This is a genomic window from Pseudomonas sp. NPDC087336, assembly GCF_044744285.1.
Lineage (GTDB): Bacteria > Pseudomonadota > Gammaproteobacteria > Pseudomonadales > Pseudomonadaceae > Aquipseudomonas.
The window spans coordinates 1-113452 of the sequence record NZ_JBIUYA010000011.1; the positions used below are offsets into that span (position 1 = coordinate 1).

The 113452-nt window shown below is 59.8% G+C and carries 105 protein-coding genes, 2 tRNA genes and 1 pseudogene (1 of these 108 cut by a window edge); 61 read left to right on the forward strand and 47 right to left on the reverse strand.

All coding sequences use genetic code 11. The features are described from left to right. On the reverse strand, positions 1-147 hold a 147-nt coding region (locus ACIO0C_RS13020; RefSeq protein WP_401312813.1), incomplete at its 3' end, for a GTP-binding protein. A gap of 88 nt (positions 148-235) precedes the next feature. Then, the gene (gene thiI / locus ACIO0C_RS13025) at positions 236-1690 is read right to left on the reverse strand and encodes a tRNA uracil 4-sulfurtransferase ThiI (protein WP_008058553.1); all 1455 of its coding nucleotides are present in this window, start codon (positions 1688-1690) and stop codon (positions 236-238) included. Between the two features lie 328 nt (positions 1691-2018). On the opposite strand from thiI, the gene glnA reads away from it, so the two are divergent. The 4 genes from glnA (at position 2019) to ntrC (ending at position 6845) form a co-directional block, all read left to right on the forward strand. Further along, the gene (gene glnA / locus ACIO0C_RS13030) at positions 2019-3425 is read left to right on the forward strand and encodes a type I glutamate--ammonia ligase (protein ID WP_008058552.1); all 1407 of its coding nucleotides are present in this window, start codon (positions 2019-2021) and stop codon (positions 3423-3425) included. 149 nt (positions 3426-3574) lie between these two features. Then, a complete protein-coding gene (locus ACIO0C_RS13035) occupies positions 3575-4084 on the forward strand; it encodes a DUF4124 domain-containing protein (protein WP_401312427.1) in 510 nt (169 codons plus the stop codon). A gap of 242 nt (positions 4085-4326) precedes the next feature. Beyond that, a complete protein-coding gene (gene glnL / locus ACIO0C_RS13040; RefSeq protein ID WP_180203873.1) occupies positions 4327-5412 on the forward strand; it encodes a nitrogen regulation protein NR(II) in 1086 nt (361 codons plus the stop codon). Continuing rightward, on the forward strand, positions 5409-6845 hold the full coding sequence (ntrC, locus tag ACIO0C_RS13045; protein ID WP_401312430.1) for a nitrogen regulation protein NR(I): 1437 nt from the start codon (positions 5409-5411) through the stop codon (positions 6843-6845). The genes glnL and ntrC overlap by 4 nt, the downstream gene beginning before the upstream one ends. A gap of 551 nt (positions 6846-7396) precedes the next feature. Here ntrC and ACIO0C_RS13050 read toward each other — a convergent pair. Then, positions 7397-7837, reverse strand: a complete 441-nt coding sequence (locus tag ACIO0C_RS13050; RefSeq protein ID WP_401312433.1) for a hypothetical protein — start codon at positions 7835-7837, stop codon at positions 7397-7399. Here ACIO0C_RS13050 and trmL point away from each other — a divergent pair. Further along, positions 7836-8291: a tRNA (uridine(34)/cytosine(34)/5-carboxymethylaminomethyluridine(34)-2'-O)-methyltransferase TrmL gene (gene trmL / locus ACIO0C_RS13055; protein ID WP_110965901.1), complete on the forward strand. Its 456-nt coding sequence runs from the start codon at positions 7836-7838 to the stop codon at positions 8289-8291. The two genes, ACIO0C_RS13050 and trmL, sit on opposite strands and share 2 nt — an antisense overlap. Before the next feature lie 107 nt (positions 8292-8398). On the opposite strand, the gene secB is transcribed toward trmL, so the two are convergent. The 3 genes from secB to ACIO0C_RS13070 are packed head-to-tail and all read right to left on the reverse strand — an operon-like array spanning position 8399 to position 9596. Further along, on the reverse strand, positions 8399-8884 hold the full coding sequence (secB, locus tag ACIO0C_RS13060; protein WP_008058540.1) for a protein-export chaperone SecB: 486 nt from the start codon (positions 8882-8884) through the stop codon (positions 8399-8401). A gap of 42 nt (positions 8885-8926) precedes the next feature. Beyond that, positions 8927-9181: a glutaredoxin 3 gene (gene grxC, locus ACIO0C_RS13065; RefSeq protein WP_008058538.1), complete on the reverse strand. Its 255-nt coding sequence runs from the start codon at positions 9179-9181 to the stop codon at positions 8927-8929. Position 9182: 1 nt separating this feature from the next. Beyond that, complete coding sequence (locus tag ACIO0C_RS13070) at positions 9183-9596, reverse strand: rhodanese-like domain-containing protein (protein WP_401312438.1); 414 nt, start codon at positions 9594-9596, stop codon at positions 9183-9185. Between the two features lie 153 nt (positions 9597-9749). Here ACIO0C_RS13070 and gpmI point away from each other — a divergent pair, with 153 nt between their 5' ends. The 5 genes from gpmI to ACIO0C_RS13095 all read left to right on the forward strand — a co-directional run bounded on the left by gpmI (position 9750) and on the right by ACIO0C_RS13095 (position 16290). Further along, positions 9750-11279, forward strand: coding sequence for a 2,3-bisphosphoglycerate-independent phosphoglycerate mutase (gene gpmI / locus ACIO0C_RS13075; RefSeq protein WP_401312441.1), 1530 nt, complete (start codon positions 9750-9752; stop codon positions 11277-11279). 159 nt (positions 11280-11438) lie between these two features. Beyond that, positions 11439-12734 (forward strand): murein hydrolase activator EnvC family protein, encoded by a 1296-nt coding sequence (locus tag ACIO0C_RS13080; RefSeq protein WP_401312444.1) that lies wholly within the window; start codon positions 11439-11441, stop codon positions 12732-12734. A gap of 34 nt (positions 12735-12768) precedes the next feature. Continuing rightward, complete coding sequence (locus tag ACIO0C_RS13085) at positions 12769-14088, forward strand: S41 family peptidase (protein ID WP_401312447.1); 1320 nt, start codon at positions 12769-12771, stop codon at positions 14086-14088. Between the two features lies 1 nt (position 14089). Beyond that, entirely contained in the window at positions 14090-14857 is a 768-nt protein-coding gene (locus tag ACIO0C_RS13090) for a divergent polysaccharide deacetylase family protein (protein ID WP_401312449.1), read from the forward strand. A gap of 116 nt (positions 14858-14973) precedes the next feature. Continuing rightward, the gene (locus ACIO0C_RS13095) at positions 14974-16290 is read left to right on the forward strand and encodes a Vps62-related protein (RefSeq protein ID WP_401312452.1); all 1317 of its coding nucleotides are present in this window, start codon (positions 14974-14976) and stop codon (positions 16288-16290) included. On the opposite strand, the gene ACIO0C_RS13100 is transcribed toward ACIO0C_RS13095, so the two are convergent. From ACIO0C_RS13100 to ACIO0C_RS13130, 7 genes are all read right to left on the reverse strand, one after another. Next, positions 16271-17026, reverse strand: coding sequence for a substrate-binding periplasmic protein (locus tag ACIO0C_RS13100; protein WP_401312455.1), 756 nt, complete (start codon positions 17024-17026; stop codon positions 16271-16273). The two genes, ACIO0C_RS13095 and ACIO0C_RS13100, sit on opposite strands and share 20 nt — an antisense overlap. A 78-nt stretch (positions 17027-17104) precedes the next feature. Further along, a complete protein-coding gene (gene hisF, locus ACIO0C_RS13105; RefSeq protein ID WP_007897430.1) occupies positions 17105-17875 on the reverse strand; it encodes an imidazole glycerol phosphate synthase subunit HisF in 771 nt (256 codons plus the stop codon). A gap of 9 nt (positions 17876-17884) precedes the next feature. After that, a complete protein-coding gene (gene hisA / locus ACIO0C_RS13110) occupies positions 17885-18622 on the reverse strand; it encodes a 1-(5-phosphoribosyl)-5-[(5-phosphoribosylamino)methylideneamino]imidazole-4-carboxamide isomerase (RefSeq protein WP_401312458.1) in 738 nt (245 codons plus the stop codon). 42 nt (positions 18623-18664) lie between these two features. Further along, complete coding sequence (locus ACIO0C_RS13115) at positions 18665-18922, reverse strand: DUF2164 domain-containing protein (RefSeq protein ID WP_401312460.1); 258 nt, start codon at positions 18920-18922, stop codon at positions 18665-18667. Then, on the reverse strand, positions 18922-19560 hold the full coding sequence (hisH, locus tag ACIO0C_RS13120) for an imidazole glycerol phosphate synthase subunit HisH (protein WP_008058511.1): 639 nt from the start codon (positions 19558-19560) through the stop codon (positions 18922-18924). The genes ACIO0C_RS13115 and hisH overlap by 1 nt, the downstream gene beginning before the upstream one ends. Beyond that, entirely contained in the window at positions 19560-20153 is a 594-nt protein-coding gene (gene hisB, locus ACIO0C_RS13125) for an imidazoleglycerol-phosphate dehydratase HisB (protein ID WP_007939452.1), read from the reverse strand. The genes hisH and hisB overlap by 1 nt, the downstream gene beginning before the upstream one ends. A 267-nt stretch (positions 20154-20420) precedes the next feature. Then, positions 20421-22085, reverse strand: a complete 1665-nt coding sequence (locus ACIO0C_RS13130) for an OFA family MFS transporter (protein WP_272604281.1) — start codon at positions 22083-22085, stop codon at positions 20421-20423. 406 nt (positions 22086-22491) lie between these two features. Between ACIO0C_RS13130 and ACIO0C_RS13135 the strand changes: the two genes are divergently transcribed. The 4 genes from ACIO0C_RS13135 to ACIO0C_RS13150 all read left to right on the forward strand — a co-directional run bounded on the left by ACIO0C_RS13135 (position 22492) and on the right by ACIO0C_RS13150 (position 26228). Beyond that, positions 22492-24717: an AsmA family protein gene (locus ACIO0C_RS13135; protein WP_401312464.1), complete on the forward strand. Its 2226-nt coding sequence runs from the start codon at positions 22492-22494 to the stop codon at positions 24715-24717. Next, a complete protein-coding gene (gene mutY, locus ACIO0C_RS13140; protein WP_401312467.1) occupies positions 24714-25781 on the forward strand; it encodes an A/G-specific adenine glycosylase in 1068 nt (355 codons plus the stop codon). Before ACIO0C_RS13135 ends, mutY begins: the two co-directional genes overlap by 4 nt. After that, on the forward strand, positions 25778-26050 hold the full coding sequence (locus tag ACIO0C_RS13145; protein ID WP_003220737.1) for an oxidative damage protection protein: 273 nt from the start codon (positions 25778-25780) through the stop codon (positions 26048-26050). Before mutY ends, ACIO0C_RS13145 begins: the two co-directional genes overlap by 4 nt. A 102-nt stretch (positions 26051-26152) precedes the next feature. Continuing rightward, positions 26153-26228: transfer RNA gene (locus ACIO0C_RS13150), tRNA-Phe, on the forward strand. 234 nt (positions 26229-26462) lie between these two features. Here ACIO0C_RS13150 and ACIO0C_RS13155 read toward each other — a convergent pair. From ACIO0C_RS13155 to ACIO0C_RS13170, 4 genes are all read right to left on the reverse strand, one after another. Further along, complete coding sequence (locus ACIO0C_RS13155; RefSeq protein WP_401312470.1) at positions 26463-27836, reverse strand: APC family permease; 1374 nt, start codon at positions 27834-27836, stop codon at positions 26463-26465. A 183-nt stretch (positions 27837-28019) separates the two neighbouring features. Continuing rightward, the gene (locus tag ACIO0C_RS13160) at positions 28020-29402 is read right to left on the reverse strand and encodes an aspartate aminotransferase family protein (protein ID WP_401312473.1); all 1383 of its coding nucleotides are present in this window, start codon (positions 29400-29402) and stop codon (positions 28020-28022) included. Positions 29403-29450: 48 nt separating this feature from the next. Beyond that, positions 29451-30248, reverse strand: coding sequence for a helix-turn-helix transcriptional regulator (locus tag ACIO0C_RS13165; RefSeq protein ID WP_401312476.1), 798 nt, complete (start codon positions 30246-30248; stop codon positions 29451-29453). Between the two features lie 279 nt (positions 30249-30527). Beyond that, positions 30528-32018 carry an aldehyde dehydrogenase gene (locus ACIO0C_RS13170; protein WP_401312479.1) on the reverse strand — a complete coding sequence of 497 codons (1491 nt, stop codon included), beginning with the start codon at positions 32016-32018 and terminating at the stop codon, positions 30528-30530. A gap of 358 nt (positions 32019-32376) precedes the next feature. Here ACIO0C_RS13170 and ACIO0C_RS13175 point away from each other — a divergent pair, with 358 nt between their 5' ends. Continuing rightward, the gene (locus ACIO0C_RS13175) at positions 32377-32814 is read left to right on the forward strand and encodes a hypothetical protein (RefSeq protein ID WP_401312482.1); all 438 of its coding nucleotides are present in this window, start codon (positions 32377-32379) and stop codon (positions 32812-32814) included. Positions 32815-32962: 148 nt separating this feature from the next. Here the strand turns inward: ACIO0C_RS13175 and ACIO0C_RS13180 are convergent, their stop codons facing one another. Further along, a complete protein-coding gene (locus ACIO0C_RS13180) occupies positions 32963-33409 on the reverse strand; it encodes a carboxypeptidase regulatory-like domain-containing protein (RefSeq protein ID WP_401312816.1) in 447 nt (148 codons plus the stop codon). Between the two features lie 364 nt (positions 33410-33773). Here ACIO0C_RS13180 and ACIO0C_RS13185 point away from each other — a divergent pair, with 364 nt between their 5' ends. Genes ACIO0C_RS13185 through ACIO0C_RS13195 form a run of 3 tightly spaced genes read left to right on the forward strand, consistent with a single transcriptional unit; the run spans position 33774 to position 35649 of the window. Then, positions 33774-34736 carry an alpha/beta fold hydrolase gene (locus tag ACIO0C_RS13185; RefSeq protein WP_401312485.1) on the forward strand — a complete coding sequence of 321 codons (963 nt, stop codon included), beginning with the start codon at positions 33774-33776 and terminating at the stop codon, positions 34734-34736. 37 nt (positions 34737-34773) lie between these two features. Continuing rightward, the gene (locus tag ACIO0C_RS13190) at positions 34774-35190 is read left to right on the forward strand and encodes a hypothetical protein (protein WP_401312488.1); all 417 of its coding nucleotides are present in this window, start codon (positions 34774-34776) and stop codon (positions 35188-35190) included. A gap of 6 nt (positions 35191-35196) precedes the next feature. Then, positions 35197-35649 (forward strand): hypothetical protein, encoded by a 453-nt coding sequence (locus ACIO0C_RS13195; protein WP_401312490.1) that lies wholly within the window; start codon positions 35197-35199, stop codon positions 35647-35649. A 71-nt stretch (positions 35650-35720) separates the two neighbouring features. Here the strand turns inward: ACIO0C_RS13195 and gabP are convergent, their stop codons facing one another. Beyond that, positions 35721-37112, reverse strand: a complete 1392-nt coding sequence (gabP, locus tag ACIO0C_RS13200; RefSeq protein WP_401312493.1) for a GABA permease — start codon at positions 37110-37112, stop codon at positions 35721-35723. A gap of 563 nt (positions 37113-37675) precedes the next feature. On the opposite strand from gabP, the gene ACIO0C_RS13205 reads away from it, so the two are divergent. The 6 genes from ACIO0C_RS13205 to ACIO0C_RS13230 all read left to right on the forward strand — a co-directional run bounded on the left by ACIO0C_RS13205 (position 37676) and on the right by ACIO0C_RS13230 (position 42344). Next, the gene (locus ACIO0C_RS13205; protein WP_007972784.1) at positions 37676-38449 is read left to right on the forward strand and encodes an ABC transporter ATP-binding protein; all 774 of its coding nucleotides are present in this window, start codon (positions 37676-37678) and stop codon (positions 38447-38449) included. 13 nt (positions 38450-38462) lie between these two features. Then, positions 38463-39209: an ABC transporter substrate-binding protein gene (locus tag ACIO0C_RS13210; RefSeq protein ID WP_401312496.1), complete on the forward strand. Its 747-nt coding sequence runs from the start codon at positions 38463-38465 to the stop codon at positions 39207-39209. A 72-nt stretch (positions 39210-39281) separates the two neighbouring features. Next, complete coding sequence (locus ACIO0C_RS13215; protein ID WP_008058481.1) at positions 39282-39977, forward strand: ABC transporter permease; 696 nt, start codon at positions 39282-39284, stop codon at positions 39975-39977. Beyond that, entirely contained in the window at positions 39974-40663 is a 690-nt protein-coding gene (locus ACIO0C_RS13220) for an ABC transporter permease (protein WP_401312499.1), read from the forward strand. Before ACIO0C_RS13215 ends, ACIO0C_RS13220 begins: the two co-directional genes overlap by 4 nt. Then, on the forward strand, positions 40644-41873 hold the full coding sequence (locus ACIO0C_RS13225; RefSeq protein ID WP_401312502.1) for a methyltransferase: 1230 nt from the start codon (positions 40644-40646) through the stop codon (positions 41871-41873). The genes ACIO0C_RS13220 and ACIO0C_RS13225 overlap by 20 nt, the downstream gene beginning before the upstream one ends. A 395-nt stretch (positions 41874-42268) precedes the next feature. Beyond that, positions 42269-42344 (forward strand) — tRNA-Thr (locus ACIO0C_RS13230). Positions 42345-42409: 65 nt separating this feature from the next. On the opposite strand, the gene ACIO0C_RS13235 is transcribed toward ACIO0C_RS13230, so the two are convergent. The 4 genes from ACIO0C_RS13235 to ACIO0C_RS13250 all read right to left on the reverse strand — a co-directional run bounded on the left by ACIO0C_RS13235 (position 42410) and on the right by ACIO0C_RS13250 (position 46022). Continuing rightward, positions 42410-43120 carry an SDR family NAD(P)-dependent oxidoreductase gene (locus ACIO0C_RS13235; RefSeq protein ID WP_401312505.1) on the reverse strand — a complete coding sequence of 237 codons (711 nt, stop codon included), beginning with the start codon at positions 43118-43120 and terminating at the stop codon, positions 42410-42412. Between the two features lie 43 nt (positions 43121-43163). Beyond that, positions 43164-43820, reverse strand: a complete 657-nt coding sequence (locus ACIO0C_RS13240; protein WP_401312508.1) for a DsbA family oxidoreductase — start codon at positions 43818-43820, stop codon at positions 43164-43166. Next, entirely contained in the window at positions 43817-44035 is a 219-nt protein-coding gene (locus tag ACIO0C_RS13245; RefSeq protein ID WP_056852134.1) for a 4-oxalocrotonate tautomerase family protein, read from the reverse strand. The genes ACIO0C_RS13240 and ACIO0C_RS13245 overlap by 4 nt, the downstream gene beginning before the upstream one ends. 700 nt (positions 44036-44735) lie before the next feature. Continuing rightward, positions 44736-46022: an OprD family porin gene (locus ACIO0C_RS13250; protein WP_401312511.1), complete on the reverse strand. Its 1287-nt coding sequence runs from the start codon at positions 46020-46022 to the stop codon at positions 44736-44738. Between the two features lie 245 nt (positions 46023-46267). Between ACIO0C_RS13250 and ACIO0C_RS13255 the strand changes: the two are divergent. Continuing rightward, positions 46268-46477 (forward strand): annotated as a pseudogene (locus ACIO0C_RS13255) (TonB-dependent receptor plug domain-containing protein); the annotation flags it as partial. 172 nt (positions 46478-46649) lie between these two features. Here ACIO0C_RS13255 and ACIO0C_RS13260 read toward each other — a convergent pair. The 4 genes from ACIO0C_RS13260 to ACIO0C_RS13275 all read right to left on the reverse strand — a co-directional run bounded on the left by ACIO0C_RS13260 (position 46650) and on the right by ACIO0C_RS13275 (position 52246). Further along, on the reverse strand, positions 46650-46835 hold the full coding sequence (locus ACIO0C_RS13260; RefSeq protein WP_401312514.1) for a hypothetical protein: 186 nt from the start codon (positions 46833-46835) through the stop codon (positions 46650-46652). A 242-nt stretch (positions 46836-47077) separates the two neighbouring features. Beyond that, the gene (aguA, locus tag ACIO0C_RS13265; protein ID WP_401312517.1) at positions 47078-48184 is read right to left on the reverse strand and encodes an agmatine deiminase; all 1107 of its coding nucleotides are present in this window, start codon (positions 48182-48184) and stop codon (positions 47078-47080) included. A gap of 5 nt (positions 48185-48189) precedes the next feature. Beyond that, entirely contained in the window at positions 48190-49068 is an 879-nt protein-coding gene (aguB, locus tag ACIO0C_RS13270; protein WP_008058457.1) for an N-carbamoylputrescine amidase, read from the reverse strand. A 265-nt stretch (positions 49069-49333) separates the two neighbouring features. Then, positions 49334-52246 carry an aminotransferase gene (locus ACIO0C_RS13275; RefSeq protein WP_401312521.1) on the reverse strand — a complete coding sequence of 971 codons (2913 nt, stop codon included), beginning with the start codon at positions 52244-52246 and terminating at the stop codon, positions 49334-49336. A 200-nt stretch (positions 52247-52446) separates the two neighbouring features. Between ACIO0C_RS13275 and rfbC the strand changes: the two genes are divergently transcribed. The 4 genes from rfbC (at position 52447) to ACIO0C_RS13295 (ending at position 56775) form a co-directional block, all read left to right on the forward strand. Beyond that, positions 52447-52992 (forward strand): dTDP-4-dehydrorhamnose 3,5-epimerase, encoded by a 546-nt coding sequence (gene rfbC, locus ACIO0C_RS13280; protein WP_008058454.1) that lies wholly within the window; start codon positions 52447-52449, stop codon positions 52990-52992. A gap of 87 nt (positions 52993-53079) precedes the next feature. Next, positions 53080-54888, forward strand: coding sequence for an ATP-binding protein (locus ACIO0C_RS13285; protein WP_401312525.1), 1809 nt, complete (start codon positions 53080-53082; stop codon positions 54886-54888). After that, the gene (locus ACIO0C_RS13290; protein WP_401312528.1) at positions 54885-56279 is read left to right on the forward strand and encodes a sigma-54-dependent transcriptional regulator; all 1395 of its coding nucleotides are present in this window, start codon (positions 54885-54887) and stop codon (positions 56277-56279) included. Before ACIO0C_RS13285 ends, ACIO0C_RS13290 begins: the two co-directional genes overlap by 4 nt. 40 nt (positions 56280-56319) lie before the next feature. Beyond that, on the forward strand, positions 56320-56775 hold the full coding sequence (locus tag ACIO0C_RS13295; RefSeq protein ID WP_401312530.1) for a YiiD C-terminal domain-containing protein: 456 nt from the start codon (positions 56320-56322) through the stop codon (positions 56773-56775). A gap of 42 nt (positions 56776-56817) precedes the next feature. Here the strand turns inward: ACIO0C_RS13295 and cysQ are convergent, their stop codons facing one another. After that, positions 56818-57645, reverse strand: coding sequence for a 3'(2'),5'-bisphosphate nucleotidase CysQ (gene cysQ, locus ACIO0C_RS13300; RefSeq protein WP_401312533.1), 828 nt, complete (start codon positions 57643-57645; stop codon positions 56818-56820). Further along, positions 57642-58208, reverse strand: coding sequence for an ADP compounds hydrolase NudE (gene nudE / locus ACIO0C_RS13305; RefSeq protein WP_401312536.1), 567 nt, complete (start codon positions 58206-58208; stop codon positions 57642-57644). The genes cysQ and nudE overlap by 4 nt, the downstream gene beginning before the upstream one ends. Positions 58209-58299: 91 nt before the next feature. On the opposite strand from nudE, the gene yrfG reads away from it, so the two are divergent. Next, positions 58300-58962 (forward strand): GMP/IMP nucleotidase, encoded by a 663-nt coding sequence (gene yrfG, locus ACIO0C_RS13310; RefSeq protein WP_401312537.1) that lies wholly within the window; start codon positions 58300-58302, stop codon positions 58960-58962. 126 nt (positions 58963-59088) lie between these two features. Here the strand turns inward: yrfG and lysM are convergent, their stop codons facing one another. Then, complete coding sequence (gene lysM, locus ACIO0C_RS13315) at positions 59089-59538, reverse strand: peptidoglycan-binding protein LysM (RefSeq protein ID WP_401312539.1); 450 nt, start codon at positions 59536-59538, stop codon at positions 59089-59091. 129 nt (positions 59539-59667) lie between these two features. Between lysM and ACIO0C_RS13320 the strand changes: the two genes are divergently transcribed. From ACIO0C_RS13320 to ACIO0C_RS13335, 4 genes are all read left to right on the forward strand, one after another. Further along, positions 59668-60555, forward strand: coding sequence for a LysR family transcriptional regulator (locus ACIO0C_RS13320; protein WP_401312542.1), 888 nt, complete (start codon positions 59668-59670; stop codon positions 60553-60555). A gap of 92 nt (positions 60556-60647) precedes the next feature. Then, positions 60648-61487: a formate dehydrogenase accessory sulfurtransferase FdhD gene (gene fdhD / locus ACIO0C_RS13325; protein WP_401312545.1), complete on the forward strand. Its 840-nt coding sequence runs from the start codon at positions 60648-60650 to the stop codon at positions 61485-61487. Continuing rightward, positions 61484-63832, forward strand: coding sequence for an FdhF/YdeP family oxidoreductase (locus tag ACIO0C_RS13330; protein WP_401312548.1), 2349 nt, complete (start codon positions 61484-61486; stop codon positions 63830-63832). The genes fdhD and ACIO0C_RS13330 overlap by 4 nt, the downstream gene beginning before the upstream one ends. 235 nt (positions 63833-64067) lie before the next feature. Beyond that, positions 64068-64556 carry a glycine zipper domain-containing protein gene (locus ACIO0C_RS13335; protein ID WP_401312551.1) on the forward strand — a complete coding sequence of 163 codons (489 nt, stop codon included), beginning with the start codon at positions 64068-64070 and terminating at the stop codon, positions 64554-64556. Positions 64557-64620: 64 nt separating this feature from the next. Here the strand turns inward: ACIO0C_RS13335 and ACIO0C_RS13340 are convergent, their stop codons facing one another. The 3 genes from ACIO0C_RS13340 to ACIO0C_RS13350 all read right to left on the reverse strand — a co-directional run bounded on the left by ACIO0C_RS13340 (position 64621) and on the right by ACIO0C_RS13350 (position 68461). Next, a complete protein-coding gene (locus ACIO0C_RS13340; protein WP_401312553.1) occupies positions 64621-65040 on the reverse strand; it encodes an acyl-CoA thioesterase in 420 nt (139 codons plus the stop codon). A gap of 144 nt (positions 65041-65184) precedes the next feature. Continuing rightward, positions 65185-66411, reverse strand: coding sequence for a 3-hydroxyacyl-CoA dehydrogenase NAD-binding domain-containing protein (locus ACIO0C_RS13345; RefSeq protein ID WP_401312556.1), 1227 nt, complete (start codon positions 66409-66411; stop codon positions 65185-65187). Between the two features lie 121 nt (positions 66412-66532). Beyond that, positions 66533-68461 carry an ATP-dependent DNA helicase RecQ gene (locus tag ACIO0C_RS13350; protein ID WP_401312558.1) on the reverse strand — a complete coding sequence of 643 codons (1929 nt, stop codon included), beginning with the start codon at positions 68459-68461 and terminating at the stop codon, positions 66533-66535. Between the two features lie 385 nt (positions 68462-68846). Between ACIO0C_RS13350 and ACIO0C_RS13355 the strand changes: the two genes are divergently transcribed. From ACIO0C_RS13355 to ACIO0C_RS13370, 4 genes are all read left to right on the forward strand, one after another. After that, a complete protein-coding gene (locus ACIO0C_RS13355) occupies positions 68847-69137 on the forward strand; it encodes a hypothetical protein (RefSeq protein WP_401312560.1) in 291 nt (96 codons plus the stop codon). A 406-nt stretch (positions 69138-69543) separates the two neighbouring features. After that, the gene (locus ACIO0C_RS13360; RefSeq protein WP_401312563.1) at positions 69544-69843 is read left to right on the forward strand and encodes a hypothetical protein; all 300 of its coding nucleotides are present in this window, start codon (positions 69544-69546) and stop codon (positions 69841-69843) included. Positions 69844-70078: 235 nt separating this feature from the next. Further along, on the forward strand, positions 70079-70432 hold the full coding sequence (locus tag ACIO0C_RS13365; protein WP_401312566.1) for a DUF1493 family protein: 354 nt from the start codon (positions 70079-70081) through the stop codon (positions 70430-70432). A gap of 45 nt (positions 70433-70477) precedes the next feature. Beyond that, positions 70478-71332 carry an EamA family transporter gene (locus ACIO0C_RS13370; RefSeq protein WP_401312818.1) on the forward strand — a complete coding sequence of 285 codons (855 nt, stop codon included), beginning with the start codon at positions 70478-70480 and terminating at the stop codon, positions 71330-71332. Positions 71333-71392: 60 nt separating this feature from the next. On the opposite strand, the gene ACIO0C_RS13375 is transcribed toward ACIO0C_RS13370, so the two are convergent. The 3 genes from ACIO0C_RS13375 to ACIO0C_RS13385 form a co-directional block, all read right to left on the reverse strand. Then, the gene (locus tag ACIO0C_RS13375; RefSeq protein WP_401312568.1) at positions 71393-72934 is read right to left on the reverse strand and encodes a phosphoenolpyruvate carboxykinase; all 1542 of its coding nucleotides are present in this window, start codon (positions 72932-72934) and stop codon (positions 71393-71395) included. A gap of 179 nt (positions 72935-73113) precedes the next feature. Continuing rightward, positions 73114-74016, reverse strand: coding sequence for an Hsp33 family molecular chaperone HslO (hslO, locus tag ACIO0C_RS13380; RefSeq protein WP_401312571.1), 903 nt, complete (start codon positions 74014-74016; stop codon positions 73114-73116). Positions 74017-74230: 214 nt separating this feature from the next. After that, a complete protein-coding gene (locus ACIO0C_RS13385) occupies positions 74231-74635 on the reverse strand; it encodes an RNA-binding S4 domain-containing protein (protein WP_401312574.1) in 405 nt (134 codons plus the stop codon). A 222-nt stretch (positions 74636-74857) separates the two neighbouring features. Between ACIO0C_RS13385 and ACIO0C_RS13390 the strand changes: the two genes are divergently transcribed. Beyond that, positions 74858-75319, forward strand: a complete 462-nt coding sequence (locus tag ACIO0C_RS13390; RefSeq protein ID WP_173667190.1) for an ATP-dependent zinc protease — start codon at positions 74858-74860, stop codon at positions 75317-75319. Beyond that, positions 75316-76221, forward strand: coding sequence for a 30S ribosomal protein S6--L-glutamate ligase (gene rimK / locus ACIO0C_RS13395; protein WP_020795792.1), 906 nt, complete (start codon positions 75316-75318; stop codon positions 76219-76221). The genes ACIO0C_RS13390 and rimK overlap by 4 nt, the downstream gene beginning before the upstream one ends. Positions 76222-76375: 154 nt before the next feature. Here rimK and ACIO0C_RS13400 read toward each other — a convergent pair whose 3' ends face one another. Then, positions 76376-77689, reverse strand: coding sequence for an ATP-binding protein (locus tag ACIO0C_RS13400; RefSeq protein WP_008057589.1), 1314 nt, complete (start codon positions 77687-77689; stop codon positions 76376-76378). 116 nt (positions 77690-77805) lie between these two features. Beyond that, the gene (gene ompR, locus ACIO0C_RS13405; RefSeq protein WP_008057590.1) at positions 77806-78546 is read right to left on the reverse strand and encodes a two-component system response regulator OmpR; all 741 of its coding nucleotides are present in this window, start codon (positions 78544-78546) and stop codon (positions 77806-77808) included. A 361-nt stretch (positions 78547-78907) separates the two neighbouring features. Here ompR and ACIO0C_RS13410 point away from each other — a divergent pair, with 361 nt between their 5' ends. The 7 genes from ACIO0C_RS13410 (at position 78908) to tauD (ending at position 87130) form a co-directional block, all read left to right on the forward strand. Next, a complete protein-coding gene (locus ACIO0C_RS13410) occupies positions 78908-81232 on the forward strand; it encodes a Tex family protein (RefSeq protein ID WP_401312579.1) in 2325 nt (774 codons plus the stop codon). Then, positions 81232-81615, forward strand: a complete 384-nt coding sequence (locus ACIO0C_RS13415) for a PaaI family thioesterase (protein ID WP_020795796.1) — start codon at positions 81232-81234, stop codon at positions 81613-81615. Before ACIO0C_RS13410 ends, ACIO0C_RS13415 begins: the two co-directional genes overlap by 1 nt. Positions 81616-81781: 166 nt before the next feature. Continuing rightward, positions 81782-83365 carry a glutamate--cysteine ligase gene (gene gshA, locus ACIO0C_RS13420; protein WP_401312583.1) on the forward strand — a complete coding sequence of 528 codons (1584 nt, stop codon included), beginning with the start codon at positions 81782-81784 and terminating at the stop codon, positions 83363-83365. Positions 83366-83611: 246 nt separating this feature from the next. Beyond that, positions 83612-84589 carry a taurine ABC transporter substrate-binding protein gene (gene tauA / locus ACIO0C_RS13425; RefSeq protein WP_401312585.1) on the forward strand — a complete coding sequence of 326 codons (978 nt, stop codon included), beginning with the start codon at positions 83612-83614 and terminating at the stop codon, positions 84587-84589. A gap of 16 nt (positions 84590-84605) precedes the next feature. Then, positions 84606-85400 (forward strand): taurine ABC transporter ATP-binding subunit, encoded by a 795-nt coding sequence (gene tauB, locus ACIO0C_RS13430; RefSeq protein ID WP_401312588.1) that lies wholly within the window; start codon positions 84606-84608, stop codon positions 85398-85400. Then, positions 85397-86230 (forward strand): taurine ABC transporter permease TauC, encoded by an 834-nt coding sequence (tauC, locus tag ACIO0C_RS13435; protein ID WP_401312590.1) that lies wholly within the window; start codon positions 85397-85399, stop codon positions 86228-86230. The genes tauB and tauC overlap by 4 nt, the downstream gene beginning before the upstream one ends. Before the next feature lie 57 nt (positions 86231-86287). Next, complete coding sequence (gene tauD / locus ACIO0C_RS13440) at positions 86288-87130, forward strand: taurine dioxygenase (RefSeq protein ID WP_401312593.1); 843 nt, start codon at positions 86288-86290, stop codon at positions 87128-87130. 126 nt (positions 87131-87256) lie between these two features. On the opposite strand, the gene mgrA is transcribed toward tauD, so the two are convergent. Then, positions 87257-88294 (reverse strand): L-glyceraldehyde 3-phosphate reductase, encoded by a 1038-nt coding sequence (mgrA, locus tag ACIO0C_RS13445; protein ID WP_401312595.1) that lies wholly within the window; start codon positions 88292-88294, stop codon positions 87257-87259. Positions 88295-88514: 220 nt separating this feature from the next. Between mgrA and ACIO0C_RS13450 the strand changes: the two genes are divergently transcribed. Continuing rightward, positions 88515-88775, forward strand: coding sequence for a hypothetical protein (locus ACIO0C_RS13450; RefSeq protein WP_401312598.1), 261 nt, complete (start codon positions 88515-88517; stop codon positions 88773-88775). 8 nt (positions 88776-88783) lie between these two features. Here the strand turns inward: ACIO0C_RS13450 and betT are convergent, their stop codons facing one another. After that, complete coding sequence (gene betT, locus ACIO0C_RS13455) at positions 88784-90739, reverse strand: choline transporter BetT (protein ID WP_401312823.1); 1956 nt, start codon at positions 90737-90739, stop codon at positions 88784-88786. Between the two features lie 390 nt (positions 90740-91129). Further along, positions 91130-92056: a serine O-acetyltransferase EpsC gene (epsC, locus tag ACIO0C_RS13460; protein ID WP_401312601.1), complete on the reverse strand. Its 927-nt coding sequence runs from the start codon at positions 92054-92056 to the stop codon at positions 91130-91132. A gap of 190 nt (positions 92057-92246) precedes the next feature. Between epsC and ACIO0C_RS13465 the strand changes: the two genes are divergently transcribed. The 12 genes from ACIO0C_RS13465 to ACIO0C_RS13520 all read left to right on the forward strand — a co-directional run bounded on the left by ACIO0C_RS13465 (position 92247) and on the right by ACIO0C_RS13520 (position 104330). Continuing rightward, positions 92247-93239 carry a D-cysteine desulfhydrase gene (locus tag ACIO0C_RS13465; RefSeq protein ID WP_401312604.1) on the forward strand — a complete coding sequence of 331 codons (993 nt, stop codon included), beginning with the start codon at positions 92247-92249 and terminating at the stop codon, positions 93237-93239. Positions 93240-93530: 291 nt separating this feature from the next. Further along, the gene (gene tcyJ, locus ACIO0C_RS13470) at positions 93531-94331 is read left to right on the forward strand and encodes a cystine ABC transporter substrate-binding protein (RefSeq protein ID WP_401312607.1); all 801 of its coding nucleotides are present in this window, start codon (positions 93531-93533) and stop codon (positions 94329-94331) included. Next, complete coding sequence (tcyL, locus tag ACIO0C_RS13475; protein WP_401312609.1) at positions 94331-94996, forward strand: cystine ABC transporter permease; 666 nt, start codon at positions 94331-94333, stop codon at positions 94994-94996. Before tcyJ ends, tcyL begins: the two co-directional genes overlap by 1 nt. Before the next feature lie 4 nt (positions 94997-95000). Continuing rightward, positions 95001-95756: an L-cystine ABC transporter ATP-binding protein TcyN gene (tcyN, locus tag ACIO0C_RS13480; protein WP_401312612.1), complete on the forward strand. Its 756-nt coding sequence runs from the start codon at positions 95001-95003 to the stop codon at positions 95754-95756. Positions 95757-96213: 457 nt separating this feature from the next. Next, positions 96214-96948, forward strand: coding sequence for a hypothetical protein (locus ACIO0C_RS13485; RefSeq protein ID WP_401312614.1), 735 nt, complete (start codon positions 96214-96216; stop codon positions 96946-96948). A 173-nt stretch (positions 96949-97121) separates the two neighbouring features. Continuing rightward, on the forward strand, positions 97122-98363 hold the full coding sequence (locus ACIO0C_RS13490) for an SfnB family sulfur acquisition oxidoreductase (protein WP_401312617.1): 1242 nt from the start codon (positions 97122-97124) through the stop codon (positions 98361-98363). A gap of 38 nt (positions 98364-98401) precedes the next feature. After that, on the forward strand, positions 98402-99595 hold the full coding sequence (locus tag ACIO0C_RS13495; RefSeq protein WP_401312620.1) for an SfnB family sulfur acquisition oxidoreductase: 1194 nt from the start codon (positions 98402-98404) through the stop codon (positions 99593-99595). Beyond that, positions 99595-100953 carry an LLM class flavin-dependent oxidoreductase gene (locus ACIO0C_RS13500; RefSeq protein ID WP_401312623.1) on the forward strand — a complete coding sequence of 453 codons (1359 nt, stop codon included), beginning with the start codon at positions 99595-99597 and terminating at the stop codon, positions 100951-100953. The genes ACIO0C_RS13495 and ACIO0C_RS13500 overlap by 1 nt, the downstream gene beginning before the upstream one ends. A 54-nt stretch (positions 100954-101007) precedes the next feature. Next, positions 101008-101817 (forward strand): MetQ/NlpA family ABC transporter substrate-binding protein, encoded by an 810-nt coding sequence (locus tag ACIO0C_RS13505; protein WP_401312626.1) that lies wholly within the window; start codon positions 101008-101010, stop codon positions 101815-101817. Positions 101818-101819: 2 nt separating this feature from the next. Continuing rightward, positions 101820-102941, forward strand: coding sequence for a methionine ABC transporter ATP-binding protein (locus ACIO0C_RS13510; RefSeq protein ID WP_401312628.1), 1122 nt, complete (start codon positions 101820-101822; stop codon positions 102939-102941). Then, positions 102931-103575: a methionine ABC transporter permease gene (locus ACIO0C_RS13515; protein ID WP_008057629.1), complete on the forward strand. Its 645-nt coding sequence runs from the start codon at positions 102931-102933 to the stop codon at positions 103573-103575. Before ACIO0C_RS13510 ends, ACIO0C_RS13515 begins: the two co-directional genes overlap by 11 nt. A 125-nt stretch (positions 103576-103700) precedes the next feature. Next, positions 103701-104330: a class I SAM-dependent methyltransferase gene (locus tag ACIO0C_RS13520; protein WP_401312632.1), complete on the forward strand. Its 630-nt coding sequence runs from the start codon at positions 103701-103703 to the stop codon at positions 104328-104330. A 112-nt stretch (positions 104331-104442) separates the two neighbouring features. On the opposite strand, the gene ACIO0C_RS13525 is transcribed toward ACIO0C_RS13520, so the two are convergent. The 3 genes from ACIO0C_RS13525 to ACIO0C_RS13535 are packed head-to-tail and all read right to left on the reverse strand — an operon-like array spanning position 104443 to position 109660. After that, positions 104443-107496: an efflux RND transporter permease subunit gene (locus tag ACIO0C_RS13525; RefSeq protein WP_401312635.1), complete on the reverse strand. Its 3054-nt coding sequence runs from the start codon at positions 107494-107496 to the stop codon at positions 104443-104445. After that, a complete protein-coding gene (locus ACIO0C_RS13530) occupies positions 107493-108560 on the reverse strand; it encodes an efflux RND transporter periplasmic adaptor subunit (RefSeq protein ID WP_401312638.1) in 1068 nt (355 codons plus the stop codon). The genes ACIO0C_RS13525 and ACIO0C_RS13530 overlap by 4 nt, the downstream gene beginning before the upstream one ends. Beyond that, entirely contained in the window at positions 108557-109660 is a 1104-nt protein-coding gene (locus ACIO0C_RS13535; protein ID WP_401312641.1) for an efflux RND transporter periplasmic adaptor subunit, read from the reverse strand. Before ACIO0C_RS13535 ends, ACIO0C_RS13530 begins: the two co-directional genes overlap by 4 nt. 188 nt (positions 109661-109848) lie before the next feature. Here ACIO0C_RS13535 and ACIO0C_RS13540 point away from each other — a divergent pair, with 188 nt between their 5' ends. Beyond that, positions 109849-111045, forward strand: a complete 1197-nt coding sequence (locus ACIO0C_RS13540) for an AAA family ATPase (RefSeq protein WP_401312643.1) — start codon at positions 109849-109851, stop codon at positions 111043-111045. A 22-nt stretch (positions 111046-111067) separates the two neighbouring features. Here the strand turns inward: ACIO0C_RS13540 and ACIO0C_RS13545 are convergent, their stop codons facing one another. The 3 genes from ACIO0C_RS13545 to ACIO0C_RS13555 all read right to left on the reverse strand — a co-directional run. Beyond that, positions 111068-112198, reverse strand: a complete 1131-nt coding sequence (locus ACIO0C_RS13545) for an RHS repeat-associated core domain-containing protein (RefSeq protein ID WP_401312646.1) — start codon at positions 112196-112198, stop codon at positions 111068-111070. Between the two features lie 171 nt (positions 112199-112369). Then, positions 112370-113152 (reverse strand): MetQ/NlpA family ABC transporter substrate-binding protein, encoded by a 783-nt coding sequence (locus ACIO0C_RS13550; RefSeq protein ID WP_008057641.1) that lies wholly within the window; start codon positions 113150-113152, stop codon positions 112370-112372. 252 nt (positions 113153-113404) lie between these two features. Next, on the reverse strand, positions 113405-113452 hold the 3' portion of the coding sequence (locus ACIO0C_RS13555) for a sigma 54-interacting transcriptional regulator (protein ID WP_401312650.1). 876 nt of this gene lie beyond the right edge of the window; the window shows 48 of its 924 coding nt (coding positions 877-924); its start codon lies off the right edge, out of view; its stop codon occupies positions 113405-113407.

Here is a 113452-nt window from a genome sequence, read left to right on the forward strand (position 1 = left end):
CAGGGTGCCGGATTGACGCAGGAGTTTGTCTACCAGGGTGGTTTTACCATGGTCAACGTGGGCAATGATGGCGATGTTGCGTAGATTTTCGATCACTTGTGTATCTCGATCAGAGGATTCGGTGTGCTGACAAGTCTTGGCAGCGATTTACAGTAGAGTCAGGCCTTGCCGTTACAGCTTGACGGCGGCGTCGGGGGGCCGGTGACGCAAGCCACAGGCAAACAGCCCCGGGCACTTAGCTCGGTCGATAAACGCGCACATTGGCATGTCCCTCACTGAGCAAATGGTGGGCATGCAGGCGACTCATCACGCCTTTGTCGCAATAAAGCAGGTACTGGCGAGTAGGGTCCAGCTCCTTGAAACGAGCGTTCAGTGCATAAAACGGCATCGTTTGTACCTCGATGCCAGCAAGGTCCAGCGGGTCGTCTTCAGCGGCATCCGGGTGACGGATGTCGATGACGATCTGACCGGCCAGCGCTTCGCTGACTTCTTCAATTTGCAGGTCCTGGCCCAATTCGTCGATCACCCGATCGATCGGTACCAGTTTGGCGTTCTCGAGCGCACGCTCAAGGACTGCCATGTCGAATTCTTTCTCTTCGTGCTCCACGCGATGGCGCTTGGCAGCGGTCTTGGGGTTCACCGAGATGACCCCGCAGTACTCCGGCATGTGCCTGGCGAAGTCGGCGGTGCCGATTTCGTTGGCCGTGTCGATGATGTCCTGCTTGTGGCTGGCAATCAGCGGGCGCAAGACCAGTTTGTCGGTCACGCAATCAATCACCGACAGGTTCGGTAACGTCTGGCTCGACACCTGGGAGATCGCCTCACCGGTCACCAGCGCTTCGATGTGCAGTCGATCAGCAATTTGGGAGGAAGCGCGCAACATCATACGCTTCAATACTACGCCCATATGACTGTTATCGACTTTGCCGAGAATTTCTCCCAGCACTTCTTCGAACGGCACACTGACAAATAACACGCGTTGCGAGCTGCCGTACTTCTTCCAGATGAAATGCGCGACTTCCATGACGCCCAATTCGTGGGCACGTCCACCCAGGTTGAAGAAGCAGAAATGCGCCATCAGGCCGCGACGCATGATCTGGTAGGCCGCGACGGTGGAATCGAAGCCACCGGACATCAGCACCAGCGTCTGTTCCAGCGCACCCAGCGGATAACCACCGATACCGTTGTGCTGGCTGTGGATCACGAATAACCGTTGGTCGCGAACTTCGATGCGGACTTCAATTTCAGGCTTTTTCAGGTCGATTCCGGCGGCACCGCACTGACGGCGCAACTGGCTGCCGACATATTTCTCGATGTCTATGGAGCTAAATGGGTGCTTGCCGGCGCGCTTGCAACGTACCGAGAAAATCTTCCCGGCCAGTGCATCACCGTAGTGCTGCTTGCACTTCTCGACGATGTCGTCGAAATCACCCAGCGGGTACTCGTCGATTTGCAGGAAGTGCGCGATACCCGGCATGCAACTCAGGCGCTCGCCCATCTCCTTCAGGGCCTTGGGGTCGCTGACGCGGGTCTCCAGCTCGAGATTGTCCCACACGCCGTTCACCACCACAGCCGGGTCCAGGTCACGGAGCACGGCACGGATGTTCTTGGCCAACTGGCGGATGAAACGCATCCGTACCGGGCGGCTCTTGATGGTGATCTCTGGAAAGACTTTTACGATTAATTTCATGGAAACAGCGCGCGCGAGGCCTGCCGAAAAAGGGGGGCGCGGATTATAGCGGAAATTGCTCAAGGTTTAACCAGTTAATGTGCAGAAGGTTTTGCACGCACCAAAACAGGTCAATTTTAGATTTAGGCGCCACATTAAGGGGCGCAATTTTCTGCTTTATAGCCTTTTGCACCTCTAAAAGCGTGAAATTGGGGCAAAAAACCCATGGTGGGGCACTGGCATGCAATTTGCTCCCTTGTGAGGCAGGTTGCCTTGGCAGAGTATTCGCGCCGGCATCACAAACATTTAAGGGCATCCACTACCAGCCCTAATCCACCCGGAGGACACTATGTCGAAGTCGGTTCAACTCATCAAAGATCATGACGTCAAGTGGATTGATCTGCGCTTCACAGACACCAAGGGCACTCAGCACCACGTGACCATGCCGGCTCGCGATGCGCTGGACGATGACTTCTTTGAAGTCGGTAAAATGTTCGACGGCTCCTCCATCGCTGGCTGGAAAGGCATCGAAGCCTCCGACATGATCCTGCTGCCGGACGACTCCACCGCTGTTCTGGACCCGTTCACCGAAGAGCCGACCCTGATCCTGGTCTGCGACATCATCGAACCTTCGAGCATGCAAGGCTACGACCGCGACCCACGTGCGATCGCCAAGCGCGCCGAAGAGCACCTGAAATCCACCGGTATCGGTGACACCGTGTTCGCCGGTCCAGAGCCAGAGTTCTTCATCTTCGACCAAGTGAAGTTCAAGTCCGACATTTCCGGCTCCATGTTCAAGATCTACTCCGAACAAGGTTCCTGGATGTCCGACCAGGACATCGAAGGCGGCAACAAAGGCCACCGTCCAGGCGTCAAAGGCGGCTACTTCCCGGTTCCGCCGTTCGACCACGACCACGAAATCCGTACCTCCATGTGCAACGCACTGGAAGAAATGGGTCTGACCGTCGAAGTTCACCACCACGAAGTGGCAACTGCCGGCCAGAACGAAATCGGCGTCAAGTTCAACACCCTGGTGAAGAAAGCCGACGAAACCCAAACCCTGAAGTACGTCGTGCACAACGTTGCCGATGCCTACGGCCGTACCGCTACCTTCATGCCTAAGCCTCTGTACGGCGACAACGGCTCGGGTATGCACGTACACATGTCGATCTGGAAAGAAGGCAAGAACACCTTCGCTGGCGAAGGTTATGCCGGCCTGTCCGATACCGCCCTGTACTTCATCGGCGGCATCATCAAGCACGGTAAGGCCCTGAACGGCTTCACCAACCCGGCGACCAACTCCTACAAGCGTCTGGTTCCAGGCTTCGAAGCTCCGGTAATGCTGGCCTACTCGGCTCGCAACCGCTCGGCTTCGATCCGTATTCCTTACGTGTCGAGCCCGAAAGCCCGTCGTATCGAAGCACGCTTCCCGGATCCGGCTGCCAACCCGTACCTGTGCTTCGCCGCACTGCTGATGGCTGGCCTGGACGGCATCCAGAACAAGATCCACCCTGGCGACGCAGCTGACAAAAACCTGTACGACCTGCCGCCTGAAGAGGCGAAAGAGATCCCACAAGTTTGCGGCAGCCTGAAAGAAGCCCTGGAAGAGCTGGACAAAGGTCGTGCGTTCCTGACCAAAGGCGGCGTTTTCAGCGACGACTTCATCGACGCTTACATCGCCCTGAAAAGCGAAGAAGAAATCAAGGTACGTACCTTCGTACACCCACTGGAATACGAGCTGTACTACAGCTGCTAATCCGGTAGCGCTGCGACACGCGGCGTGACAAAAAGAGGCCTCCTTCGGGAGGCCTTTTTTGATCTTGCTTCCTGTAATGATGACGATTTGGGTCAACCCACCACCCTGACCTATGCTGCACTCCTATGCTTTCGTTTCCGGTCGATTTCATGGCTCGTGGTTTTCTCCTCATCCTGCTGCTGATTGCCCTGCCCACCACAGCGCAGATCTACAAGTACACCGACGCTCAAGGCAACACGGCGTATAGCAATCAACCCCCTGATGGCGTCACCGCGCAACCGGTCGAACTGCCACCGCTCAACCGCGTTCAGCCCCAGCCCACACAAGCATCTCCCACACCCACCCCTGAACAAGACCAGCCACGCATCGCCTACAACGTACTGGAACTCACCGGCCTGCCCACCACCGAAGCCCTGCGCGCCAACAACGGCACCTTCACTGTCACCGTAATGATCGAACCGCGCCTGCAAGGCCCGCATCTGTTGCAGCTGTTGCTGGACGGACAGCCTTATGGCCAACCCGGCAACGTACCGATCCTGCAATTGGTGAACATCGACCGCGGCTCGCACCGCCTCGCCGTGCAGGTCGTCAGTGGCGAAACCATCGTGCAGCAAAGCCCTACCGTCACCTTCACATTGCAGCGGGTGCACAAGCGCTGAAGGACTTCCAACCTCGTTCAGCTTTGCGCACTATATTGGTGCGAATGGTTGCACCGCGCGCACATTGCAGCCCATTTTGGTTCGAAACTACCCGCGAAAGCTGGCAGAACGCCACGCAATCGAGCGTCAAACGCCTGTTTCAGGGGTTAAGCGCTTCTTTTCGGAGCCTTGGTTTGGTTTTTGCATTTTCCTCGCATCAGCGCGTTATTCATGCGCGCGCCCTGCTCCAAAAGAGGTCCTGAATGACCATCAGTGACGCACTGCATCGCCTGCTTCTCGACAACCTGACCACCGCCACCATCCTGCTCAACGCCGAATTGCGCCTTGAGTACATGAATCCCGCGGCGGAAATGCTCCTGGCCATTAGCGGCCAGCGCAGCCATGGGCAGTTCATCAGCGAGCTGTTTACCGAGTCCACCGAGGCGCTGAATTCGTTGCGCCAGGCGGTACAGCAGGCGCATCCGTTCACCAAGCGCGAAGCGATGCTCACCGCCCTTACCGGCCAGACCCTGACGGTCGATTACGCGGTAACACCGATCCTTTCAGGCGGCGACACACTGCTGCTGCTCGAAGTCCACCCTCGCGACCGCTTGCTGCGCATCACCAAGGAAGAAGCACAGCTTTCAAAGCAGGAAACCAGCAAGATGCTGGTGCGCGGCCTGGCCCATGAAATCAAGAATCCGCTGGGCGGTATTCGCGGCGCGGCACAACTGCTGGCGCGCGAGCTGCCGGAAGAAAGCCTGCGCGACTACACCAATGTCATCATTGAAGAGGCTGACCGCCTGCGCAACCTGGTCGATCGCATGCTCGGCTCGAACAAGCTGCCATCGCTGGCCATGTGCAACATTCATGAAGTGCTGGAGCGCGTCTGCCACCTGGTCGAGGCCGAAAGCCAGGGCTGCATCACTTTGGTGCGCGACTACGACCCGAGCATTCCAGACGTCCTGATCGATCGCGAACAAATGATCCAGGCCGTGCTGAACATCGTGCGCAATGCGATGCAGGCCATCAGCAGCCAGAATGAGCTGCGCCTGGGTCGCATCAGCCTGCGCACCCGCGCCATGCGCCAGTTCACCATTGGCCACGTGCGCCATCGCCTGGTGACCAAGATCGAAATCATCGACAACGGTCCAGGCATTCCTGCGGATCTTCAGGAAACCATCTTTTTCCCCATGGTCAGCGGCCGTCCGGACGGTACCGGGCTGGGCCTGGCCATTACCCAGAACATCATCAGCCAGCACCAGGGCTTGATCGAATGTGACAGCCACCCCGGCCACACCACCTTCTCGATCTTTCTGCCACTGGAACAAGGAGCCACATCGACATGAGCCGTAGTGAAACCGTGTGGATCGTCGATGACGACCGTTCTATCCGTTGGGTCCTGGAAAAAGCCTTGCAGCAGGAAGGCATGACCACGCAAAGCTTCGACAGCGCCGATGGCGTGATGAGCCGCCTGGCGCGCCAGCAGCCGGACGTTATCATCTCCGACATCCGCATGCCCGGCGCCAGCGGCCTGGACCTTCTGGCGCGGATTCGCGAGCAACACCCACGGCTGCCAGTGATTATCATGACCGCGCACTCCGATCTGGACAGCGCTGTCGCGTCCTACCAGGGCGGCGCTTTTGAATACCTACCCAAGCCGTTCGATGTCGACGAAGCGGTCTCCCTGGTCAAGCGCGCCAACCAGCACGCTCAGGAACAACAAGGCCTGGAAGTCCCGGTCGCACTGACCCGTACCCCGGAAATCATCGGCGAAGCGCCAGCGATGCAGGAAGTGTTTCGCGCCATCGGGCGCTTGAGCCACTCCAACATCACCGTGCTGATCAACGGCGAATCCGGCACCGGTAAAGAACTGGTGGCCCATGCCCTGCACCGCCACAGCCCGCGGGCCGCTTCACCGTTCATTGCATTGAACATGGCGGCGATCCCCAAGGACCTGATGGAATCCGAGTTGTTCGGCCACGAAAAAGGCGCGTTCACCGGTGCCGCCAACCTGCGTCGCGGGCGGTTCGAGCAGGCGGATGGGGGCACGCTGTTCCTCGATGAAATCGGCGACATGCCGGCCGACACCCAGACTCGTTTGCTTCGGGTCCTGGCCGATGGCGAGTTCTACCGTGTCGGTGGTCACGTCCCGGTCAAGGTGGATGTGCGGATCATCGCCGCCACGCACCAGAACCTGGAAACCCTGGTGCATGCCGGGAAATTCCGTGAAGACTTGTTCCACCGTCTCAACGTGATCCGCATCCACATACCACGCCTGTCGGACCGTCGCGAAGACATTCCGACCCTGGCCAAGCACTTCCTCAGCCGTGCAGCGCAGGAGCTGGCAGTCGAGCCGAAGTTGCTGAAAAACGAAACCGAGGAATACCTGAAGAACCTGCCTTGGCCGGGCAACGTACGCCAACTGGAGAACACTTGCCGCTGGATCACCGTGATGGCATCGGGTCGCGAAGTGCATATCGGCGACCTGCCACCGGAGTTGCTGAGCCTGCCGCAGGATTCGGCCCCGGTGACCAACTGGGAACAGGCGCTGCGCCAATGGGCCGACCAGGCACTGGCACGCGGACAGTCCAGCCTGCTGGACAGCGCCGTGCCGACCTTCGAGCGGATCATGATCGAAACCGCCCTCAAGCACACCGCCGGCCGCCGCCGCGATGCCGCCGTGTTGCTGGGCTGGGGGCGTAATACCTTGACTCGCAAGATCAAGGAGCTGGGGATGAAGGTAGATGGTGGGGATGATGATGAGGGGGATGAAGGCTAAGCAGCCTTTAGCTCTTCGCTGACAGTTAGATCCAATCGCGAGCAAGCTCGCTCCCACAGGGTTCGAAGGTGTTCACTCGATGGTGAGCACTCTGAAAATCCACTGTGGGAGCGAGCTTGCTCGCGATGCTTTTAGGGCCTGCGTGCACCGCTGGAATGCACCGTGAACCGCAATCGCGCACGGCAGCTGATCCCGAACCCCGTCTGTTTTCACAATAGAACCTCTACCGAACAAACACGAAAGCCCCGGATTACGGGGCTTTCGACGCTTGCACGCGCCTTTCTGTTTCAACTTGTTAAAACCTGGCACGCCCCCTGCAATAGTCTCATCAGTGATTCAGATCACTACCCAGTTTCGGGGACCTTGGTACAGGCAGGCCGGGGATTCCCCTCTTTACACCGGGCTCACACCGCACAAGCGACGAGCCCTCCCGTTTTGGGGTCCTTGGTACAGGCAGGCCGGGGATTCCCTCTTTACACCGGGTTCAGACGCCATGCGCGAACCCTCCCGTTTTGGGGACCTTGGTACAGGCAGGCCGGGGATTCCCTCTTTTATTGCTCCCGGAGATGGATCTCCAGCCGCCAGCGGTCATCGACCTCGCTACCGGCCCACTCACCCTGAAGGGGACGGGCCGCCACCAGCGTCAGCAACAATCCCCCGTCACTCAATCGCGTTCGCCAGTTCACATCCTTGCCGTGGAGCTTGAGCTGGCCTTTTTGCGCCTTGCCTTGAGCTTCGAACAACAGCGCGACACTGCCTTCCACGATCTCGCCGTGGGTCTTGGGTTCATTGTTGAACCACACCACCAACCCGTCGTCCGTCACTTCGATCTGTTGCAATTCGCTGGGGTCGGGGGTGGTCAGGCGACCGATCATCAACCCCACCATCACCCCCACGATTGCCAGCGAAGCCATCACACGCGGGAATAGTTTCGAACGAGGGTCGGCTTGCGGCGTAGAATGCCGCTCATCTCTACCTTCGGAGCCGTGCATGTTTCACGTCATCCTTTTCCAACCAGAAATTCCGCCGAATACCGGCAACGTTATCAGGCTGTGCGCCAACAGTGGCTGCCACCTGCATTTGATCGAACCGCTGGGCTTCGAGATGGACGACAAGCGCCTGCGCCGGGCGGGCCTCGACTATCACGAGTATGCCACTCTGCAACGCCATGCGGACCTGGCCAGCTGCCTGGAAAGCCTCGGTCACCCGCGGTTGTTCGCCTTCACTACCAAGGGTTCGCGGCCATTTCACGACGTCAGTTTCGCCCCTGGCGATGCGTTCCTGTTCGGCCCGGAAAGCCGTGGCCTGCCAGCCGAGGTGCTCGACGCCCTGCCCGGCGAACAACGCCTGCGCCTGCCGATGCGCGAAGGCTGCCGCAGCCTGAACCTGTCCAACACCGTGGCCGTCGCCGTTTACGAAGCCTGGCGCCAGAACGACTTCAAATAGTCCGAAATCATTTTCGCCTGACAGAAACAATCGCGGGCAAGCCCGCTCCCACAGGTTTTGCACAATCCTGTGGGAGCGGGCTTGCCCGCGATTTTCAGCAGCGCAGATTATTGAACGGTCGGAGTCTCGCCCGCCGCTTGCATGCGTTGCAGCTCTTGCGCGTACAGGGCATCGAAGTTCACCGGAGCCAGCATCAGGGCCGGGAACGAGCCGCGGGTCACCAGGCTGTCCAGCGCTTCGCGCGCGTACGGGAACAGGATGTTCGGGCAGAACGCGCCCAGGGTGTGGCTCATCGAAGCGTCGTCCAGGTTCTTGATCAGGAAGATGCCGGCCTGCTGCACTTCGGCGATGAACGCCACTTCTTCACCGTTCTTCACGGTTACCGACAGGGTCAGTACGACTTCGTGGAAGTCGCCTTCCAGCGCCTTTTGACGGGTATTGAGATCCAGACCGACACTCGGCTCCCACTGCTGGCGGAAGATCGCCGGGCTTTTCGGGGCTTCGAAGGACAAGTCACGTACGTAGATGCGCTGCAAGGAGAATTGCGGTGCGGTTTCTTCTTCGCTAGCTGCAGTGTTCTGTTGGTCAGTCATCTCAGATCCTTTCTGATCTTGGGCTTTTATAGGGTATGGAATTCAGGCCTTGAGCAGCGCGTCGAGCTTGCCGGCGCGCTCCAGGGCAAACAAATCATCACAACCGCCAACGTGGGTGCTGCCGATCCAGATCTGCGGCACGGACGTACGTCCGGCCTTCTGAGCCATTGCGGCACGCACCTGCGGCTTGCCATCGACCTTGATCTCTTCGAAGGCCACGCCTTTGTTCTCGAGCAGGTACTTGGCTCGGGAGCAATAAGGGCAGTAATCGCTGGAATAGACGACGACGTTACTCATATCACTTCACCAGCGGCAGATTGTCGGCTTTCCAGCTGGAAACACCACCGGACAGCTTGGCGGCGGTAAAGCCGGCCTTCACCAGTTCGCGAGCGTGAGTACCGGCGGTCTGGCCCATGGCATCGACCAGGATGATGGTCTTGGCCTTGTGCTTTTCCAGCTCGCCAACGCGTGCAGTCAGTTTGTCGTGAGGAATGTTCAACGCGCCTACAATGTGGCCGGCGGCAAAGTCCTTGGTCGGACGGATGTCGATCACCACGCCGGCGTCTTTGTTGACCAGGCCAGTCAGTTCGCCGGTGCTCAGGCTACGGCCGCCGCCCTGCATCTGGTAGGCGATCAGCAGGGCCAGCAGCACGACGAAAATGCCGACGAGAATGTAGTGGTTGGTGGCAAATTGAATCAGGTTAGCAACCATCGAAGGAGGTTCCAGGGCGTTAAAATGTCGGCCAGTATACACAGCCACTATGGTGGGCCAAACCCCGTCCGGCGGTGACGTGGCCGGAACTTCGCTTTAAACTGCCACTCCCTTTTCCATCGCCCTCTTTTATCTCAGCCACGAGTGGATTCCATGACTACCACGCCTAAACCTTTGGTCCTGATTATTCTCGACGGCTTCGGTCACAGTGAGAGCCCTGAATCCAACGCCATCTTTGCTGCAAAGAAGCCCGTACTGGACCGTTTGTGGGCCACCGTGCCCAACGGCCTGATTTCGGGCAGCGGCATGGACGTCGGCCTGCCGGACGGCCAGATGGGTAACTCCGAAGTCGGCCACATGAACCTGGGCGCCGGCCGCGTGGTGTATCAGGATTTCACCCGCGTAACCAAATCGATCCGCGACGGCGAGTTCTTCGAGAACCCGACCATCTGCGCTGCGGTGGACAAAGCCGTCGCTGCCGGCAAAGCCGTGCACTTCATGGGCCTGCTGTCCGACGGCGGCGTGCACAGCCATCAGGATCACCTGGTCGCCATGGCCGAACTGGCCGCCAAGCGCGGCGCCGAAAAAATCTACCTGCACGCCTTCCTCGACGGCCGCGATACCCCGCCGAAAAGCGCGCAATCGTCGATCGAACTGCTGGACGCCACCTTCCAGGCCTTGGGCAAAGGCCGTATCGCCAGTCTCATCGGTCGTTATTTCGCAATGGATCGCGACAACCGTTGGGACCGGGTGTCCCAGGCTTATAACCTGATTGTCGACGGCAATGGCGAATTCAACGCCGCCACCGCCCAGGAAGGTCTGCAAGCCGCGTACGAGCGTGGTGAGAGCGACGAGTTCGTCAAGGCCACCTCCATCGGTGAGCCCGTGAAAGTCGAAGACGGCGACGCCGTAGTGTTCATGAACTTCCGCGCCGACCGCGCCCGCGAACTGACTCGCGTCTTCGTCGAAGACGATTTCAACGAGTTCGAACGTGCCCGCCAGCCAAAACTGGCCGGTTTCGTCATGCTGACCCAATACGCCGCCAGCATCCCCGCGCCATCGGCCTTTGCCGCCGGCAGCCTGGAAAACGTGCTCGGCGATTACCTGGCGAAAAACGGCAAGACCCAGCTGCGCATCGCCGAAACCGAAAAATACGCCCACGTGACCTTCTTCTTCTCTGGCGGTCGTGAAGAACCGTTCCCGGGCGAAGATCGCATTCTGATCCCGTCGCCGAAAGTCGCCACTTACGATTTGAAGCCGGAGATGAGCGCACCGGAAGTCACCGACCGCATCGTCGATGCCATCGAAAACCAGCGTTACGACGTGATCGTGGTCAACTATGCCAACGGCGACATGGTCGGCCACAGCGGCGTGTTTGCGGCAGCGGTCAAGGCCGTTGAGTGTCTGGACCAGTGCGTCGGCCGTATCGTCGAAGCGCTGGAGAAAGTCGGCGGCGAAGCCCTGATCACCGCGGACCACGGCAACGTCGAGCAAATGTCCGACGAGACCACGGGCCAGGCGCACACCGCACACACCACCGAGCCGGTGCCGTTTATCTATGTCGGCAAGCGCAACCTGAAGGTTCGTGAAGGCGGTGTGCTGGCGGATGTGGCACCGACCATGCTGAAGTTGCTGGGCCTGGAACAACCGAAGGAAATGACTGGCACCTCGATTCTGGTGTAATTCAACTTCATACACCGGCCTTCTGTAGGAGCAAGCTTGCTCCTACAGGGCCTTGCGGTGTTTTTCGGGCCAGTTATCACACAGTCCCAATTGGGCATTTTTTTTGCTGCGCTTGGCGGGCATACTAGGACGTCCCTTTCCCTGGTGTCGCCTGCCTCTATGCTTCGCGTCCTGATAGCCCTCGCCCTGACCTGCCTGCTCCAACCGGCCTTCGCCGATGAGCGAGCGCAAACCCAGCAACAGTTGGACGCCACGCGTCAGGACATTGCCGAGTTGAAAAAACTGCTGGGCAAACTGCAGGAAGAAAAATCCGGCGTGCAGAAAGACCTCAAGGGCACCGAGACCGAGATGGGCAAGCTCGAGAAACAGGTCGACGCCCTGCAAAAAGAGCTTAAGAAAAGCGAAACCGAGTTGCATCGACTCGATGCGGAGAAAAAAAAACTCCAGAGCGCGCGCACTGAACAGCAACGACTGATCGCCATCCAGGCCCGCGCGGCTTACCAGAACGGTCGCCAGGAGTACTTGAAACTGCTGCTCAACCAGCAGAACCCCGAGAAGTTCGCTCGCACACTCACCTATTACGACTACCTGAGCCAGGCCCGCCTGGAACAGCTGAAGAATTTCAACGAAACCTTGCGCCAGCTGGCCAATGTCGAAAAAGACATCGGACTGCAGCAGGCGCAATTGCTGGTGCAGCAAAGCAGCCTCGAAACCCAGCGTGGCGAGCTCGAGAAGGTTCGCCAGGAGCGCCAGCAAGTCTTGGCCAAGCTTAACGACGACGTGAAGGCACGCGACCAGAAACTGGCAGCCCGCGAGCAGGATCAGGCAGACCTGTCTAAAGTCCTTAAAACCATTGAAGAAACCCTGGCCCGCCAGGCTCGTGAGGCAGAAGAAGCGCGGCAGAAAGCGCTGATCGCCCAGCAGGAAGCCGAAAAAAAGCGTTTACGTGAGGCCCAGGCGCTGGCAGAAGCCAACGATGACGCCCCACGCAAACCGGTTAAATCGACACCTGGCCCACTGGTTTCCAGTTCAGGCGAAACCTTTGGCGGCGCATTTGCGTCAACTCGCGGCAAACTTCCTTGGCCTGTCGATGGTCGACTGTTGGCGCGCTTCGGTGAAAGCCGTGGCGACGACGCCCGGACCAAATGGGACGGCGTAATGATCGGCGCTTCTGCCGGCAGTACCGTGCATGCGGTGCATGGCGGTCGAGTGGTGTTCGCTGACTGGTTGCGCGGTGCCGGGCTGCTGGTGATCCTCGACCACGGCAACGGTTTTTTGAGTCTTTATGGTCACAACCAGACACTGCTCAAGTCTGCGGGTGACGTGGTAAAAGCCGGTGAATCCATCTCCACTGTCGGCAACAGTGGCGGGCAGGACTCACCAGCGCTGTACTTTGCTATTCGTCAGCAGGGTCACCCGAGTGATCCGGCGCAATGGTGCCGCGCGCAAGGATAGGCGCTGAGTCACCTACATTAGGAGTTCGTTCGACATGCTGTATTTGTCCCGCCTTACCTCGCTGGCCCTGACGATTGCCCTGGTGATCGGCGCGCCTCTGGCGTTTGCCGCTCAACCGGCCCCGGCAGTCGCGCCCGCGGGCACTGCCGCGACCACCAGGGCGCCATTGCCGCTGGAAGAGTTGCGCACCTTTGCCGAGGTCATGGATCGGATCAAGGCAGCGTATGTCGAACCGGTAGACGACAAGACCCTGCTGGAAAACGCGATCAAGGGCATGCTCAGCAACCTCGACCCGCACTCCGCGTACCTCGGACCTGAAGACTTCGCTGAACTGCAGGAAAGCACCAGCGGCGAATTCGGCGGCCTGGGCATCGAAGTCGGTGCCGAGGACGGCTTCATAAAGGTGGTATCGCCGATCGATGACACACCGGCCTCCAAGGCTGGCATCCAGGCGGGCGACTACATCGTCAAGATCAACGGCCAACCCACCCGCGGCCAGAGCATGACCGAAGCCGTGGACAAGATGCGCGGCAAGATCGGCCAGAAAATCACCCTGACCCTGGTTCGTGACGGTGGCACGCCGTTCGATGTGACCCTGGCCCGCGCCATCATTCAGGTGAAGAGCGTGAAGAGCCAGCTGCTCGAATCCGGCTATGGCTACATCCGCATCACCCAGTTCCAGGTCAAGACCGGCGAAGAAGTATCCAAGGCCCTGGCCAAACTGCGCAAAGACAACGGCAAGAAGCTCAACGGCATCATCCTCGACCTGCGCAACAACCCGGGCGGCGTGCTGCAAGCGGCGGTGGAAGTGGTCGACCACTTCATCACCAAGGGCCTGATCGTCTACACCAAGGGCCGCATCGCCAACTCCGAGCTGCGCTTCTCTGCCACCGGCAAGGACGAAAGCGAAGCCGTGCCAATGGTCACGCTGATCAACGGCGGCAGCGCCTCAGCCTCGGAAATCGTCGCCGGCGCCCTGCAGGACCAGAAACGCGCGGTGGTCATGGGTACGCCAAGTTTCGGCAAAGGCTCGGTGCAAACCGTGCTGCCGCTGAACAACGACCGCGCCCTGAAGATCACCACGGCACTGTACTACACGCCAAACGGCCGCTCGATCCAGGCCCAGGGCATCGTCCCGGACATCGAAGTGCGCAAGGCCAAGATCACCAACGAGCAAGACGGCGACTATTTCAAGGAAGCCGATCTGCAGGGTCACCTGGGCAACGGCAACGGCGGCGCCGACAAGCCGACCAGTTCCGGCGGCAAGACCAAGCCGATGCCGCAGGACGACGATTACCAACTGGCCCAGGCCCTGAGCCTGCTCAAAGGGCTGAGCATCACGTCCGGCCGCTGAGATGCTTTTGCGGGTAGTCCTGGGGCTGCTGTGCTGCCTGGTGGGTGTTGTACACGCAGCACCCGCCCCTCAAAAGGCCTATATCAGCTTGATCATCGATGACCTGGGGCAGAGCCTGCCCCGGGATCGCCAGGTACTGGCCCTGCCGGGGCCAGTGACCACGGCGATCATGCCCGACACCCCTCACGCCACCGAGTTCGCCCGCGAAGCCCATCGCGCTGGCAAGATCGTCATCCTGCACATGCCCATGGACCCGGCCACCGGACCGTTCGCCTGGCACCCCGACTTGCCCATCGAAGAGCTCGAGAAACGCCTGAACGCAGCGCTCAAGGTCGTGCCCTACACCGCCGGCATCAATAACCACATGGGCAGCCGCATGACCGCCCAGCGACCGGCCATGGCCTGGTTGATGGCTGACTTGCAGCGTCGGCACAAGCTCTTCGTCGATAGTCGCACCAGCGCGCAGACTGTGGCGGCGGCCGAAGCGCAGAAGATTGGATTGGCAAGCATTTCACGAGATGTGTTTCTGGATGATGAGGCAACGGAAGCGGCGATTTTCAACCAGCTTCAGATAGCCATCAGTCTGGCGCACAAGCAGGGCTCGGCCGTGATGATCGGCCATCCTTATCCGCAAACACTGGCAGTGCTGGAGAGGGAGTTGCCCAAGCTCAAGGCTCAGGGCATCGACTGGATCGACATCAGGCAGATGGTCAGCGTGCGCGGCAATCGCGCCATGGCCGCCCATGGTAAAGACGGTGTTTATCGGTAAAAACCTGCTCGAAGTCGATAAATAATTACCGCCAGAGACCCACCTCCATTCCGGATAGTGAGACATGCAACATGTCGCGACTCTCAATGTAGTCTTCTCAACTATCTGGACTGAATATGACCAACGAAAACAAGGCATCCGTCGCAACGCCGATGGAATCGATCAAAGCTGACAACCTGCTGATCAACTTCACGACCGAGTTCCTTCGGGTCTGCGATGTCAGGGGTTCAAGCTCCAAACCCGCAAGCTTTTGGCGCCCCACCTCAACCGCTGACCTGTTGCCCGGATTTTTCCCGCTGGGTGATGTCGTCATTACCGGACATGACAATATCAACGAGAAACGAGTGGTGGCAGTTGTATGCGAGGCCGATTTGCCAAGTGCAGACCCGGAGAAAGGCAAGGCACTCGCCCGACCTGATGATTTTGAACAGATCTGGGCCATCACCAGCCCGGCAGGCACCTCTCAGTGCACAATATGGCAGCCAATCCCCCCTGAGGGTTACGCAGCCCTGGGATTGGTGTGCACGAGTGATTCGGTAAAGCCTTCGTTCAATTCGGTGCGTTGCGTCCGGACAGACCTGGTGGTCGCCTCGGACGTCGGCGCGGGCATCTGGGACAGTAGGAACAGTGGCCCCCATCAGGACTTCAGCGCCTGGACTATCACTCCTCCGACCGCACGAGCGGGGGAAATTCACTTCGCACCAGGGACCTTTGTCGGGGCCAATAGCTTTATCAAACCCGCGACACACCCCTGCGCTTATTCGTTGCGGATGAAGATTGCGCTCCGGATCAACCCCGCACCTGTAGGCCCGATACTTTCCGGCTACGAAGTGCCCCCAGAACATGAATCGCTGGAAGCCACTCAAATCGCCTACATTCCGTGGTTCGCGGTAAAAGACGACGGTCTGTCCGCTGCCGAAAAATTAAGCACATCGCCGTATTACCGATTGGAGAGGAGCGACGCTTATGCCCTCGTTGGCTATGGCCATAACACAGGCAAAAAGGGGGAATTCTTCAAATGGCGAACACCCCGACTCCAGAACTCCAAGATACTCGAGATATTCACTCGCATTACCTCTGTTCAAGTGGGACCCGCCTGGTCGGCCAGGCCTGCGGAGCCTGTCGACTCCATACAATTCTCGGCACGATTGAACAAGAATTTCAGTCACACTGAAACGTCGACTCGCGAATGGCTCACGCCGACAACAGTAGAAGTCGTCGCGGTCATTCCGGCAAACAGGATTATGGCGGTGTACCAACTGCAGAGCCATTTCGATCTGGTGCGCTATGACGGCACTCAAGCGGGCATCAACTTCGGATACGCCGATAACAGCAGCTTTCACTTAACCGAGTACTCTTCTGAGTCCAACGGCGAAACCGAGGTCAGGCCGCCGGTCTTAGACTTGCCAACACCTACAGATATCGACCCATGATCTCGTCGACCACGCCATCTTTGCGTAGCTGATCCAGAGCAGCCTGTAACTTGGCCACGGTTTCGTCCGGCACGTTTTTGTTCAGCGCCAGGTAAAGCACCGCGCTGTTGAAGCGAAGCACAGTCTTGAGCCCGGTTACCCCGTCCTGGCGCGCCAGATAGCGCCCAGCGGGGTCCCCGGTAGCCCACAGGTCGATCTGGCCGCTGACCAGCTTCTTCGCGTTGTCCTGATCGCGCAGCACCACAATGGGCTTCAAGCCTTGCTTGGCCAAAGTCATGGCAATGGCGTCGCCCTTGTACGCGCCAATCTTGTACTTTCGCGCGTCTTCCAGGGTTTCGAGGGAGATTTTGCTGTCAGCCTTGGCCAGCATGATCCAGTCATCCGGACCTATCGGACCGACCCACTTGAAAAGCCGCTCGCGGTCCGGCAAACGCGCCATCACAAATGCTCCGTAACCGGGGTTTTCCAGGGCGAGTTTGTAGACACGCTCCCAAGGGAAACGCAGGGTCAGGCTATAGGTGATGTCGGCACGCTTGAACATCTCGCGGACGATGTCCACGGCGATGCCATTGATGTTCTCGTCCTGAGCGAAGTTCTTGCCGTTCTTGGCCATGTTGTACGGCGGGAAGTTTTCCGTCAGCAACACCAGTTCCGTGGCGGAGCTGTCTGCGGCACGCGCGCTACTGATGAGCAACAAGGAAGCGCTGGCGAGGACAAGGAGAATGCGTTTAAACATGTCTGGCTACCGAAATCCATGGCGTACCCAAGAGTGCCCTGAGCCCGCCATGATGTCCACTGGCCTGCACCGGTTTGTTCAGCGCATCACAATTCCGCGATGAGCCATATAGGCCTTGGCTTCCTGCACGGTGTATTCGCCGAAGTGGAAAATACTCGCCGCCAACACCGCGCTGGCGTGGCCTTCGAGAATGCCATCGGCCAGGTGCTGCAGGTTGCCGACACCGCCGGAAGCGATCACCGGAATGCCCAGCGCATCGCTGATGGCGCGGGTGACGCCCAGGTCGAAGCCGTTTTTCATGCCGTCCTGATCCATGCTGGTCAGGAGGATTTCACCGGCACCCAGGCCTTCCATCTTCTTCGCCCATTCAACGGCATCGAGGCCGGTTGGCTTGCGTCCGCCGTGGGTGAAGATTTCCCAGCGCGGGGTTTCGCCAGGTCCCGAGACCTTCTTCGCATCAATGGCAACCACGATGCATTGCGAACCGAAGTGCTGCGCCGCTTCGCCGACGAATTCCGGGTTGAACACCGCCGCGGTGTTGATCGAGACCTTGTCCGCACCGGCATTGAGCAGGTTGCGAATGTCCTGCACGGTGCGCACGCCACCACCAACGGTCAGCGGGATAAACACCTGGCTGGCCATGCGCTCGACGGTATGCAGCGTGGTATCGCGACCATCGACGCTGGCAGTGATGTCGAGGAAAGTAATCTCGTCGGCACCCTGCTCGTCATAGCGACGGGCGATCTCCACCGGGTCGCCTGCATCGCGGATGTTTTCGAACTTCACACCTTTGACGACCCGGCCGTTGTCCACGTCCAGGCAAGGGATGATACGTTTGGCCAGCGCCATGGTCAGTCCTCAGCCTTTGTACGAATCGCAGAAAGCTTGCGCTTCAGCGACGTCGAGGGTGCCTTCGTAGATCGCGCGACCGGTGATCGCACCGATGATGCCTGGCGCCCTGGCGTCGAGCAGCGTCTTGATGTCACCCAGGTTGTGGATGCCACCGGAAGCGATCACCGGGATCTTCGTGGCAGCAGCCAGCGCAGCGGTGAACGGTACGTTGCAACCCTGCATCATGCCGTCTTTGGCAATGTCGGTATAAACGATGGCGGACACGCCGTCGGCTTCAAACTGCTTGGCCAGGTCGATCACCTGGATGGTGCTGATTTGCGCCCAGCCGTCGGTAGCGACGAAACCGTCCTTGGCGTCCAGACCAACGATCACCTTGCCCGGGAATGCGCGGCAGGCTTCGGCGACGAAGGCCGGATCTTTGACGGCCTTGGTGCCGATGATCACGTAGCTAACGCCCGCTTTCACGTAGTGCTCGATGGTTTCCAGCGAACGAATACCGCCGCCGATCTGGATCGGCAGGTTCGGGTAGCGCTTGGCGATGGCAGTAACCACTTCGCCGTTGACCGGCTGGCCTTCGAACGCGCCGTTCAGGTCAACCAGATGCAGACGACGGCAGCCGCCCTCCACCCACTTGGCAGCCATGCTCACCGGGTCATCGGAGAACACTGTGGAATCTTCCATGCGGCCCTGGCGCAGACGAACACAGGCACCGTCTTTAAGATCGATAGCGGGAATAATCAGCATCTGGCAAACCTTCAAATTCGAATGTTCAGCTTGGCTCGGAAATCAGTTTTTCTCGAGCGCCCACAGGTCGCTTTCGATGCTTTCGAACCTCTCCTTGAGGTGCGCCTGCACATCGAAAATCGCCCTGTTGTAATAGTGCGGAGCAATTTCGCGGGTAAACAGCTCAAGGATTTCAGCCGCTTCGAACGAACCAAGGTCCAGTTCGAAGCGATCCTCCATGAAGCGCTTGATCTTGAGATTGGCCTCGTTCTCCTGTTCAGGAGTGAGGGTCAGGATCGGCGGCCTCTTCTTGGCAGCCATTACCAGCGACCGTCCCACGCGGCGAAGTTCTGCAGCAACTGCAGGCCATGGGTATGGCTTTTCTCCGGGTGGAACTGCACCGCGAAACGCGAGCCTTCGGCCAGCGCTGCGGCAAAATCGACCCCGTAGTGACCGCCACCGACCACCTGCCGCGCATTGCCGGCGGCGATGTAGTAGCTGTGCACGAAGTAGAACCGTGCCATGTCCGGAATATCGTGCCACAGCGGGTGACTCACCTTCTGCTGCACTTCGTTCCAGCCCATGTGCGGGACTTTCAGGTGTTCGCCATCCTCGACAAGATCCTTGCCGAAGAACTTCACCTGGCCCGGGAACAGACCGATGCAGTCGACGCCGTCGTTCTCTTCGCTGTGCTCGAGCAAGGCTTGCATGCCCACGCAGATGCCGAGGAACGGACGATCCTGGCTGACTTCACGCACCAGAGAATCAAAACCCAGGCGACGGATTTCCGCCATGCAATCGCGGATCGCGCCAACACCGGGAAAAACCACCCGGTCGGCTTCGCGAATCACGTTCGCATCGCTGGTGATCAACACCTTGCCAGCGCCTACGTGCTCGAGGGCCTTGGCCACCGAATGCAGGTTGCCCATGCCGTAATCGATAACCGCGACTGTCTGCATTACAGGACGCCCTTGGTCGACGGCATTTGCCCGGCCATGCGGTCATCGAGTTCTACCGCCATGCGCAGCGCGCGGCCGAAAGCCTTGAACACGGTTTCGATCTGGTGGTGGGTGTTGTGCCCACGCAGGTTGTCGATATGCAGGGTGACGTTGGCGTGGTTGACGAAGCCCTGGAAGAACTCCTGGAACAGGTCAACATCGAAACCGCCGACGGTGGCGCGGGTGTACGGAACATGCATCTGCAAGCCAGGACGACCGGAGAAGTCGATCACCACGCGCGACAGCGCTTCATCGAGCGGCACGTAGGCGTGGCCGTAGCGACGGATGCCTTTCTTGTCGCCGATGGCTTTGGTGAATGCCTGACCCAGGGTAATACCGACATCCTCCACCGTGTGGTGGTCATCGATATGCAGGTCGCCCTTGCTGACGATATCCAGGTCGATCAGCCCGTGACGGGCGATCTGGTCCAGCATGTGCTCAAGAAAAGGTACACCGATATCAAATCGGGCCTTTCCGGTGCCATCCAGGTTAATCGAGGCTTTGATCTGGGTTTCCAGAGTGTCGCGCTCGACTGACGCCATACGTTCGGCCATCACCAGCTCCGCAAAATCATTGGGCGAAAAAGGCATCCATTATAGGGGCGCGGGCGCGAAACAGAAACACGGGAGGTGATATCACTGACGGAGTGAATTCGGGGGTGCCGACGATAGACATGTCCATACAAGCCATTTGCAGACGACGCAAACAAATGTGGGAGCGAGCTTGCTCGCGATAGGGCCATCACATTCAACACTTTTGCTGACTGTCAGACCGCTATCGCGAGCAAGCTCGCTCCCACAGGTTTCGGGTTGAAACTGGTGTTAGTGAAACAGCACCGCCGTCTTCTGCAAGGTCACCCAGACACCCCACGCCAACGGAATACCCACCACCAGCCAGGCAGCCACCGCCAGCGGCTTGGTGCCGGCATCGGCTTTCCACTCCAGCACGGTGCTGCTGTCAGCCCCCTTGTCGTGGCCCAGCGCCTGTTCGGCAGCCAGCTCGGCGTCGGTCATGAAGTACTTGTCCGCCACTGGACGCACCAGCAGATTGCAGATAAAGCCCAGCACCAGCAGGCCCGCCAGGATGTACAGCGTGATGTCGTAAGCCGCCGCACGCTCAACGCCGATGCTCAGCTGATACTCACGCAGATAGTTCACCAGCACCGGACCCAACACGCCCGCCGCCGCCCACGCCGTCAGCAGACGCCCGTGGATCGCGCCAACCATCTGCGTGCCGAACAGGTCCGCGAGATAAGCAGGAACCGTGGCAAAACCACCGCCGTACATCGAAAGGATGATGCAGAACGCCGCCACGAACAGTGCGACGCTGCCCAGATGCCCAAGGTTCGGGATCAGTCCGTACAGGGCAAAGCCCAAGGCGAAGAACACGAAGTAGGTGTTTTTGCGGCCTAGGTAATCCGAGAACGAAGCCCAGAAGAAACGCCCGCCGATGTTGAACAGGCTCAGCAAACCGGTGAACCCTGCAGCAATGGCGGCGATTGAAGCCAGTTGCCCGGCGTCCAGCTGACCAAATGTCAGGTCATTGCCCAGCAATTTGCCGGCAAACACTTCCTGCAACAGTGGCGATGCCATGCCGAGGATGCCGATACCCGCCGAAACGTTCAGGCACAACACCAGCCATACCAGGCGGAATTGCGGCGTTTTCCACGCCACGTTCACGTGCACGTGACGGTGGGTGATCATCGCATTCGAGGCTTTTTTCGCAGGTGCCGTCCAGCCTTCAGGTTTCCAGCCGGTAGGCGGTACACGATAGGACAGCGCACCGCCGATCATGAACACGAAGTAGATCGCGGCCATGACCAGGAAGCTTTGCCATACGCCGACGCTGGTTGGCGAGGCAAAATGGCTCATCAACGCCGCTGCCAATGGAGCACCGACCATCGCGCCCCCGCCGAAGCCCATGATCGCCATGCCCGTCGCCATGCCGCGCTTGTCCGGGAACCACTTGATCAGGGTCGACACCGGCGAGATGTAACCCAGGCCCAGGCCAATGCCGCCAATAACCCCGGAGCCGATCCACATCAGCCAGATCTGGTGGGTATAGACCCCCAGCGCGGAAATCAGCAGTCCACCGCACCAGCACAGTGCCGAGACGACACCCGCCTTGCGCGGCCCGGCATGCTCCAGCCAGCCACCCCAAATGGCGGCCGAGCAACCCAGGAAGATGAAGAACAGGGTGTAGATCCAGCCGAGCATCGAAATCGGCCAGTCGCACTGCGAAGAAAAGACTTGAGCGATGAAGCTCATGTCTGGCGCACAAGCCACTGGCGCGGTAATGCCCAGTGCTTTGGACAGCGGCAACCAGAACACCGAGAAGCCGTAGGCCATGCCGATGCACAGATGGATGGCCAGCGCGGCCGGTGGCACCAGCCAACGGTTGAAACCGGGCCTGGCGATGATGCGCTCCTTGGAAAGGAAGGCGGGCTGGCCGGCTTGAAGGCCGTCCGCCGTGATGCTCGTGGTCATTGTGTATCCCCCAATTATCAGTAGGTTTCGTCACCCACTCTTCACCCTCAGCCTTAATGCACGCAGACATGACTGTTTTTTAGGGAAAAGCTCGTTTTCCCTGCGACATTACGTCGCAGGACAGGCGGACGAACCGGTGCAGGGTAGCATTTGCCAGTGACCGAAAAACCAAACTGACATCACGTTTTCGACGTTGTCTGTTTTCGTACCACCCAAGGAACCTCCCTTCCGATCATTGTCGAACTGATTAACAACTTCTTCGGTACAGATCCTGACTACACGTAGGAAAAATCACTTTTTGCCTGGATGCTCGCCGCTCTGCCCTTGTGATCTGCCCGGTCGGTCGCTGCGGAGCGCTATACTCCCCGGCTAAATTTCGAATTCGACTAACTACAAGGACTCGCCCATGAAAGCGTTCGGCAAAATCCTGGGTCTGGTACTTCTCGGGCTGTTGCTGATCGTAGTGGCGCTGGGCTTTGCCCTGACCCACCTCTTCGATCCCAACGACTACAAAGACGAGATACGCCAGATTGCCCGCGACAAGGCCCACATCGAGCTGACGCTCAATGGCGATATCGGCTGGAGCCTGTTCCCCTGGCTGGGCCTGGAACTGCACGATGCGGCGGTCGCAACCCTGGCCAAGCCCGCCGAACCGTTCGCCGACCTGCAGATGCTCGGCCTGTCAGTCCGCGTGCTACCGTTGCTGCGCCGCGAGGTGCAGATGAGCGATGTGCGCGTCGAAGGCCTGAACCTGCGCCTGAACCGCGACAAGGATGGCCACGGCAACTGGGAAGACATCGGCAAGGTGCCCAAGCCTGCAACCACGGCCACGCCGGCCGATTCCACCAGCGAACCCGAGCCGACAACCACCGCCCAGGCGGAAAAACCGGCCCAGCCCATTCGCCTGGACATCGACAGCCTGACCGTCAACAACGCCCGCGTTGAATACAGCGACGAAAAAACCGGCAAGCAATTCAGCGCCGAAAGCATCCAGCTCAGTACCGGCCCGGTGCACGACTCCACCAATATCCCGGTCAAGCTCACCGCATTCCTGGGCACCAACCAACCGGTTCTGCGGGTGCGCACCGAGCTCAACGGCGAGTTGCGCTTCGAGCGCGCGTTGCAGCGCTACAAACTGGAAGACATGAAGCTGTCCGGTGAAGTCGCCGGCGATCCGCTGCAAGGCAAGACCGTGACCTTTGCCGCCCAGGGGCAGTTGCTGCTGGACAAGGCTGCCAATGTCGCCGAATGGACCGGGATCAAGGTCTCCGCCAATCAACTGCGAGCGTTGGGTGAACTGAAGGTCAATGACCTCGACAAGACCCCGCAGGTCAACGGAGGCCTGTCGATTGCCCAGTTCGACCTGGCGAAGTTCGTCGATAGTATCGGCCAGAAACTGCCGGCGATGGCCGAAGGCAGCCTGAGCAAGGTCGAACTGGCCACGCGCCTGGCCGGTACGCCCACAAGCCTTACGCTCGATGACATCAACCTGAAAGTCGACGACAGCACCTTCACCGGTCGCATCGCCGTCGAGGACTTCGCCAAGCAATCGCTGCGCGCCACCCTCAAGGCCGACACCTTCAACGTCGACCGTTACCTGGCGCCGAAGTCGGCCGAGGCCAACAGCGCCGAGCAAGTGCGCCAGGCCGAAGTCGCCAGCACCGAAGCCGATGCCATGGCCGGGGCCGGCAGCACACCGCTGCCGCAATCCCCAACCAAGGAAGCCTGGAGCAACGAACGCCTGCTGCCGGTGGAACGCCTGAACAAGCTGGATGTAGACGCCGACCTGACCTTCGGCCAGTTGACCCTGGAAAAACTGCCGATCCAGAACGCCGTACTCAAGGCCACCGGCCAAGGTGGATTGTTGACGCTGAGCAGCCTGCGCGGTGACCTGTACGAGGGCAACTTCGAAGCCAAGGGCACCCTGGATGTGCGCCAGCAGGCACCGGTGCTGAACATGCAGACGCAGATCAGCCGGGTGCCCGCGGAAAAAATCCTCGAAAGCCAGGGCAAGGAACCACCGGTCAAGGGCCTGGTAACACTCAACAGCACCCTCACCGGTAGCGGTAACAGCCAGAAAGCGCTGATCGAAACCCTCAACGGCAACGCCAGTTTCATCATCAACAATGGCGTGCTGCTCAATGCCAACCTCGAACAACAGTTGTGCAAAGGCATCGCCACGCTCAACCGCAAGGAGCTCAGCGGCGAGCCACGGGGCAAGGACACACCGTTCCAGGAGCTCAAGGGCAGCCTGACCTTTCGTAACGGTGTCGCGAGCAACCCGGACCTGAAAGTGCGCATCCCGGGCATGACCGTCAACGGCGACGGCGATGTCGACCTGCGCGTCCTGGGCATGGATTACCGCGTGGGTATCATTGTCGAAGGCGACAAGAGCGACATGCCGGATCCGGCCTGCCAGGTGAGCGAGAGATTTGTCGGCATCCAGTGGCCGCTGCGTTGCCGCGGCCCACTGGAACTCGGCGCCAAGGCCTGCCGCCTGGACAACGAACGCATGGGGCAGGTCGCGAGCAAAATGGCGGGCGAACGGATCGGCGAAAAAATCGACGAGAAACTGGGCGACAAGGTCAGCCCGGAACTCAAGGACGCACTCAAGGGGCTGTTCAAGCGATGAGAGCCGAGCAGTTTTCATCGGCGGTACTGGACTGGTTCGACCGCCACGGCCGCCACGATTTGCCCTGGCAACAGGGCATCACCCCATATCGGGTGTGGGTCTCGGAAATCATGTTGCAGCAAACCCAGGTCAGCACCGTGCTGAATTACTTCGACCGGTTCATGGCTTCGCTGCCGACGGTCGAAGCCCTGGCCGCGGCGCCCGAGGACGAAGTGCTGCACCTGTGGACGGGCCTGGGCTACTACACCCGCGCGCGCAATTTGCAGAAGACCGCGAAGATCGTCGTCGAGCAATACGGCGGTGAATTTCCCAGGGACGTGAAAAAACTCACCGACCTGCCTGGCATCGGCCTGTCCACGGCCGGCGCGATCGCCAGCATCAGCATGGGTCTGCGCGCCCCCATCCTCGATGGCAACGTCAAACGCGTGCTGGCGCGCTTTACCGCACAAGAGGGCTACCCTGGCGAGCCGAAGGTTGCCAAACAGCTCTGGGCGAACGCTGAGCGTTTTACGCCGCACGATCGGGTCAACGCCTACACCCAGGCGATGATGGACCTGGGTGCCACGCTCTGCACCCGCAGCAAGCCGAGCTGCCTGCTCTGCCCGCTGGAAAAGGGCTGTGAAGCGCACATGCTCGGCCTGGAAACCCGCTACCCGATTCCCAAGCCACGCAAAGCCATCCCGCAGAAGCGCACGCTGATGCCGATGCTCGCCAATGGTGAAGGTGCAATCCTGCTTTACCGTCGCCCCTCCACGGGCCTGTGGGGCGGTTTATGGAGCCTGCCGGAACTCGATGACCTCGACGACCTGCAACACCTCGCCTCGCAGCATTCGCTGGAGCTGGGCAATCAGCAGGCACTGCCGAGCCTGGTGCACACCTTCAGCCATTTCCAGTTATCCATCGAACCCTGGCTGGTTCAGGTCCAGGAGGCCGGCCATCACGTGGCCGAGGCCGACTGGCTCTGGTATAACCTCGCCACCCCGCCGCGCCTGGGCCTTGCCGCCCCGGTCAAGACCTTGCTCGAACGCGCGGCCGCCGTATTGAACGCAGGAGAGTCGTCATGACCCGCACCATCATGTGCCGCAAGTACAAAGAAGAATTGCCCGCCCTGGAGCGCGCTCCATTCCCGGGCGCCAAAGGCCAGGACATTTTTGACCACGTCTCGGCCAAGGCCTGGGCCGACTGGCAAAAACACCAGACCCTGCTGATCAATGAAAAGCGCTTGAACATGATGAACGCCGAAGACCGTAAATATCTTCAGGGCGAGATGGACAAGTACTTCTCCGGCGAAGATTACGCCAAGGCCGAAGGCTACGTACCGCCTGCCGAGTAAGCCCGTAAAATCGGGGGTCGGATCGTAAGCGACGGTAATAATTAAATTTTTTTGATAACTTGCTTGACGACCCCCTGAAAAACCCGTTTAATGCGCCCCGTTGCCCAGATAGCTCAGTCGGTAGAGCAGGGGATTGAAAATCCCCGTGTCGGCGGTTCGATTCCGTCTCTGGGCACCACCTTTCGTTTACAGGTGATGCCAAGCACACCTGTAAACACACAAAAAACCCGCCTAGTGCGGGTTTTTTGCTTTCTGTGGTTCATTCCCTTCCAAGCCCAAACCCATGTGAGTAGATCCGTTCGATCTGGAAATCCACTTACCTGCGATAAGCCCCCCGTGAAAGCTTCGTGGGCGATCACAAGGGGCGTCCCGCCTCAGCGGCGCGAAACACTGCGCAGCTTCATACCCTTGATCACTCCGCCATCTGCAGCTCCGGCAGTTTCATTCGGAACCCACGGGTAACGCCCAGCAAACAAATGAGCCCCAGGCCCATCCAGCACAGGCCAATCATGAACGACATGCTGGAGAGACTTGTCCACAGCCAGATGGTGCTGAGGAACCCCAGGGCCGGCACCGCGCCGTATAACAGGCAATTGCGCAGGCCGCGCAGCTTCTGGTCGACCAGGTAATGCTTGATGACCGCCAGGTTCACCGCCGAGAACGCGAAGAGCGCACCGAAACTGATCATGTTGGCAACGGTATCCAGGGTGATGAACAGGGCAATCAGCGAGAACAGGCTGACCAGCATGATCGCGGTGGCCGGCACCCGCTTCTTCGAAACCAGCCTGCCGAACACCCGGGGCAACGCGCCGTCTCGACCCATGGCGAACAGCACCCGGGAGACGCTGGCCTGGGAGACCATCGCCGAAGCAAAACATCCGGCCACGTAGGTGGCGGTAAAGGCGGTCACCAGCAGCTCACCACCCACGCGGCGCATGACGTCCAGCGACGCCGAGTCCGGGTCGGCAAAGCTGTTCCATTGCGGATAGACCATTTGCGCGAAATACGAAACGAGGACAAACAGCAGGCCCCCGAGCAGGCTCACCACCATGATGGCGAGGGGGATGAGACGCCGCGGGTTGGGTGTCTCCTCGGCCATGGTCGACACAGCATCGAAGCCGAGGAAGGACAGGCACAGGACCGCCGCGCCGGTCATGATCAGCGGCACGCTGAAGCCTTCATGGTGGAAGGGTGCGAGCAGCGAGACCGGCTCTGCCTGATCACTCAGGTTGTGGATCGACAACGCAACGAACACCACGATGAAGACCAGCTGGACAACCACGAGCAACAGGTTGACCCGGGTGATGGATTCGATGCCGATCAGGTTGAGGAAGGTCACCAGGGCAATGGAGCCGAGCACCCACACCGCAGCGGGAACCGCGGGGAAGTATTCGGACATGTAGATGCCGATCAGCAGATAACTGAGCAGCGGCAGGAAGATATAGTCCAGCAACAAGGTCCAGCCGGCCATGAAGCCAAAGTAGCTACCGAAGGCCTTGCGCGTATAGGAGTACACCGATCCCGAATACGGATGCGCCTGCACCATGCGTCCGTAGCTGTAGGCGGTCAGCAGCATGGCGGCAAGGGTCAGCAGGTAGGCGGTAGGCAAGTGGCCCTTGGTTATCTGGGTCACCAGGCCATAGGTGGTGAACACCGCCAGCGGGACCATGTATGCCAGGCCGAAGAGGACCAGCCCGGTAAGCCCGAGGGATTGTCGAAACCGGCCAGGCGAATCCGCCGGGCAATGATGGGAAGGAGTATCGGCCACGCTTGTTGTTGTAATCATTGCTGACTCCTGAAAATTTGAATGCAGGACGCTGCGGTATCCGAAGAACGGATACCGTTGGTGAATGATCTGCTGAAGAGTGGGCTGCCCGATTTCCGGCAGCCTCAGTTCAATCGATATGCATCCAGGGCGATGTAACGCTGGCGATCACCACCCCGTGCATGGGTTGGCACACAGATGACTTCAGAGCTTTCCCGCGATCCGTGCGGTGCGGTCGACCGCGATGCGAGTCTTCTCAACCAGCTCGTCCAGCTCAGCGCGCGTTGCCACAAGCGCCGGCGCCATGATCATGCGGCCCAGGGTCGAGCGAATGATCACGCCCTCTTCAAAACCAAAGGTGCGGCACTGCCAGGCCAGGTCGTTTTCGTTGGCGAAGCGTTTGCGCGTAGCCTTGTCCTCGGCGAACTGCAAGGCCGCGACCAGGCCCGCGCCCTGGATCTCGCCGATCATCGGGTGGTTGCCGAACACCTCGCGCAGAATCTGCTGCAAGTACGGCCCGGTATCCTCCTTCACCTGGCGCACGATGCCTTCATCACGCAGCGCCTTGAGGTTGGCGAGCGCCACCGCGGCCGCCACCGGGTGTCCGGAATAAGTCAGGCCGTGGGCGAAGACACCGCCCTGCTCCACCAGCGCATCGGCAATGCGCTTGCCCAGCACCAGGCCACCCATTGGCACGTAACCGGAAGTCAGTCCCTTGGCGATCGACAGGGTGTCTGGCTCGAAACCGAAGTACTGGTGGGCGAACCACTCGCCCGTGCGACCAAAACCACCGATCACTTCATCGGCACACAGCAGCACATCGTATTGGCGGCAGATGCGCTGGATTTCCGGCCAGTAGCTCTCAGGCGGGAAGATCATGCCGCCAGCGCCCTGGAAAGGCTCGGCGATAAAGCCCGCGACATTGTCGGCGCCCAGTTCCAGAATCTTCTCTTCCAGTTGCAAGGCACAGCGTCGACCGAACTCGGCCGGGGTCAGATCGCCGCCCTGGGCGAACCAGTAAGGCTCATCGATGTGCGCGACGTCCGGAATGGGGCCGCCCATTTCGTGCATGAACTTCATCCCGCCCAGCGCAGTGGCCGCCAGGGTCGAGCCGTGATAACCGTTCCAGCGGCCGATCATGATCTTCTTCTGCGGCTTGCCGACGACCTGCCAGTAACGGCGAACGGTACGGATCAGCACCTCGTTCGCTTCGGAGCCGGAGTTGGTATAGATGACGTGGCTGTAGTGGCCCGGCAAGAGGCTGAACAGCAGCTCAGACAGCTCGATCACCGCTGGGTGGGTGGTGTGGAAGAACATGTTGTAGTACGGCAACTGGTCCATCTGCGCAGCCGCCGCCGCGGTCAGGTCCTTGCGACCATAGCCGAGCTGGGTGCACCACAGGCCCGACATGCCGTCCAGGTAACGCTTGTCGTCGTTGTCCCAGAGATACAGTCTCTCGCCGCGTACCATCACTCGAGGGCCTTCGGCATTGAGCGCCTTTTGATCCACGAACGCGTGGATATGGTGGGCTGCATCGGACTTCTGATAATCCTGAGTCTGCCGTTTCGGTTCGAAGGGTGCATTCATGGCTTTTTTCTCTTTTGTTGGTAGTCACGCGAGGGGTAGCAAGTCCGCTCAGCGGCTCTTGCTCATGTAGCTTTCAAGCGGGTCTTTGCTGAGCACGCCCTGGGCTTCGGCCAACGAATCGATGAACAGGGAGAACAACTCCGATTGCGTGCCGATGTCGAGCTTGCAGTAGACGTTCTTGCGGTGAGACTTGATGGTGTCCTCCGATACCCCGAGGCGCTCGGCCAGGGAGCGGGTCGAATGGCCACGCAGGATCAGTTGGGCGATGCGGCATTCGCGCTCGGTCAGGATCGACGAGCCGAAATTATCCAGTGCCGAGTGGATGCGCTGCTCCAACAGGTTTTCGAAGCGCGCCCCGCGCGTGTCCAGGCCGACAAAATGCTTGCCCAGCAAGGTCAGGACCCAAGGTGTCATGCGCTTGAATTGCTGCGTCGTAGCGGCGTCGAGTTTTTCCGTAAACGCCAGTGACACCGCCAGGCTCAGCCCGGGGGCAGACTGCAGGATGTAGTTCAACTCATCCTGCAGGTGCGAGTGGCGATAGAACGACTGGTAATACTCGCTGAGTTCGAAATGGTCGGGAGCGACCTCGGCGAGGTCGTAGCAACCGGAGCTGACGCCTTCCACACAGGCACCGTAGAACGGGTCGAGCAGATAGAACCCGGACAGGTACTGGCGCACATTGCCTTGCGGTAGCCAGGGGCCGTCCAGTTCGAACAGCGCGCTGGGCATACCGCCATGCGGATACAGGTACAGCGTCGTCGCTTGGATGGGCCAGATGCAACCCAGGGTTTCGAACAGCGTCGCGGCGAATCCCGGTTGACCGATACTCTCGGTCACCTTGGCCATCTGTTCGAACCATTGCGCAGAAAAAAACCGATCGTTTTCCACTTCAAAGACTCGCCGAAAGAATGGTTGGGAGCGACACAAGTTTTACTGGTGCCGGGGTTGAAATGATGTTCCCACGCTCGCAAAAGTGCCGATATCACCCGTTAGGGTGAGTCGACCAAAGGGTGTCAGATGACCGTTCCGCCTGCCCCACAAACAGGAAAAGCACGCCACTGCGGGGAGTGCGTGCAGATGAGTTTTTCCCTGCCACGCCTTGCGACGTAGCCGACGGAAGCGACGTTAACGGAGCTGAAACCAGGTGGTTTTCAGTTGCGTGTACTTGTCGAACGCATGCAGGGAAAGATCGCGCCCGAAGCCGGACTGCTTGCCGCCGCCGAAAGGAATGGCGACATCCAGAGCATCCATGGTGTTGACCGAGACAGTCCCGGCCTTCAATGCCCGGGCCACACGATGAGCGCGGTTTAGGTCATCGCTCCAGACTGACGCGGCGAGACCGTAGATGCTGTCGTTGGCCAACTGAATCGCCTCCTCTTCGGAGTCGAAGGCACTGATGGCTAATACTGGACCAAAAATTTCATCACGCGCCAGGCGCATGTTTCTATCCACACCAGCGAAAATCGTCGGCTGGATGAAGTTCGAAGAGCCATTGATGGTCAGGCGTTCGCCGCCTGCCAGGAGTTTCGCGCCGTCACCCCGTGCTTGCTCGATCGCCTGCATGATGCGGGCGGCTTGCTCGCTGTCCACGATCGCACCGGCCCTGCTTTCAGGGTCCAGCGGATCACCGGGCATCCAGGCCCGAGCCTTGGCAATCAGCCGCTCGACGAATTCATCATGGATAGAACGTTGCACGTAGAGCCGGGAGTTGGCCGAGCAGACCTCGCCCTGGTTGAAAAAAATGCCGAACGCGGCTTTTTCCGCGGCCAGGTCCAGGTCCTGGCAGTCTTCGAAGACCAGGTTCGGGCTCTTGCCGCCGCACTCCAGCCAGACCTGCTTGAGATTGGACTGTGCCGAGTACTGCATGAAGTACTTGCCGACCTGGGTCGAGCCGGTGAACACCAGGCAGTCCACATCAGGATGCAGTCCCAGGGCTTTGCCGGCGCTTTCGCCCAGGCCGGGGACAACGTTCAACACCCCTTTCGGAATGCCGGCTTCGAGCGCCAACTGCCCCAGGCGCAAGGCAGAGAATGGCGACTGCTCGGCGGGCTTGAGGACCACGCTATTACCGGCGGCCAATGCCGGGGCGAGCTTCCAGGCAGCCATGTCCAGCGGGAAATTCCAGGGCACCACGGCGGCAACCACCCCTAGGGCCTCACGAGTGATGGTGGCGAGGGCATTTCGCGCGGTAGGCGCGACCTGATCGTAGAGCTTGTCCAGGGCTTCACCGTACCAGGCGAACACACTGGCCGCGCCAGGCACATCGATGTTGTAGGCATCCATGACCGGCTTGCCCATGCTCAGCGAGTCGAGCAGTGCCAGCTCCTCGCGGTTGGCCAGGAGCAGTTCGGAGAGCCTGATCAGGATCTTCTTGCGCTCCACCGGAGCCATGCGGGCCCACGTCCCCTCTTCGAACGCCTGGCGAGCCGAGCGAACCGCAAGGTTCACTTCCTCCTCACCGCATGCGGCGACACAGCCCAGCCGCTGGTTGGTCGCCGGATTGATCACCTCGAAAGTCGCACCTGAGGCGCACGCGACCTGCTGCCCTTCGATCAAGGCATTTTCAATGAATGTTTGGCGGGCAGCCCGCTGCTGCCAGTAGTTGAGATCGAGCACACGCTACTCCCATGCCGACCGCTGATTCGGTCAGTTTTTATTGGTTTCGCAGGATCATGCTCGACTCTCGCGGCGAGGAAAAATAGTAAAAATATGCTCGGTTCCCAAGAAAAAACTGGGTAGTGCCGAGGGCCTGAGGCATCAGGTAAGTTTCAGTTTTTTATACTTGGGATTTAACAAATCCCCCCGCCATCGAAAACTCCTACACCTGCCAAGCACTCTTTCCTTCCAGTTGCGCCAACTCTTCATACAGTGCTTTAGGATTCCTCTCATAGAGGGCAAGCGCTTACCTCATTGAAACTATCGCAGCAGCAAATCTGCCTGCATGCATTCATGTTTCAACGTAAGGAAGCAGTTATTGAACACGCTACTGAAACTCCTCGCCCTATCGACAATTATTGCCACCGCCTCCGGTTGCGTCAGCTACAACAACAGCCAGCCGTCTTCGCCAATCGACAGCACCGTCAAGGCAGACCTTAAAGCGGACATTGCCGTCGGTGACGCAATTTCCGGCCAGTCTTCGGTCAACGTACTGTTCGGCTTCCTCAAATTTGGTGGCGACTCCCAGTTTGCAGACGGCGTCAGCTATGGCGGTGAAAGTGGTGCCTTGAGCGGGCTTGGCCTGGACCCCGTCAGCGCGGTTAAATCTGCTGCGGCCTACAAAGCGGTCAAATCGTCCGGCGCCGACCTGATCGTCGCCCCTCGCTACGAAGTGAACGAAGAAAACTACTTCATTTTCAAGAAAGTCTCCGTCACGGTAAAAGGCAACAAGGGCAACATCCGCAGCATCCGCTAACACATCCCCCCAGGTGTTTGTTCAGCAAACCATCCATCGCGCATTTGCAAACCGCAAACTCTAGCGCGCGGTGCTCCGCAAACAGCTGTAAAGCCAGCTGTTTGCGGATGTGAGAGTTGAGGAATTCACCGCACGCCTTACGGCACGGCTAACTATCACTCCAGTGAAATACCAGGTTGCGCGCAGCCCCCGAGCCAACATCCGCGGTATCACGTCGCTCCTGACCAGCACGCGATGCAACGACCGTGTACTTGCCAGGCGGCAACTGAACGTAAACCAGCGGACCGGCCTCAGTCAGGGTCAACACGCTTTTCCCCTGGGCGTTTTGAATGGCGACATTTACATCCGGAATGTATTCGTTACCGACGCCGACGGAGAATGTCATATGCAGGTTGTAACCCTTGGTTTGCTGGATGGCCTTCGCCTCATCTTCACCGATACCACCAGACAGGTAGGCAATTCCGTTTTGTTCCTGGCGTTGGACCTGCACGCCCGAAGTGTCGACCGGTTCGAGGCTGGCGGCCTGCGGTGCAACCGGCAACATCAATACGCTGATAGCGACGAGGGGCAGGAACAGTGACTTCACAGACTTCATCATGACGACTCCCGGGTTCCATGGAACCCAATCGTTACTTAACTTGGATTTGCGGCACGGTCGTCGTGTTTTAGAACGATTTGAACTTGGAGCCACTACGAAACGTACTACGTGGATCGCTGCCCCACCCTTCGTGTCTATCAGCCCGTTCCTCAGGCCATTTCAAAGGCGCCCTGCAGCATCGTCCCATGCTCTCTTGCCATTCTCTTCTGCCTGTTCAGCCTACTGCGCAAGCTCCAGAGCGCCCTCGTACCCGATGACACCCAAGACCCACCTATCACCTCATTGCTTGGGAACCGTGATGGATTGTTCATACGTGGCGCGAAGACTATTGTTGGCAGCTACCCGCAAAGGTCCGACGCCAATGAATTTGCAGGACACCCCCTCACTCGCCCCCACTCAAATCGAGCTGCCACTGACGGCTGGCACTTCGGGCGAACCGTTCAAGCAAGCTGCCGCCGACGGTTTCATCCTCAGCGGCTTCATCTGGCGGCATGCGCGGCAGGACACTTCCCGGGCAGTGGTTATCATCAACGCTGCCACCTCGGTCCGCTGCCGACACTACTCGCGTTTCGCCGATTACCTGTTTGCCAACGGCTTCGATGTCATCACCTACGACTACCGCGGCATCGGCGAATCACGGCCAGCGTCTATGAAAGGACTGAAAGCGACTTGGTCCGACTGGGGCGCCCTGGACTTCGAGGCGATGCTCAAGCGCGCACAGCGTGACTTTCCCGGCCAACCGATCGACGTGGTCGGTCACAGCTTTGGAGGCTGTGCAGCGGGCTTGGGAGCATCCGGCCAGCTAATTCGCCATCTGGTGACGGTCGGCGCGCAATTCGCTTACTGGCGCGACTATGCGCCCGCTCACCGCTGGCGGATGTTTGCCAAGTGGCATGTGGTGATGCCGCTGGTGACGAGGCTGTACGGCTATTTTCCCGGCAAACGCCTCGGCTGGCTGGAAGACACCCCAGCCGGTGTAGTCCATGACTGGAGCACGTCCACCGCTCGTTACGAAAAGCGCCCCAGCGGCCAGGACGGCCATGTCAGGAACTTCGCCGCGGTCACCGCGAAAACCCTGGCCATCAGCCTCAGCGACGATCCCTACGGCACAGTCCCGGCCATCGAGCGCCTGCTCGGCTACTTCACCGGCAGCATAAACACCCACCTGCGCATCACCCCCCAAGACATCGGCGAACAAGAAGTTGGACATTTCGCCTTTTTTCGCAGCGCATACCAAGCCACACTATGGCCCATTGCACTGTCCTGGCTGCAAGACGGCGAGCTGGCCCCCGACACACCCGGGCGCACAGTGCCACGTAACTGAGCCACCAGCCCTTTCAACGAAATACGGAACGACGCCCATGGCCTCCGCCAACAAACAGCAAAAACGCGCCTCCCGCGCCAAGGCCAAGGCCAAGCAGAACCGCACGCAACGGGCCGCCGCGCCGGTGGAGCTGGACCCGAACGACGATCGCATCGACTTCGAATCGGTGGACCTGACCGAACTGTTCAAGAAAATGATCGACGCCGAAAAGATCAGCCAGCAAGCCATGTGCACAGCGTTCCTCGAAGACCCGTTGCTGGAACTGGTGTACGAGCAGGAAGGCGAAGAAGGCGCGATGGACTTCATCCTCGCGGCGCTGATCGAGTATCGCCAGTGGTCCACCGAAACCGACGAAGCCGGCGCCCTGGCGTGGATCGAATCACCGGCCTTCCAGGCTGACTACGTGGCGGCGTCCGACGTCATCGCGGCACAAACCCAACAGAAACCGAACTGAGTTCCCATGGCCTCCCTGAACAAGCAACAGAAACGCGCCAAACGCGCGAAAGCCAAAGCCAAGCAGATCAATATCCACGGCAGAAAACCCGCCGCACTGGACGATGACCTGGGCGAAATCGGCGAACCGATCCCGGAATACACCCTGGCGATGTTCAGCAAAATGCGTGACGCGGAAGCCATCAGCCGCCGCGAAATGCTCTCCGTGCTACTGACGAATCTCGCCTTCATCATCATCGACCATCCAGAACTGCTGGACATGGAAAACGCCGACGACGAAGGCATGGCCGCCACTCACCTGGCCGCCGACATGCTGATCGACTACCGCATGTGGGCTGACGGCATGGACCGCGAGACCGCCCAGACATGGCTGACCGACCCGCAGTTCATTACCGACTTCGGCGACGCCCTGGACGTCTACCGCCAGACGCTGGACGCGCCGGAAGAAAAAGCCGAGTAAGGGTTACGACTCAAACAAAAACGGCCGCTTGTCATCACTGACAGCGGCCGTTTTGCGTTACGCGGTATGAATCAGTTCAACACCACCGCGCCACTTTTTTCCAGCTTGCGACGGCGAGCCACCATCAAACCGGCTGCCACCACCAGCAGGCTGAGCAAGCCGGTCGCAAGGATTTCCACACGATGGGCTTCCTGGAACAGCATGATGGTCAGGGCACCGACGATGAACACGATCACCGCGTAGGTCAGGCCCGGGAACAACCACATGCTGAAGACGATTTTCTCACCGCGAGCCATACGCTGCTTGCGCATGCGCAGTTGCGAGATCGCAATCACCAGGTACACCAGCAGTGCAATGGCGCCGGAGCTGGCCAGCAGGAACTCGAACACCGCAGCCGGGGCCACGTAGTTGGCGAAGGTTGCCAGGAACGCTGCACCGGTGGACAGCATCACCGCCCAGTAAGGCGTGCCGCTTTGGTTGGTACGGGTGGAAACGGCTGGCGCATCACCGCGCTTGCCCAGGGAGAACAACATGCGCGACGAGGTGTAGAGCGCCGAGTTCAGGCAGCTGGTCACCGCGACCAGTACCACGATGTCGACGATCATCTTGGCGTTCGGGATGCCCATGCGATCAAGAACGGTCTGGTAGGAACCGACGCTGGCCAGAATCGGGTCGTTCCATGGCACCAGGGCCACAACGATGAAGATCGATACGAGGTAGAACAAGCCGATCCGCCAGATCACCGAATTGGTGGCCTTGGAGATTTGCTTGCCAGGGTTTTTCGATTCCGCGGCCGCGATGGTCACGATCTCGGTGCCCATAAAGGAGAACATGGTGGTCAGGATGGCACCCAGCACCGCGCCCATGCCGTTTGGCAGGAAGCCTTGGGTGTCGAACAGGTGCGAAACGCCGCTGACCTGGCTGTTGGGCAGGAAGCCGAAAATTGCCAGGACGCCGAGCACGATGAAACCAATGATCGCCACGACCTTGAGCAGAGCGAACCAGAACTCGAACTCACCGTAGTTCTTCACGCTGAACAGGTTGGTCACGGTCAACAGCATCGTGATCACCAGGGCGAAGGCCCAGATGTCCACGCCAGGGAACCAGGCATGCAGGATGGTTGCGGCGGCGTTGGCCTCCAGCGGGATGACGAGCACCCAGAACCACCAGTACAGCCAGCCGATGGTGAAGCCGGCCCAGTGACCGATCGCGCGATCGGCGTATGTCGAGAACGAGCCCGTGTCTGGCGAAGCGACAGCCATTTCACCGAGCATGCGCATTACCAACACCACCAGCATGCCGGCGGCGGCGTAAGCCAAGAGCACGGCCGGGCCTGCTGCAGCGATGGCGTGGCCCGAACCAACGAACAGGCCGGCGCCGATAACCCCGGCGATCGACAGCATGGTGACATGCCGCGGTTTGAGCCCCTGTTCGAGGCCGTTGGAGCTTTGGGTACTGCTCATTGAAACTACCTTTGTAAGGAAAAGCGAATGCGTGCATCCCGCCTGTGTTCTTTCTTGTAAAAAGAAACAAACGGGGCGTTCCGGAATCTGCACGCAATATTTGCGCCAAAATGTTTCAAAACCGTCTAGTTCGGGAACTTCGCCCTGACGGAGCAGAGATCGCAAGCCATTGATATTAATGGCACTTTGCCAAAGCGTTACCCTGCGACTCACTTTATGAACGAACCAGCGCCCCGGAAACACACACAAAAATCCGTCGACGCACGATAAAAGGGCATATCCGCCACCTTTGGCCCGTTAGCGCTTCCAACCCCCCGCCAAAGCTGGCAACATCGCGCCCTTTTTTACGCGACAGCCACCGCGCTTTTATATGAAAGCAGGGTTCAAACGGCTGTTCGGTTGTTGATGGGGCGACAGTCTGCTGTGCCGATGCGACAACCTGCCACATACCAACCGTTTACTGCCCTTAGCGCTGTTGGCTGCCCTTGAAACGCTATGCTAGCTTGGCCGCCTCGCCAGGAAGGCCACCAACAGCAGGAGCGAATACACAATGAGGAACGCACATGGCTGAGGCCACGCCCGCGCTTGAAATCCGCAACTTGCACAAACGCTACGGCTCGCTGGAGGTGCTCAAGGGTATCTCGCTGACCGCCCGCGACGGCGACGTGATCTCGATCCTCGGCTCCTCCGGTTCCGGCAAGTCCACGTTCCTGCGTTGCATCAACCTGCTGGAAAACCCGCACCAGGGCCAGATCCTGGTGGCCGGCGAAGAACTCAAGCTCAAGGCCGCGAAGAACGGCGAACTGGTCGCTGCCGACGGCAAGCAGATCAATCGCCTGCGCAGCGAAATCGGTTTTGTGTTTCAAAACTTTAACCTGTGGCCGCACATGAGCGTGCTCGACAACATCATCGAGGCCCCGCGCCGCGTGCTCGGCCAGAGCAAGGCCGAAGCCATCGAAGTCGCCGAAGCCCTGCTGGCCAAGGTCGGCATCGCCGACAAGCGCCACGCCTACCCGGCGCAATTGTCCGGCGGCCAGCAACAACGTGCGGCCATCGCCCGCACCCTGGCCATGCAGCCCAAGGTCATCCTGTTCGACGAGCCCACCTCCGCGCTTGACCCGGAAATGGTCCAGGAAGTACTTAATGTCATCCGCGCCCTGGCCGAAGAAGGTCGCACCATGCTGCTGGTTACCCATGAAATGGGCTTTGCCCGTCAGGTCTCCAGCGAAGTGGTATTCCTCCACCAGGGCCTGGTAGAAGAACAAGGATCGCCACAGCAGGTGTTTGAAAACCCGCTTTCGGCGCGCTGCAAGCAATTCATGTCCAGCAACCGCTAACGGAGCTAACCGCATGCGCAATTACAAGAAGGTCTTCCTGGCCGCCGCCGTTACCCTGGCGTTCAGCGCCGGTGCCATGGCCGAAACCCTGAAGATGGGCATCGAAGCGGCCTACCCGCCGTTCAACAATAAAGATGCCAGTGGCAATGTCGTCGGCTTCGACAAAGAGATCGGCGACGCCCTGTGCGCCAAGATGAAAGTCGAGTGCACCGTGGTCACCTCTGACTGGGACGGCATCATCCCGGCGCTGAACGCCAAGAAGTTCGACTTCCTGATCTCCTCGATGTCGATCACCGACGAGCGCAAGCAAGCGGTGGACTTCACCGAGCCGTACTACTCCAACAAGCTGCAGTTCATCGCCAAGAAAGACGTCGACTTCAAGACCGACAAGGATTCACTGAAGGGCAAAGTGATCGGCGCCCAGCGTGCAACCCTGGCCGGCACCTGGTTGGAAGACAACATGGAAGGCGTTGAAGTCAAACTCTACGACACCCAGGAAAACGCTTACCTCGACCTGACTTCCGGTCGCCTGGACGGCATCCTGGCCGACAAGTACGTCAACTACGAGTGGCTGAAAAGCGACGCCGGCAAGTCCTATGAATTCAAGGGCGACCCGGTGGAAGAAAGCGACAAGATCGGTATTGCTGTCCGTAAAAACGATCCGATCCGCGAGAAGCTGAACATCGCGCTTAAAGAAATCGTTGCCGACGGCACCTACAAGAAGATCAACGACAAGTACTTCCCGTTCAGCATCTATTGATCCTGACCTGCCTGGCCGGCGCCTGATGGCGCCGGTTCACGGTATTGCCTGCCGCGATTTGAAAAGAAATCCATGATTATCGACCTCTACGGATTCGGCCCGGCGCTCGCCGCTGGCGCGCTGATGACTGTGAAACTGGCACTCTCGGCCCTGTGCCTGGGGCTGGTGCTCGGTCTGCTCGGCGCCTTGGCCAAGACTTCCCCGTACAAGCCGTTGCAATGGCTTGGCGGCACTTATTCGACACTGGTTCGCGGCATCCCGGAACTGCTCTGGGTGCTGTTGATCTACTTCGGCACGGTTAACCTGATGCGCGCCCTGGGCGAGTTTTTCGGCAACCCTGACCTTGAACTCAATGCCTTCGCTGCGGGCGTGATCGCTCTTGGCCTGTGCTTTGGCGCCTACGCCACGGAAGTGTTTCGCGGCGCGATCCTCGCCATCCCCAAAGGCCATCGTGAGGCCGGCGTGGCCCTTGGCCTGTCGAAATGGCGCATCTTCACCCGCTTGATCATGCCGCAGATGTGGCGCATCGCCCTGCCGGGCCTGGGCAACCTGTTCATGATCCTGATGAAGGACACCGCGCTGGTGTCGGTGATCGGCCTGGAAGAAATCATGCGTCACGCGCAAATCGGCGTGACCGTGTCCAAGCAACCGTTCACCTTCTATATGGTCGCGGCATTCATGTATCTGAGTCTGACGATTCTGGCCATGACCGGCATGCACTTCCTGGAAAAACGCGCCGCTCGCGGCTTCGCGAGGAGCACCCAATGAACTGGGAAGTCATCATCAAGTGGCTGCCGAAACTGGCCCAAGGCGCAACCCTGACCCTGGAACTGGTCGCCATTGCCGTGATCGCAGGCCTCCTGCTGGCAATTCCGCTGGGTATCGCGCGTTCGTCGCGCCTGTGGTGGGTGCGGGCATTTCCCTACGGCTACATCTTCTTTTTCCGTGGGACGCCGTTGCTGGTTCAACTGTTCCTGGTCTATTACGGGCTGGCGCAGTTCGACGTGATCCGTAACAGCTCGATGTGGCCTTACCTGCGCGATCCGTTCTGGTGCGCCACGGCGACCATGACCCTGCACACCGCCGCCTACATCGCTGAAATCCTGCGCGGCGCGATCCAGGCGATTCCGCCGGGTGAGATCGAAGCGGCACGGGCGCTGGGCATGTCGAAAACCAAGGCGCTGATCTACATCATGCTGCCCCGCGCGGCGCGCATCGGCCTGCCGGCCTACAGCAACGAAGTGATCCTGATGCTCAAGGCCAGCGCCCTGGCCAGCACCGTGACCTTGCTGGAGCTGACCGGCATGGCCCGCACCATCATCGCCCGGACCTACCTGCCGGTGGAGATCTTCTTTGCCGCCGGCATGTTCTACCTGTTGATGGCCTATGTGCTGGTACGCGGCTTCAAGCTGCTGGAGCGCTGGTTGCGCGTCGATGCCTGCCAAGGGCGTTGAGCCTCGGGTGCTGACGGGCGAGGAACTGCTCGCCCGTTTCACCGCGCTGGACACGTTTCTGACAGCGCATCAGGCGCTGTGGAAACCACGCCCCTTCACGCATCTGCAACTGCCTTGGGAAACCACCTACCCCGAGCTGGCCGCTTGGTTACGCGGGCGGTCACTGGAAGAGGCGGAAAGCGCTCATAACCACCCTGCCCTTGTGGAAGCACCGCAGCCTTTTGCTTCGTTGGCGGACATGTCCCTGGCGCTGAGTGCGCTGGATCAATTGCCCGCTCATGCGCTCCAAGCGCCAGCTCATCGATTGAATGTGGATGTGCCGGGGCGCAAGTGGCAGCAAATTGAAGCCTTCGCCAGCCGACTGCAATTTGCCGGTACCGCCAGGCATTGGCTGGACTGGTGCGCTGGCAAGGGACACCTGGGCCGACGCCTGCTACAACCCGGACAACAACTGACCTGCCTGGAATACGATCCAGCGCTGGTTGCCAGCGGCCAGGCACTCAGCCAGAGGCATCGACTGCACGCGCTGCATGTCGAACAGGACGTACTGGCGGCCGATGCGGCTTCGTTATTGAACGGTCGACACACACCCGTCGCACTGCACGCCTGCGGCAATTTGCACGTGCGACTGATCCGGCTCGCCAGCACAGCCGGCTGCAAGCAACTCGCCATCGCCCCTTGTTGCTATAACCGGACCAGCCTGGACCGGTATTCGCCGATGTCCTCAGCCGCCCGAAGCTCCGCCCTGCAACTGTCCCTCGACGATCTGGGGCTACCGATGAGTGAAACCGTGACCGCCGGCGCTCGCGTGCGACGCCAACGCGACACCTCGATGGCCCGACGTCTAGGCTTCGACTTGTTGCAAAGGCAAGTGCGCGGCGTTGACGAGTACCTGCCGACCCCATCCCTGCCCAGCGTATGGCTGGAAAAACCCTTTGCCGAATACTGCCAACACCTGGCCGATCTCAAAGAGTTATCCACAATCGGCACCCAGGATTGGCCCGCACTCGAGGCCACCGGTTGGCAGCGTCTTGCCCAAGTCCGCAACCTGGAGCTTCTGCGCGGAATTTTCCGACGCCCGCTGGAGCTTTGGCTGCTGCTGGATCGGGCCCTGTTCCTACAAGAACAGGGTTACACCGTTCGCCTCGGCACCTTCTGTGAAAGCTCGCTCACACCGCGTAACGTCCTGCTGCTTGCGGAACGTCCGTAAGGGCTCACAGCCTGTGGATAACTCTGTTGATGAAATATTCATGGATCCAATCTTTACAGCTGTTTCAGCCCTGATACGGCACTGCTCAGATTTCGTACACTGAATAAAAAACCAGAAAAACAGGCATTTGCGAGCTAATGAGAACGGATCCACAAAAACACTGTAAACCGGGTGAATCGAAAATCCCGTTGTGCATAAGCGCTCGATCAAAAGACATAACGCAACGACGGATCTGCAACAACACACCCAAGAAAAAGCTCTTCTGCTACCTCGTTTTGCACCTCGCGATGACGATCAGTGAACGTCGGAAGACCTCGACAAAGCCCCGCGCAAAAATAGTCTGAATTCAGGGGTTTACAGAACCTACCCAATCGCTATAATCGTCGCCCTGACACGCCGGTATAGCTCAGATGGTAGAGCAACTGACTTGTAATCAGTAGGTCCCGGGTTCGATTCCTGGTGCCGGCACCATACAAAACAAAGCCCTCGTAGAAATACGAGGGCTTTGTTGTTTCTGCCATTTGAAAAACCGGACCTTAGTGACCCGCGCTTTGGCCACCGTCAACGTGCAGGATTTCGCCGGTGACAAACTTGGCGCCATCCAGGTACACGACCGCGTTAGCGATGTCATCGATGTCCCCCATGTGACCGACCGGATGCAAGGCGCCCAGCGCGGCGTGGGTCTCTTCGCCGTGCATCGGGGTCTTGATGATGCCAGGCGATACCGCGTTCACTCGAATGCCGCGCTTGGCGTATTCGATGGCCAGGGATTTGGTCGCCGCGTTCAAGCCACCTTTGGTCAGCGAGGCCAATACTGATGGCACGCCGTCGATAGCGTGGTCGACCAGGCTGGTGGTGATGTTGACCACGTGGCCGCTGCCTTGTTTTTCCATCTCGGCGATTGCCAGTTGGGTGATGTAGAAGAAGCCGTTGACGTTCACCGACAACACATTGGCGTAGTCTTCGGCGGTGTACGCGGTGAACGGCTTGGCGATGAAGATCCCGGCGTTGTTGACCAGGGTATCGACACGGCCGAAACGTGCGATCGCTTCACGAATCACGCGCTGTGCAGTCTCTGGCTCGCCGATGTCGCCGGCCACGGTGAGGATGTCCGGATCGGTGGATGGCTTGATCGAGCGCGAGGTAGCGACGATCTGGTAACCGAGCTCGCGGAAGGCCTTGACCATGCCGTCGCCGAGACCTTGGGATGCACCAGTGATGACAACGACTTTTTTCGAATTGCTCATGATGAACCTCTACTGATAAATGATGGTTTGAAAAACTGGGTGATCAGGCTTCGGCCGAGGCCTGTGCCATTTGTCTCAACATCTGTTCGTAGTACTCGACCGACTGCGAACCGGACACCAGGTGACGACCGTTGAGCACCAGGGCCGGGACCGAATTGATGCCGTGCTGCCGATAAAACTCTTCAAGCTCACGCACCTCGTCGGCAAAGGCGCCCGACGCCAACACCTTGCGTGCACGGGCCTCGTCCAGTCCGGCTTCACCCGCCAGCCGCACCAGCGTTTGCTGATCGCTCGGGTTCTGGCCTTCGCTGAAGTAAGCGCGAAGCAGGATCTTCTTCAGCGCCACCTGGCGTCCTTCTTCCAGCGCCCAGAGCAACAAACGGTGAGCGTCGAAGGTGTTGTAGAAGTGCGTGCGCTTCTCCAGGTCGAACTTGAAGCCGATGGCATTGCCGCGTTCGATCTGCATCGCTTTGCCATTGGCGACGTCCTGAGCGGTACGTCCGTATTTGCGCATCAAATGCTCGACGGCTTTCTCGCCTTCGGCCGGCATGTTCGGGTTGAGCTCGAAAGGCTTGTAGGTCAGCTCGACCGCAACCTCACCCGCCACATTCTCGATCGCCTGCTCCAGCGCCGTCGCCCCCAGTGCGCACCATGGGCACACCACATCGGAGACGAAATCGATGGTCACCGACGCCGTCATGACTGCCCCTCTTCCGCCAGTTGCTTGCGGTACTGGGTGGTGGTGATCCCGGCGTAGCCCCAGTTATCGGTGTCGACTTCCTCGATCACGATGTGCGTCAGGTCAGGGCGTTTGTTGAGGACGCGTTCCAGTGTTTCAGTGATCTCGGCAATCACCTGAGCTTTCTGCTCAGTGGTAACGCCATCGCGGGTGATGCGTACGCTTACAAAAGGCATGAGGGAAACTCCAGTGACCTTCCCGTCGGGATGATGGGAGAGGCGTTGGAGCTCAATGTATGGAGTTCGCTGGAGGGGATAAAGGTGGGGGCGGGAACATCATTAATTACGTGAGGTAATTAATTGGGGTGGACCAGGGAGCCGCTGCTCCCCGCGAGTGCTCTACTGATTTTTTGGCAACAGGCAATAACTAACCGCTTAACCTCTCCCAGCCTTAACGTGTCGTACTTTTTCACTTTTTTGCGACACGTCCGCGGAACATGTCGCCGCGGACGACACGTTCCCAAGACGTGTACCCGAAACCGTGTTTTGGCGACATGTACTTTTTGAACGACAAAAAAAGCCCCGAACCAGTCGTAATGCTGTTCACTTTAGTGGCTCGATGTGGAAAGAAAATCAAAAGCCATAGAGAGGCGGCCTGACTGCCGACCTGAATGCAGGTCTGTCCGCGATGTGATCGTTCCCACGCTCTGCGTGGGAATGCCGCCAGGGACGCTCCGCGTTCCGCTGACGACGCATGACATGAGCGATGCGCAACGGTGACGCGGAGCGTCACAGGATGCATTCCCACGCAGAGCGTGGGAACGATCATTTGGGTGCCCCATTGAACCACGATGGCTTAAGTGAACAGCATTACGAACCAGTCGGGGCTTTTCTTTGTTCTCAGCCTTATATCAGGCCTCAATACCGCAACCCATCATCAGAAAACGTTGATCGGGTAATCCACGAACACACGCACTTCGTTACCGCTGACGTTGTACTCGCTCGACTTCTGCGACACGCGCAGGATCGAGCTGCGCAGCTTGATGCTCAGGTCTTTGGCCGGGCCGCTTTGCACGACGTACTTGAACTGGTTGAAGATTTCGCGCTCGGTGCCGCCTTCGCTGGTGGAAGTGGTGATGTTGTCACCGCGTACGTAGGCGAAGTTGTAGCTCAGGCCCGGGACGCCGAAGGTGCTGAAGTCCAGGCCGTAGCCCAGTTGCCAGCTGCGTTCGTCTTCGGCGTTGAAGTCGGACCAGTAGGAGTTGGCCAGGTAGATGGTGTTGCCACCGTCGCCGACGCGGTTTTGATCTTTCTGGTAGCCGCCATAGGCGTAGCCCAGGTTGCTGTCGCCGGTGCTGCGCTGGTGAGCCAGGGTGAACGAGTGCGGGCCGGTGGCGAAGGTGGCTGCCAGGCTCCAGATCTTGTTGTCGTCGCCGGTGACGTTGTTGTCGCGAACGTAGGAATCTTCCAGCTTGGTGCGATAGCCGTTGAAGTCCAGGGTCAGGGACTGGTCCTTGTCGATCGGGAATACGTAGTTGGCGTTCACGTATTGCTTCTTCAGCACGTCTTCGACGTCGGAGGCGTACAACGCGGCCTTGAATTGTTCGGTGAACTGGTAGCTACCACCCAACACGTTGATCGACTTCAGGCCACCGCTGTCATGACCTTCGGCGCTTTTACGCGATTCGGCGGTGAAGCGACCGGCGTTCAGCTCCAGGCCCTTGATCTCCTTGGAGGTGATCAGGGTACCGGTGTAGCTTTCTGGCAGCAGACGACCGTTGTCGTAGCTCAGTACCGGCAGGACCGGCATTTGGTCGCCGTAGGTCAGCGTGGTGCTGGACAGGCGGAATTTGACCGCTGCGCCAGCCTTGGCCAGGTCGTCAGCCGGTTCGCCGCTGGCACCCTTTTTGAAAAAATCGATGCCTTGGGCGCCGCTGCGGTCTTCATTGCGTTCCAGATTGAGCGCGTACAACCCAAAGGCATCTACACCTACACCAATGGTGCCTTGGGTGAAGCCGGACGAGAACGTACCGATGGCTGCCTGGCCCCACTCGGACTTGTCCGGGTTGCCGTCTTTGTAGTCACGGTTCATGTAGGCGTTGCGCAGCAGCACTTTGAGGCTGCTGTCTTCAACAAATCCCTTGGATTCGGCCTGATCGTTAGCCATGGCCTGTGTAGCGCTAAAAATCCCCAGAGCGATCAGGCTGATTCGCTTGTTCAACATGTTGTTTTCCTTATTACGGGTTGAAACGCGCTGTGTCGAACAGCCGAAACGGCGCTATCGCGCTCTTTTTTCATGTCGCAAACAAAAAAGCCCGCCCACGATCAGTCGCGGCGGGCCTTTTAATTATTATTTGGTCATGGCGGTCTGCCACAGGCGTTGAATGGATCGTAGCCGCGCCTTTAACGGTGTGTCAATTTCATGAATCGTCTCTAAGCAGGCGAAAATCGTCTAAGAAATGAATTTACTTGGCAGAAAAACTCAACTCGCGTGCAGGTTTAACGCCATCCAATGGCGTCAAAAACCTGAAAAACGACAGCCGATACGTGCGCGACTTGCACAACATCGAACGCATCGACGTACTCAAAGGCCCGGCTGCCGTGCTGTACGGCCGTGGCAGCCAGGGCGGGATCGTCAACCGGGTACGCCGAAACCGTTGTGACCCTGGTCGGCGATCGTTATGCCGACAATCTCAACACCACGGTGTTGCCGGGTTATGGCCGCTGGGATGCCTTGGCCGGTGAGGTTCAAGACGGTATCTACAGGGCTCGGTCCAGCAGGACCTTCGTCCATAAAAAAAGCGCTGCCATCCCGGCAGCGCTTTTCTTTTTCAATCCGTTGTTTTACTTCTTATCCTTCCATCACATCCCACAACGCATCCAGTTCCGCCTCGCTGAATAAACCAGCAGGGTAACGCTCGATCATCATCCGGCGCGGATCAGTCTGGCTGATCTGACACGTTCCATTGGACTTTAACCAGTGCGCCAGGACCTGCAGCGATTCGCTGTCGCTTGCCACATTCACTTCGGCGTTCATTTCAACGCTCTCTCCTGGTTTTTGAGCGGCTAACTTATCCAAGGTTTATGACAGAACATCGAAGCTCTCCCCTCCCCCTTACCCCCCGATAGATACAAGAGCTATGCCAATGTTTTTCATTTGCCGACCGACGGATACAAAAAAGCCCGCAATCCTCAAGGACTGCGGGCTTTGCATGGTGCGGCGTGCGAAAGCGCCAGCCTGAATTTTTTTGCTGTTAGCTCAAGCTGTTACAACTGCACTCACTCTTTGTGCGGCGCTGGCTGTTGTTGGGTAAGGCAGTGAATGTTACCGCCACCCAGTAACAGTTCACGGCCAGGCACCATAACCACTTCGTGCTGCGGGAACAGTGTCTGCAAGATCTCTTTTGCCGGACCATCCAGCGGGTCGTCGAAACTCGGGGCAATAATGCCGCCATTGACGATCAGGAAGTTCACATAAGAGCCGGCCAGACGAACGCTTGGGTTACGCTCCTGAGTCCCGTCGACCGGATCGACGCCGGCACATTCTTCCTCAGTGGCATACAGCGGCCCCGGAATCGGCATCTTGTGCACCGTGAACGGACGCCCCTTGGCGTCGGTGCTGCTTTGCAGCACCTTCATGGCCGCCTGGCAGCGTGGGTGGTTCGGGTCCTGTGGGTCATCTGTCCAGGCCAACAGCACTTCACCCGGACGCACGTAGCAGCAGAAGTTATCCACATGGCCATCGGTTTCGTCGTTGAATAAGCCGTCCGGCAGCCAGATGATCTTATCCACAGCCAGATTGTCTTTCAGCACCGCTTCGATTTCCGCACGGTTCATGTGCGGGTTGCGATTGCGGTTGAGCAGGCATTCTTCGGTGGTGATCAGCGTGCCTTCACCATCGACATGGATCGAACCACCTTCGAGCACGAAGCCCTCGGTCCGATAACGCGGGCTGCGCTCGATCTCAAGGATCTTGCCGCCCACCTGCGAGTCGCGGTTCCACGGCGAATACAGGCCGCCGTCGAAACCACCCCACGAGTTGAAGTCCCAGTTCACGCCACGGACTTCGCCGCTGTTGTTGATGACGAACGTCGGGCCGGTATCCCGAACCCACGCGTCGTCGCTGGACATCTCGACCACGCGGATATTCGGCACGTCCAGGCGGGCACGGGCGTTTTCGTATTGGCCGGCGGACACCGCCACGGTGACCGGTTCGAAACGGGCGATGGCCTTGGCCACTGCCACGTGTGCGGCTTGCGCCGGTTTGCCGCCCAGGCGCCAGTTGTCCGGGCGCTCGGGCCAGATCATCCAGGTCTGGGTTTGCGGTGCCCACTCGGCTGGCATGTAGAAGCCGTCTGCGCGAGGGGAGCTGTTCAAAGTGGTCATGGCAGTCAGGACTCCAGGGATCCGTCGAGGGTTTTGATAGCACCATACAGGTTCGGACGGCGGTCGCGGAAGGAACCCCATGCACTGCGTGTGTGTTCGAGTTTATCGAGGTCGAAGGTGTGAACCAGGATGCCTTCTTCGGTTTCGTTGAGTTCCTGCACCTTCTCGCCGAACTGGTTGGCGATGAACGACGAACCGTAGAAGGTGATGTCGTAGCCGTCTTGCTCTTCGTTACCGATGCGGTTACTGGCGATCAGCGGCATCAGGTTAGCGCCGGCGTGGCCCTGTTGTACGCGTTGCCAGTGATCGCGTGACGAAATGGTCTTGTCGTGCGGCTCGCTGCCTATGGCGGTCGGGTAGAACAGGATTTCCGCGCCTTGCAGCGCCATGCTGCGAGCAGCTTCAGGGAACCATTGGTCCCAACAGATACCCACGCCGATTTTCGCGTAACGGGTGTTCCACACCTTGAAGCCGGTATCGCCCGGGTTGAAGTAGTACTTCTCGTGATAGCCAGGACCATCCGGAATGTGGCTTTTACGATAAATCCCGAGGTTGCTGCCGTCGGCATCGATGATCGCGATGCTGTTGAAACGCGCACGGCCTGCCAGTTCGTAGAAGCTGATCGGCAACACGACTTGCAGCTCCTTGGCAACTTTCTGGAAGTGCTTGATGGCGACGTTGTCTTCCACTGTCGTCGCCAGTTGCAGGTAATCCGGGTTCGGCTTCTGGCAAAAGTACGGTGCCTCGAACAGCTCCTGGATCAGGATGATCTGCGCGCCTTTGGCGGCGGCTTCGCGGACCAGTCTTTCAGCGACCTCGATGTTGCCTTCAAGGTCCCAGGAACAGGCCATTTGCGTGGCAGCGACAGTAACGTTACGGCTCATGAAGCATCTCCGGGCAAGTGCGTGACGGTCGGGCATGGTTCATCCACACCCTGGCATTGGCGACTTTATAGCCGATAAAAATCGGCTTTTGAAGCGATAAATATGCCTCTCGTCTAAAATAACTCACTTAAACCCGATAACAATCGAACTAACACCCCGGATATCTGTAGGAGCAAGCTTGTTCGCGATGAGGTCGTGTCAGACACCAATTCTTATCTGAATGATCGCTTTCGCGAGCAAGCTCGCTCCTACAGGGGTCGTGCGTTTAGAGCCCCTCCGCAAGCACCTTCGAGAGCATGTCCACAAAGAAATCCACGCTCTGGCGCGAGGTGACCATCGGCGGCTTGATCTTCAGCACGTTCAAGTAATCGCCAGTCGGCTGCATGAAAATCCCCAGTTCGCGCAAGCGATCGCACAACGCGGTGGTTTCTTCGGTGGCCGGCTCCAGGGTTTCACGGTTGCGGATCAATTCCACCCCCAGGTAAAACCCGGAACCATGCACCGCGCCGACCAACGGATGAATATCGATCAGCGCTTCAAGTCGCTCCTTGAAATACCCGCCGACCACCTGGGCGTTTTCCCAGAGTTTTTCCTCTTCCATCACGTCCAGCACCGCCATGCCGATCTGGCAGCTGACCGGGCTGCCACCGGCGGACGAGAAGAAATACCCCTCGGCCTCCAGCGCTTCGGCGATTTCCCGGCGGGTGATCACCGCGCCCAGTGGCTGGCCGTTACCCATGCCCTTGGCCATGGTGATGATGTCCGGTACCACGCCCTGCTCTTCAAAACCCCAGAAGAAATGCCCCATGCGCCCGTAACCCACCTGCACTTCGTCGGCGATGCACACACCACCTTGGGCGCGGACCATTGCGTAAACCTGCTGCAAGTAACCCGGCGGCAGCGAGATGCCACCGGCATTGCCGTACACCGGTTCGCAAATGAAACCGGCCAGTTGGCGTTTTTGACCGGCGATTTTCGCCAGGTTGTGTTCGACGCTGCGCACGTAGTCCGGCGTGCTGCCAGGGCCGCGGAACTCGCCGCGATAGGTGTTCGGCGCGGTTACCGGGTGCACCCAATCCGGGCGACTGCTCAGGGCCTTGGGATTGTCCGCGATCGAAGTCGACACCGCATCCGCGCCGACTGTCCAGCCGTGATAGGCCTCCAGTACGCTGAGCATGTCGCGTCCGCCGCTGTAGGCCCACGCCAGGCGAATGGCCAGATCGTTGGCCTCACTGCCGCTGTTGACCAGGAACACCCGATCCATGCCCTCCGGTGACAATTTCAACAGGCGCTCGGAGAACTCGGCCACGGCCGCATAGTTGAACCGCGAGTTGGTGTTGAGCAACGACCACTGCCGGCTGGCGACCGCCGCCATGCGCGGATGGCCGTGGCCGAGCACCGCGACGTTGTTGAGCATGTCGAGGTAAGAGCGACCCTGCATGTCGATCAGGTGGTTGCGCCAGCCGCGCTCGATGCGCGGCGGGTCGACGTAATAGTGCTTTTGCGTGCGGGCGAAGCTGGCGTCGCGCCGGGCCAGCAGGGTCTGTGAATCGAGCTCCTCCTGAGCATCGCAGGCCAGCCCCAGCAGCGCCGCTGGTGACGGGCACAGCGCTTGCCAGGCGCCTGCACGTGAAGGTGTGCAAAACAACGGCGCAGTAAACGACGCCCCTCGGCACAGTTGCACGATCAACGGCCCGCTGACCGAGCCCAGCACCTGGCCTTTGACCAGCGCCGCGCCGCTATCCAGCGACGGCGTGACCCCCCAAAGCCGCACGCTCAGTTGCGGACCGTCCAGTTGCAGCACCTCGGGCATCGGCTGGTGCACCACCCCGGCGAACGGCGCTTCGACGGCCGTGCCGTGGGGTACGCGCAATTCAACGTGCAGGGGGCAGGTGTCCGGCTCGCCGGCTGTGTCCGGGCGCGTGCGCGACAACCGGTACTGCCCGTAACGACTGGCCGCCAGGCCGTGGACGGCGGCGGCTTCGTCCAGGAGGCGCTGATCGATGCCTTCCTGCTCCCAGTTACCGGCCTCGAAATGCGGGCTGAGCACGCCCAGGTCGATTAACGCAAACTCACGCCCCACCAGGCTCGGCAACAGTGGCGCGAAGCCCTCGCTGCCAATGCCCGGCAGGCTCTGCCCGACGGCGGACAGGATGGCCGCTTCCATCAACGCCAACGGCACCGACGTGGCCACACGGAAAATTTCCCACTCGTGGACCAGATTATCGCGGCTATAGGTATTACCCGGATCGATGCTGACCTGCTGTTCGCCACTGAGCACCAACACTGCCGCGCGGGCGACGATCAGCGGCCACAGCGCCAGCAGCTCTTCATGCTGTAACGGATTGACCGCGTGATACGCCTGCACCGCTGGCAAAATGCAGAACGGATCGCCTTCACCATGGTGCAGCAACGCTGCACAGGTCACCGACAGGTCGGTTATGCGCCAGGTGCGGATCAAATCGCCGAAATCGATCACACCTTGCAATTGCCAATGGCGTTGCGCATCGCGCTGCCACACCACGTTGTCGTCGGTGATGTCCATGTGTATGGCTTGCACCGGCAACCTGTCCTGCAGCGGCAACAAATGACGCTCGGCCTGCTCGGACGCTTCAACGATCAGCCGGCGCTGGGTTTCATCCTTGATGACCGGCAGCAAGTGCGCGATCAGTGCATGGGCGTGGCGCGCGTCCCACTGTAGGGTTCGCGCCAGGCCCGGGTGGTCAAAATCCGCCAGTGCCAGGTCCATTTCACCGCACAACCGCCCAAAACCGGCCACCACCGTGCGATTGAAGTATTCGAGGTGCGTCAGGGACTGGCCCTCGATGTAGTCCAGCAAACGCACATGCACCGCTTGGCCAGCGACCTTCAGGGACAACAGGTCCACCCCGTTTTTTGCCGCAATCACACGCGGCACGTGCACGTCGGGATGTTCCGCCAGATGCTTGAGCCCGGCATGCTGGGCTTGCAGCTCCAGGGCCGAATAGTCGCCCCGGCAGATTTTCAGGACAAAGCGGCCTTGGTCGCTGTCGACGCGGTAGTTCAAATCCTGCTGGCTGCCAAGGGCCTGCAACGTTCCGCCAAACCCGTAATGTTCCTGCAACAGCTCAAGCGCTTGCTCCGCAGACACTTGCGGGCTGGGCAAACTGGCGCGATGAATCAACGTGGCGAGCGGCATGAAACAGACCTCTTCAATGAAGGTGTTAAATTTATTAGGCGCCTATATCGCCACTGCACGAGCAGATACGCAACCCCCCTTCAGCCGGCTGGTAAGCCGCTGGATCGGCCAACTACAAAGAAAAAAGCACATGACGCTCGCTCTAACCGGCACCTCTGGGCAAGAATGGCGACCATCAATGCCCATCGTTGGAGAAACCCATGAATGTTGTGACCACCGACCTGCCCGGTGTTTTGATCATCGAGCCCAAGGTTTTCGGTGACGAACGTGGTTTTTTCTACGAAAGTTTCAACGCGAAGGTTTTCAAGGAAGCCACCGGCCTGAACACCCAGTTCATTCAGGACAACCATTCGCGCTCGCAAAAAGGCGTGCTGCGTGGGCTGCATTACCAATTGGAGAATACCCAGGACAAACTGGTCCGGGTCTGCGCCGGTGAAATCCTTGATGTAGCCGTTGACGTGCGGCGCAGCTCGCCGCATTTCGGCAAGTGGGTGGCCGTACGCCTTTCTGCCCAGAATAGTCGCCAGCTATGGATCCCCAAGGGTTTCGCCCACGGCTTCCTGGTGTTGAGTGATTTCGCCGAAGTTCTCTACAAAACCACTGAGTACTACAACCCGTCGGCCGAACGCAGTATTCGCTGGGACGACCCGGACCTGGCCATCGACTGGCCGCTGGATACAGCGCCGCAACTGTCGGCCAGGGACCAGGCCGCGGCATTTTTCAAGGACGCCGACGTCTTCGACTGAAACACCGCTCGCACCGACCCCAAGGTGCGCAGACTGCGTCGGCAAGCCTAGGCATAATGCACCTGTACCCACAGGCGCTCGATGCTCATGACTCCGACCCTTCCCCGCAGACCCCGCTGGCGCAGCCTGGCCCTGCTCGCGCTGTGCCTGGCGCCGTTGCTGTGGCCCCTGGAACACCTGGCCGAGCGCTATTACCGTAGCGAACTGGCTGGCCAGAATCGCCAGACCCTCGATCTCTACGTCGCCAACCTGCTGGGCACCCTGCACCGCTATGAAGTGCTGCCACAGATCCTCGGCGATCTGCCGGCCCTGCGCGCCGTGCTTGGCGCGCCGGACGATGGCGTCACCCAGGGCAACGCCAACCGCCTGCTGAAAAACATCAGCACCCAGACCGGCGCCGAAGTCATGTACCTGATGGACACCACGGGCAAGACCCTGGCGGCCTCCAACTGGGACAAGCACGACAGTTTCGTCGGCCGCAACTTTGCCTTCCGCCCTTATTTCAGCGAAGCCATGGCCGGTCGGCTCGGGCGATTTTTCGGGCTGGGCACCACGTCCGCCAAACGTGGCTACTTTTTCGCCGCCGCCGTGCGCGAGGGGGAGAAAATCACCGGCGTGCTGGTGGTCAAGGTCGACCTCGACCACACCGAGAGCCTGTGGGGTAAAACCCCGGAGCAACTGTTGCTGACCGATCACAACGGCGTGGTCATCCTCACCTCGCGGCCGGAATGGCGCTTTCGTTCGACCCGGGAGTTGACCGAAGAGGAGCGCAAGGCCATCACCGCGATCCAGCCCTACCCCACCCGCGAGCCCAAGCCGCTTAAGCTCAACCCCAACGCCTGGCTGACCCAGACCCAGGCGATCGCGGAAACTGGCTGGAACGTCAGCATCCTCGCCCCGCGCACCCTGATCGATCGTCCGGTGCGCACCGTGGTCGCCATCGGTGGCGCGGCGCTGCTGGTGTTGATGCTGTTGCTCGGCCTGATGATGCAACGCCGCCGTCACTACCTGGAACGGATCGCCTTCGAAGCCAAGGCCCGACGCGAACTGGAGGGCCGGGTGGCCGAGCGTACCAGTGATCTTGAGGGCCTCAACCGCCGACTCAAGCAGGAAGTGCTGGAGCGCGAACAGGCCCAGCAAGAGCTGGTTCGCGCCCAGGATGACCTGGTGCAGGCCGGCAAGCTCTCGGCCCTGGGAACGATGTCGGCGAGCATCAGCCACGAACTCAACCAACCGCTGGCAGCCATCCGCAGCTACGCGGAAAACGCCGAAGTGCTGCTCGACCACCAGCGCACCGACGATGCCCGTGGCAACCTCAAGCTGATCAGCGAATTGACCGGGCGCATGGCGTCGATCATCGCTCACCTGCGCGCCTTTGCCCGGCGCGACCGCCACGCCCCGGAAAGCGTCGCCCTGCAGCCGGCGCTGGACGATGCCCTGGCCTTGCTGGCCAAGCGTCGACGCAGCATGGAAGTGGAACTGATCCGCGACTTGCCAGCCGCCACTTTGTGGGTCGAGGCCGGGGAAACCCGCCTGCGCCAGGTGCTGGGCAACCTGCTGGCCAACGCCCTGGATGCCCTGACGGAAAAAGGCCCGCCGCGTAAACTCTGGCTCAGTGCCCAATCCACGGCCGAAGGCGTCAACCTGTACATTCGCGACAACGGCCCCGGTTTCTGCCTGGAGGCCCTTGGCCGCGCCAGCGAGCCCTTCTACACCACCAAGACCCGCACCCAGGGCCTTGGATTGGGGCTGGCGATCTGCGAGACCCTGATGCGCGCCTTCGGCGGTGAGCTGTCGTTCGCCAACCACAAGGAGGGCGGTGCCCTGATTACCCTGAAGCTACGCGCAGGCGCACCCGGTGTGAGCCTGCAACCGTCCGAGGACCGAAGTGCATGACCATCGACAACCGCATCCAGGTCGTGTTGATCGACGACGATCCCCACCTGCGCCAGGCCTTGAGCCAGACCCTTGACCTGGCCGGCCTGAAGATTCTGCCGCTGGCCGAAGCCAAGGGCCTGGCCGCGCAACTGGAGCGCGACTGGCCGGGCGTAGTCGTCAGCGATATCCGCATGCCGGGCATGGACGGCATCGAACTGCTGACCGAACTCCACGCCCAGGACCCGGAACTGCCGGTGCTGCTGATCACCGGTCACGGCGATGTGCCGCTGGCGGTGCAAGCCATGCGCGCCGGGGCCTATGACTTTCTGGAAAAACCCTTCGCCAGCGACGCGCTGCTCGACAGCGTGCGCCGCGCCCTGGCCTTGCGCCGACTGGTGCTGGACAACCGCAGCCTGCGCCTGGCCCTGAGCGATCGCAATGAATTGAGCACACGCCTGGTCGGGCAGTCGCCCTCGATGCTGCGCCTGCGCGAACAAATCGGCGCCCTGGCGGCGACCCGGGCGGACGTGCTGATCCTCGGTGAGACCGGGGCCGGTAAAGAAGTAGTCGCCCGCGCGCTGCATGACCTGTCGAGTCGGCGCACTGGTCCGTTCGTGGCAATCAACGCCGGGGCGCTGGCCGAGTCGGTGGTCGAAAGCGAGTTGTTCGGCCATGAGCCAGGCGCTTTCACGGGCGCGCAGAAACGGCGCATCGGCAAGTTCGAATTTGCCAATGGCGGCACGCTGTTTCTCGATGAGATCGAAAGCATGAGTCTGGACGTCCAGGTGAAATTGCTGCGCTTGCTGCAGGAGCGTGTGGTCGAGCGCCTGGGCGGTAATCAACTGATCCCGCTGGACATCCGCATCATCGCCGCCACCAAGGAAGATCTGCGTCAGGCCGCCGATCAGGGCCGATTCCGCGCCGACTTGTACTATCGCCTGAACGTCGCGCCTTTGCGCATTCCGCCACTGCGCGAACGTGGTGAAGATGCGCTGATGCTGTTCCAGCATTTCGCCGATGAAGCCAGCGCCCGCCACGGCTTGCCGCCGCATGAACTGCAACCCGGACAACGCGCCCTGCTGTTGCGCCACACCTGGCCCGGCAACGTGCGCGAACTGCAAAATGCTGCCGAACGTTTCGCCCTGGGCCTGGAACTGGCGCTGGACAGCAACGAGGTGCAAGGCACGCCTGGCACGACAGTAGAAATGGTCAGCGGCGGCTTGAGCGAGCAAGTGGAAAACTTCGAAAAAACCCTGATTGCCGCCGAACTGGCGCGCTCGCACAGCTCGGTGCGCAGCGTCGCCGAGGCGCTGGGCATTCCACGCAAGACCCTGCATGACAAATTGCGCAAGCACGGCCTGAGCTTCGCCGACAGCGGCACTTCCACCCACGGCGACGACCTCGATTGAGCCGCCGACCACTCATCCACTACAAACAAGAGGCCGCTGAATGAGCCGCGACAGTCGTCAACTGGAATCCATCCTCCATCACGACATTCCCCTCACCCGGGACATGGGCCTCAAGGTGCTCGACTGGCACGATCAACAACTGCGCCTGTATTTGCCCCTGGACGCCAACGTCAACCACAAGAGCACCATGTTCGGCGGCAGCCTGTATTGCGGCGCGGTGCTGGCCGGTTGGGGCTGGCTGCATCTGTGCCTGAAAGAAGAAGGGATAACCGACGGACACATCGTTATCCAGGAAGGGCAGATCAACTACCCGTTGCCCGTGACAGGCGATGCACATGCCATTTGCCAGGCGCCGAGTGCGCAGGTGTGGAAGAAATTCCTGGCAATGTACCAGCGCTACGGACGGGCGCGGTTGATCCTGCACACGCGGGTGGTGAACGCGGGCAGCGATGAGGAGGCGGTGAAGTTTGTCGGGCAGTACGTGTTGCACCGGTGACGCAAAAGATCGCAGCCTGCAGCAGGCTGCGATCTTTCGATCTTAACTTCGCGCCAATGCCAATAACTGTTCCCGCCACGCAGCCTTGGCCGGCAGTGCCAGGAAAAATTCGTTCAGCAGCGATTCCCGCGCCGGATAACTGAACGGTGCGCCATTCAGATCCAGTACCTCGCCACCTGCCCCTTCCAGCACGCCTTGCGCCGCCGCCGTGTCCCATTGCGAAGTCGGCGCCAGTCGTGGATAACAATCCGCCGCCCCTTCGGCCAACAGGCAGAACTTCAGGGAGCTGCCGATATTGGCCAGTTCCAGTTCACCCAGGCTGGCGCTCAACCCGGCCAGCAAGCGTTCCTGTTCCGGACTGGAATGGCGACGGCTGGCAACCACGGTGAACGATTGGCCGGGGCCCGGCACATCACGCACCTGAATCGCCACGGGCGTACCACCCTGATCGCAACGCCACGCACCGAGCCCGGCACCACCGACATAGAAACGTCCGTTAGTTGGCATCGACACCACGCCAAATACCACGCGCCCCTGCTCAATCAGCGCGATGTTGACGGTGAATTCTTGGCTGCCGGAAATAAATTCCTTGGTGCCGTCCAGCGGGTCCACCAACCACCAGCGCTGCCATCCGGCGCGTACGCTCTGCGGGATGTTGGCGTCTTCTTCGGACAACACCGGAATGCTCGAGTCCAGTGCGGTGAGCCCGGCCAGAATCACATGGTGGGCGGCGAGGTCGGCGGCGGTGACCGGAGAATCGTCTGCCTTGGCGGTCACCGCAGTGCCAATGCGCCAGAACGGCAGGATCGCCTCGCCGGCCTGCAACGCCAGCTCGACCACCGGCGCCATCAATGGATGGGGAAAATTCATGGCTGGAACACCCCGCGCTGGATCAGCAGATCACGGGCCAGGTACAAGGCCGCCAAGGCTCGGCCTTCGGTGAACTTCGGATTCTGCGCCAGCGCCGACAACTCGCGCAGGCTGACCTTGTCCATGCCCATCGGCTCCGGTTCGTCACCTTCCAGGCGTTCTTCGTACAGGTCAGTGGCCAGCACCACCTGGATTTTCTGGCTCATGTAGCCGGGTGACAACGACAACTCGGTCAGATGTTCCAGCTGGCGCGCGCCATAACCGGCCTCTTCCTTGAGCTCGCGCTCGGCGGCCGCCAAAACGTCCTCGCCCGGCTCGATCAAGCCTTTGGGCAGGGAGAATTCGTATTCATCGGTGCCGCCGCAGTATTCCTCGACCAGTACGGCATGGTCGGCATCGAGCATCGCCACGATCATCACGGCGCCATAGCCTGCGCCCTTGCCGACCAACCGCTCATAGGTGCGCTCCACGCCATTGGAAAAACGCAACTTCAGCTCTTCGACGCAGAACAAACGGCTGGTGGCGACAATCTCGCGGGCGAGGATGGTGGGTTTCTGGCGCATGAGCGGCTCCTGGGCGATAGCGGGTTACTATACCCGGCCTATCCTGATTGTTGTCCCCGGATACCTTTTTTTACCGCTGGAGAAGTTTTTTATGTCCCTGCTGCCCTGGCACGACATCGATACCGTTCTGCTGGACATGGACGGCACGCTGCTGGACCTGCACTTCGACAACCATTTCTGGCTGGAGCACTTGCCCCAGCGTTATGCCGAACTGCATGGGGTGAGCCGGGCCATGGCCGAGCTGGAGTTGCACCCCCTGTTTGAACGCAATGCCGGTCAGCTTCAGTGGTATTGCCTGGATTTCTGGAGTGCCGAACTGAAACTGTCCGTGCGCGAGCTGAAACTGGAAACCGCTCACCTGATCGCCCTGCGCCCGGATGCGGACACCTTCCTGGCAGCGATCAAGCGTGCAGGCAAACGCGTGGTACTGATCACCAACGCGCACCGCGATTCGCTGTCATTGAAGCTGGAACGAATCGAGCTGGCACCGTATTTCGAGCGCCTGATCAGCTCCCACGATTACGGTTTCCCCAAGGAAAACCCGCAGTTCTGGGAAGCCTTGCAGGCCGACATCGACTTTGACCCGGCGCGCAGCCTGTTTATCGACGACACACTGCCGATCCTGCGCAGTGCCCGGGAGTTCGGCGTGGCGCATTTATTGGCAGTGAAAGAGCCGGACAGCCGCAAAGGGCCCAAGGACACGGGAGAGTTTGCGGCGGTCGGGGATTATCGGGATCTGATCGCAGGGCTTTAGACCGAGGCGCCTGCATCGCGGGCAAGCCCGCTCCCACAGGATCCATGTCGTTCGCATCATGCGTGAACGACACAAGTCCTGCAGGAGCGAGGCTTGCCCGCGAAGGCCATCACACGGATTCAAGGATTAGTCAGGAATACGCAACGATTGCCCCGGATAGATCTTGTTCACATCCTTGAGCATCGGCTTGTTGGCTTCGAAGATCTTGTTGTACAGGTTGGCATTGCCGTACACGCGCATGGAAATGGCGCTCAAGGTGTCGCCCTTCTCGACCACGACAAACTTCGCGGCCACGACCACTGGACCGGTCACGGTGATCTGGTCTTCAACACCGCTGACACCCGCCACGTTGCCCAGCGTCAGGAGAATTTTTTCCTTCTCTTCTTGCGTCTTCGCTTCGCCGCTGGCGATGACCTTATCGCCCTCGACCTTCACCTGAATCTTGGAAGTATCGATCCCCGTCAACGCACTCTGCACATGCTTGGTCAATGCCTCGCTATTGGCTTCGGCCTTGTCCGGCGTCAATGCGTCCAGGATTTTTTCACCGGCTTCTTTTAGAAAACTGAACAGGCTCATCGTTTCGCTCTCCTTGGGTTTCGGGTTCCAGACGCAAAAGCCTAGACCACGGCAGTCATTTGCCAATCCAACCCGACCAATGACGCCGCTTGCGATAGAATCGACCCCTTCCCGCACCCAGGAGCGAAGATGGACATCAAGCAGCTGAAATTCCTCATCGCTCTGGACGAAACACGCCATTTCGGCCAGGCCGCCGCACGCTGCCACATCACCCAGCCGACCCTGTCCATGCGCCTGCGCAGCCTCGAAGAAGAACTCGATCTGCCGCTGGTCAATCGCGGCCAGCGCTTCGAAGGCTTTACTGCACCTGGCGAGAGGGTGCTGGCCTGGGCGCGCACGGTTTTGGCGGCCTATGACGGCTTGTACGCCGAGGCGGCCGCCTGTCGCGGCAACCTGGTCGGCACCTTGCGCCTGGGCGTGGTGCCGCTGTCGAGCTTCGATCCCCTGCCGCTGCTGCAACGCCTGCATGCGCAACACCCGAATCTGCGTTTCGAACTATCGGCGCTGAGTTCCGAGCAGATCCTCGAACAGCTGGCGAACAATCGCCTGGACCTCGGTGTGTCCTACCTCGAACGCCTGGATGCCGAGCGCTTCGATTCCCTGGCCTTCAGTGAAACCCGCATGGGCCTGCTCTACGATCAGCGTTTCTTTACCTTCGGCGAAGCGCCGCTGAGCTGGGAATCGTTGATCGAATTGCCGCTGGGCATGCTCACCAGCGGCATGCACTTTCGCCAGTCCATCGACCACAACTTCCATAGCCGTGGCCTCAACCCGCAGCCTTTGTTGCAAACCGATGCCGTCCATCAACTGTTACAAGCTGTACACGGCGGCTTGTGCTGCGCCGTGATGCCACTGGACGGAGGCCTGGAAAAACTGACCGATCACTTGCGCCTGCAACCGATCGAAAACGCCCAGACCCTCGGCCGGCTGGGGCTGATCATGCGACGCAGCGCGCCACGCTCAGCCTTGGCGGAAGCGTGTTTCGCGATTTATCAACAATCATTGATCGGCACTTGATCGACGGCATCTATCGGTAGATCAGTAATAGCGATTAGACGTGACAAGTTGTCACGCCTAGTCTTAAAGCTGATCAATCCCTCGGTGATGCCATGAACGCCAAGCGCCCAGCCTGCGCGGCGCCTGCCCTCGAAACGCCTGCGCCCGACGCCAGTCAGACATACAGCTACTGCAACCTTGAGTACTCGGAGTCAGCCAGCACCGCGCTGGCCGAGGAAGTCGCGCTGGCGATTGCCTATAACGGCATCAGCCAGGCGGTGATGCTGGTCACGCCCACGGACCTGGAAGACTTCATCGTCGGCTTCAGCCTGGGCAGCGGCATTATCCAGGACGCCTTGGACATCTATGACCTGCAACTCAGCGGCTCGGGCTCGGCGCAATACGCGCAAGTGACGATCGCCAATCGCGCATTCTGGAACCTCAAGCAACAGCGTCGGCAACTGGCCGGCACCAGCGGTTGCGGGCTTTGCGGCGTGGAAGCGGTCGAGCAGGCATTACCCGAGCTCGAGGTATTGCCCGGCGCGCCCCTGCCACCGGCCGAATGGCTCGAGGGCCTACGCCAGCGCATCGGCGCATTCCAGCCGCTTGGCCAGCACTGCGGGGCAGTGCACGCGGCCGTGTTCATGAACGACCAAGGTCAACTGTTGCTGGGTCGCGAAGATATCGGCCGGCACAACGCCCTCGACAAATTGATCGGAGGCTTGGTCCGCCAAAACATTCCGACGGCTGGCGGGCTGGCGATTGTCACCAGTCGATGCAGCCTTGAATTGATCCAGAAAGTCTTGCGCGCCGGTATCCAGACCCTGGTCAGCCTGTCCTCGCCCACCGGGCTCGCCGTGCAATGGGCCCGTCGCCACAATCTCAATCTCATTCATCTGCCACAAAAAAATGCGCCGCGGGTCTACAGCCCAGCGTTGGAGAACCAAGCGTGAGTCAACACCGTCAAGCCGACCAGAAACCCGTCCCTCGCTACAAGCCTTACAAAGGCGCGGCCGGAGGCTGGGGCGCACTGATCAGTGTCGCCCAGGCCTGGTTGACCAGCGACAACGCGCTGAAAAACCTGCGCATGATGCTCAAGACCAACAAGAACGGCGGCTTCGACTGCCCCGGTTGCGCCTGGGGCGATTCCAAGGAAGGCGGCATGGTGATGTTCTGCGAGAACGGCGCCAAAGCGGTGAACTGGGAAGCGACCAAACGCCGCGTCGACGCCAAGTTTTTCGCCAGGCACAGCGTTACTTCGCTGCTGGAGCAAAGCGACTACTGGCTTGAGTATCAGGGTCGGCTGACCGAGCCAATGAGCTATGACGCCGAGACCGATCGCTACAAGCCGATCAGTTGGGACGCTGCCTTTGCACTGATCGCCAAACACCTGAACGGCTTGTCGAGCCCGAATCAGGCCGAGTTCTACACCTCGGGCCGGGCCAGTAACGAGGCGGCTTTTTTGTACCAGCTGTTCGTGCGCGCCTACGGCACCAACAACTTCCCCGACTGTTCGAACATGTGCCACGAGGCCAGCGGCGTGGCATTGGCACAAAGTGTCGGCGTCGGCAAAGGCACCGTGACCTTCGACGACTTCGAACACGCCGATGCGATTTTCGTCTGGGGCCAGAACCCCGGCACCAACCATCCACGGATGCTCGAACCGTTGCGTGAAGCGGTGAAACGCGGCGCCCAAGTGGTGTGCATCAACCCATTGAAAGAGCGTGGCCTGGAGCGCTTCCAGCACCCGCAACACGCGATTGAAATGCTTACCAACGGCGACAAACCGACCAACACCGCATACTTGCGCCCTGCACTGGGCGGCGACATGGCGATCATGCGTGGCATGGCGAAGTTCCTGCTGCAATGGGAGCGCGACGCCCAGAAAGCCGGCGAGCCCGCGGTGTTCGATCACGCCTTCCTCAATGAACACAGCGTCAATGTCCTGGACTACCTGGCCGCCATCGACGAAACCCCATGGCAACAGATCGTCGAGCAGTCCGGCCTGTCGCTGGTGGAAATCGAGCAAGCGGCGCGCATGTATGCCAAGGGCAAGAAGGTCATCATGTGCTGGGCCATGGGCATCACCCAGCATCGCCATTCGGTAGCGACCATCCAGGAAATCGCCAACCTGATGTTGCTGCGCGGCAACATCGGTCGGCCAGGCGCCGGCCTGTGCCCGGTGAGGGGCCACAGCAACGTGCAGGGCGACCGGACCATGGGCATCAACGAACGGCCACCCGTGGCATTCCTCGATGCCCTGGAACGTCGCTTCCAGTTCAAGGTGCCGCGCGAAAACGGCCACAACGTGGTCGAGGCCATTCATGCCATGGCTGAAGGTCGGGCCAAGGTTTTCATCGGCCTGGGCGGCAATTTCGCCCAAGCCACCCCGGACAGCCCGCGCACCTTTCAGGCCCTGCGCAACTGCGACCTGACCGTGCAGATCAGCACCAAGCTCAACCGCAGCCACCTGACCCACGGCAAAGACGCCCTGATCCTGCCGTGCCTGGGCCGCACCGACATCGACATCCAGACCGAAGGCGCGCAAGCGGTGACCGTTGAAGACTCGTTCAGCATGGTCCACGCCTCCAATGGCCAGTTACAGCCGCAGTCGAACCAGATGCGCTCGGAACCGGCGATCCTGGCGGGTATCGCCGCAGCGACCCTGGGCAGCCATCCGGTGGACTGGAACTGGCTGGTGGCCGACTATGGCCGCATCCGCGACCTGATTGCCGATACCATTCCAGGCTTCAAGGACTTCAACGAGAGGGTCAAGCACCCAGGCGGCTTCTACCTGGGCAACAGCGCCGGTGCGCGCAAGTGGAACACCGCCTCCGGCCGCGCCAATTTCCGCGCTAACGCGCTGCCCAAGGACCTGGTCCACGAACGCACTCGCGCAACCGGTGTGTTGCCCGACCTGATCATGCAATCGATGCGCTCCCACGATCAGTACAACACCACGATCTATGGCCTTGATGACCGTTATCGCGGAGTGAAGGGGCAGCGTGACGTGCTGTTCGTCAACGAAGCAGACATCATTCGCCTGGGCTTCAAGCCGGGACAGAAGGCTGACATCGTGTCGATATGGGATGACGGACTTGTGCGTCGGGTGAAAGGCTTCACATTGCTGGCGTTTGATATTCCGGCGGGGCAAGCGGCAGCGTACTATCCGGAAGTGAATCCGCTGGTGCCACTGGAAAGCACCGGGGATGGCAGCCATACGCCAACGTCGAAGTTCGTGGCGATCCGGTTGGAAGCGGCGAGTGAGACAGGGTTGATTATGGCGAAGTCTGCTTAAAGCAAAATTAAAAGATCGCAGCCTTCGGCAGCGCCTACAACACCCACAAAAAAGGCCGTTTTCTCATGAAAACGGCCTATCCGAAGTAGTAAAAGACCGGCGAAAAACCATTAAGTTCCGCCCATAAAACAGTAACTTATAGAAATGTGCTGAAGTCGTGTTACTCGTCGGATTTCGATTGTCACACCCAGTACACAGCCTCAGGATCGCGTCGTCATCCCCTTGAGGTTCCTCCATGAAGTTCTCCTCGATTCTCTTGTTGTCCCTTGGCCTGGTCAGTGGCATGGCCTCCGCTGGCGGCACCACCGAAGCAGGTGTGGGCGGCGCATTGGGCGGGGTTCTGGGCTCGGTCGTCGGCCAGTCGCTTGGCGGCAGTACAGGTTCCACCATCGGCGCGGCCCTGGGCGGCGCGGGTGGTAGCGCAGTCGGCGCAGACAAACGCAGCCGTGGCGAAGCAGCCATTGGTGGTGCGTTGGGCGCAGCAGGCGGTAACGTGGTCGGCCGCAGCATGGGCGGCACCACTGGCAGCCTGATCGGCTCCGCGGCAGGTGGCGGTGCCGGTGGCGCGCTGGGTAACTACATGGGCAACAAAGCTGATGATGACGATGATGATGATGATCACCGTCGTTCCTATCGTGACAACGACCGTCGTTACTACCGTGACGGCCACCCGGGGCGCGGTCATGCCTATGGCCACCGTAAGCATCGCCATCATCGTCACTGATACCGGCAAGGTTTAAGTGACAGATAAAAATCGCAGCCCGAGGGCTGCGATTTTTTTGCCTGCTTCAAACCAGCAGTTGCTCCATCGCACTGCGCAAACCGGCTGGAATCGCCACTGGCTGATTCGACGCCCGGTCGACAAACACATGCACAAAGCGTCCGGCGGCACACGCCTCATCTTCCCCGACCTTGAACACCGCCAGTTCATACTGCACCGAGCTGTTGCCAAGCTTCCCCACTCGCAAGCCGATCTCGATCCGATCCGGGAACGCGATGGAAGCAAAGTAATCGCAGGCCGAACTCACCACGAAACCCACCACCTCACCATCGTGGATGTCCAAGCCACCGACTTCGATCAGGTAGGTGTTCACCGCTGTGTCGAAGAAGCTGTAATAGGTGACGTTGTTGACGTGGCCGTAGGCATCGTTGTCGTGCCAGCGAGTGGTGATGGGTTGGAAGTGCGGGAATTCGGAGCGTTGGGGCATCAGCGTTGGTTCCTGAGTTTGCTCGCCATCTGAGGCGACACCGGGTTATCGTTCTTCGCGGGCAAGCCTCGCTCCTACAGATGATCGCATTTCCTGTAGGAGCGAGGCTTGCCCGCGAAGGCGCCATGTCAGGCGCCACATCACTCAGCTGTCAGCAAACCCCTTGCCCACCGCCGCCAAATCCCCAATCAATCGCGCCGGGCTCCAGTGATCACCCTGGCGAGTCTCCAGCGCCAGCAGGCGTTGATGGATATCCGCCAACCCCTGCTGGTCCGCCCAGGCCATCGGCCCGCCCTTGTCCGCCGGGAACCCGTAGCCGTTGAGGTACACCAGGTCGATGTCGTGGGCCGATCCGGCGATCCCTTCCTGAAGAATCTTCGCGCCCTCGTTGACCAGTGCCAGCAGGCAGCGCTCCAGAATCTCCTCCGGGCTAATCTCGCGGCGATGAAAGCCCAATCCCTCGCTGACTTCCAGCACCAGCGCATCCACCTGCGGGTCGTGCTCTGCCTGGCGACTGCCCGGCTCATAGTGGTAGTAACCGTCGCCGCTCTTCTGACCGAAACGGCCCTGTTCACACAGACGGTTATCCACCTGCACCTCTGGCGCATCCTGCCCCACCCCGGACAGTTGTCGAGCACGCCATTGCAGATCGACGCCAACCACATCGAACATACGGAATGGCCCCATGGCGAAGCCGAAGCCCTGCAGCGCCGCATCCACCTGATAGGGATAAGCGCCCTCCAGCAGCATCTTGCGGGCTTCCAGCACGTAAGTATTGAGCATGCGATTGCCGATGAAGCCGTCGCAATTGCCCGACACCACGCTGACCTTTCCCATACGCTTACCCAGCGCCAATGCAGCATCGATGACCGCTGGTGCGGTCTTGGCACCCCGGACGATTTCCAGCAGTTTCATGATGTGCGCCGGGCTGAAGAAGTGCAGGCCCAAGACCTGTTGTGGACGGCCAGTCACGGCGGCGATGGCGTCGATGTCCAGTGCCGAGGTGTTACTGGCCATAATGGCTTCAGGCTTGAGCAAGCCGTCCAGTTCGCGGAAAATGGCCTGCTTGAGTTCGAGGTTCTCATAGACGGCTTCGATAACCAGATCGACATTGGCAATAGCCGCATAATCGGCGGCTGCCGTGACCCGCGCGATGCGGGCGTCGGCCTCGACCTGGTCGATGCGTTCCTGCCGAACACTGTGGGCATAGGTGTCCGCCACGGTGACCAGTGCCTGTTCAAGCATCTGCGGATTGTTATCGACCCATTGCACCGCCACCCCGGCGTTGGCCAGGCACATGACGATACCTCGACCCATGGTGCCCGCGCCGATGACGGCTGCGCGCTGAATATTGAACGGTGTCTGGCTCATGATTGTTCTCTTGTTGGCGATCCGAAGACAGCCATCACCATAGTCAGCCGCCACGCCTTTTTGAAATTTATTCCTGTGATGAGCAACATTCAGCGGATGGATGCGCTCCGCCAGACGCCGATCAGAGGTGTGCCTGCGCCCACCCACGAACCTCGGCATACGGATAATCTTCCAATGCCGCAAACCCAGAAATCGTCCGTACCTTGAGCCTGGTAAACAGCGGCACACTGATTCCGCACAGAAACCGCGTCACGCGCTCGGCCGACGGCACCTCCCCAGTGTGTTGTTGATGCCTGTGGATAAAACCGCTACACAACGCATCGAAATTTTTATCCACAAGCGCCGGTAACACCGGTGGTGCAGGCAACCGCGCCACCTGCCCGTGGCAAACTGAGCAATGCCCGCACTGGCGAGGCACATTTTCGTCGCCGAAATACTCGGCCAGGCGATAGCCGAGGCAGCGATCAGTGGCAAACAGATCCAGCATGGCGTGAATCCGCGCAACCTCGGTCTGTTCATGCCGAGTGAAGCCGGCGTGCAGCTCTTCACTCAACGCGGCACTGTCGAAACCGCTTTGCAGCAGGCTGTACACCTCGGTCATCTGCTTGCTTTCAAGCTCGACCCAGCCCTTTTCCTGGAAATAGTCCAGCGCCTTGACCACCCGACTGCGCTCGGCCCGATGCTGTTCATACAGCGCATCGAAATTCACCGTGGCCCAGGTACGTGCGCGGCTGGACGTCTGGATGATCGCCGCGACGAAATCCCTGCGCTCGCCCTCGAAGCGGGCCAACAACGCCTCGGGCTCCAGCAGATACTTGAACCGGTATTCGGCGTAGTAGGCATAGCGCGGAGCGATCAAGCCACGAAGCTCCAGCTGAACCAGCAAGGTCTTGAGCGGCAGCTGTCGGATGTTGCTTTGGTCCGCCAGAGGCCCCAGCAGAAACTCCCATTGCCCCTCGGGTGCGGCGGCCTGCATCTCGTCGAGCACGTAGCGGATACCGTCCCGTTCAGGCGTGTCGCCGTAAACGAAGTTTTCCAGCACGTTGAGGCTGTCGCGATTGGCCAGCACCAGGCAGTCCGATGGCTGCCCGTCACGCCCGGCACGGCCGATTTCCTGGCTGTAGTTTTCGATGGATTTGGGCAGGTCGAAATGCACCACGTTACGGATGTCGCTCTTGTCGATGCCCATGCCGAAGGCGATGGTGGCAACGATGCAATTGGACTGCCCGCCCATGAAACGCTTCTGGATGCCTTCGCGCTGCTCGTGGGGCAAACCGGCGTGATAAGCCTCGGCCTGAATGCCATTGCGCTGCAGATGCTCGGCAATGTGCTCGGCGGTTTTCTGCAGGGTGACGTAGACAATGCTCGGCTGGCCGGGTCGCTGACTCATCCATTCCACCAGGCGTCGACGCTTGTTCTGGCCTCGAACCGGCTCCACCCACAGATTGAGGTTTGGCCGATAGAAACCGGTGGTCACCACGTCGTCAGGTTCGATGGCGAACTTCGCCTGCATGTCGACGATCACTTTCGGGGTGGCGGTGGCGGTCAGCAATAACGCCTGGGGGATGTTGAACTGACGCTGATAGTCTGGAAGCTTGAGGTAGTCCGGGCGAAAGTTATGCCCCCATTCCGAAATGCAATGCGCCTCGTCCACCACCAGCAGCGAGATGGGCACCTGCTGCAGGAAATTACGAAAACGCTCGTTCTTCAGGCGCTCCACGGAAACCATCAGGATTTTCAGTTCGCCGGACTTGGCCCGGGCCATGACATCGCTGGCGTCATCGCGGCTCTGGGCCGAATCGATACTGCCCGCGGCAATGCCGTGTCGCTCCAGGAACGCCAACTGATCCTGCATCAACGCAAGCAATGGCGAGACCACCAGCGTCAGGTGCGGTAACAATACGGCGGACAGCTGATAACAAAGGGACTTGCCGGAACCGGTGGGGAAAATAGCTGCCGCCGAGCGCCCCGCCAGCACCGCGCTGACCACCGCTTCCTGTCCGGGCCGAAACTGTGGATAACCGAAAACCTGTTCCAGGGTGTTGTGCATAAGCTGTCACTCCGTTGACTGCTGCGATGAGCAAAGCCTAGCCGGCGATCGCAGCGAGTCGAGAAAAGGTCGGGGGCAAAAACGATACGGGATGATACAGCGTGTTGATGTCGATAAATCCTACAGCTTCTGATGCCCTGCCTACCGAGACTTGCCAAACAACACCTGACAATCCCGTAGGCCTTTTTACCTCTAACCGTTTCGCGCACAAAAATCAGCGTCAACGCGTAGTCCGGTCCTCAAAAAGCGATAAATACCCTACAAAACCTGTCCATCAAAGCCGTCTTGTCGCCTGGCCACGCACCCTTCTATAGTTTTCGGCGCGGCTGAAAAAGTGTCTCGGCCTGCCGGACACACTTGCCGATTTCGCACAGGAACCACCTCGATGAACAACGCCGATCCGCTGAGCGACCGCTATCACCGCCTCAAGTCCAGTAACAGCGAAACCCCAGTGCTGGTGATCGACACCGAGGCCGACCCCCTGGAAATCCTCGACGCCGCCCGCCAACGCATCCGCGCCGCCAGCGGCCTGCTGGAAACCTTGTACTGCCTGTGCTTCAAACAGGCCGACACCAGCGACATCCCCAACATCGTCAACGCGCTGTACCTGCTGACCCAGGATGGCAACGACCTACTCGATATCGCCCGGCAACGGTTGACGAAACTCACCAGCTGAAGAACACCACAATCCCGTGTAGGAGCGAGCCTGATTGCGATGAACGATAACGCGCGCACTGTGGACAAGTCCGTCAGCAATGCCCTATCAAAGCTTCGGCACGGTCCTACAAAAGAAGAGCCCTTGTCTCATATCGCTGCTGGGTGACTGACATCTATAGTCCGGATTGTCGCTGCCAAATCAGCGGCTCGGGTTTGGTCACCCGAATTAGATCTACGCACACACCCGTTGTATGCTGCCGACGCTTTTTAGTGTCAGCACACTTTATGGCGGCTGTGTTTGGGACTTCTTCGGACGTACCGGGTAAGCGTGTGATCTCACCGGTTGACCAACCTGAACACAGCCGCCTCCCATCGCTTGGTCACGATGACGGTGGCTTCTTCTGACACTTTAGAGATTGCACATCATGAACAAATGGAACCCGTTCACCAACGAACGCTACCTCCCGCTTCACACCAACCTCACCGACACCATACCGCTAGTCATCGATACAGAAGCCAACCCCCAAGACATCCTCGACGCCGCCCTCCAGCGCATTAGAGCTTCCAGCGAGCTCCTCCAAACCCTGCACTGCCAAAGCTTCCATGACGGCGACATCGAAGACATCCCCCACATCACCCACGCTCTCTACCTGCTGACCCAGGACGGCTGCGACCTGCTCAAAGTCGCCCAGCAACGCATGCTCAACTGGAAAGCACCGATCTAACGTTTACTTCAGATCGCTCCCACGCACTGCGCAGGAGCGATCAAGTAGCAATATTTGCTCCGATGGGAAACAAAGTCATCGAACGCTGGAGATAGCCATGAGCAGATTTTTTGATGAGCTAATGGAAAGCGTACAACTGATGAACGGGATTCTGCGGGATGAACGTCGGTACCCATCCTTCCCCTCTAGTCCAACGACCAATAAAATCTGTCCAAGCCCACCCGGACACCTCGTAATGAACCTCGCCCCCAACCTCCCCGACGACCCCACCCTCTACCTGCTCATCCAGCTACTACACGAAGAACTCGGCCTCCCCGAACGCAAAACCATCAGCCTCAACACCTCGATCAATTTCGACCTGAACTGCAACGGTGTCGATGCACAACATTTGATCGAAACCCTGGAAGAGCACTTCGCCATCGATTTCGTGGATTACGACAGTTATCGCTATTTCCACCCTGAAGGCTACGATGTATTTCTCAAACGCAAAGCCAAGGGTCGCGGCGTCAAGGAACCATTGACCATCGGCATGCTCTACCGAGCAATCAAGGCTCAACGCTGGGACACCCGGGAGCTCGAAGGCCTGTAGCGCGTCCGCGGCGCATAACAATAAGGAAATTGCGTGGACGTATTGATGGGCTTGTTGGCCGCCTTGCTGTGGGGTGGTACGGATTTTCTGGTGGGTTTGAACGCCCGTGCGGTTGGCGTCAAGCGTGCCGTGTATTTCGGTCAGGCGCTGGGCTTTACCATCATGAGCCTGCTGTTGATCGCCTCCCCGGTGTTCATTCTCAAATCCATGGCCGCACCGCTTGATGTCTGGTTGATCGGTGTCGCTGCCGCTGTGCTGACCGTGTCTGGTGCGCTGGCCTTGTCCAAGGCCTTCGCCCTGGGTAAAGCCTCCATTGTGGCGCCGCTGGTGACCTCCTACGGCGTAGTGACCACATTGTTGTCCTGGGCTGGCGGTGAGCAGATCAGCCTGCTGCAGTTGCTGTGCATCGCGCTCTGCGTCATAGGCGTGGTCCTCTCCAGCATTCATTCCGACCCAAAGGTGCCACACACTACACAGGCAAGCAGCTCCATTGCCTATGCGCTGCTGGCGGCGGTGTTCTACGGCACCAGTTTCTGGTTGCAAGGTCGCTTCGTGCTGCCTGTGCTGGGGCCGGTGACGATGCTCTGGCTCGCATATCTTGTCGGGCTGATCGTGCTGGTGGGCATCGTGCTCAGGATCGACGACGGCCTGAAACTCCCGCCGCTAAAAAATTGCCTGACACTGACCGGTGCCAGCCTGATGAATCTCGGCGGCTTTTCATCCTTTGCCTGGGGTGCGGTGGCGGGATCGGTTTCGGTGGTGACGGTGATCAGTACATTGTCAGGCGGGATTGCGGCGATTCTGGGGTATGTGTTTTTCAAGGAGCGCCTAGGTAAGGTGCAGGTGGCAGGGGTTGTGTTGGTGTTGGTCGGGGCGTTTGTCCTGCATCTGAAAACCTGAAGCGCCGCGCACAAAAAAGCCGCCTCGAAGGGCGGCTTTTTCATGGCTTCAAACCAACACTTACAGCTTTGGACCCGCCGCCTTGATCGCGTCGCTCACTTCGAACTTCTTGAAGTTCTCGATGAACAGGCCGGCCAGTGCTTTGGCGGCTTCGTCGTAGGCGGCTTTGTCGGCCCAGGTGTTGCGTGGGTTCAGCAGGCCAGTCTCAACGCCCGGTACGGCCAGTGGCACGTCGAGGTTGATGGTGTCCAGGTGCTCGGTTGCGGTACCGATCAGCGCGCCGCTCTGGATCGCTGCGATCACCGCGCGGGTGGTCGGGATGTTGAAGCGTTTGCCGACGCCGTAGCCACCGCCGGTCCAGCCGGTGTTGACCAGGTAAACCTTGGAGCCGAAGCCACGGATGCGCTTGATCAGCAGCTCTGCGTATTCGCCAGCCGGACGCGGGAAGAACGGTGCGCCGAAGCAGGTGGAGAAGGTCGACTTGATGCCGCTGCCCGAACCCATTTCGGTCGAGCCCACCAAAGCGGTGTAGCCGGACAGGAAGTGGTAGGCCGCTTGTTCTTCGTTGAGGATCGACACTGGCGGCAGTACGCCGGTCAGGTCGCAGGTCAGGAAGATCACAGCGTTCGGCTCGCCACCGAGGTTCTTCTCGGAACGCTTGGCAACGTGCTCCAGCGGGTAGGCGGCGCGGCTGTTCTGGGTCAGGCTGACATCGGCGTAATCGGCGTGCTTGGCGTCGTCGATAACGACGTTTTCCAGGACCGCGCCGTGCTTGATGGCTTTCCAGATGACCGGCTCGTTCTTCTCGGACAGGTCGATGCACTTGGCATAGCAACCGCCTTCGATGTTGAACACGACGCCCTCGCCCCAGCCGTGTTCGTCGTCACCGATCAGGTAACGGCTTTCGTCGGCGGACAGGGTGGTCTTGCCAGTGCCGGACAGACCGAAGAACAGGGTCACGTCGCCTTCTTCGCCGATGTTGGCAGCGCAGTGCATTGGCAGTACGTCGGCAGCCGGCAGCAGGAAGTTCTGCACCGAGAACATGGCTTTCTTCATTTCGCCGGCGTAACGCATGCCCGCGATCAACACTTTCTTCTGCGCGAAGTTGATGATCACGCAACCGTCGGAGTTGGTGCCGTCGCGCTCTGGAACACACTCGAAGTTGGCAACGTTGAGTACTTGCCATTCGTCACGGCCAGCCGGGTTGTACTGGGCCGGGTTGATGAACAGGCAACGGCCGAACAGGTTCTGCCAGGCAGTCTGGGTGGTCATCTTCACGGCCAGGTAGTGCTCGGAAGCGGCACCTACATGCACGTGGGAAACGAAGTGCTCTTGCGCGTTATTGAACGCCTCGACGCGGTCCCACAGGGCATCGAACTTGTCGGCCGGGAACTTGCGGTTGATCGGGCCCCAGGCGATGGCGCCTGTGGTGGTCGGCTCATCAACGATGAAACGATCGACTGGCGAACGGCCGGTACGGTGACCGGTACGAACAACCAGTGCGCCGGTATCGGCAAGCTCGCCTTCACCGCGGTTGAGGGCTTCTTTAACCAGATCATCAACACTCAGATCGGTGTACACGGCGTTATTGGCTTGCGTCATGAGGTTCCCCGTCGGCCAGTGGCCGAGTGCTCCAAACGTTTTGTAGTAGAAAGTCGTGCACTACTACCGCGAAAAAAGTGGGCCGGATTATGCCAGAAAAGCCCAAAAAGAGTAGGGCCCTCCCGTCGTAACGGCGCTATTGCGGTACTTTCCAGTGAATTTACCTGCGCTGAACCGTTTTAGTGCCGGGTATCTGACGGCGTCTCGACACCCGCTCCGGCGAACAATTGGGTGACATCGGCGGCGTCGAACAGGTACTGCTGATTACAGAACTGGCAATCGATCTCGATGTTACCACCGTGTTCGAGTACCAGATTTTGCGCATCTTCCATACCCAGACTGACCAGCGCATTGGCTGAACGTTCACGCGAGCAGCTGCAACGGAAGCGCAGTCTCTGCACATCGAACAGACGAACCTGTTCTTCGTGATAGAGACGATGGAGCACGGTTTCGTTGTCCAGGCCCAGCAGCTCATCAGCCGTCAGGGTGGTAGCCAGCGCAGTGAGGTGTTGCCAGCTGGCGGCGCGTTCTTCTTCGTCTTTCAGGCGATCGGCGGGCAACTGCTGCAGCAACAGGCCACGGGCACGGCGACCGTCGGCGCAGAGTTTGATGCGGGTACCGATCTGCTGAGACATGACGAAGTAATTGGTGAAGCAATCGGACAAGGTTTCGCCGTCCAGATCGACGACACCCTGGTAGCGCTGGCCCTGCTTGGGGTCGATAGTCAATGTCAGCGAGCCATCGGGCATCAGGTCGGCCAGGGTGGCATCGGGGGCGATCCGGTCAGCCTCGTAACGGGCCAGGCCACGGATGTCGCGCTCGCTGGAGCACTCGATCATCAGCAACGGAATAGGGCCTTCGGAGCGGGCCTGGAGGATCAGCAGGCCATCGAACTTCAAGGTGCCGACCAGCAACGCCGCAGCCGCCATCAGTTCGCCGAGCAGTTGCGCAACCGGCTCCGGATAGGCGTGTTTGGCCAGGACTTCAGCGTAGCTGAGTTCCAGCGAAACCATCTCGCCACGGGTGTCGCTGTCATCGAAGATGAAGCGTTGGGTGAAGTCGTTATCCGGTAAGTCGGTCATATGTCTGGTATCTGAATTGGTGACAAAAAGTGGTTACAGAACGAGGTTACGCCTTGGCTATAGCGTATGGCTGCCGGGTTGCGGCCTGAAGACCGGTGGCTGTGCGCGCTTTACGACGAATGGCACATGCACGGCAGACTAATTACCTCATATGGCTACGCACAGGCGCAATTGCAAGTCCTGGCCTGATTGGCGCGATCGGTGGCCCGGCCAATTATTCGTTGCTGCTGCCACGAAACTTGAACAGATCCCGCCGCTGTTTCTTGCTCGGTTTGCCATCGGTGCTCACGCCCAAGGCACCGGCCTTGCGCTCGGCCGCGGCATTTTCGCGCTTGGCGATGCTGGCTTCGGTTTCGGCATACAGCATCTGTGCTTCGGGAGCGCCACGGCGCACGATCGACAGCGCCTGGACCACCACCGTGCGCTCCTCGAAACCGGTGCGAATCACGAATTCATCGCCAATGCGCGGCTCCTTTCCGGGTTTGCAGCGTTCACCCCGGCAGTGAACCTTGCCGCTTTCGATCGCCGCCTTGGCCAAGGCACGGGTTTTGTAGAAACGCGCCGCCCACAACCATTTATCCAGCCGGACTTTGTCATCCTCGTCGTTTTTTTGTGCCATGGGATTTCCTCGTTCTGAAATATTGATGAACTGTACTACCGTTTCTCTCGTACCAAGAATTACGCCGTCTCGGATTACAATGCAGACATTCCAGAACCTGGAAATCCGGGCCGTAGATATCTGTCGCCTTTTAACCATTATTCTGCGTGAATACCGCGAATTCGGCCGCTTGCGGCCAGAGCGGTTTCTACCGGTTGAGCAACTTTGAAGACATTTGACCATTTGACCGTTGTCGGTCTGCGCGAGTGGGTGGCGCTCCCGGATTTGGGAGTCGCGGGCCTTCGGGCAAAAATCGACACCGGTGCCAGCACCTCCAGCCTGCATGCCACCGACATCGAGACCTTCGACCGCGACGGTGAGCAGTGGGTGCGCTTTACCGCGCACCTGGGCACGGTGGTGCAGCTGCGTCACCGCCGCTGCGAAGCACCCCTGGTGACGAGAAAAACCATTAAGAGCTCCAACGGTCATGCGCAGGTGCGATACGTGATCAGCACCACCCTGGCCCTCGGCGATCGGGTGTGGCGGGTCGAGTTCACACTCGCCTGCCGCAAATCCATGCGTTATCGACTGCTACTCGGTTCCAAAGCCCTGATTGATGGCCAGTTGGTCGTCAATCCAGGTATCAAATATGTACAAGACAAGCCGGTGTTCCCGGTATCTACCTCCTCCACAGGTGTTGCATGAAGATCGCTGTGCTGTCGCGTAACCCGCGTCTGTATTCCACCCGCCGCCTGGTCGAAGCCGGTACCGAACGCGGCCATGAAATGGTGGTGGTCGATACCCTGCGCGCCTACATGAACATTGCCAGTCACAAGCCGCAGATCCACTACCGCGGCAAGCCACTGGAAGGCTTCGACGCGGTGATCCCGCGAATCGGTGCTTCGGTCACTTTTTATGGCTGCGCGGTGTTGCGCCAGTTCGAAATGATGGGGGTTTTTCCGCTCAACGAATCGGTGGCCATTGCTCGCTCGCGGGACAAACTGCGCTCTCTGCAATTGCTCTCACGTCGGGGCATCGGTTTGCCGGTCACAGGCTTTGCACACTCGCCGGACGATATTCCCGACCTGATCGAAATGGTCAACGGTGCCCCCCTGGTGATCAAGGTGCTGGAAGGCACCCAGGGTATCGGCGTGGTGCTGTGCGAAACCGCCACGGCGGCGGAGTCGGTGATCGAGGCATTCATGGGCCTCAAGCAGAACATCATGGTTCAGGAGTACATCAAGGAGGCTGGCGGCGCAGACATTCGCTGCTTCGTGGTGGGTGACAAAGTCATTGCCGCCATGAAGCGCCAGGCCAAACCCGGGGAGTTTCGCTCCAACCTGCATCGCGGTGGCAGCGCCAGCCTGATCAAGATCACCCCGGAAGAACGCATGACGGCATTGCGCGCGGCGAAGGTCATGGGGTTGGCCGTGGCAGGGGTGGATATCCTGCGTTCCAATCACGGGCCACTGGTAATGGAGGTGAACTCGTCGCCAGGCCTGGAAGGGATCGAGACCACTACCAGCAAGAACGTGGCGGGGATCATCATCGAGCACCTGGAGAAGAATGGCGGGCCGAACATGACGCGGACCAAAGGGAAGGGTTAAACCCGAATCTTGTGGTGGCAAGGAAGCCGCCTTCGCGGGCAAGCCCGCTCCCACAGGGACCTCCAGTGAATACGGATTTTGGATACACCCCAGATCACTGTGGGAGCGGGCTTGCCCGCGAAGGGGCCATCAGCCCCAGCGAAGCTACCGGTTCCTACACCGCATCCCGCGGCAACATCAGCCCCAATGGCAAGCGTACCCGCGCTTCCAGCCCACCACCAGAACGGTTGCGCAACTCAACATTGCCGCCATGCATCGAAGCAATCCGCTTAACGATCGCCAAACCCAACCCCGTGCCCTTGCCCCCCCGGGCGCGGTCGCCTCGGGTGAACGGGTTGAAAATCGCTTCCAGCTCCGAGGGATCTATCCCGGCACCACGGTCCATGACACTCAGGACGACATAAGGCGCACTGGTATCCCCAGACACATACGCCGCCACTTCAACCCCGCTGCCCGCGTGATTCAACGCGTTGCCAATCAGATTGTTCAACAGCCGTTTCATCGACACCCGTCGCAACGGGAACGGTTGAATGGGCTCGAGACGCAAGCGCACCTTTTCTTCGTTCTGGTTGTACGGCGCGGCGACTTCACGGACGAGATCGCTCAGGTCCACCTCCTCCACCGACTCGTCACGCCCATCGCGAATGAACGCCAGGAACTGATCGAGAATGGCGTCCATGTCCTCGATATCGCGCACCATGGCGTCCGTCAGGTCGTTATGGTCGCCCATCAGTTCCAGCGACAGGCGCAACCGGGTCAACGGCGTGCGCAGGTCATGGGAAACCCCGGCCAGCATCAGCTCGCGTTCGCGGCCGGCCTGCTCGACGTCTTCGGCCATCTGGTTGAAGGCGCGATAGACCTCGGTCATTTCACTCGGTGTATCACTGATCGGCAAGCGCACGCTGCGCCCCTGGCCGAGTTGCCGCGCGGCATACACCAGGCGCTTGAGGGGTTGGTTGAGCTGGCTGACGAAGATCCACGCCGAGGCGGTGGACAGCAGGCCGATGGCGAGAAACCAGCCGAGCACATTCCAGATTTTCTGGCCACGCAACGGGTGCGGATACAGTGGCACTTTCAGCCAGCCATCGCCCAGGCTGGGTGCCCTGACCCACAGCGCCGGTGGCGAGTGCATGCGCAAGCGCACCTCGGTATCGGCCCCCAGTTCGGCTTGCATTTGCCGCTGATAAATCTCGCTGTAGGGCCAGTGTTGTTCGCCCTCAGGCACACCGGCGCCCACCACCCGGATCAGGGTCGCGGCTTCGGCGATCTTTTCGCGATTGTTTTCATCGGCCGCCCAGTAGGCGCGCAGCGTCAGGGCGACGCCATGGCTGTATTGGCGGTCCACCAGCACGTCTTCGTTCATCAGCAGATAAACCAGGGTCAGCGCCTTGGAAAACAGGACAACGATCAGCACCAGCCAAAGGGTGCGGGAGAAGAAACTCTGGGGGAACCAAACCGGGGTTTTCATGGGTAACCGTTAAACACGTGCAGGAGCGAGCGATGCTCGCACATTGCCGGCCGCGAGTCTGCGGGCAAGGCCATCTGGCCCTTTACCCGCGCAAACCCGCGCCTACAAATCGCCGTTCACTTGGTGGCGGCGCCATCCGGAACAAATACGTAGCCCACACCCCAGACTGTCTGGATGTAACGCGGCTTGGACGGATCGGGTTCGATCATCCGGCGCAGACGGGAAATCTGCACGTCGATGGAGCGCTCCAGGGCATCCCACTCACGACCACGGGCCAAGTTCATCAGTTTGTCCCGGGTCAGTGGCTGACGGGCGTTCATCACCAACGCCTTGAGCACCGCGAATTCGCCGGTGGTGAGCATGTGCACTTCTTCACCACGCTTGAGTTCGCGGGTGGCCAGGGACAGCTCATAGTCACCGAAGGTCACGCTTTCGTCTTCGCTGCCTGGTGCGCCAGGCACTGGAGCCGACTGACGACGCAGCACGGCTTTTACGCGGGCCATCAGCTCGTCCGGGTTGAACGGCTTGGCCAGGTAATCGTCGGCGCCCAGTTCAAGGCCCTTGATCCGGCTCAGCTCATCGCCCTTGGCGGTCAGCATGATGATTGGAATCTGGTTGTTTGCGCCACGCAGGCGGCGACAGGCGGTCAGGCCGTCTTCGCCAGGCAGCATCAGGTCGAGAACGACCAGGTTGAACACCTCACGCGCCAGCAGGCGGTCCATTTGTTCAGTGTTCGGTACGGCGCGGGCGCGGTAGCCCTTGCTGACGAAAAAACGCTCCAGCAGGCTGCTGAGGCCCGGATCGTCGTCAACAATAAGAATTTTTTCGCCTTCAGCATTGTTTGCAGTGCTGCTCATTGGATGCTCCTTTGATCTCGGCGCGCATTATGGCGTAGCTGCCGTTATACGTACCGTGTGCATTGTTAGCAGATTTTTCCTTCACCGCCAGGAATCCGGGGATTATGCCTACAACCTGCGATACCCCCCGAAGGAGGCAACGCTGGTTATAATGCGCGGCCTTTTGTGTCAGGCAACGTCTGATCGTTACGCCGGCAAGCCGCTTTTTATTTTCATGGCGCCGGCAGTAATTGTTCGATTTCACGGGTCAACGGGATACCTTTGATCCAGGTAGCGGCGCAGGCCAGGCCGCTCAACCAGACTCGCCAAGGCCTCATCGTTGCGCCTGCGAGCCTGCTTTCACAATTTGTCAGGTGGTTTTATGGACAGCATCAACAGCCGCATCGCCGAGGAACTCGGTGTACGCCCACAACAGGTCGAAGCGGCCGTCGCGCTACTCGATGAAGGTTCTACCGTTCCCTTCATCGCCCGTTACCGGAAAGAAGTGACCGGCAGCCTCGATGATACCCAACTGCGTCATCTGGAAGAGCGTCTGCGCTACCTGCGAGAACTCGACGAACGGCGCATCAGCATCCTTGCCAGCATTACAGAGCAAGGCAAGCTGACCCCGCAGCTGGAACGCGACATCAAGCTCGCCGACACCAAGACCCGCCTCGAAGACTTGTACCTGCCGTACAAGCAGAAGCGCCGCACCAAGGGCCAGATCGCGCTGGAAGCCGGCCTCGGCGAGTTGGCTGACGGTCTGTTCAACGACCCGACCCTGAGCCCGGAAACCGAAGCCGCCCGCTTCATCGACGCCGAAAAAGGCGTGGCCGATGTGAAGGCCGCCCTCGAAGGCGCCAAGTACATTCTCATGGAGCGCTTCGCCGAAGACGCCGGCCTCCTGGACAAGCTGCGCAATTACCTGAAACAGGAAGCCACCCTCAGTGCCCGCGTGATTGCCGGCAAGGAAGAGGAAGGCGCCAAGTTCCGCGACTACTTCGAACACGACGAACCACTCAAAAGCATGCCGTCGCACCGCGCACTGGCGATTTTCCGTGGCCGCAACGAAGGCATCCTCAGCTCCGCACTGAAAGTTGGCGATGAACTGCCGGGCACCATGCACCCGTGCGAGGGCATGATCGGCCAGCAGTTCGGCATCCAGAACCAGAACCGCGCCGCCGATAAATGGCTGGGCGAAGTGGTGCGCTGGACCTGGAAGGTCAAGCTCTACACCCATCTGGAAACCGACCTGCTGGGCGAGCTGCGCGACGGTGCGGAAACCGAGGCGATCAACGTGTTCGCCCACAACCTGCACGACCTGCTGTTGTCGGCCCCGGCCGGCCCGCGCGCCACGTTGGGTCTCGACCCAGGCCTGCGCACCGGCTGCAAGGTGGCGGTGGTTGATTCCACGGGCAAGCTGCTGGATCACGCCACGGTTTACCCGCACGTACCGCACAACAAGTGGGACCAGACCATCGCCGTGCTCGCCGCCCTGTGCGCCAAGCACTCGGTGGACCTGATCGCCATCGGCAACGGTACCGCCAGCCGCGAGACCGACAAGCTCGCCGCCGAGCTGATCAAAAAATATCCAGCGATGAAGATGACCAAAGTCATGGTCTCCGAGGCTGGTGCATCGGTTTACTCGGCGTCGGAACTGGCCTCCAAGGAGTTCCCGGACCTCGACGTGTCGATCCGTGGTGCCGTGTCGATTGCTCGTCGGCTGCAGGATCCGCTGGCTGAGCTGGTGAAGATCGATCCGAAATCCATCGGCGTCGGCCAGTACCAGCACGACGTGTCGCAACTGAAACTGGCCCGTGGCCTGGATGCAGTGGTCGAGGACTGCGTGAACGCCGTTGGCGTCGACGTGAACACCGCTTCCGTGGCGCTGCTGGCACGGATTTCCGGCCTCAACGCAACCCTGGCGCAGAACATCGTCAGCCACCGCGACGAGCACGGTGCGTTCAAGACCCGCGCTGCGCTGAAGAAAGTCGCACGTCTAGGCGAAAAAACCTTCGAACAGGCGGCCGGATTCCTGCGCGTGATGAACGGCGACAACCCGCTGGACGCCTCTGCGGTGCACCCGGAAGCCTATCCACTCGTGCAGCGTATCGCCGCCGAGACCGATCGCGATATTCGCTCACTGATCGGCGACAGCGGTTTCCTCAAGCGCCTTGATCCGAAGAAGTTCACCGACGAAACCTTTGGTCTGCCAACGGTCACCGACATCCTTCAGGAACTGGATAAGCCCGGCCGCGACCCGCGCCCCGAGTTCAAGACCGCCGAGTTCCAGGAAGGCGTCGAAGACCTCAAGGACCTGCAACTGGGCATGATCCTCGAAGGCGTGGTGACCAACGTGACCAACTTCGGTGCCTTCGTCGATATCGGCGTGCATCAGGACGGCTTGGTGCACATCTCCGCGCTTTCGGAGAAGTTCATCAAGGATCCTCGCGAAGCGGTGAAGGCCGGTGACGTGGTGAAAGTGAAGGTCATGGAAGTCGACATCCCGCGTAAACGCGTGGGCCTGTCGATGCGGATGAGCGACACCCCGGGCGAGAAAATCGACGGCGCCCGTGGTGCGCGTCCTGGCTCGGCGCCACGCCAATCCCAGAACACCGCTGCGCGCAAGGAAACCACGGCCGCCGCGCCGAGCAACAACGCCATGGCGTCGCTGTTCGCCAACGCCAAACAGCTGAAGAAGCGTTGATGGACATTCCTGCCGGGTACACCGAAAGCGCATTTTTCAAGCTGCTGGGCTGCCGTTTGCACAGCCTGGAAACCGGGGTGGCGCAAGTCGCCCTGGCGCTTGAGCCGCAACTGCGCAATCGCGCCAACAAGCTGCACGGCGGGGCCTTGTTCAGCCTGGTGGACATTGCCATGGGGCTGGCCTGTTCCAGCACCCACGGCTTTGACCAGCAGAGCGCGACCATCGAGTGCAAGATCAACTACATCCGCGCCGTCGCCGACGGCGAGGTGATGTGCACGGCGCGGGTGATCCATCCGGGCCGCCGCACGCTGGTGGTCGAGGCCGACGTGATGCAAGGCGACAAACTGGTCGCAAAAGCACAAGGCACGTTCGCTGTCCTGTAGCTAGCCGTCATCGATTTGAGGTAATTTCGGCGCTGTGACCGCAGCGCCGCGATTCCCTGTGGCGAGCAGTCCGAAAACCAGGCGAAAACGCCAGTTTTAACTTCACCCTTGTAGACCGTCTTGCCCACCCCCATATTGGGGCGACTGACGCGTGAAGGAATCCAACTTGAGCGAACTTCTCAACCGCCGCCTGGCCCTGCTCGGCGAGCGCGCTAACCTCTCTCTGCTCGAACAGTGCCTTCACGGCATCGAACGCGAATGCCTGCGCGTGACCGATGAAGGTCGCCTGGCGCAAACGCCGCACCCGGAAGAATTGGGTTCCGCGCTGACCAACGAACAGATCACCACCGACTATTCCGAGTCGCTGCTGGAGTTCATCACCCCGGCCCTGCCCGACCCGGCGGATACGCTGGCGAGCCTGGACAGCATTCACCGTTTTGCCTACAGCAAGCTCGGCACCGAGTACCTGTGGAGCCCCTCGATGCCGTGCCCGTTACCGGCCGAGGAAGATATCCCGATCGCCTACTACGGCACGTCCAATATCGGTCAGCTCAAGTATGTCTACCGCAAGGGCCTGGCGCTGCGCTACGGCAAGACCATGCAGTGCATCGCCGGCATTCACTACAACTTTTCCCTGCCGGAAAAGCTCTGGCCACTGCTCAAGCAGGCCGAAGGCTTTACCGGCACCGACCGTGACTATCAGTCGTCGGCCTATATCGCGCTGATCCGTAACTTCCGTCGTTACAGCTGGCTGTTGATGTACCTGTTTGGCGCGTCGCCGGCTCTGGACGCCGGGTTCCTGCGCGGTCGTTCGCATCAGCTGGAACAGCTGGACCCGGACACCCTCTATTTGCCGTACGCCACCAGCCTGCGCATGAGCGACCTGGGTTACCAGAGCAACGCCCAAGCCGGCCTGACGCCATGCTACAACGACCTGAACAGCTACACCGATAGCCTGCGCAAAGCGGTGGCGACACCCTATGCGCCGTATGTCGAAGTCGGCACCCACCAGGACGGTGAGTGGGTCCAGCTCAATACCAACATCCTGCAGATCGAAAACGAGTACTACTCCAATATCCGCCCGAAACGTGTGACCTACACCGGCGAGCGGCCGATCCAGGCGTTGATGGCCCGCGGCATCCAGTACGTCGAAGTACGCTGCCTGGACATCAACCCGTTCCTGCCGATGGGCATCGATCTCACCGAGTCGCGCTTCCTCGACGCCTTCCTTCTGTACTGCGCGCTGAACGACAGCCCGTTGCTGACCAACACCAGCTGCACCAATGCAACCTCCAACTTCCTCAGCGTGGTCAAGGAAGGCCGTCGCCCGGGCCTGCAATTGCAACGCGACGGGCACCCGGTCGACTTGAAAGAGTGGGCTGGCCAATTGCTGGAGCAGATTGCCCCACTGGCCGCGCTGCTTGATCAGAGCCATGGCGGCGATGCCCACAGCAAAGCCCTGGACGCGCAGATGGCCAAGGTCCAGAACCCTGCCCTGACGCCATCAGCCCAGGTACTGGCGGCAATGGCCGAGCACAAGGAAAGCTTTGCCCAATTCTCCCTGCGTCAGAGCCGGGTACACGCGGAGTTTTTCCGCAGCGAGCCATTGCCGGCAGAGCAACAGGCCAGGTTTGAAGAGCTCGCGCGTTCGTCGCTGGCCCAACAGGCTGAGCTTGAGCAGAACGAAGTCGGTGATTTCGATGTGTTTGTCGGGGCGTACCAAGCGAGCATTCTGGCAATCAGCAACTAACCTCCAGCGTACTGATCGTTCCCACGCTCTGCGTGGGAATGCAGCCCGGGACGCTCCGCGTCCCATAAGCCGAACGCGGAGCGTCCGTGGAGGCGTTCCTTTGCTGCGCGTGGGAACGATCATCTGTGGTCCGGCTTAGAATTTTCCGCTCATAAGCTCATTCTAAAAAGTTATTTATTTTAATATTCTTATATCATTTAGTCTCCTTTCACGCCGACTCTCGGTCGCCTGACAAGGAGCTTCTCGATGAAACTGAATTCCCCCCTTCGCTTGCTGGCGGCCGCCTCCCTGGCTGCGGCGAGCTTTCTTGCCCAGGCAGCCGACGTGACTGTCGCTTACCAGACCACCGTAGACCCGGCGAAAGTTGCCCAGGCCGACGGCGCGTATGAAAAAGCCACCAAGGCCGACATCAACTGGCGCAAATTCGATAACGGTGCAGACATCATCGCCGCCATCGCCTCGGGTGACGTGCAGATCGGCTACCTCGGTTCCAGCCCGCTGACAGCAGCGATCACCCGCAAGGTGCCGGTGGAAACCTTCCTGATCGCGACCCAGATCGGTGCCGCCGAAGCCTTGGTGGCCCGCGACGGGTCCGGGATCAAGACTCCCCAAGACCTGATCGGCAAGAAAATCGCCGTACCCTTCGTTTCCACCGGCCACTACAGCCTGCTGGCCGCGCTGAAGCACTGGAACATCGACCCATCGAAAGTCACTGTGCTGAACCTGGCGCCACCCGCGATCATTGCCGCCTGGAAACGCGCAGACATCGACGCCACCTACGTCTGGGACCCGGCACTCGGTGTGGCCAAGGAAAACGGCAAGGTACTGATCACCTCCGGCGAACTGGCCAAGTTCGGTGCGCCAACCTTCGATGCCTGGATCGTGCGCAAGGATTTTGCCGAGAAGCACCCGGAAATCGTCACCGCGTTCGCCAAAGTGACCCTGGATGCTTACGCCGATTACCGCAAAGACCCAAAAGCCTGGCTCGCCAATCAAGGTAACGTCGACAAGCTGGTAAAACTGTCCGGCGCCAAGGCCAGCGACATTCCACTGCTGCTGCAAGGCAACGTCTATCCGCTGGCAGCCGATCAAGTGATTACGCTGGGCGCACCGACCACCAAGGCCATCACCGACACCGCCGTGTTCCTCAAGGAGCAAGGCAAGGTTGATGCTGTACTGCCGGACTACGCGCCGTACGTCAGCGCCAAGTTCATCACGGATTGATAGGGAGTTAATGGCGATGGCTTTGCTACAGCTGGAGCGCATCAGCGCACAGTACCCCGGTAGCCCTACACCGGTACTGGCGGATATTTCCCTGACCCTCGGCCCCCAGCAGTTGCTGGTCGCCCTCGGCCCGTCCGGCAGTGGCAAGACCTCGCTGTTGAACCTGATTGCCGGTTTCGTCGAGCCCAGCGCCGGGCGTATTACCCTCGACGGCGTGCCGGTCAAGGGCCCGAGCGCCGAACGCGGCGTGGTCTTTCAGGACGACGCCCTGCTGCCCTGGCAGAACGTGCTGGCCAACGTCGGCTTTGGCCTGGAACTGGCAGGCATTGCTCGGGACAAACGCGAAATCCGCGCACGGGAAATGCTCGCGCTGGTGGATCTTTCCGGATTTGAAAGCCGCCGCATCTGGCAACTCTCGGGCGGCCAGAAGCAACGTGTCGGCCTGGCCCGCGCGCTTGCTGCTGATCCGCGTGTACTGCTGATGGATGAACCCTTCGGCGCCCTCGACGCCTTCACCCGCGAACAGATGCAAGAGCTGCTGCTGCAAGTCTGGCGGCGCACCGCCAAACCGGTCTTCCTGATTACCCACGACATTGAGGAGGCGGTGTTTCTCGCCACGGATCTGATTCTGCTGGCACCCAATCCTGGGCAGATCGTCGAGCGTCTGCACCTGGATTTCGGCCAGCGTTACGCCGCGGGTGAATCGGCACGGTCGATCAAGTCCGATCCGCGCTTTATCGAAACCCGCGAACACGTGCTCGCCAAAGTGTTCTCCCAACGTAGCGCCGCCCAGCGGCAGGAGCGCGCATGAGCAGCTACGAAATTCCCGCCGCAGCGGTTAAACCAGGCACTGCAGTCATTCCACTGCGCCGCAGTCTGAGCACTCGCTGGATCAGTGTGCTGACATTGATCGCGCTGATATCCATTTGGTGGGCTGTCACGGCGACTGGCTTGATCGAACCGCTGTTCCTGCCGCCACCGTCCGCCGTGCTGCAAAAAGGCTGGCTGCTGGTGACCAATGGCTACATGGATTCGACCTTGTGGCAGCACTTGGGCGCGAGCCTCAGCCGCATTGGCCTGGGCCTCGGTTTCGCGGTGCTGACCGCCGTGCCAGTCGGTATCGCTATCGGGCACAACCGCCTTGCACGCGGCATTCTCGATCCGTTGATCGAGTTCTACCGCCCTATTCCACCGCTGGCTTACCTGCCGCTGATCGTGATCTGGTGCGGTATCGGCGAGTTGTCGAAAGTGCTGCTGATCTACCTGGCCATTTTTGCCCCGATCGCCATCGCCACCGCCACTGGTGTGCGAACCGTCGACCCGGCCAAATTGCGCGCCGCGCAGTCACTGGGTGCGACCCGCGCACAACTGATCCGCCATGTGATTGTGCCGAGCGCCTTGCCGGACATATTGACTGGCGTGCGCATTGGCCTGGGCGTGGGTTGGTCGACGCTGGTGGCCGCCGAATTGATCGCCGCCACCAGCGGCCTGGGTTTCATGGTGCAGTCAGCTGCGCAGTTCCTGGTCACCGATGTGGTAGTGCTGGGAATTCTGGTGATCGCCCTGATTGCCTTCGCCATGGAGATGGGCCTGCGTGCCCTGCAACGCAAGCTGGTGCCATGGCACGGTCAGACTCACTGACAGATTCAGCACTGACTACGCCGACATTTCGGCACCCCCGAATTGAAGAGAACCACCATGAGCAACCTGACCATCGTCCCCCTAAGCTCGGCCCTCGGCGCACAGATCAGCGGCGTCGACGTCAGCCAGCCGCTGAACCTGGAACAACGCGACGCCATCGAGCAGGCGCTGCTCAAGCACCAGGTACTGTTCTTCCGTGACCAACCGATCACCCCGCAGCAGCAAGCGCGATTCGCCGCCAATTTCGGCGACCTGCACATTCACCCGATCTACCCGAACGTGCCGGAACAACCGGAGGTGCTGATCCTCGACACGGCTGTCACCGACGTGCGTGACAACGCGATATGGCACACCGACGTGACCTTCCTGCCGACCCCGGCCATGGGTGCGGTGCTCAGTGCCAAGCTGCTGCCGGAGTTTGGCGGCGATACCTTGTGGGCCAGCGGCATCGCGGCGTATGAAGCCTTGTCGGCGCCGATGAAAACCCTGCTCGAAGGGCTGACCGCCACTCACGACTTCACCCGTTCGTTCCCGTTGGAGCGCTATGGCAACACACCTGAAGCGTTGGCCCAGTGGGAAGAGACACGGCGCAAGAATCCGCCGCTGTCACACCCGGTGATCCGCACACATCCAGTAAGCGGACGTCGCTCACTGTTCGTCAACGAGGGCTTCACCTCGAAGATCAACGAGTTGTCGGAAACCGAGAGCGAGACGATCCTGAAGTTCCTGTTCGCCCATACGACCCGGCCGGAATTCACCATTCGCTGGCGCTGGCAGAAAGACGACATCGCGTTCTGGGACAACCGCGTGACCCAGCATTACGCGGTGGATGATTACCGGCCAGCGCGGCGGGTGATGCAGCGGGCGACGGTGTTGGGGGATGTGCCGTTTTTCCGCTGATCCGATCGTTCCCATGCTCTGCGTGGGAATGAAGCCCGGGACGCTCCGCGTCCCATCGAGAGCCGAACGCGGAGCGTCCGTTGAGGCATTCCCACGCGGAGCGTGGGAACGATCACGCCTGAACACTTACTCAGCCGTCGAAGGCTTCTCCCAAAGATTGATCCCACCCTCCTGGGCAAACCGGTCAATCTGCGCCAACTCTTCTGCGCTAAAGCTCAAATTCTTCAACGCCCCGACGTTCTCGATAATCTGCTCCGGCCGGCTCGCGCCGATCAGCGCCGAAGTCACCCGAGGGTCGCGCAGGGTCCAGGCCAGCGCCAGTTGCGCCAGGCTCTGACCGCGACGCTTGGCGATCTCATTGAGCGCACGCACCTGGGCAATGTTGGCCTCGGACAAATGCGCGGCCTGCAACGAGCCACCACCCGGACGGTTGACTCGCGCATCCACCGGCACCCCATTGAGGTACTTGTCCGTCAGCAGCCCCTGGGCCAGCGGCGTAAAGGCAATCACGCCGGTGCCGAGTTCGTCGGTGGTGTCCAGCAAGTCCTTTTCCACCCAGCGATTGAGCAGGTTGTAGGCCGGTTGGTGAATCAACAACGGGACTTTCCACTCTTTGAGCAATGCCGCTATTTCTCGGGTTTTCACCCCGGAATAAGACGAGATACCGATGTACAACGCCTTACCCTGTTGTACGGCGGTAGCCAGGGCGCTGGCGGTTTCTTCCAGCGGGGTGTCCGGGTCGAAACGGTGGGAATAGAAGATGTCCACATAGTCGAGGCCCAGGCGATGCAGGCTCTGGTCAAGGCTGGCGAGCACGTACTTGCGCGAACCACCGCCCTGACCGTAAGGGCCGGGCCACATGTCCCAACCGGCCTTGCTGGAAATGATCAACTCGTCGCGGTACTGCTTGAAGTCTTCACGCAGCAAACGCCCGAAATTGATTTCGGCACTGCCATACGGTGGGCCGTAGTTGTTGGCCAGGTCGAAATGGTTGATGCCCAGGTCGAACGCCGTGCGCAACAGCGCACGCTGGGTGTCGATCGGCGTGCTGTCGCCGAAGTTGTGCCACAGACCCAGGGACAACGCCGGCAGCACCAGTCCGCTGCGGCCCACGCGGCGGTAAGGGATGGAGTCGTAGCGGTTTTCGGCAGCGGTGTAAGTCATCGAATCCTCACTTGTCTGTCTTGAATCTGGTTACATCTGCTTCGCCAGTCGCCCAGCATACGCCCAGATAAACGCCAGAAAACCCCGGACTCGAATAATTGCTGAAACGTTTCAAAGGTTTCATCTTTGGGTGAATGGCGGGCTGGTTTAACTATGCTCACATCGAAACCGCGGCGACGCCAATCGCGAGCAGGCTCGCTCCTACAGGGAGGCAAACACCATGCACACCACCATCATCATCACATTCGGGCTGATCCTGCTTGCTTTGATGTTGTACATCGGCGAAAAAATCGGCTTCCCCCGCCAGGTCCTTGCCTACAGCTTTATCGTGCTGTGGCTGGCCCTGACGCTGATCAATGGCGCGGTGGGCATCGTGCATGCCGGCCAACCATTGGGCACGGAGGTGATGGTCGGCAGCGCCGTGTTCGGTATCCCGGTGGCGGCGCTGGTGTTGTTCATGGTGTTGACCACCGAAACCTGAAGAACCGCTCAACGCACCAGGTGCAAGAACTGCATGTGCCTTTCGTACTGATCAAGGATGTCGTTGATGATCTGCTCCTTGGTGTATCCCACCAGGTCGTAGTTCTGACTGCCCTCGCTCAAATGCACTTCGGCCCGGTAATAACGACGATTATTAAGCTCCTTGGCGCCCATGCCACCCCGGGCAAACGACGGCGTAAAGTAACCGCGCATTTGTACCTGATAGATGAATGGGTGTTCGTCGCCGTGACCGATTTCCAGGCTGACGCTGTCATTGACCGGCTCCGGGTGAGTCACGACGCTCAGGCCCTTTTCGATGAACACCGCCGACACCTCTTCGATGGCCGGGCGCACCGTCGAATCGAGGAAGCGATAGACCTCGTCCCTCGACGGAAAATGCACCGCCTGGCTCAGGCGCTGACGCCAACCACCGCGCCGCGAGCCGGACACTGGCGCCAGGGAATGCATCTGCGCAATCTGCTTCTGCGATTCCAGATAAAACGCTTTGTGCAGCCCCCACATCATCAACAGCAAAATCAGCGAAAACGGCAGCGAAGTCAGGACCACGGCTGACTTCAGCGCATCGATGCTGCCGGAAAACAGCAACGCACTGGTCACCAGCGCGGTCATCGCGCCCCAGAACACCCGCAGCCATTTCGGTCCGTCTTCATCGGGGTTGCCGCCCTTGGCGGACAGCGTTGACAACACCACCGTGCCGGAATCGGCGGAGGTGACGAAGAACACGAAGCTGATGAACACCGTGACCGCGATCACGGTTTTACTCCATGGATAGGTTTCCAGCAGCAGGTAGAGGGTCATCGACGGGTTGTCGATGGCCGACATGCCCAGCGCCGACATGCCATGGTTGAGCACCTGGTCGATGGCGCTGTTGCCGAAGATCGACATCCACGCCAAGGTGAAACCCAGCGGAATCAACAGCACGCCGAAGACGAATTCGCGAATGGTCCGGCCACGGGAAATCCGCGCAATGAACAGGCCCACGAACGGCGACCAGGCGATCCACCAGGCCCAATAGAACACCGTCCAGCCACCCAGCCAGTCGCTGGGTTTGTCGTAGGCGTAGAGATCAAAACTCTTCATCGGCAAGGCGCCAAGGTAGTCGCCAATGTTCTGGATCAGGGTATTGAGCAGATGCTGGGTGGGCCCGGCGAACAACACGAACAGCAGCAGCGCACAGGCCAGCAGCATGTTGATGTCGGACATCACCCGCACGCCCTTGTCGACCCCGGACACCGCCACGATGATCGCCGCGCCCATCATCAGCGTGATCAGCCCGACCTGGATCCACTGGGTGTGAGCGATGCCGAACAGGTAGTCAAGGCCCGAGTTGAGGTGCAACACCCCAAAGCCCATGTCCGCGCCGAGACCGAAGACCGTGGCGATGATGCCGAAGCCGTCCACCGCGTAACCAATGGGGCCGTTGATGCGTTTGCCGATCAGCGGGTACAGCGCCGAGCGCAAGGCCAGCGGCAGGTTGTGCCGGTAGGCGAAGTAGGCCAGCGCCATGCCGACAAAGGCGAACACGCCCCAGCCATGCAGGCCCCAGTGCAGAAACAGAATCTGCATCGCTTGCCGCGCAGCATCCGCCGTGCCCGCCTCGCCCTGAGGCGGTTGCAGCATGTGGGTCAGGGGTTCCGACACGCAGAAGAAAAACAGCGTAATGCTGATCCCGGCGGCGAACAGCATGCCAGCCCAGGACAGATAACTGAATTCGGGCTCGTCGTGGTCGGCACCGAGTTTGATCTTACCGTAGCCCGATAACGCGGTGACCACCACGAAGACCAGATACAGGGTCATCGCCAGCATGTAGTACCAGCCAACCGTGTTGGCTGCCCAGTTTTGCGCCGCCAGCAACCAGGCGCCGGCCTGTTCGGGCATGGCCATGACCACGACACCGAACAACAGAATGAAGGTCGCCGCAAAGTAGAACACCGGCGGATTCATGCGGATCAGGCCGCTTGGGGGAATGGACGATGCACTCATTGAAGGTGCACCTCGAAGGGGTCTAACGTGGCTGTAGAAATCGGACTCAGCAAAGGCAAGCCTCCTGTTGTGAGCGGGCAGCGAACCACCGGTTTAACTTGAATGAACGTTCAAGTTAAACATGAATAGGGTGCTAAGGACTAATCGCAGGGCTCGGCGGTCGTGCTCGAACAGTAGCTCAAAGAGCAATACGACGCGGGTATGGGATCGTTCCCACGCTCTGCGTGGGAATGCCGCCCGTGACGCTCTGCGTCACAGGAATGTCAGATTTTAGGTGGCGATGCGGCCGGAACGCGGAGCGTCCCTTGAGGCGTTCCCACGCAGAGCGTGGGAACGATCAGATTGAGCAGCTTACTTCTGCGCCCCATCATCCAGCTGCAAATTCGCCTGGGTCAGGTTGCTGCCCGCCGGTACGCTGCGGGTCAGCCAGACATTACCGCCAATGGTCGAGCCCTTGCCGATGGTGATCCGCCCCAGAATGGTCGCGCCAGCGTAAATCACCACGTCATCCTCAACGATCGGATGCCGCGCCTGGCCCTTCTGCAACTGGCCGTCTTCGTCCGCGGGAAAGCGCTTGGCACCCAGGGTTACCGCCTGATAAATCCGCACCCGCTCGCCGATGATCGCGGTCTCGCCGATCACTACACCGGTCCCGTGGTCGATGAAGAAACTGCGGCCGATCTGCGCGCCCGGGTGAATGTCGATACCCGTGGCCGAGTGGGCGATTTCCGCGCTGATCCGGGCCAGCAACGGCAGTCCGGCGCGATATAAATGGTGAGCAAGGCGATGGTGGATCACCGCCAGAATGCCGGGATAGCACAGCAGCACTTCATCGACGCTACGTGCCGCCGGGTCGCCGTGATAGGCCGCCAGTACGTCGGTATCCAACAGGCTGCGCAGCCCCGGCAATGCGAGGGCGAAGTCCTGAATGATCTGGATGGTCTTGGCCTCTACCTCCGTGTCGGCGTGGGTGCTGTGGCGGGCGGCGTAGCGCAACTCAAGTCGCGCCTGAGCGAGCAACGCGTTCAACGCCACATCGAGGGTGTGCCCGACGTAGAAATCTTCACTCTCCTCGCGCAAATCCACCGGCCCCAGGCGCATGGGGAACAGCGCACCGCAGAGCGCTTCGAGAATGTCCGCCATGGCCGCCCGTGACGGCAACTCGCGACCACCCTGCTCACCGCTGGCGCGGCCGTTTTGTGCACGCCACTGCTCACGCGCCGTGCGCAGTTGGCTGACGATGGTTTGCAATTGCCAATGGCTGGAACGCTCACTCACGGTAAAAACTCCTCACGGGCGGCCGGACTGTCGGGCCGCACTGACGGCGATTACTTTACGGCAAGGCCAGCAAGCCAAATTAAGAACCAATTGTGCTGTCGTAAGCACAATCGGCTATAAGCGATTGCCGGTTGCCGCGACAAAGTGGCGTGCCTATAGTCCAAAGACCTTCCACCGCCAGTATGGACCCATGATCAAACAACAGCTTGCCCGCTTCAATCGTCTCGACCTGCTCGGTCAACCCACCGCCCTGGAAAAACTCGAACGTCTGTCGGCCTGGCTGGGGCGCGACGTCTACGTCAAACGCGATGACCTGACCCCACTGGCCATGGGCGGCAACAAGCTGCGCAAGCTTGAATACCTGGCAGCCGATGCCCTGGCCCAGGGCGCTGACACATTGATCACGGCAGGGGCGCTGCAGTCCAACCATGTGCGCCAGACCGCTGCCATTGCGGCAAAGCTGGGGCTTGGCTGCGTGGCCCTGCTGGAAAACCCGCTGGGCACCGACGACGCCAACTATGTCGGCAATGGCAATCGGCTTTTGCTGGACCTGTTCGATGCCAAGGTCGAATTGGTAGAAAACCTGGATAACGCCGATGAGCAATTGCAAGCCCTGGCAGCCCGTCTGCGCAGCAACGGCAAGAAGCCTTACCTGGTGCCGATCGGCGGCTCGAATGCGCTGGGCGCCTTGGGTTATGTGCGAGCCGGGCTGGAGCTGGCCGAGCAGATCAAGGACACCGGGCTGAATTTCGCCGCCGTCATCCTGGCCTCGGGCAGTGCAGGGACACACAGCGGCCTTGCACTGGCTTTGAGCGAAGCGTTGCCGGATTTGCCAGTCATCGGCGTCACCGTTTCGCGCAGCGATGAAGATCAGCGGCCAAAAGTACAGGGCCTGGCCGAACGCACCGCCGAATTGTTGGGGGTGCCATTGCCAGCGAGTTTCAAGGTCGAGTTGTGGGACGAGTATTTCGCGCCGCGCTATGGCGAGCCCAATGCCGGGACGCTGGCGGCGGTGAAGCTGGTGGCCGGTCAGGAAGGCCTGCTGCTGGACCCGGTCTACACTGGCAAGGCCATGGCGGGGTTGCTGGACGGGATTGGCCGCCAGCGTTTCAATGAGGGGCCGATCATCTTCCTGCACACTGGCGGGGCGCCGGCGTTGTTTGCCTATACAAGCTTTTTGTAAGAGCCAAAGATCAAAAGATCGCAGCCTTCGGCAGCGCCTACAGGATACGCCGATCCATGTAGGAGCTGCCGCAGGCTGCGTTCTTTCAACAGACAACTCATATTCCCTTAAGAAATAACAAAAATAGAATTTATTATTTTCTAATCTAAAAGCGTCATCATATAGTCGCGCCGCAGGCGAATTTGTAACGCGACGCGTACGCTGCTTTAAGGCAGGATAACGCAGTCGTCAAAATCCCGAATTTGCCAACTTTCCTTAAGCGTCTTCCATAAGAAAACACAGGGGCTTGTCATGAATTTTTCCGCACTACGTCGCAATCTGCTGGTGGGTTCGCTGGGCCTGGCACTCAGTGCCGGCCTGATCGGCCAGGCAGTGGCCGGTGAACAACTGCAACAAATCAAGGACAAAGGCGTGATCAACGTCGGCCTGGAAGGCACCTACCCACCCTTCAGTTTCGTTGACGCCGACGGCAAGCTGACCGGCTTCGAAGTCGAATTCTCCGAAGCCCTGGCCAAAGAGCTGGGTGTGAAGGTCAAACTGCAACCGACCAAATGGGATGGCATCCTCGCGGCACTGGAATCCAAGCGCCTGGACGCCGTGATCAACCAGGTGACCATCTCCGAAGAACGCAAGAAGAAGTATGACTTCTCCGAGCCCTACACCGTTTCCGGGATTCAGGCGCTGGTACTGACCAAGAAAGCCGCCGAACTGAACATCAAGTCCGCTGCAGACCTGGGTGGCAAGAAAGTCGGCGTGGGCCTGGGCACCAACTACGAGCAGTGGGTCAAAGCCAATGTCCCGACCGCTGACGTGCGCACCTACGAAGATGATCCGACCAAGTTCCAGGACCTGCGTGTCGGCCGTATCGACGCCATCCTGATCGACCGCCTGGCTGCGCTGGAATACGCCAAGAAAGCCAAGGACACCACCGCTGCCGGCGATGCGTTCTCCCGTCAGGAAGCCGGTATTGCCCTGCGCAAAGGCGAGCCTGAACTGCTGGCAGCCGTAAACAAGGCCATCGACAAGCTGCGCGCCGACGGCACGCTGAAAAAGCTTTCGGAAAAATACTTCAGCGCTGACGTCACCCAATAATGGAAGAAGCTTTTCAACTCGCACTGGACTCCCTGCCCTTTCTGCTCAAGGGGGCGTACTACACGGTCATCCTGAGCCTGGGCGGGATGTTCTTCGGCCTGGTGATGGGCTTCGGCCTGGCACTGATGCGCCTTTCACGCTTCAAGCTGGTGAGCTGGGTCGCCCGCATCTACGTGTCGTTCTTTCGCGGCACGCCGTTGCTGGTGCAACTGTTCGTGATCTATTACGGCTTGCCGCAATTGGGCATGGAACTTGATCCACTGCCCGCGGCCCTGATCGGCTTTTCGCTGAACATGGCGGCCTATGCCTGCGAAATCCTGCGTTCCGCGATCAGCTCCATCGAACGCGGTCAGTGGGAAGCCGCTGCCAGTATCGGTATGACCCGTGCGCAAACATTGCGCCGGGCCATCCTGCCGCAAGCGATGCGTACCGCATTGCCGCCACTGGGCAACAGCTTTATCTCGCTGGTCAAGGACACCGCGCTGGCCGCTACCATCCAGGTGCCGGAGCTGTTCCGTCAGGCGCAACTGATTACCGCCCGCACCTTCGAAGTGTTCACCATGTACCTTGCCGCCGCGCTGATCTACTGGGTCCTGGCCACGGTGCTGTCGCACCTGCAGAACCAGCTCGAAGCACGGGTCAACCGGCACGACCAGGAGTCCTGACCCCATGATTGTCGTGGAAAAACTGACAAAGCAGTTCAAGGGTCAAGTCGTGCTCAACGGCATCGATCTGCAAGTGAAGGAAGGTGAGGTGGTGGCGATCATCGGGCCTAGCGGCTCGGGCAAGACCACCTTCCTGCGTTGCCTGAACTTCCTTGAAGAACCCACCAGCGGCCGGATCAAGGTCGGCGACATCGAAGTCGATACCAGCCGCCCGTTGAACCAGCAACAGAGCCTGGTGCGCCGTTTGCGCCAGCACGTGGGCTTCGTGTTCCAGAACTTCAACCTGTTCCCCCACCGCACCGCCCTGGAAAACGTTATCGAAGGCCCGATCATCGTCAAGAAGATCGCGCACGCCGACGCCGTTGCCCTGGGTAAAAAGCTGCTGGCCAAGGTCGGCCTGGCAGGCAAGGAGGACGCTTACCCGCGTCGCCTTTCAGGGGGTCAGCAACAGCGTGTGGCGATTGCCCGCGCGCTGGCGATGGAACCGGAGGTGATTCTGTTCGACGAACCCACCTCGGCGCTCGACCCGGAGCTGGTGGGTGAAGTGCTGGCGACCATCCGCGGCCTGGCCGACGAGAACCGCACCATGGTCATCGTCACCCACGAAATGGCTTTCGCCCGTGACGTGGCCAATCGCGTGGTGTTTTTCGACAAGGGCGTGATCGTCGAACAAGGCGAATCGAAGGCATTGTTTGCCAACCCCAAGGAAGAGCGCACGAAACAGTTCCTCAGCAAGTTCCTGAACAACGCACACAACTAAACCCCTCGTAACACTTGTCAACTTCCATGGATGGAAGTGACACCCTCCGCGTAAAAACCCTACTCTTACATAATTAAATATACGTGCGCGACAAGCACATTTTGTCAGCACGCTCGATACATATATGTATTGCGCAACAGTTTTACCGACTGAACATCAGTCGCACCCAAACTGCGCAAAACCCTCAAAAAATGGCGCTCCGAGCAGGTAGATTCGACGCACCGGGACAGTTTATTAACTTCAATGCGTAGGATTATTCTGAATAACACCAAACTTCCCATTTAACCAACTCACTCTATTGACACATACTCCGACCCACTCTTATCTAGTCTCCTTCCAGCGGCACTGCTCGCGCTCAATCATTATTTAAAATCAAAGTAATGAACGGTTTTGCTGTTCGAACTCACGTTTTATTTTTCTGAAACGGACTTCATTGCAAAACATCAAGGAGACTTCCATGACAAGCACCTCAAATAAAACCGGACTTGCCGCCCCGACGCTGGCGCAATCGCACAAGGCCGGAATCAACCTCGCCTCGGCGACGCACTTGCTGATCGAGGTGCCGCCCTACCCCGCGATGGACGAAGGCGACCTGATCGAACTGTTCTGGGACAACTGCTACGTCGCCTCCAGGGTCCTGATGGCCCATGAGATTGGCCAACCCGTCCAGCTTCGGGTACCCGAGAGCTTTATCGCCAGTGGCTCTTCACGCGTCCACTATCGAATCATGCAGATAGGGCAAGCACCGATCGTATCGCCCGCCAGGCGCGTGCAGTCCAAACTCGAGTGTCCCGGTGGCCAGGTGTCTGCGTTCAGTGGTGACGAAAACCAGAGCCTGGCCCCGGTAAACATTCCCGGAACGATTCGCCGCCAAGGGGTGAACCCCAACCAGATCAAGCGCGGCGTGCCGGTGACCATCGAGCCGTACCTGAACATGGCCGCCGATGACGAGATCACCCTGCGTTGGGGCGACGCCCGCATGGATTTGCCCCCACTCAAGGAAAGTGATGTGGGCCAGCCGGTTCAGGTCTGGGTGCCACCAGCGATCATTCTTGAAGCCGGCGAAGACCTGCGACTGGAGGTGACTTACTGCATCCTCGATCGCGTAGGCAACAATTCGCGCTGGGCGCCAGCACGGACGCTGAAGATTGGCTGTGCCAATCGACCTTCTATGCATATTCCTAAAAGTTAGTTCAAAAAGCATTTATACGCGTTTAGGGTATATAAACCGGACCACCGGACATTCTTGTTTTCGTTCGCCGCACCCCGCGGCGTTTTCATGAGATGTGAGGTAGGTATGGTCCGGAACACAATCACCCCAGTGCAGATCGCCAGGGCATTGCGTGTAGCCAAGGAGTGGCACTGATGTCCAGTCTGGCTGATGCAATCGTCCAGAGTGACCTGGACATCGCCCCATTGTTGCTGCCCGCTCAAGTGCTGCGCAACGACGCTCAAGCCATCAAGGCCGCACACGAACTGGCGCAAGTCGCGCGCCTGCAAGCAGCCAGGCGCGACCGGCAGCGCAAGCTACCGTGGTCGGAAGTCGAACAATTCACCCGAAGCGGTCTGGGCAGCATTGCCATTCCCCGCGAGTACGGTGGCCCACAGGTTTCATTCGTCACCCTGGCCGAGGTATTCGCGATCATTTCCGCGGCGGACCCAGCCCTGGGGCAGATTCCACAGAACCAGTTCGGCATCCTCAACCTGGTGCTCGGCAGTGCCACCGAGGCGCAGAAAAAGCAGCTGTTCAAGAGTGTTCTGGAAGGCTGGCGAATCGGCAATGCCGGACCGGAACGCGGCGCTAAAAACACCTTGGAACTCAAGGCGCGCATCACCGCCGACGGCGATGGTTTTGTCCTCAACGGGCAGAAGTTTTATTCCACCGGCGCGTTGTTCGCGCACTGGGTCGCGGTCAAGGCGATCAATGACGACGGCAAGCAAGTGCTGGCTTTCGTTCGTCGCGGTACGCCGGGGCTGCGCATCGTCGATGACTGGTCCGGTTTCGGCCAGCGTACCACCGCCAGCGGCACCATCTTGCTGAACAACGTGCGGGTCGACGCAGAGCTGGTGGTGGATAACTGGAAGATCAACGACACGCCCAATACTCAGGGTGCGGTTTCGCAACTGATCCAGGCCGCCATCGATGCCGGCATCGCCCGAGGCGCCCTTGATGACGCCATCGAGTTCGTGAAAACCCGTGCACGGCCATGGGTCGACGCCAACGTTGAACGGGCCAGCGATGATCTGTACGTGATCGCCGATATCGGCAAGCTGAAAATCGAATTGCATGCTGGCGAAGCACTGCTGCGCAAGGCCGGGCAGGTACTCGACCAGGTGAGCGCCGCTGCGCTCACAGCCGAGTCCGCCGCTCGCGCTTCCATTGCCGTCGCCGAAGCAAAAGTGTTGACCACCGAGATCTCGTTGCGGGCCAGCGAAAAGCTGTTCGAGCTGGCCGGCAGTCGCGCCACCCTTGCCGAATTCAACCTCGACCGCCACTGGCGCAACGCCCGGGTGCACACCCTGCACGACCCGGTGCGCTGGAAGTATCACGCGGTTGGTGCCTATTACTTGAACGGCACATTGCCTTCGCGTCATTCCTGGATTTAGCGCCCAGAACACTTTTTACCAGAGCTCTGGAGAAACTCATGACTCTTTCTCACCCCGTCGCGGTCATCACCAGCGATGAGCAAGCTTTGATTGTTGCCAGCGACCTGGCCGAAGATTTCAAACGCGACAGCGCCCTGCGCGACCGCGAACGCCGTTTGCCACACCCGGAACTGGAAGTGTTTTCCCGCTCTGGTCTCTGGGGCATCAGCGTGCCGAAGGAATACGGCGGCGCGGGCGTTTCCAACGTCACCCTGGCCAAGGTCATCGCACTGATCGCCCAGGCGGATGGCTCCCTCGGGCAAATCCCGCAGAACCATTTCTACGCGCTGGAAGTGCTGCGCGTGAACGGCAGCGAGGAGCAAAAAAAGCGCCTGTACGCCGAAGTACTGGCTGGCCAGCGCTTCGGTAATGCGCTGGCAGAACTCGGGACTAAAACCGCCCATGATCGCGTCACCAGCCTGACACGCGATGGCAACGGTTATCGCATCAATGGCCGCAAGTTCTACGCCACCGGCGCGATTTACGCCCAGCGCATTCCGACCTCGGTGATCGATGAACACGGTGTGCAGCAATTAGCGTTCGTTGCGCGCGACAGCAAGGGCCTGACGGTGATCGACGACTGGAGCGGCTTCGGCCAGCGCACCACCGGCAGCGGCTCGGTGGTGTTCGAAGATGTCTTTGTGGCCGCCGAAGACGTGATCCCGTTCCAGACAGCCTTCGAGCGTCCGACACCGGTCGGTCCGCTGGCGCAGATTCTCCATGCCGCCATCGACACCGGCATCGCCCGCGCGGCCTATGAAGATGCGCTGCATTTCGTGCGCACCAAAACCCGGCCGTGGATCGACGCCACCCATGAAAAAGCCACCGACGACCCACTGACCCTCAAGAGTTTCGGCCACTTGAGCATTCGTCTGCACGCCACCGAAGCCTTGCTCGAACGCGCCGGTGAATTCCTCGACAAGGCCCAGGCCGATACCAGCGCCGAGAGCGTCGCTGCCGCCTCGATCGCAGTCGCCGAAGCCCGCGCCATCAGCACCGAAATCTGCCTCGCCGCCGGCACCACTTTGTTCGAATTGGCCGGCAGCCAGGCCACCCTGATCGAGCACGGTCTGGATCGCCATTGGCGCAACGCTCGGGTGCATACCCTGCACGACCCGGTTCGCTGGAAATATCACGCGGTCGGCAACTACTACCTCAACGATGAAAACCCGCCACTGCGGGGGACCATCTGATGGCTGACGCGAAAAAGAAGATCCTGCTCAACGCATTCAACATGAACTGCATCGGGCACATCAACCACGGCTTGTGGACGCATCCACGGGACACCTCGACCCAGTACAAGACGATCGAATACTGGACCGAACTGGCGCAGTTGCTGGAGCGCGGGTTGTTCGACGGCTTGTTCATCGCCGACATCGTCGGCGTCTATGACGTGTACCAGAACTCGGTGGACGTGCCGCTCAAAGAGTCGATCCAGTTGCCGGTCAACGACCCGCTGCTGCTGGTTTCGGCGATGGCTGCGGTGACGAAAAACCTGGGCTTCGGCCTCACCGCCAACCTCACCTACGAGCCGCCGTACCTGTTCGCCCGGCGCCTATCGACGCTGGATCATCTGAGCCGCGGTCGCGTGGGCTGGAACATTGTCACCGGCTACCTCGACAGCGCCGCCAAGGCCATGGGCCTGAGCGAACAAGTGGAGCATGACCGCCGCTACGATCAGGCTGATGAATACCTGGAGGTGCTCTACAAACTCTGGGAAGGCAGTTGGGAAAACGGCGCGGTCATCAACGATCCGCAGCAGCGCCTCTACGCCGCGCCTGAAAAAGTGCACAAGGTCGAGCACAAGGGCGAGTTCTATCAGGTCGAGGGTTACCACCTGTGCGAGCCGTCACCGCAGCGCACGCCGGTGCTTTTCCAGGCTGGCAGCTCCGATCGCGGTTTGCTGTTCGCCGGGCGCCATGCCGAGTGCGTGTTCATCAGCGGCCAGAACAAGCCATCGACCAAGGTTCAGGTGGACAAGGTCCGCGCCAGCGCCGTCGAGGCCGGGCGTAATCCTGAGGACATCAAGGTGTTCATGGGGTTGAACGTGATCGTCGGCGCCACTGAAGAACTCGCCTGGGCCAAGCACGCCGAATACCTGAGCTACGCCAGCGCCGAGGCCGGCGTGGCGCATTTTTCGGCATCTACCGGCATCGACTTTTCCGAATACGCCATCGACGAACCGATCCAGTACGTCAAGAGCAATGCGATCCAGTCGGCGACCAAAAACCTGCAAAACAACGACTGGACCCGACGCAAATTGCTGGAACAACACGCCCTCGGTGGGCGCTACATCACCGTGGTCGGTTCGCCTGGGCAGGTGGCCGACGAGTTGGAATCGTGGATCGCCGAAACCGGCCTGGACGGCTTCAACCTGACGCGCATCGTCACACCGGAAAGCTATGTGGATTTCATTGAGCTGGTGATTCCGGAGTTGCAGCGGCGTGGGTCGTACAAGACGGCCTATAACAATGGCAGTTTGCGGGAAAAGTTGTTTCACGGTGAGGCGCATTTGCCTGAGCAACATACCGGATCTCATTACCGACACTAACCCGATCGTTCCCACGCTCCGCGTGGGAACGATTGCACTGACTGGAAAACAATCATGACCAAGACCCACTTCTCTAACCCAGTCAAAGCACTGGCCCTGGCCCTCGGCCTGTTCAGCTCTGCGGTGTTCGCCGCCGACGCGCCCCTGAAAATCGGCACCACCGCCGCCTTCGCCATTCCCCTGGAAGCGGCGGTAGAAGAGGCCGGCAAACAAGGCCTGAAAGTTGAACTGGTGGAATTCACAGACTGGATCGCGCCCAACGTCAGCCTCGCCGCCGGCGACATCGACGTGAACTACTTCCAGCACATCCCGTTCCTGGAAAACGCCAGGAACGCCTCCGGGTTTGACCTGGTGCCCTTCGCGCCGGGCATCATCAACAACGTCGGTCTGTACTCGAAGAAATACAAAAGCTTCGACGAGCTGCCCCAAGGCGCCAGCGTGGCCATCGCCAACGATCCGATCAACAGCGGTCGTGGCTTGCAGCTGTTGGCCAAGGCCGGCTTGATCACGCTTAAACCGGGTGTCGGCTACAAGGCTACCGAAGAAGACATCATCGCCAACCCGAAGAAAATCAAAATCCTGCAAGTCGAAGCCGTGCAACTGGTACGAGCCTATGACGACGCCGACCTCGTCCAGGGCTACCCCGCTTACATCCGCCTGGCGAAAACCTTCGACGCCGGTTCTGCCCTGCTGTTCGACGGCCTCGACCACAAGGAATACGTGATCCAGTTCGTGATCCAGCCGAAAAGCAAAACCGACCCGCGCCTGATCAAGTTCGTCGACATCTACCAGCACTCGCCGGTCGTTCGCGCCGCCCTGGATAAAGCCCACGGCAAGCTCTACCAAGCCGGTTGGGAGAGCTGAGCATGACGGCCGCGATCCAACGGCGACCGGATATTCCAGAGCCTCAGAAAGCCGAACAGACTGAACTACACCCAGACCTGAACCGTGCTCACGTGCGCTTCATCGGCCTGGGCAAAACCTACGACGGCAAGCAAGGGCCGGTGGCGGCGCTGCAAGGTATCGACCTGGCGATCCCGCGGGGTGAAGTGTTCGGCATCATCGGCCGTAGCGGCGCCGGCAAATCGTCGCTGATCCGCACCATCAACCGCCTGGAGCAACCAACTTCGGGTCGAGTGCTGATCGATCAAGTGGACATCGGCGAGTTCGATGAAGACCGCCTGGTGGCGTTGCGTCGGCGCATCGGCATGATCTTCCAGCACTTCAATTTGATGTCCGCCAAGACGGTTTGGCAGAACGTCGAGTTGCCGCTGAAAGTCGCCGGTGTGCCCAAGGAACAGCGCGAGCAGAAGGTTCGTGAACTGCTGGAAATGGTCGGCCTGCAAGCCAAGCACAAGGCTTACCCGGCGCAACTGTCGGGCGGTCAGAAACAGCGCGTCGGCATCGCCCGCGCCCTGGTTCACGACCCGGCGATTTTGCTGTGCGACGAAGCCACATCGGCACTGGACCCGCAGACCACGCAATCGATTCTCGGCCTGCTGCGCGAGATCAATCAGCGCCTGGGCCTGACGATCATCCTGATCACCCATGAAATGGCGGTGATCCGCGAGATCTGTGATCGCGTCGTGGTCCTTGAACATGGACGATTCGTTGAACAGGGGCCTGTCTGGGAAGTCTTCGGCAACCCGCAGCATGAGGTCAGCAAGACCTTGCTCGCGCCATTGCAGCACGCCCTGCCGCCAGAACTGCAAAGCCGCCTGCATCCACAACCGCAGTCCAAGGAAGACGCGGTGGTACTGCGCCTGCAATTCACCGGAACGGCCCACGCCGAACCGGACCTTGCCGCGCTGTTCAGCGCCCTCGGTGGCCGCGTGCGCTTGTTGCAGGGCGGCGTGGAACGGATTCAGGGACACGCCCTTGGGCAATTGCTGCTGGCGGTGACGGGCTCGTCCCTGGGCGTCGAAGAATTGCGCCAACGCGCCGGCCAGTGGGCGCAACAGGTAGAGGTATTGGGTTATGTGGTTTGATCGCTTGCTGCAGGGTTTCATCGACACCTTTCTGATGGTCGGCGTGTCGTCGTTGATCGCACTGCTGGCGGGCATTCCGCTGGCGGTGATCCTGGTCACCAGCTCCAAGGGCGGCATCTACGAAGCCCCGGCGCTGAACCGTGCGCTGGGTGCCTTCGTGAACCTGTTTCGCTCGATTCCGTTCCTGATCCTGATGGTCGCGTTGATTCCGTTCACCCGCTTGATCGTCGGTACCACGTACGGCGTGTGGGCGGCCGTGGTGCCATTGACCATCGCCGCCACACCGTTCTTTGCGCGCATCGCTGAAGTCAGTTTGCGTGAGGTCGATCACGGTTTGATCGAAGCGGCGCAGGCCATGGGCTGCCGGCGCGGGCACATCGTCTGGCATGTGTTGTTGCCTGAGGCACTGCCGGGGATTGTCGGGGGATTCACCATCACGCTGGTGACGATGATCAACTCATCGGCCATGGCCGGAGCGATTGGTGCGGGCGGATTGGGGGATATAGCCTATCGATACGGGTATCAGCGCTTTGATAGCCAGATCATGCTGACGGTGATTGTATTGCTGGTGGCGTTGGTGGCGGTGATTCAATTGGGTGGGGATCGGTTGGCTCGGGGCTTGAACAAACGCTAATTCAAGATCAAGAGATCGCAGCCTTCGGCAGGAAGCTTCTCTGTAGAAGCTGCCGAAGGCTGCGATCTTTTAAAGCGCGAAAGCGCTTATAGTTTGTGTATCTCCCTTTGCCTGCGCAGCCGACCATGAAACAGACTCCTGCCGACCTCGAGCACATCACTTCCACGACTCTGGGCCATTACGACTCGGTGGCAGAAGGGTTTCGCGAAGGCACCCGCGATCACGATGTCAGCCAGAATATCGACGCCCTGTTGCGCCACATTCAAGGCGAGCCACCGTTCGATATTCTCGATTTTGGCTGTGGTCCCGGTCGTGACCTGCAGACCTTTACGCGCATGGGCCACACGGCAGTCGGCCTCGATGGCTCGCAGAAGTTTGCGCAGATGGCCCGGGAGGACAGTGGTTGCGAGGTCTGGCAGCAGGATTTCCTGAAGCTGGACTTGCCCAACGAGCGCTTCGACGGGATTTTTGCCAACGCGGTGCTGTTTCACATCCCGCGCCAGGAGTTGCCCCGGGTCTTGAAGGAGCTGCGCGCGACTTTAAGGCCGGGTGGTGTGTTGTTCAGTTCCAATCCCCGGGGCGAGAACCAGGAAGGCTGGAACGGGCCGCGGTATGGGGCATATCACGATCTTCATACGTGGCAGCAGTTGCTGACTGAAGCGGGGTTTGTGGAGCTGGAGCATTACTACCGGCCGGCGGGCTTGCCGCGCGAGCAGCAGCCTTGGTTGGCGAGTGTGTGGCGTAAGTCGGCGTAGTCTGTTCTGACGCCATCGCGGGCAAGCCCGCTCCCACAGGGATCGCGTTGTTTATACCTACGCGGACAACTGTGGGAGCGGGCTTGCCCGCGATGAGCGCGCAGCGCTCGCCTTACCGCACTTCTTTTTTCGGCTCGTGGATCCTGTACCAGGCCACATACAACGCCGGCAAAAACAGCAGCGTCAGCAGGGTGGCGACGATGATCCCGCCGATCATCGCGTAGGCCATCGGCCCCCAGAACACTTCCCGGGCAATCGGGATCATGCCCAGGCTCGCCGCCGCGGCGGTCAGCAGGATCGGTCGCCGACGATGTTCGGTGGCTTCCACCACGGCATCCCAGGGTGAAGAACCTTCAGCCACGAACGCGTCGATCTGGGTTACCAGGATCACTGAGTTGCGGATGATGATGCCGATCAGCGCCAGGATGCCGAGGATCGCCACGAAACCCATCGGCGTTCCGGTCGGCACCAGCGCCAGCACCACGCCTATCAGGCCCAGCGGCGCGACGCTGGCCACCAGGAACATCTTCTGCACGCTGTGCAGTTGGATCATCAGGAAGGTGGCCATCAGGAACACCATCAACGGCACGACCTTGTTGATCGGCCCTTGGGCCTTGGCGCTTTCCTCCACCGTACCGCCCGTGGCGACCTTGTAACCTGCGGGCAATGAGGCGGCGAATTTCGCGATGTCCGGCTTGAGCTGTGTCACCAGGTCGGTTGGCTGGATATCACCGATGACCGCCGTCTTGATGGTGATCGTCGGTTTGCGGTCGCGACGCCACACCAGCGGTTGCTCGAGCTCGTAGCGCACAGAGGCAAACGCCAGCAGTGGAATCGAGGTGCCGCCCGGCGTGAGGATCTGCAGGTTCTGCAAGGTATCCGGTGAACCCCGCTCGGCGTCCACGGCGCGGCCTACCACGTTGATCAGGTAGATGTCGTCGTCGACCTGGGTCACTGTCGAGCCGCTGACGATGCTGTTCATCAGGTTGGCCACGTCTTCGGACGACAAACCTAGCTGGCGCGCCTTGTCCTGAGCGATGTCGATACGCAGCACCTTGCCTGGCTCGTTCCAGTCGAAAATGATTTCGCCGATGTGCGGGTTCTTGTCCAGTTGGCTGGCCAGATCGATGGCGTGCTTGCGCACCTGGTCGATGTTCGGGCCGCTGACGCGGTATTGGATCGGCCGCCCCACGGGTGGGCCCATTTCGAGCGCCTGAACGAAACTGCCGATGCCGACGAAGTCTTTGCGCAGGCGTTCACGCAGACGGTCGCTGAGGGCGGCGCGCGTCTCGAAGTCTTTACTCACAATCACCAGCTGTGCGTAGTAAGGGTTCTGCAGTTGCTGGTCGAGGGGCAGGTAGAAACGAATCGCGCCCTGGCCGATGTAGGTACTCCAGCGCACGATGTCCGGGTCACCCTTGAGTGTCGCTTCAAGCTTGTCCACGGCTTTGCGGGTTTCATCGATGGAGGCGTTTTGCGGCAGGTTCAGATCCACCAGGATTTCCGGGCGATCCGACGCCGGGAAGAACTGGTTCTGCACAAAGCCCATGCCGAGCACCGACAACCCGAACAGCAGCACCGTAATGCCGATCGCCCACCAACGGTTGCGCATGCTCCACAGCAGGCCGCCATTGAAGGCCCGCCCAAGGCGCCCAGGCTCTGCCGAGTGCGGCTTCACATTGGTGCTGAGGATGTGCACGCCGATCACCGGGGCGAACAGCACCGCGACAACCCACGAGACCATCATGGCCACGGCAATCACCGCAAACAGGGTGAAGGTGTATTCACCGGCCGAACTGCCATTGAGGCCAATGGGTACGAAACCCGCCACCGTCACCAGTGTCCCGGTGAGCATCGGGAAGGCGGTCGAGGTGTAGGCGAAGGTCGCGGCCTGGTCCTTGGTTTCGCCCAGTTCCAGGCGCGAGACCATCATCTCGACGGTGATCATCGCGTCATCCACCAACAGGCCAAGGGCGATGATCAATGCGCCAAGGGAGATCCGCTGCATGGTGATGCCGCTGTATTCCATGAACACAAACACCATCGCCAGCACCAACGGGATCGAGCACGCCACCACCAGGCCCGCGCGCACGCCGAGGCTGATGAAGCTGACCACCAACACGATCACCACGGCTTCGAACAGCGCACTGGTGAACCCGCCAACGGCCGCTTCGACGACGACAGACTGATCGGACACGTTGTGCACGCCGACGCCTACCGGCAGATCGGCCGTCAATTCGCTCATGCGCTGGTGCAGGGCCTTGCCGAAGTCCTGGATGTTGCCGCCCGTCTGCATGGCAATGGCCAGGCCAATAGCTTGCTGGCCATTGAAGCGAAACTCCGGGGTCGACGGGTCGACGTAACCCCGGCGGATGTCGGCAATATCGGCCAGGCGATAGAAGCGATCATTGAGCCGCAAATTGACGTTGGCCAGGTCCTGCTCGGAAATGAACTGCCCGGAGGTTCGCACGGAGATCCGCTCGGGACCGGCTTCGATCACCCCGGCTGGGGTCACGGCGTTCTGGGTCTGCAGGCTTTGTACGACTTGCTGCTCGTCGATGCCCAGCGCCGCCAGTTTGCGAGTCGAAAAGTTCAGGTAGAGCACCTCGTCCTGCTGGCCGACCATCTCGATCTTGCCCAGCCCCGGCACACCCCGGATATCGGCGCGCGCCTGCTCGACATAATCGCGCAACTGGCGCAACGACAGGCCGTCGGCGGTAAAGGCGTAGATCGAACCGAACACGTCACCAAACTCGTCGTTGAACGACGGCCCCTGAATACCCTGGGGAAACGAGTAGCGAATGTCACCGATCTTCTTGCGTACCTGGTACCAGATTTCCGGAATGTCCTTGGCCTTGGTGGTGTCGCGCAAGTACACATAGACCGTGGATTCGCCGGGGCGGGTGTAGCTTTTCACGTAGTCGAGGGAATCAAGCTCTTCGAGTTTTTTCTCGATACGGTCAGTGATCTGCTTGAGGGTTTCCTCCTGGGTCGCGCCCGGCCAGCGGGTCTGGATCACCATGGTCTTGATGGTGAATGAAGGGTCTTCCTCACGGCCCAGGTTCAGGTACGAGAACACGCCCATCAATAGCGAGACGAACATCAAATACCAGACGAACGACTGATGCTTGAGGGCCCATTCAGATAAGTTGAAACTCCCTTTCATTGTGGGCTGCCCTCGTCGACTTTCACTTTTTGCCCCGGCTTGAGGCTGTTCACACCGGCACTGACGACTCGCTCGCCGACCTTTATATCGTTAGCCAACACCACAGTGCTGTCCGTGCGGCTGATGATGCTGACATCTCGCGGGGACACCGTTTGCGTCTGCACATCGATGACCCAGACGCGGTTTTTGCCGTCGACCTCCTGCAATGCACTCAGGGGAAGCTCGATGCGCGGCTTGATCGCGCTTTTCAAGGTCACGCTGATCGCCGTCCCGAGGCGAAACGCGGGCGGTGTCTCGGCCAGCGTCAAGCGCGCGCGCCGGGTGCGGGTCGCACTTTCGGCCTGGGGTTCGATTTCACGCACAATGGCCGTGGTGGCAATACTCGGATTCAGCTGCGCGACGACTTGAAACACCACGTCGGCGGGCAACTGGTCGACCAGGGTGTCCGGCAGGTCGATCACCGCTTCCTTGATGTCCGGCTGCGCCAGGGTGACCACCTGCTGACCCGCGGTGACGACCTGCCCGGCTTCGGCACTCCACGCCGTGACCACCGCCTTGTGATCGGCGCGCAACTCGACATAGTTGAGCTGATCCCTGGCCTGGCTGACTGCGGCCTTGGCCTGGTCGAGCGAGGCCTGGGTGGTTTTCAGGTCGGTGATTGCACTGTCCAGTTGCGCCTGTGAACCCACCCCGCGATCGAACAATTGCTGCTGGCGCCGGGCGTTGGCCTGGGCGTTGATGAGTTGAGCCTGGACACTCGCCAGGTTGCCTTCGGCCGAGCGCAACTGGTTTTGCTGGTCGGTGGGGTCGAGCGTGGCGAGCAAGGCCCCTTTGTCGACCTCGGCACCGACATCGACGCTGCGACTGGCAATGCGCCCCGGCACACGGAAGCCGATATTGCTTTCATAACGGGCCTGGATGGTGCCAGCGAAACGCCCCAGATTCTGCTCGTCCAGGGCCTTGACCATAATCGACAGCACCGGACGCACCATTTCCGGGGCGGGCTCTTCTTTGGAGCAGGCCAGCAGCATCACACCGGCGAACACCAGTAGCAGACGCTTCATGGCTGCGCCCCCACGGACAATTCCTTGTAGGTGTCTTCGGCGACTTCCACCTTCACACCGGGGTGCAGCAGCTGGCCGCCGGCGATGACGACTTTCTCTCCGCCAGACAGTCCGGCGCTGATGATGACTTTACCGGTCAGGTAGCGGCCAACCTTGACGTTGTGCAATTGCGCCTTGCCTTCGCCATCCACCAGCCACACCGCCGGCTCGCTGATGTTTTTGGTCAGCGCCGACCACGGTAGCTCGACGGCGGACTTGCCACGGGTATTGGCGGTGGCACTCACCACCGAACCCAACTGCATCCCCGGCGGCAAGGCGTCGAGGGTGACTTTGACCTGCACTGTCCCCGTTTGCTCGGAGACGGCCGGGGTGACTTCGCGCACGGTCCCGGTGGTCTTGATCGCCGGATTATCCAGCAGGCTGACCACCACGGCCCTATCCGTCGGTGGTTCGGCCAGCAGCGATTCGTAGACGTTGAACACCGCATCCCGCCCCCCGTCCCGGGCCAGGCTGAAAATCGGTACCGTGGCCTGCACCACCTGGCCGACCTCGGCCTGCCGCGCCGTGATCACGCCCGGCGCGTCGGCGATCAATGCGGTGTAGCTCAATTGTTCACGGGCGTTGGCCAGTTCCGCCTGGGCTGCTGCCAGCGAACTTTGGGTGCTGCGCAAGGCCGCCTGGGCGGAATCGTATTCGCTTTGGCTGGTATAGCCCTTGGGCAACAGCTTTTGCTGGCGCACGAAGGCCGCGGCGTTCTGAGTGACCTTGGCCTGCTCGGCGACGACCTGGGCCTGCGCCGAGTCGACGTTGGTCTGCAGGTCCTTGGGATCGAGCCTGGCGAGCACCTGTTTGGCCGAAACCCGATCACCGACATCCACCATTCGCTGGATGATCTTGCCCCCGACGCGGAACGACAGCTCGGTCTGCACCCGGGCCTGGACGTCACCGGTCAGCGTGATGTTGACGGCGTAGTCGGCCAGCTTGACCTCTTGCACGAAAACCCGGGGCCGGTTCTTTTCGACCGGTTTTTCTTCACTGCAGGCGCTCAGCAAGGCCAACAGGCTCAAGCCAAGCGCTATTTTCAATCCGGGAACAACCATGCAGACTCCTTTGCGTTCAACGGGCGCGATTCGTCTGTGAGCTTAGAACAGGGATTAACCTTCGCCCACGCAAATTCAGCATTTACTCTGTAGGAGCTGCCGCAGGCTGCGATCTTTTGCATTTAAATGATCAAGATCAAAGGATCGCAGCCTGCGGCAGCTCCACAGGACCACAGAGAACGTCATTCGTGCTCAATACCCTCGCGGTGGCCAATTACCGCTCGATCAACAAACTGGTCATTCCACTGGGTCGGCTGAACCTGATTACGGGTCCCAACGGCAGTGGCAAATCCAATCTCTACCGTGCGCTACGCCTGTTGGCGGAAACTGCACAGGGCGGCGTGGTCAACGCGTTGGCTCGCGAGGGTGGGCTCCACTCGACCTTCTGGGCCGGCCCGGAAACCATCAGCCGACGCATGCGCAATGGCGAGGTGCCGGTCGAGGCGACGGTGAGACAGGGTGTGAAGCGACTGCGACTCGGTTTTTCCGGGGAAGACTTCGGTTACTCGATCAGCCTTGGGCTGCCCGATTCCAACGGCCATTTCATGCTGCCCGGGCACAGCTCACCCATCCCGTCGCGTTTCAGCCTCGACCCGCAAATCAAGCGCGAGTGTCTGTGGGCCGGGCCGTTCTATCGTCCGGCGAGCCTGCTGGTGGATCGCGATGGCCCGCTGATCCGCACTCGGGCCAACCGCAGTTGGGACGTGTTGGCGCAACACACGCCGAATTTCGACAGCCTGTTCGATCAGGTCGGCAGCCTGCGTACTTCGCCGGAGGTATTGGAGACCCGCGAGTTCATCCGCCGCTGGCGCTTCTACGATCACTTTCGCAGCGACGCCGACGCCCCGGTGCGTCAACCACAACTGGGCACACGTACCCCGGTGCTGCACCATGACGGCAGAGACTTGGCGGCAGCGTTGCAGACCATTATCGAAATCGGCGACCCCGAGGCATTGCGTAACGCGATCAGCGACGCATTTCCCGGCGCACGATTGCACATTGAACCGCTGGCCGGTGGTCGCTTTGCTATCGAGTTTTATCAGGATGGATTGTTGCGACCATTGTCTGCGGCGGAGTTGTCGGACGGGACGTTGCGTTATTTGCTATTGGTGGCGGCATTGCTGACGCCCCGGCCGCCGACGTTGATGGTGCTGAACGAACCGGAAACCAGTCTGCATCCGGATCTGCTGCCAGCGCTGGCGAGGCTGATTATCCGGGCTTCGGAGCAGTGTCAGGTTTGGGTAGTATCCCATGCGCGGCGCCTGATTTCGGCACTGCAAGAGGACCCAGAGTGCAATTGCATCGTGCTGGAGAAAAATCTTGGCCAGACTGGGATCGTCGGGCAGCGGATGCTGGATGAGCCAGCGTGGTATTGGCCGGATTGAGTCATTGATGTCAGGCGCCGATCTAAATGGAATTACGGCGAATGTTTTTTGCATTCCTGAAAATCTCAAGTTGCCTGTCGAGCTGGCTCCTCAAGAAGTCAGACTTTGGGTTAGCACTTGCTGGAAAATTGAATGACCAGCCATTCCCTTCGGGTGTCGGAAGCGGAGCTGAAGGACTTAGTGTAGTTGGCGTTTCAGGCGGAGCTGATGGCGCAGCCGTCATAGGATTTTTATAGTTTCCTGATTTCTCCCCGCTGTAGGCAAGCTTAATTCCTTCGGCTCTGTTCATCTTGTAAGCACGGAAGTTGTACGACACTGAAGTAGCTGAAGCCGTAAAAGACAACGCGCTAAAAACGGCCATTGTGATGAGCAGTGGATCCAGAGCGGAATTATCTGGATCCGTGGCAAGCAGGGCGGATCTCGCCAACCCCGCCCCGCCCCCGATCAATCCTGCCACAGCGCCTGCCATACCGGCATACCTGGCTATTTTCGAGAGCGGCGCGGAAGGCGAAGCACTCTTGATTTTTGAACTTTTGATAGAAAGCCTTGCCGAGAAAAGCCCGACTCCTGCCGAAACAAGAGTAAGGGCCGACACTCCAAGGATCAGCCAGGGTTGCCAGTTTTGCTCGGCCGTTTGTCCCATCGGATCACTGAAGTTCACCGGATCCCCCAGACAATACGCATAGGGATTCAACCCACCCCGACCAAACGGACTCAAGCGGTCCGGGCTGTTGAACCGCATAAACACTGGATTGAATGCCCGATGGCCGTTGCCCAACAAGTAATGCCCGGTAACCGAATCGAGCGCCTCACCGTTGTAACCCAGCAAACTGCCAAAGCCGGTATCGGCATGTCGGTGGCCATAGGGAGCATAAACCTGATGCACCGCTCCCCCGGAATCGACAAGCTGCAACACGGAACGCTGCTGATCAGTGGCCAGCAACTGGCGGCTGCGCTCATCCCCCTGGCGTGATTGCAGCGCCAACAATTGCTTGTCGTGCTGGAACACACTCTGGCTGGCCTGCCCCTGCAGCTCGGTCACCAGATGTTCTTGGCGGTAGAATCGTTGCAGCTTTTCTTGCCCGAAAAGCTCACGCCCGATCAGTTGATCCAGAGCGTCATAGCGATAGCGACACAATTGCGTTGTCCGCATTATGATCACCTCCGTTGGAGGCATTTAGCTTGCACCGCCAGAAGGATTAAGGCACCTAGCAGAACTGCTAGTTTTGGAGGAAACACGTTCTTTTGAACGGGCCCCATAAAAAACGCCGACGCTATAACTAGCCGTCGGCGTTGGCAACCTGGAAGGGGTTTACCTCGCGAATCAGAACGCCGGCAGAACCGCGCCGCTGTACTTCTTCTCGATGAATGCTTTCACTTCGGGACTGGTCAATGCCTTGGCCAGCTTCTGGATGGCGACGCTGTCCTTGTTATCAGGACGGGCAACCAGGAAGTTCACGTAAGGCGAATCGGCACCTTCGATCACCAGGGCGTCCTTGGCCGGGTTCAGCCCCGCTTCCAGCGCGTAGTTGGTGTTGATCATGTCCAGGTCGACCTGATCCAGCACACGCGGCAGCATGGCGGACTCAAGCTCCTTGAACTTGAAGTTGTGCGGGTTCTTGGCGATGTCTTTCGGGGTGGCCAGGGCGTTCTTCGGGTCTTTCAACTCGATCAGGCCAGCCTTCTGCAGCAGGATCAAGGCACGGCCGCTGTTGCTGCCTTCGTTAGGAATGGCAATGGTCGCGCCGTCTTTGAGCTCGGCCAGGGTTTTGACTTTCTTCGAGTAGCCGCCGAACGGTTCAACGTGAACACCGACCACGGTTTCCAGGTGAGTGCCTTTGCCTTCGTTGAAGCTTTTCAGGTACGGCAGGGTCTGGAAGTAGTTGGCGTCCAGACGCTTCTGGTCGACCTGTACGTTCGGTTGAACGTAGTCGGTGAAGACTTTGATTTCCAGGTCCACGCCTTCTTTGGCGAGGGTTGGCTTGATCAGCTCAAGAATCTCGGCGTGTGGAATCGGGGTTGCCGCTACCACCAGTTTCTCGCCAGCCTGGGCCAGGCCCGCAGTCAGGGCAGCCGCCAGTGCGGTGAACAACAGAACCTTTTTCATGCAGTGTCCTTATCGAAAATCACGGTCGCTTGTGGCGACGGCTAGATATTTAAGTGCCAGCGAAGTGCTATCTCTGGCGTGACGCGGACAATACCCGGATTTTTTATTCCCGAACAATATCTTTTATTCACTTTCATATTCCATTTTATTCATACAGCTCTAACTCGCACATTCCCTGTAGGAGCGAGGCTTGCCCGCGAAGCAGACGACGCGCTTTGTCTGATAGGACGCCTTCGCGGGCAAGCCTCGCTCCTACAGAATCCCGGTGTTTTTCAGGAGTTGTTTCAAGGCTTCTTTCTC

Bases quoted from the DNA above. Each gene is read 5' to 3' on its own strand.
- ACIO0C_RS13510 (WP_401312628.1), top strand. From the start codon at position 101,820: ATGACGGCCGCGATCCAACGGCGACCGGATATTCCAGAGCCTCAGAAA.
- hisB (WP_007939452.1), bottom strand. From the start codon at position 20,153: ATGGCCGAACGTATGGCGTCAGTCGAGCGCGACACTCTGGAAACCCAG.
- tauD (WP_401312593.1), top strand. From the start codon at position 86,288: ATGAGCAACCTGACCATCGTCCCCCTAAGCTCGGCCCTCGGCGCACAG.
- lysM (WP_401312539.1), bottom strand. From the start codon at position 59,538: ATGAGCCTGTTCAGTTTTCTAAAAGAAGCCGGTGAAAAAATCCTGGAC.
- ACIO0C_RS13410 (WP_401312579.1), top strand. From the start codon at position 78,908: ATGGACAGCATCAACAGCCGCATCGCCGAGGAACTCGGTGTACGCCCA.
- ompR (WP_008057590.1), bottom strand. From the start codon at position 78,546: ATGAGCAGCACTGCAAACAATGCTGAAGGCGAAAAAATTCTTATTGTT.
- ACIO0C_RS13195 (WP_401312490.1), top strand. From the start codon at position 35,197: ATGGCCTCCCTGAACAAGCAACAGAAACGCGCCAAACGCGCGAAAGCC.
- fdhD (WP_401312545.1), top strand. From the start codon at position 60,648: ATGAACGCCAAGCGCCCAGCCTGCGCGGCGCCTGCCCTCGAAACGCCT.
- gpmI (WP_401312441.1), top strand. From the start codon at position 9,750: ATGACTACCACGCCTAAACCTTTGGTCCTGATTATTCTCGACGGCTTC.
- glnA (WP_008058552.1), top strand. From the start codon at position 2,019: ATGTCGAAGTCGGTTCAACTCATCAAAGATCATGACGTCAAGTGGATT.
- ntrC (WP_401312430.1), top strand. From the start codon at position 5,409: ATGAGCCGTAGTGAAACCGTGTGGATCGTCGATGACGACCGTTCTATC.
- ACIO0C_RS13080 (WP_401312444.1), top strand. From the start codon at position 11,439: ATGCTTCGCGTCCTGATAGCCCTCGCCCTGACCTGCCTGCTCCAACCG.
- ACIO0C_RS13130 (WP_272604281.1), bottom strand. From the start codon at position 22,085: ATGACCACGAGCATCACGGCGGACGGCCTTCAAGCCGGCCAGCCCGCC.
- ACIO0C_RS13385 (WP_401312574.1), bottom strand. From the start codon at position 74,635: ATGGCACAAAAAAACGACGAGGATGACAAAGTCCGGCTGGATAAATGG.
- ACIO0C_RS13260 (WP_401312514.1), bottom strand. From the start codon at position 46,835: ATGAACGCCGAAGTGAATGTGGCAAGCGACAGCGAATCGCTGCAGGTC.
- hisA (WP_401312458.1), bottom strand. From the start codon at position 18,622: ATGCTGATTATTCCCGCTATCGATCTTAAAGACGGTGCCTGTGTTCGT.
- ACIO0C_RS13225 (WP_401312502.1), top strand. From the start codon at position 40,644: ATGCCTGCCAAGGGCGTTGAGCCTCGGGTGCTGACGGGCGAGGAACTG.
- ACIO0C_RS13295 (WP_401312530.1), top strand. From the start codon at position 56,320: ATGAGCCGCGACAGTCGTCAACTGGAATCCATCCTCCATCACGACATT.
- ACIO0C_RS13245 (WP_056852134.1), bottom strand. From the start codon at position 44,035: ATGCCTTTTGTAAGCGTACGCATCACCCGCGATGGCGTTACCACTGAG.
- ACIO0C_RS13285 (WP_401312525.1), top strand. From the start codon at position 53,080: ATGACTCCGACCCTTCCCCGCAGACCCCGCTGGCGCAGCCTGGCCCTG.
- ACIO0C_RS13335 (WP_401312551.1), top strand. From the start codon at position 64,068: ATGAAGTTCTCCTCGATTCTCTTGTTGTCCCTTGGCCTGGTCAGTGGC.
- ACIO0C_RS13250 (WP_401312511.1), bottom strand. From the start codon at position 46,022: ATGTTGAACAAGCGAATCAGCCTGATCGCTCTGGGGATTTTTAGCGCT.
- ACIO0C_RS13500 (WP_401312623.1), top strand. From the start codon at position 99,595: ATGGCTGACGCGAAAAAGAAGATCCTGCTCAACGCATTCAACATGAAC.
- yrfG (WP_401312537.1), top strand. From the start codon at position 58,300: ATGTCCCTGCTGCCCTGGCACGACATCGATACCGTTCTGCTGGACATG.
- tcyL (WP_401312609.1), top strand. From the start codon at position 94,331: ATGGAAGAAGCTTTTCAACTCGCACTGGACTCCCTGCCCTTTCTGCTC.
- hisF (WP_007897430.1), bottom strand. From the start codon at position 17,875: ATGGCGCTGGCCAAACGTATCATCCCTTGCCTGGACGTGGACAACGGC.
- ACIO0C_RS13090 (WP_401312449.1), top strand. From the start codon at position 14,090: ATGCTTTTGCGGGTAGTCCTGGGGCTGCTGTGCTGCCTGGTGGGTGTT.
- ACIO0C_RS13185 (WP_401312485.1), top strand. From the start codon at position 33,774: ATGAATTTGCAGGACACCCCCTCACTCGCCCCCACTCAAATCGAGCTG.
- ACIO0C_RS13155 (WP_401312470.1), bottom strand. From the start codon at position 27,836: ATGATTACAACAACAAGCGTGGCCGATACTCCTTCCCATCATTGCCCG.
- tauC (WP_401312590.1), top strand. From the start codon at position 85,397: ATGAGCAGCTACGAAATTCCCGCCGCAGCGGTTAAACCAGGCACTGCA.
- ACIO0C_RS13035 (WP_401312427.1), top strand. From the start codon at position 3,575: ATGGCTCGTGGTTTTCTCCTCATCCTGCTGCTGATTGCCCTGCCCACC.
- mgrA (WP_401312595.1), bottom strand. From the start codon at position 88,294: ATGACTTACACCGCTGCCGAAAACCGCTACGACTCCATCCCTTACCGC.
- ACIO0C_RS13165 (WP_401312476.1), bottom strand. From the start codon at position 30,248: ATGGCCAAGGTGACCGAGAGTATCGGTCAACCGGGATTCGCCGCGACG.
- betT (WP_401312823.1), bottom strand. From the start codon at position 90,739: ATGAATCCGCCGGTGTTCTACTTTGCGGCGACCTTCATTCTGTTGTTC.
- rfbC (WP_008058454.1), top strand. From the start codon at position 52,447: ATGAATGTTGTGACCACCGACCTGCCCGGTGTTTTGATCATCGAGCCC.
- ACIO0C_RS13545 (WP_401312646.1), bottom strand. From the start codon at position 112,198: ATGCGGACAACGCAATTGTGTCGCTATCGCTATGACGCTCTGGATCAA.
- ACIO0C_RS13535 (WP_401312641.1), bottom strand. From the start codon at position 109,660: ATGGTTGTTCCCGGATTGAAAATAGCGCTTGGCTTGAGCCTGTTGGCC.
- trmL (WP_110965901.1), top strand. From the start codon at position 7,836: ATGTTTCACGTCATCCTTTTCCAACCAGAAATTCCGCCGAATACCGGC.
- ACIO0C_RS13220 (WP_401312499.1), top strand. From the start codon at position 39,974: ATGAACTGGGAAGTCATCATCAAGTGGCTGCCGAAACTGGCCCAAGGC.
- ACIO0C_RS13050 (WP_401312433.1), bottom strand. From the start codon at position 7,837: ATGCACGGCTCCGAAGGTAGAGATGAGCGGCATTCTACGCCGCAAGCC.
- nudE (WP_401312536.1), bottom strand. From the start codon at position 58,208: ATGCGCCAGAAACCCACCATCCTCGCCCGCGAGATTGTCGCCACCAGC.
- gabP (WP_401312493.1), bottom strand. From the start codon at position 37,112: ATGAGCAGTACCCAAAGCTCCAACGGCCTCGAACAGGGGCTCAAACCG.
- ACIO0C_RS13215 (WP_008058481.1), top strand. From the start codon at position 39,282: ATGATTATCGACCTCTACGGATTCGGCCCGGCGCTCGCCGCTGGCGCG.
- ACIO0C_RS13235 (WP_401312505.1), bottom strand. From the start codon at position 43,120: ATGAGCAATTCGAAAAAAGTCGTTGTCATCACTGGTGCATCCCAAGGT.
- ACIO0C_RS13115 (WP_401312460.1), bottom strand. From the start codon at position 18,922: ATGGCTGCCAAGAAGAGGCCGCCGATCCTGACCCTCACTCCTGAACAG.
- ACIO0C_RS13180 (WP_401312816.1), bottom strand. From the start codon at position 33,409: ATGAAGTCTGTGAAGTCACTGTTCCTGCCCCTCGTCGCTATCAGCGTA.
- cysQ (WP_401312533.1), bottom strand. From the start codon at position 57,645: ATGAATTTTCCCCATCCATTGATGGCGCCGGTGGTCGAGCTGGCGTTG.
- ACIO0C_RS13360 (WP_401312563.1), top strand. From the start codon at position 69,544: ATGAACAAATGGAACCCGTTCACCAACGAACGCTACCTCCCGCTTCAC.
- ACIO0C_RS13070 (WP_401312438.1), bottom strand. From the start codon at position 9,596: ATGGTTGCTAACCTGATTCAATTTGCCACCAACCACTACATTCTCGTC.
- ACIO0C_RS13525 (WP_401312635.1), bottom strand. From the start codon at position 107,496: ATGAAAGGGAGTTTCAACTTATCTGAATGGGCCCTCAAGCATCAGTCG.
- ACIO0C_RS13190 (WP_401312488.1), top strand. From the start codon at position 34,774: ATGGCCTCCGCCAACAAACAGCAAAAACGCGCCTCCCGCGCCAAGGCC.
- ACIO0C_RS13400 (WP_008057589.1), bottom strand. From the start codon at position 77,689: ATGAAAACCCCGGTTTGGTTCCCCCAGAGTTTCTTCTCCCGCACCCTT.
- secB (WP_008058540.1), bottom strand. From the start codon at position 8,884: ATGACTGACCAACAGAACACTGCAGCTAGCGAAGAAGAAACCGCACCG.
- ACIO0C_RS13160 (WP_401312473.1), bottom strand. From the start codon at position 29,402: ATGAATGCACCCTTCGAACCGAAACGGCAGACTCAGGATTATCAGAAG.
- ACIO0C_RS13415 (WP_020795796.1), top strand. From the start codon at position 81,232: ATGGACATTCCTGCCGGGTACACCGAAAGCGCATTTTTCAAGCTGCTG.
- ACIO0C_RS13290 (WP_401312528.1), top strand. From the start codon at position 54,885: ATGACCATCGACAACCGCATCCAGGTCGTGTTGATCGACGACGATCCC.
- ACIO0C_RS13340 (WP_401312553.1), bottom strand. From the start codon at position 65,040: ATGCCCCAACGCTCCGAATTCCCGCACTTCCAACCCATCACCACTCGC.
- ACIO0C_RS13365 (WP_401312566.1), top strand. From the start codon at position 70,079: ATGAACCTCGCCCCCAACCTCCCCGACGACCCCACCCTCTACCTGCTC.
- rimK (WP_020795792.1), top strand. From the start codon at position 75,316: ATGAAGATCGCTGTGCTGTCGCGTAACCCGCGTCTGTATTCCACCCGC.
- ACIO0C_RS13275 (WP_401312521.1), bottom strand. From the start codon at position 52,246: ATGCCGCTCGCCACGTTGATTCATCGCGCCAGTTTGCCCAGCCCGCAA.
- ACIO0C_RS13515 (WP_008057629.1), top strand. From the start codon at position 102,931: ATGTGGTTTGATCGCTTGCTGCAGGGTTTCATCGACACCTTTCTGATG.
- ACIO0C_RS13370 (WP_401312818.1), top strand. From the start codon at position 70,478: ATGGGCTTGTTGGCCGCCTTGCTGTGGGGTGGTACGGATTTTCTGGTG.
- ACIO0C_RS13355 (WP_401312560.1), top strand. From the start codon at position 68,847: ATGAACAACGCCGATCCGCTGAGCGACCGCTATCACCGCCTCAAGTCC.
- tauB (WP_401312588.1), top strand. From the start codon at position 84,606: ATGGCTTTGCTACAGCTGGAGCGCATCAGCGCACAGTACCCCGGTAGC.
- ACIO0C_RS13345 (WP_401312556.1), bottom strand. From the start codon at position 66,411: ATGAGCCAGACACCGTTCAATATTCAGCGCGCAGCCGTCATCGGCGCG.
- ACIO0C_RS13550 (WP_008057641.1), bottom strand. From the start codon at position 113,152: ATGAAAAAGGTTCTGTTGTTCACCGCACTGGCGGCTGCCCTGACTGCG.
- ACIO0C_RS13095 (WP_401312452.1), top strand. From the start codon at position 14,974: ATGACCAACGAAAACAAGGCATCCGTCGCAACGCCGATGGAATCGATC.
- ACIO0C_RS13320 (WP_401312542.1), top strand. From the start codon at position 59,668: ATGGACATCAAGCAGCTGAAATTCCTCATCGCTCTGGACGAAACACGC.
- ACIO0C_RS13240 (WP_401312508.1), bottom strand. From the start codon at position 43,820: ATGACGGCGTCGGTGACCATCGATTTCGTCTCCGATGTGGTGTGCCCA.
- tcyJ (WP_401312607.1), top strand. From the start codon at position 93,531: ATGAATTTTTCCGCACTACGTCGCAATCTGCTGGTGGGTTCGCTGGGC.
- hisH (WP_008058511.1), bottom strand. From the start codon at position 19,560: ATGCAGACAGTCGCGGTTATCGATTACGGCATGGGCAACCTGCATTCG.
- aguB (WP_008058457.1), bottom strand. From the start codon at position 49,068: ATGAGCCGTAACGTTACTGTCGCTGCCACGCAAATGGCCTGTTCCTGG.
- mutY (WP_401312467.1), top strand. From the start codon at position 24,714: ATGAGAGCCGAGCAGTTTTCATCGGCGGTACTGGACTGGTTCGACCGC.
- ACIO0C_RS13520 (WP_401312632.1), top strand. From the start codon at position 103,701: ATGAAACAGACTCCTGCCGACCTCGAGCACATCACTTCCACGACTCTG.
- ACIO0C_RS13145 (WP_003220737.1), top strand. From the start codon at position 25,778: ATGACCCGCACCATCATGTGCCGCAAGTACAAAGAAGAATTGCCCGCC.
- ACIO0C_RS13210 (WP_401312496.1), top strand. From the start codon at position 38,463: ATGCGCAATTACAAGAAGGTCTTCCTGGCCGCCGCCGTTACCCTGGCG.
- thiI (WP_008058553.1), bottom strand. From the start codon at position 1,690: ATGAAATTAATCGTAAAAGTCTTTCCAGAGATCACCATCAAGAGCCGC.
- ACIO0C_RS13085 (WP_401312447.1), top strand. From the start codon at position 12,769: ATGCTGTATTTGTCCCGCCTTACCTCGCTGGCCCTGACGATTGCCCTG.
- ACIO0C_RS13350 (WP_401312558.1), bottom strand. From the start codon at position 68,461: ATGCACAACACCCTGGAACAGGTTTTCGGTTATCCACAGTTTCGGCCC.
- ACIO0C_RS13485 (WP_401312614.1), top strand. From the start codon at position 96,214: ATGACAAGCACCTCAAATAAAACCGGACTTGCCGCCCCGACGCTGGCG.
- ACIO0C_RS13450 (WP_401312598.1), top strand. From the start codon at position 88,515: ATGCACACCACCATCATCATCACATTCGGGCTGATCCTGCTTGCTTTG.
- grxC (WP_008058538.1), bottom strand. From the start codon at position 9,181: ATGAGTAACGTCGTCGTCTATTCCAGCGATTACTGCCCTTATTGCTCC.
- ACIO0C_RS13205 (WP_007972784.1), top strand. From the start codon at position 37,676: ATGGCTGAGGCCACGCCCGCGCTTGAAATCCGCAACTTGCACAAACGC.
- tcyN (WP_401312612.1), top strand. From the start codon at position 95,001: ATGATTGTCGTGGAAAAACTGACAAAGCAGTTCAAGGGTCAAGTCGTG.
- ACIO0C_RS13135 (WP_401312464.1), top strand. From the start codon at position 22,492: ATGAAAGCGTTCGGCAAAATCCTGGGTCTGGTACTTCTCGGGCTGTTG.
- ACIO0C_RS13495 (WP_401312620.1), top strand. From the start codon at position 98,402: ATGACTCTTTCTCACCCCGTCGCGGTCATCACCAGCGATGAGCAAGCT.
- ACIO0C_RS13505 (WP_401312626.1), top strand. From the start codon at position 101,008: ATGACCAAGACCCACTTCTCTAACCCAGTCAAAGCACTGGCCCTGGCC.
- ACIO0C_RS13490 (WP_401312617.1), top strand. From the start codon at position 97,122: ATGTCCAGTCTGGCTGATGCAATCGTCCAGAGTGACCTGGACATCGCC.
- ACIO0C_RS13100 (WP_401312455.1), bottom strand. From the start codon at position 17,026: ATGTTTAAACGCATTCTCCTTGTCCTCGCCAGCGCTTCCTTGTTGCTC.
- glnL (WP_180203873.1), top strand. From the start codon at position 4,327: ATGACCATCAGTGACGCACTGCATCGCCTGCTTCTCGACAACCTGACC.
- ACIO0C_RS13375 (WP_401312568.1), bottom strand. From the start codon at position 72,934: ATGACGCAAGCCAATAACGCCGTGTACACCGATCTGAGTGTTGATGAT.
- ACIO0C_RS13465 (WP_401312604.1), top strand. From the start codon at position 92,247: ATGATCAAACAACAGCTTGCCCGCTTCAATCGTCTCGACCTGCTCGGT.
- ACIO0C_RS13530 (WP_401312638.1), bottom strand. From the start codon at position 108,560: ATGAAGCGTCTGCTACTGGTGTTCGCCGGTGTGATGCTGCTGGCCTGC.
- aguA (WP_401312517.1), bottom strand. From the start codon at position 48,184: ATGACCACTTTGAACAGCTCCCCTCGCGCAGACGGCTTCTACATGCCA.
- tauA (WP_401312585.1), top strand. From the start codon at position 83,612: ATGAAACTGAATTCCCCCCTTCGCTTGCTGGCGGCCGCCTCCCTGGCT.
- hslO (WP_401312571.1), bottom strand. From the start codon at position 74,016: ATGACCGACTTACCGGATAACGACTTCACCCAACGCTTCATCTTCGAT.